Here is a 111,225-nt window from a genome sequence, read left to right as displayed (position 1 = left end):
GCGGCATGGGTATGGAAAGAGGCTGGTTTGCCGTAAGGCATGATTTCGACGCGCTGCCGCTCAGTCCGGACATCGATGTCAGGTGCGCGGCATTTTCCGAAATTGACGCGCTTTCCGAGATGGCCCGCCGCCTGGTGCCGGGGGTGCAGCTCGGGACGGCGGAGCTTGCAAGATACTTCATTTTCGATCCCCAGAGCATCCTGACCTTCAGTCGGAGGGGCGATCTGCTTGGCGGCATGGCCTTTTTGTTTCTGAACGATCGCGGACACGATGCGCTGCTGCTCGACGAGATCTGCCTGACCGCGCCCGAGACCCGCTATCTCGCGTCCGCGACAGAGGAGGTTGCCGCTGTTTACATCTGGGCGATCGCGGCGACCGGGCGCGGCGTCGCCGGTCTCGGGAAGGCGGCTGCACATCTGCGCCAGGCGCGGTTTCGCAGCGCCGATTGCTATGCGCAGCCTTCGACCGCGGCCGGACGCGACATCATGAGGGCGACCGGCTTCGAACCGGTGCCGAGTTTCCAACCCGACCTCTGGTGTTACGAACGGCCCTGGAACCGGCGGCCGATGCGCTTGCCGGGCTCCATCATCCAAGCAAGGAGTTTTGCAGATGCACGGCACTAGAATTCCTCTCGCCAAGCCGGACTCCCGCGCCATCAGCATCAGGATTGCGCGCGATCCCAGCGATCTTATGCTCGTCACCGCCATCCGCTCCGCGGTCTATCTCGCGGAGCAGGATTGTCCGTTCGACGAGGAGTTCGACGGCAACGACATGGTGGCCGCGCATTTCATCGGCTTCGTCGGCAATGAGCCTGCGGGCTGCCTGCGGGTGCGCTTCTTCGGCGATTTCGCCAAGGTGGAGCGGCTCGCGGTGCGCCATCAATATCGGCGCTCGCGCGTCTCGTTCAAGCTGGTGCAGGCGAGCGTCGATTACGTGAAGCGCAAAGGGTTCCGCAAGATTTACGGCCAGGCCCAGGACCGACTGGTCGACTTCTGGGCCCATTTCGGCGCCAAGCCGCTCGGCCACAACCGCAAGATCACCTTCTCCGATTTCTCCTACACCGAGATGGTGCTGGAGATAGAGCCGGGACCGGACGCGATTACGCTGGACAGCGATCCCTATGTGATCATCCGCCCCGAGGGCGATTGGGACCGGCCGGGGGTGCTCGATGCCTCGGCGGGAAGGGCCGTGACGTCACCGTTGAGGGACGTCGCGCTCGCCGGTCGTTGAAACTGGTGCAGCCGCGCACAAGATAATGCTGGTTTCCATTCACGACGATCCGCCAATCCTGGTCTGCGCGGATCTCCAGGTCGAATATCTCACCCAGGGGCGTCGCCACGTCATCCTCGATGGCGACGCCGCCACGTCGCGTTGCCTGGAGCTGCTGACGCTGTGGCGCGACCGTCTCTGGCCAGTCATGCATTTGAAGCGCATCGCGCAGGCGGCATGGTTCAATCCGGCATCGAGGCTGACCGATTGGATTGCCGAGGCGAAGCCGCGGCCGGGTGAGATGACGTTCGAGCACCCGCTGCCGTCGGCCTACAGCTCGCCGCGGTTCGTGGACTACATGTCCAATATCCGCAATGCGCGCTGCGTGCTGGCGGGCTTTTCCCTGGACGAGACCATCCTGGCCACGGTGGTCGAGGGGTTTCACCGCAGCCATCGCTACCAAGTCGTCGGCGACGCCGTGGCGTGCCGGCAGCCCAATGCAGGCGATCCGGCCGCCTACAAGCAGGCAGTGGTGAATGTCATCGGCAATTTTGCTACAATTCATTCCAGCGCCGAACTGATCAAGACCAGCGGCGCCGTCGCGGTGTAGGCGGACGCGATCGGCGGATGGATAGGGTGGTACATTGTCGCGGGGCGAAGAGCTGAAGGAACTGGCGGCCGACCTGGCGCGCGCCGTCGAGAGGGCGCGCCATGTCGGCCTGCCCACGACGGTCTATCTGCTTGCGATGGCACTGGTCGAGGTGAGGGAAGCCGCTGACGCTGCCGACGGCGAGGATGACGACGGCGCAGCCTGAGGCTGAACCTGAGTCTGAACCTGAGTCTGAACCTGAGTCCTGGCACTCACGAGTGCCGCTTTGTGCAACGCTGCTGGGCGTTTGCTACCGACGAATTGGCGTTGCAACTTGTCCACTCTCGCAATAGCCAAGTGATGACGCCGGCTACGTGACGACTTAAGGATTCTCGCAAATGTCCATGCTGCCCAATTCGCAAGAGGCCCGGGATGTGGCCTACCAGCTCCACCCCTACACCAACGCGCGCACCCACCAGCAGGCAGGTCCGCTGGTGATCGAGCGCGGCGAGGGGCCCTACGTGTTCGATGCGTCGGGCAAGCGCTATTTCGAGGCGATGGCAGGGCTGTGGAGCGTCGGGCTCGGTTTCAATGAGAAGCGGCTGGTCGAGGCAGCGCACCGGCAGATGCAGGCGCTGCCATTCTATCATACGTTCTCCGCGAAATCGCACGGTCCCTCGATCGATCTCGCCGAGAAGCTGGTGGCGCTGGCGCCTGTGCCGATGAGCAAGGTGTTCTTCACCAATTCCGGCTCGGAGGCCAACGACACCGTCCTGAAGCTGATCGCCTATCGCTCCAATACGCTCGGCCAGCCGCGGCGCAAGAAGGTGATCAGCCGCATGCGCGCCTATCATGGCGTCACCATCGCCTCGGCAAGCCTCACCGGCCTGCCGAACAACCACCGCTCGTTCGACCTGCCGCTGCCGAACATCCTGCACACGGGCTCGCCGCATTTCTACAAGGATGGCGCGCCGGGCGAGAGCGAGGAAGCGTTCGCAACGCGGCGGGCCGAGGAGCTCGACGCGCTCATCCAGAAGGAAGGGCCGGACACGATCGCGGCCTTCTTCGGTGAGCCGGTAATGGGGGCGGGCGGCGTCATCGTGCCGCCGGCGACCTATTGGGACAAGATCCAGAAGGTCTTGAACAAGTACGACATCCTGCTGATCGCCGACGAGGTGATCTGCGGCTTCGGCCGCACCGGCAAGATGTTCGGCTGCGAGACCTATGGAATCAAGCCCGACGCGATCGTGGTCTCCAAGCAGATCACGTCGAGCTATTTTCCGCTGTCGGCGATCCTCCTGAACGACCGCATGTTCGAGCCGATCGCGGACGAGAGCAACAAGATCGGTGTGCTCGGCCACGGCTTCACCGCGGGCGGGCATCCCGTCGGCTCGGCCATTGCGCTGGAGAACCTCAAGATCATCGAGGAGCGCGGCCTGGTCGCGCATGCCGCCGAGCTCGGTGCTTACATGCAAGGCAGACTGCGCGATCTCGCCAGCCATCCACTGGTAGGCGAGGTCCGCGGCGTCGGCATGATCGCAGCCATCGAGCTCGTGCTCGACAAGCAGCGCAAGACTGCGGCGGCGACGCCGGGTGCCGTCGGCGGCATCGCCAGCCGCATGCTCCAGGAGCGCGCCGTGATCTCGCGCAACATGCTCGACGCCATCGCCATCTGCCCGCCGCTGATCGTCACCAAGGCTCAAGTCGACGACCTCGTCGCCGCGATCTCGGGTGTGCTGGATGATATGAAGGGCGAGGTGGCCAAGCTGACCCCGGCGTAGGGGAGAGTCAGGGCCTCAAACTCCGTCTTTGCGAGCGCAGCGAAGCAATCCAGACTGCATCCGCAGAAAGATTCTGGATTGCTTCGCTGCGCTCGCAATGACGATGTGGGGCGATGGTGCCCAACCTCCCACCGCTTAGACCGCTATGCCCGCTCGACCCCGATCACGCGACCCCTTTCGATCGCCAGTGCCAGCCCGCCGCGCTTGAGTTTGAGGGCGGCCTCGCCGAACAGCTCGCGGCGCCAGCCGCGCAGGGCCGGCACATCGGCCTCGTCGTCGGCGGCGATCTCCTCAAGATCGTCGACTGTCGCGATCACCTTGCTCGCCACCGCGTGCTTCTCCGCAGTCATCCGCAGCAGCACTTTCAGCAGCTCGACGATGGCTGCGCCGTTAGAATTGTTGCGCGGCTTGTCCAGCTTTGGCAGCGTGGACAAGTCCCGTGCTAGTCCGCGCTCGACCGCCGCGACGATGTCCGCGCCCCATTTGGACTTCTCGAAACCCTTCGGCACCGAGCGCAGATGGGCAAGCTTCTCGATCGTGTTCGGGGCGTGGGTTGCGATGTCGCTGATGGCTTCGTCGCGCAGCACGCGGCCGCGCGGCACATCGCGGCTCTGCGCCTCCTGCTCGCGCCAGGCAGCCACCTCCATCAGCACCGCGAGGTCCTTCGGCTTGCGCACCCGCGTCTTCAGCCGTTCCCAGGCACGCTCGGGATGGAAGTCGTAGGTCTTGGGCGAGGTCAGGACCTCCATCTCGATCGAGACCCATTCGCTGCGCCGTCGCTTCTTGAGGTCGGCGTCGAGCGCGGCGAACACGTCGCGCAGGTGGGTGACGTCGGACACCGCGTAGTGCATCTGCTCCTTGCTCAGCGGCCGGCGCGACCAGTCGGTGAAGCGGTGGGTCTTGTCCGGCCGGTGGCCGGTGACCTTCTCGACGAGCTGGTCGTAGGCGATGCTGTCGCCATAGCCGAGCACCATGGCGGCGACCTGGGTGTCGAACACCGGGTGCGGGATGATGCCCGCCTGGTGCCAGATGATCTCGATGTCCTGCCGGGCGGCGTGGAACACCTTGAGCACGCTCTCATTGGCCATCAGCTCGAAGAACGGCTTGAGGTCGATGCCCGCAGCCAAAGTGTCGATGACGATGGCTTCTTCCGCGCTTGCCATCTGCACCACGCATAACAGCGGGTAATAGGTGGTTTCGCGCAGAAACTCGGTATCGACGGTAATGACGGGGTGCTTGGCCAGCCGGCTGCAGGCAGCCGCCAGGTCAGCGGTGGTGGTAATCAAATCCATGAACGGCCCTTGACACGTCTATCAGCCGTTCTGCCGAAAGCGCTGTGATGTCAAGGGGCTCGATGCAAATTCGAGCCCTGCATTTGGGCCGAAATCGTCCTTTTCCAGCGAAATGCTATTCGTAGCGGACCCGCTGCGAGGGTTTTCGGGCGCAGGGCAGTGCCACCACGATTACGCACATGGCGACCAGCGCCAGTCCCAGGAACTCGAAAACCAACAAATCCACGGCAAGATCCCCCGAAAGACCGTTAGACTTGTCGGGGGCGCGTTGAGGGTCTGTTAATTGTCGTGGTTACCGGCGGTGGGACCGGCCGGATGGTGGACAGAGGGTTAACGAGGCCCAAATGACATCCGGCCTTAGGTCATGAGCTTCGGCAATGCTGCCGCCAAGACGTCGACGGCCGCGCGAACCTTTGGCGGCATCCGGGGCGAACGGGGCCAGAGCGCGTGGCAGTCGTAGAGGAATTCGGGCTGTCGTTCGAACAGACTGATGAGCGCACCGCTGCGAAGGCGTTCGCGGATCAGCCAGTAAGGCAGCCAGGCGAGGCCCATGCCCTGCGTTGCGGCGTCCGCGATCGCTTCGAGATCGTCGAGCCTGAGCCTTCCGGTCGGCGTCACCTCGCGCGGAGGCAAGTCCTGCGGAGACAGGGCCTCTCGCGGAAATAGCCACGGCCGGACGCGCCCGGAGCGGCGGTAGATGATCGCCTGGTGCTCGGCCAAATCGTCGATCGATTTCGGCCTGCCGTTGGCCCGCAAGTAGGACCGCGAGCCGCACACCACCATGCGCTGTCGCGCGATGCGCCGCGCGATCAGGCCGGATTGGTCGTCGAGATCGCCGGTTCGGATCGCGAGATCGTAGCCGGTCTCGACGATGTTTGCGATCGGATCGCCGAAGGAGAGATCGAGCTCGAGACGCGGATATTTGCGCGCCAGCTTCATCAACAAGGGGGCGATGCAGTGCCGTCCCAGCAGAGCGGGCATGGTCACGCGCAGTCGGCCGCGCGGCTCGGAAAGCGCGTCGGACGCGACGGCGTCGGCCGCTTCGGCTTCGCTGAGCACGGCCCGGCAGCGCTCGTAATAGACCTGGCCGGCTTCGGTCAGGCTTTGACGCCGGGTGGTGCGGTTGAGGAGGCGGACGCCGAGGCGCTCTTCGAGGAAACGCACATGCTTGCCGACCATTGGTCCTGACATCTCGAAGGCGTCGGCCGCGGCCGCGAACGAGCCGAGATCGACGGCCTTGACGAACACGGCCATGCTGGTCAGGCGGTCCATTAGAAACTCCTAGTTTCGACTGTTCACTCGTCTAGGCGATTTATCGGCTGCGGTGCCCTTGGCATAGCTCCATTCGGTTCATTTGTTTTGGAGTTTTCCATGCCTCGTGTCGTTCGCTTCCATCAGCATGGCGGTCCCGAAGTGCTGCGTATCGAGACCGTCGATATGACACCGCCGGAAAGAGGCGAGGTGCAGATCCGCGTTAAGGCGCTCGGGCTGAACCGGGCTGAGGCCCTGTTGCGGAGGGGGACCTATATCGAAACGGCGACATTTCCCTCAGGGCTTGGCCTTGAGGCCGCTGGTATCGTCGAGGCGGTCGGTGATGGTATGGCGGGCTTTGCGCCGGGCGATGCCGTCAGCATCGTGCCGCCCGTCTCGACGGTGCGAAGGCCGGCCTATGGCGAGCTCGTCACCTTTCCGGCCGAATTCGTCGTGAAGCACCCGCCCGGGCTTGGCTTCGAGGCAGCTGCTGCGGTTTGGATGCAATATCTCACGGCGTATGGCGCGCTGGTCGACATTGCAGGCCTCGCGAGAGGGGAGGTCGTCGTCATCACGGCGGCATCGAGCAGTGTTGGGCTTGCCGCAATTCAGATCGCGAACCGGATCGGTGCTGTCCCGATCGCCCTGACACGGACCTCGGCCAAGCGGCACGCCTTGCTCGATGCCGGCGCCGCCGACGTCATAGCCTCGGACGAAGAGGACATCAGGTCGCGGCTGGCGGAGATCGCCGGTGTCAACGGTGTCCGCGTGGTGTTTGACGCGGTCGGAGGTCCTGCGTTCGAGCCGCTGACCGCGGCGATGTCACCGGGTGGTATCTTGATCGAATATGGCGGGTTGAGTCCCGAGCCGACGCCATTTCCGCTCTTCAACGTGTTGAGCAAGAGCCTGACGCTGCGCGGCTACCTCGTGCACGAGATCGTCCGCGATCCCGCGCGCCTTGCGAAGGCAAAGGCGTTCATCCTCGACGGGCTGTCAGACGGCACATTGATGCCAATCATCGCCAAAACATTTCCGTTCGAAGAGATCGTCGAAGCGCATCGTTTTCTGGAGTCGAACGAGCAGTTCGGCAAGATCGTGGTGACGATCTGAGCGCGCGTCTTTCGGGGGCCGTAGCCTCGTAGGGTGGGCAAAGCGAAGCGTGCCCACCATCGCTCAACAAAGTTGAGACGCAAATGGTGGGCACGGCGCTGTGCGCCTTTGCCCACCCTACGAAGGCCACTTACGGCAGCTTAAGCGCCGTCTCCGCGTTGTACGGCTTGAGCAGTTCGTCGGCGGCCTTCTGGGCGGCGACGAGCGCCTCCTTGGGCTGCTTCTTGCCGTTCAGGACCAGCATCACCTCGTCCTCCAGCGTCTTGCGCACCGGCACGGTCTTGTAGGTCGCGAACCACGGCTTGGCGACGTCGAGCTGCTCGACGGCGGTCTTGGCGTCCGGGTTCTTGCTCAGGAAGTCGACCATATCAGGCGTCTTGTAGGCGGCCATGTTCGGCGCGAAATAGCCGGTGGCGCGGCTCCACCAGGCGCTCTTCTCGGGCGAGGTCATCCACTTGATCAGCGTCCAGGCGGCCTTCTGCTTGTCGGCCTCGAGCCCTGCCGGAATGATCAGCGAGGCGCCGCCGATCGGCACGGCGTTGCGGACGTTGCGCGGGATGAAGGCGACCTTGTAGGCGAACTTGGCGTTGTCGCGCACATAGGTCAGCGAGCCCGTCGACAGCATCATCATCGCGGCATTGCCGGAGATGAAGGAGGTGCTGACGGCCGGACCGGGGGTCGCGCCGGGCGGATGCACCTTGTGCTTGGCGATGAGGTCGTTCCACCAGGTCAGCGCGCCCTGCATCGAGGGGGTGTCGTAATAGACCTCGCCGCCGAACTCCTCGTTGTAGTAGCGCCCGCCATTGGTCATGGTGAGCGTCTCCATCATCCAGCCGCAATAGTCATAGGCGCAGGGAATGGCGATGCCCCAGCGCGTGACCTTGTCGCCCTCGCGCTTGGTGAGCTTCTTGGCCCAGTCGGTGAGCTCTGCCCAGGTCTGCGGCGGCTTATTCGGGTCGAGGCCGGCTTCCTTGGCCTGGTCGGCATTGATGTAGAGCAGCGGCGTCGAATTGTGGAACGGCACGCCGTAGACGGAGCGGCTGATCACCGCGTTGCCCTGCAGCGCCGGGAAGAACTGGCCGAGGAACTGGTCCTTGCTGGTGCCGTCGGCGGCGATCAGGGAATCGAGATTGGTCAGCTCGTTCTCGATCTGCATGTCGAGCAGGAAGTTGGCCGACATGATCACGGCGGCCGGCGGCTTGCCAGCCTTGATCGAGGCGCGCGTCTTGATCAGCGTGTCGTCATAGGAGCCGGTGTAGACGGCAGTCGCCTTGATCGCGGGATGGGTCTCGTTGAACTCCTTGATCAGGGTGCCCATGTCGCGGGCGAGCTTGCCGTCGACCGGAACGGGGAAGAACAAATCGATCTCGGTCGGGCCTTCGGCCTGCGCCGGGAAGGCGAGGGCGCCTGCCATGGTACCTGCGATGGCGAGGCCGAGCATGAGCCTGCGGGAAAACAGCATCGAGAAATCTCCTATTTGATGCCTGAGGTGACGAAAGAGCTGATGAAGCGCTTCTGGAAGATCAGGAAGGTGATAAGCAGCGGCGCGATCACCATGAGCGTGCCGGCGGCGATGGTGCCCCAGGCCTGCGTGCCTTCGGCCGTCTTGGTGAACACGGACAGCCCAACCGTGAGCGGACGCTTGTCCGGCGAATTGATCACCATCAGCGGCCACAGGAAGTCGTTCCAGTGGCTGGTCACGGAGATTATGGCGAAGGCCGAGAAGCTCGGCATCGACAGCGGCACGTAGATGTGGCGGATGCGCTGAAACAGGCTGGCGCCATCGATCAGGGCTGCGTCTTCGAGCTCAGTGGGGATGGCTTCAAAAGCCTGGCGCATCAGGAAGGTGCCGAAGGCAGAGGCGAAGAAGGGCATCATCACGCCGGCGAGCGTGTCATAGAGGCCGAGCTGCGCCACCAGGCTCAAATTCGGCACGATCAGAAGCACCGGCACCAGCATGAGCTGCATCAGGAACAGGTAGAAGATCAGCGTCTTGCCGGCGAAGGCGAGGCGCGCGAACGCAAAGCCCGCCAGCGTGATCGTGACGAATTGCACCAGCAGGATGCCGGTGCAGATGATGGTGGTGTTGAGGGTGTAGCGCGGGAAGTCGCCGATCTCCCAGGCATCCCTGATGTTGTCGAGCGTGGGCTTCAGGCTCGGCATCAGCTCAGCCATGGTGTTGATGCCGTCCGAAGCGGGCCGCAGCGTCGCCACGCCCATCCACAGGAACGGGATGAGCCAGACGATCGCGAGCAGCACGGTCAGCGCAAAACCGAGCTTTGGCGTGATCTCGCCGCGGGTGGCGAGCGGCGCATCCTTGAACAGCGCGTCGAACAGCCTCATGCCCCGCCCTCGCGGTTCGCCATGGTGCGGAAGGAGAGCGCGGTGAGGCCCATCAGCGCCGCCAGCGTCAGCAGCGTCGCCGCCGAAGCCTTGCCGATGTCGTAATGCTCGACTGCCTGCTGGTAGATGTAGAACAGCACGAGATTGGTGGCGTTCGATGGGCCGCCCTGGGTCAAGACGAAGACGTGGTCGACCTGCGTCACCGCATTGAGCGTTGCGATCACCGTGACGAACAGGAAGGTGGGCTTGAGCTCCGGCAGGATGATGTGGCGCAGCCGCTGGAACGGCCCGGCGCCGTCGAGATGCGCCGCTTCCATCACGTCCTCGGGCACGGCCTGAAGGCCGGCCAGGAAGAACAGCATGTAGTAGCCGGCATTCTTCCAGATCGTGATGATCATGATCGCGTAAAGTGCGATGTCGGAATCGCCGAGCCAGTTCGGCAGCACCGGAAGCAGCCGGCCGATGTAGTAATCGAGCAGCCCGACATTGGGCAGGAAGATGAACAGGAACAGCGCGGAGGCCGCGACCATCGGGATCAGCACCGGCAGGAACAGTGCGGCGCGCAGCACGCTGGTCACGGCGTTGGTGCGCGACAGCGCCAGCGCGAACAACAGCGCAAGCGCGATGCTCGGGATCGCCGTGCCGACGGCGTAGATCAGGTTATTGACGACCGCGCCGGTGAAGGCGGAGTCCGCAAGCACCGCGCCGATGTTGTCGAGGCCGACGAAGCGGACCGGTGCCTTCGGCGTGGCGCGCTGGTAGAGCGCGTCGATGAGCACGCGCCCCATCGCGCCATAGGTGAACAGCGCAAGAAAGACCAGCGAAGGCAGCAGCAGCAGATAGGCCGGCAGCGAGGCTTTGAAGCCGGTCGTGAACCGCTTCAGGATGTGGAGCCGCGGCGATACTGATGTCGTGACCGGGAGCGCCGTGGGTTCGGCGAGGCTCATCTCACCGGGCCGCGAAATTGAGCGCATAGTCGCGATCGTTCATTCCCTCAGGCGCCGCAAAGGGAAACCGCAGGCTGGTGTCGAGGAAGTCGTGGCTGTGCACGACCAGGTTCTCCTGATCGATCAGCACCACGCCATAGGCGGGCGGCTCGTGGCTCGCCAGGTGCGGCGCGCTCGCATCGAGCTCGAACCAGACCTGGTGGTTGGTGCCGCGCAGGGTGGAGAAGGGAATCTTGCCGTAGCTGCCGAAGATCGGCCGGTGCACATGGCCGAAAAAGAGGTGGCGGATGCGGGGACGATAGGGCGCGATCACCTCGGCGAATTCGGCGCTCTGCGCAAGCGAGATCTCGTCCATGGCGTGAACGCCGACCGGGAACGGCGGATGATGCATGAACACGACGAACGGCATATCGGCCGGTGCGGCGGCGAGCGTGCTTTCGAGCCAGCCGAGGCGCTTGGCGCACATCTCGCCGGCGTGGCTGGTCTCGTCCAGCGTGTCCAGGAAGACCAACAGGCCGTGCTCGGTGGTTCGGGTGCCCTGCACGAAGCCGTTTGAATCACGCGGCGCGGCCTTCAGGCCGTCGAGGCAGGCAACGCGGCGGTCGTGATTGCCGACCATGGCGATGTAGGGAATTTTCAGCGCCGCCATCGCCTCGGCGAAATTGGCATAAGCCGTAGGCTCGCCCCAATGGGTGAGGTCGCCGGTCACGACCGCGAAAGCGGCGTCGATGTGGTGCTTGTTGATGTCGGCGATCGCGGCATCGAGCCGGGCGCGCGGATCGAGGCCATAGAGCTTTTGTCCGGGGCCTGCGAGATGCGTGTCGGTGAGGTGGATGAATTTGAACGGCATGGGGCGCTGTGTCGGGACTGTTGGAGGATGGGCGCCTCCGGCAAGACGGCCCTGACAGGCCGTTAGAGTGCGAGTGTTTCAGTTTGATGACAGCGGTTCCAAGAGCGAAGCGCGTCCACAGCTAGTCAGCAGGACGCGGATCGGCCGATCTCGCGGCGATGGCGTAATCCACCACCGCGAGGCCCACTTCGAGTTGTGCCGGGTTCCTCAGCTAGAGCTGGTTCACGTCCCGCAGAACGTCTGCAACACACGCTGATCCGGCAGCGGCGGATCGGCGTAGGCTGCATAGTCCGGCTGGTCGGCGTAGGGCTTGGCCAGCACCTTCACCAATTCCTCGAACGGTGCATAGTCGTCGTTGTTCACTGCCGCCTGAATGACGGCTTCGACGCGGTGGTTGCGCGGGATGAAGAGCGGGTTGACGGCGTTCATCGCAGTCCGCCGCTCGGCCGCGGTCTGCGGCTCCAAAGCCGTGCGCTCGCGCCAGCGCTTGGCCCATTCATCGAAGACTGCGGGGTCCATGAACTGCGCGCGCGCGGGCTCGTCGGCTGCCGCGTCACCGGCCGCATCGCCGAGTCTGCGGAAGGTGAGAGTAAAATCGGCCTGGTTCTTCGCCATCGCGTCGAGCAGGTCCTGGTTCAGCGCCTCGTCGCCGTCGCGTTCGGTGAACAGGCCGATCTTGCGACGCAGGCCGGCCTGATAGGCCTTGCTGAAAATGTCCGGAAATCCGCCCAGAATTTCCTGCGCCTGTTCGATCGCTTTCTCCTGCTCCTCGCCGAACAGCGGCAACAGGCACTCGGCGAGCCGGGTCAGATTCCACAGCGCGATGCGCGGCTGGTTGGCATAGGCGTAGCGGCCCATCTCGTCGATCGAGGAAAACACCTGTGCGGGATCGTAGGTATCCATGAAGGCGCAGGGGCCGTAATCGATGGTCTCGCCGGAGATCGAGCAGTTGTCGGTGTTCATCACGCCATGGATGAAGCCGACCAGCAGCCAGCGCGCGACGAGATCGGCTTGGCGCGCGACGACGCCGGCGAGGAGCGCGTGGTAGGGGCGCTCGACGCTGAGCAGCTCCGGATAATGGCGGGCGATGACATGGTCGGCGAGTTGGCGGATCGCGTCGGTGTCGCGGCGAACCGCAAAAAACTGGAAAGTTCCGACGCGAATATGGCTCGAGGCAACGCGGGTCAGCACCGCGCCGGGCAGCGCGGTCTCGCGGATGACGCGCTCGCCGGTGACGACAGCGGCGAGTGAGCGCGTGGTCGGGATGCCTAGCGCGAACATCGCTTCGCTGACGATGTATTCGCGCAGCACCGGGCCGAGCGCGGCGCGGCCGTCGCCGCGGCGGGAGAATGGGGTGGGGCCCGAGCCCTTGAGCTGGATGTCGCGGCGGACGCCGTCCCAGTCAATGACCTCGCCGAGCAGGATCGCCCTTCCGTCGCCAAGCTGGGGAACAAACTGCCCGAACTGGTGGCCGGCATAGGCCATGGCGATGGGGTCGGCACCCTCGGGGACGCGCTTCCCGGCCAGGATTTCCGCACCTTCCGGGCTCTCCAAAAGGTCCGGATCGAGCCCAAGCTGGACGGCCAGCGGCCGGTTCAGCTTGATGAGCCGGGGGGCCGCCACCGGAGTCGGCGCGACGCGGGCAAAAAAGTTCGCCGGCAGCGCCGCATAGGAGTTCTGGAACGGGAAATGGACTGTCATGGCCTCAAGATAGGCCTGGAACACCCATCGGCAAAGGTCCCGGCCGCGAGGGAGCAAAAATGGGTACTTCGGGCCCAAAACAGGCCGTTCCCTTGGTTGCCGCCCTCGGCCTCGTCGGGTAAACCCTGCCGCACTTCGGCTAGGTCATTTTGGCCTACTCGATTCGACCCCTCCGACATTGAATTTGGGACGACCATGCATCGCTACCGGTCACATAAATGCGGCGATCTCCGCGAGGGCAACATCGGCGAAACGGTTCGCCTCTCGGGCTGGGTCCATCGCGTTCGCGACCATGGCGGCGTGCTGTTCATCGACCTGCGCGACCATTACGGCCTGACCCAGTGCGTGGTCGACCCGGACTCGCCGGCATTCTCGCTGGCCGAGAAGCTGCGCTCGGAATTCGTGGTGCGAATGGACGGCAAGGCCCGCCGCCGCCCCGAAGGCACCGACAATGACGATCTGCCGACCGGCAAGGTCGAGATCTACGTCAGCGAGATCGAGGTGCTGGGACCTGCCGGCGACCTCCCGCTGCCGGTGTTCGGCGACCAGGAATATCCTGAAGACATCCGCCTGAAGTACCGCTTCCTCGACCTGCGTCGCGAGAAGCTGCACCAGAACATCATGACCCGCATCGCGATCATCGATTCCATGCGCAGCCGCATGAAGGGGCAGGGCTTCTTCGAGTTCAACACCCCGATCTTGACCGCGTCCTCGCCGGAAGGCGCGCGCGACTTCCTGGTGCCGTCGCGGATCCATCCCGGCAAGTTCTACGCGCTGCCGCAGGCGCCGCAGCAGTACAAGCAGCTGCTCATGATGAGCGGCTTCGACCGCTATTTCCAGATCGCGCCCTGCTTCCGCGACGAGGACCCGCGCGCCGACCGCCTGCCGGGCGAGTTCTACCAGCTCGACGTCGAGATGAGCTTTGTCACGCAAGAGGACGTGTTCGCGGCGATGGAGCCTGTCATCACCGACGTGTTCGAGGAGTTCGGCAAGGGCAAGCCGGTGACGAAGGGCTGGCGCCGGATTCCGTTCGCGGAAGCCTTGCGCAAATACGGCAGCGACAAGCCGGACCTGCGCAATCCCATCGAGATGCAGGACGTCTCCGAGCACTTCCGCGGCTCCGGCTTCAAGGTGTTCGCGCGCATGCTGGAGGATCCCAAGAACCAGGTCTGGGCGATCCCGGCACCGGGCGGCGGCTCGCGCGCCTTCTGCGACCGCATGAACTCGTGGGCGCAGGGCGAAGGCCAGCCTGGCCTCGGCTACATCATGTGGCGCGAAGGCGGCGAGGGCGCCGGTCCCCTTGCGAACAATATCGGAGCGGAGCGCACCGCTGCAATCCGCGCGCAGCTCGGCGTCAAGGAAGGCGATGCCGCCTTCTTCGTCGCCGGCGATCCCGACAAGTTCTGGAAGTTCTCAGGGCTCGCCCGCAACAAGGTCGGCGAGGAGTTGAACCTCACCGACAAGGAGCGGTTCGAGCTCGCCTGGATCGTCGACTTCCCGATGTACGAGTACAACGAGGAGGACAAGAAGGTCGACTTCTCGCACAACCCGTTCTCGATGCCGCAGGGCGGCCTTGATGCGTTGAAGGGCCAGGACCCGCTGACCATCAAGGCGTTCCAGTACGACATCACCTGTAACGGCTACGAGATCGCCTCGGGCGGCATCCGCAACCATGTGCCGGAAGCCATGGTGAAGGCGTTCGAGATCGCAGGCTATGGCGAGCAGGAAGTGGTCGAGCGTTTCGGCGGCATGTACCGCGCCTTCCAGTACGGCGCGCCGCCGCACGGTGGCATGGCCGCGGGCGTCGACCGCATCGTGATGCTTCTGTGCGGGACCAACAATTTGCGCGAGATCTCGCTGTTCCCGATGAACCAGCAGGCCATGGACCTGCTGATGGGCGCACCATCGGAAGCAACGACCAAGCAGCTCCGCGAGCTGCACGTGCGGGTGAATCTGCCGCAGAAGTGATGATCTTCGCCTCTCCCCGCGTGCGGGGAGAGGCCGCATCGCATCGAAGATGCGAGGCGGGTGAGGGGGACTCTCCGCGGGGCGATCCGGCTGATATTGTGTCAGCTCTCTCCGCGTCGTCATTGCGAGCGCGGCGAAGCAATCCAGAGTCCATCCGCGGAAAGATTCTGGATTGCTTCGCCGCGCTCGCAATGACGGGGAGGGATTTTCGCTAGTTCAATTGCCACCCCTTGCGCAGGGATACGCTTTACAGTCCCGTCGACGCCTCGATCTTGAATTGCGCCAGCGTGCCCTCCGGGTCGGCATTGAAGAGCTGCATCAATTGCATCAGCGGCACGTTGGCGCGCGGCGTGACCTTGATGACGAGCGTCTGGCCCGGCGTCTCGATGAAGCTTGCGATCGCATCCACCGCCGTGCCCGCCTCCGGATTGGCGGCGGCGACGTCCGCTCGGTCCGCCCTGACGCTGTCGACGAGGGTCTGGCGCGCGGCGTCGCGGCTGACATTTCGTCCTCGCGCATTCTGCGTCACAGCGAAGTCGACGAAGCCATTGTCGCGCACTGAGAATTCGAGCGCGACAGCCTCAATCCGGGCCGCCTGACCCAAAAGCTGGGCGGGATCGGACGAAAACACCTCGCGCGGCACGTTGCCGAGTGCGATGCGTAATTTCGCTGTTGCGATCCCTCCGATGTCGAGGGTCGCCGGGGCCAGCACGAAGCTGTTGGACGACTCGGTCCACCCCGCGCCGAGATCAAGGTCAATCGCGAGCTTGTCGATGCCGCCGGCGATCAATGGAAGCTGCTTCGGATCGGATGGATCGATCGGCGTGACCATTTTGGCGACGACATGCGCCTTGGTCGGGATCGAGCCGACCAGCTGCCCCCAATCCACACTCAGCGTGTCGATTGTAACCAGCTTGTCGGTGTTCTTGAAAGGCGCGACGACGCCCTTGATCTCGGCGCCGTCGAGCACCCGAAACAGGCCCAGCATCTGATCGGGCGAGGGCCGCTGGCCGGGATCGGAGAAGCCTGCCGCCCGACGCAGCAGGTTCGCCACGCTGAACGATTTGAGGGCGAAGCGCTCCATCTTGATCTGGCCTTGTGGCGTGGGCGCATCGAGGCCTTCGAGGGCGAGTTCGCCCTGCCGGTATCTGATCGCCTTCAGCTTCGGCGTTGCCTGCGGGGTCGTCATCGACAGATTGCCGATGTCGATCCTGCCGACGCGAATACCCTCATAGAATCGCGCGAGCTTCTCCATCATCTCGCGCGATTGCGCCGGCGTCGGAAGTGACGTGCGATCGCTGGCCGGCAGCACCGCGAGGACCTCGGCCAGCCGGAATTTCGACGGCTGGAGCGCGATGTCGTCGATGGCGATCCCGTCGACCTGCACCCGTATGCCCGGTGTCGATGTCGCCACATATGGTCCGGTCGAGATCTGCCCGTAGGCTCGGTGATAGCTGTCGTCGCCCGCCTTCTGCGGATCGAGCGCGGCGGCCATCGCGGTCACGTCGATATCATTGATGGCGACGGTGGAGATTTCGCCGGTCAGCTTGTCCGCCTTGCCCACCGACTGCACGTTGATCGTGAAGTTGACGCGGTCCGCCTTCATGGCGTCGATCTTGCCCCGCTTCAGATTCTGGATCGCCAGCCCGGAATAGGAGATATCGCCGCTGCCGGCGGCACCGCCGCCTCCATCGAACGTGAAGGTCAGCGTCGGGGCCGTGACCGAAGATGCCGTCACACTGGCATATCGTTCGAGCGCGTAGCGGTACATGTCGATCGATGAACCGCCCGTTGGCACCTTCAGCGCGCTGAGAGGGCCGGCATAGTCCCGCATGGTCAGTTGCGGAATCTTGTATGAGCCTTTCAGCTTCGCCGGGCCAATTTCGCCCAGCGCAAGTTCGAGCCCCGCGATGTCGACGTTGTCGGCCGAAACGCGCGTCTCTTCGAGGAAGCGAACGCCCGTGCCCTTGATGCCGGCGATCTTGATCTGCGCTTGCGACTCGCTGCCGGGAGTGATCGCGATATCCTCGACCGTCAGCGTCCGGCTCATCGCATCGAATGCGATCTTGCCGTGGCTCGCCTTGCCGCCTTGCTTGCGGATCTGCTCGAACGCCGCCTCGACCTCGGCGGTGGCGCGATGTTTTGCGTAGAGATTGAAGCTGAACCATCCGGCCGCTCCGAGCACTGCGAGTAAGATCAGGCCGATCAGGATCCGCTTCATTCCCAGCTCCAGTTGCTCGTTTTGCACTGCGCAACCTGCCATATTCGCGAAACGCCGTGCGGTCCGGGGAAAGCTATGGTTTTCAAATATTTGACCGCCCGCCCTGTTGATGGGGCCGCAATCGGATGTTGCCACCGGGGCGCCGGCCGTGCTTCATCCCGTTTCCATGACCCGGAATACCGCGACCCGCGACAGGCCGGTCAGGACAACGTAATTTGAGGCCGGTAACGCGAGGCGAGGGACCGCATGTCGTCTTATTCTGATGATCTTCACCAGGCGGCGCTGGCCTATCATCGTCTGCCGCGCCCTGGAAAGCTCGAGATCCAGGCGAGCAAGCCGCTCGCCAACCAGCGCGATCTCGCACTTGCCTATTCTCCGGGTGTCGCCGCCGCCTGCATGGAGATCGCCAAGAACCCGGCGGAAGCCGCCTCATTGACGATCCGCTCCAACCTCGTCGCGGTGGTTTCGAACGGCACCGCGGTGCTCGGCCTCGGCAATATCGGTCCGCTCGCGTCGAAGCCTGTCATGGAAGGCAAGGCGGTCCTGTTCAAGAAATTCGCCGGTATCGACGTGTTCGACATCGAGATCGCGGCTGATACCATCGACCGCGTGGTCGAGACGGTGGCGGCGCTCGAGCCGACCTTCGGCGGCATCAATCTCGAGGACATCCGCGGACCGGAATGTTTCGAGATCGAGGCGCAGCTGAAGGAGCGCATGAAGATCCCGGTCTTCCATGACGACCAGCACGGCACCGCGATCATCGTTGCAGCCGCCATCACCAACGGTCTGCGGCTGAACGGCAAGAAGCTGTCGGACGTCAAGATCGTGGCGTCGGGGGCAGGGGCCGCAGCGATCGCAACCCTGAACCTCCTGGTGTCGATGGGGGCACAGCGCAAGAACATTTGGGTCTGCGACATCGACGGCCTCGTGCATGAGGGTCGCAACACCACGATGGATCGCTGGAAGGCGGTCTATGCGCAGAAGACCGACAACCGCACGCTCGGCGACGTGATCGGCGGCGCCGACATCTTCATCGGCCTCTCGGCGCCGGGCGTACTCAAGCCCGAGATGGCAAAGGCGATGGGCGACAAGCCCTTGATCATGGCGCTCGCGAACCCGACGCCGGAGATCATGCCGGAGGAGGCGCGCAAGGCGCGCCCGGACGCCATGATCTGCACCGGGCGCTCCGACTTTCCCAACCAGGTCAACAACGTCCTCTGCTTTCCCTTCATCTTCCGCGGCGCGCTCGACGTCGGCGCCACCGCGATCAACGAGGAGATGAAGCACGCCGCCGTCGAGGCCATTGCCCAGCTTGCACGCGAGGCGCCGTCGGATGCGGTGGCGCAGGGGTTTGACACCGGCGAGACACAAGGGTTCGGCCCGGGCTCGCTGATCCCGAGCCCATTTGATCCACGGTTGATTTTACGCATCGCGCCGGCCGTGGCCAAGGCCGCAATGGAGTCGGGCGTCGCGACGCGGCCCATTACCAACTTCGACGAATACACCGCGCTGCTCGAGCGCTTCGCCTTCCGCTCCGGCCTGGTCATGAAGCCGATGTTCGCCAAGGCCAAGACCCAGCCGGTGCGGGTGATCTACGCCGAAGGCGAGGACGAGCGCGTGCTGCGCGCCACGCAGGTGGTGCTCGAGGAGAACGTGGCGCGGCCGATCCTGGTCGGCCGTCCGTCGGTGGTGGAGGCGCGCATCAAGCGCTTCGGTCTCTCGATCCGGGCCGGCAAGGACTTCGATCTCATCAATCCCGAGGACGATCCGCGCTATCGCTCCTATGTGCAGTCCTATGTCGAGGTCGCCGGCCGCTGCGGCGTGACGCCGGACGCGGCGCGCACGGTGGTGCGTACCAACAATACGGTGATCGCGGCGCTCGCAGTGGTGCGCGGGGAGGCGGACGCCATGCTCTGCGGCGTCGAGGGCCGCTACATGAGCCATCTGCGCCATGTCCGCGAGATCATCGGCTTTTTCCCGGGCGTCAGCGACTACGCTGCGCTGGCGCTTCTGATCACCAGCAAGGGCGCGTTTTTCATCGCCGACACGCAGGTGCGCCCCAATCCGAGCGCGGAGGAGCTTGCCGAGATCGCTTCGCTGGCAGCGGTCCACGTTCAGCGTTTCAACATCAAGCCGAAGATCGCTTTCGTCTCGCATTCGGATTTCGGCAGCTACGACACCGAGTCCTCGCGCAAGATGCGCCGGGCGACTCAGCTGTTGAAGGATAAGCATCCGGAGATCGAGGCCGACGGCGAGATGCAGGGGGACACAGCGCTCTCGGCCGCCGCCCGAAAAATGGTGCTGCCGCACTCCAAGCTCGAGGGCGAAGCCAATATCCTGCTCATGCCGAGCCTCGACACGGCCAACGTCGCCTATCAGATGATCAAGTCGCTCGCGGACGCGCTGCCCGTCGGTCCGATCCTGATCGGCCCCGCGCGTCCGGCCCACATCCTCACCCCGTCCGTTACGGCACGTGGCATCCTCAACATGACAGCGGTTGCGGTGGTGGAAGCGCAGGAGCGCGCAGCGCGGCAGCAGCCGACGTTGTTTACGTAGCGAGCCGGTGCCGCGCGGGTGGTGCAAATCCTTCTCCCCTTGTGGGAGAAGGTGGCGCGAAGCGCCGGATGAGGGGTTGTTTCCGCGAGTCGAAATCTCGCGAGTTTTCCGTGCCGATAGATACCCTCACCCGTCTCGCCGCTGCGCCATAGCCGATGCGAAGCATCGGCGTTCTAAGGACGGCGGCCGAAGGCCGCCTATGCCACCCTCTCCCACAAGGGGCCCACAAGGGGAGAGGGGAAGAACGCGGCCGACTTTGAATAACTTGCAGTTCTCTATTTCCCCGTTTGTAAACCGCGAACGGACACTTCATAATCCCCTGAAGCGTCTCGCGCTCAGAGTTTTGCCAAGAGGCCGATCATGCCAGCGTTCGTGACTTTCGGGCGGATCCTGTTCGCCGTGCTGTTTATATACACGGGCGCGACCAAGCTGCTCGATATTCCCGGCACCGCCGAGATGATCGCCAGCAAGATCACAGTGCCAGACATCGTCGCAACCTATGCCCAGCAAGCCGAGCAGGCGACCGGCAAGACCACGCCGCAGCTGCTGGCGATCGCGGTCGGCGCGCTCGAGATCATCGCCGGCCTGATGATCGCGCTGAATTTCGGCGCGCGCTTCTTCGCGATGCTGCTGATCGTCTACGTCGCGGTCGCGACCGTGCTGTTCTATGATTTCTGGAACCAGGCGCCGCCTGACAACGGCAAGGTGCTGGTCGACGCGCTCAAGAACCTCTCGATCATCGGCGCGCTATTCATGATCATGGGCTACGGCCGTGCCACGCGTCCGGCCGAAGCGGCGTACGGGGACGTGTAGAGGTCTATAGGCGCCGCTCAAGGCATCCTGGCCGGCGGCCCGTTCTACTTTGCATGGGGTTGTTTTCTCAATTTTGAGAAGGCGGGAGGTTCAACCCGCCCGACGCCACGGCGTGACGGTCACCTCATGCGCCGCGTCAAGCAGGAACGGCGCGCCCGGCTTCATGCCGTGTGAAGCCAGCACCTGGTGCGGCGTCCGCGCCGGCACGCCGATAAAGCAGCCTTCGCCGCCGGGCAGGCGGACGTGCGGGGCCTCCGACAGCCAGAACGTGTCGTAGCGGTCCATGAACATGTCGAACACGAAGGGGCCGCCGATGATCGCGACGGTACCGGAGGCGACTTCGGCGAAGGCGCAGGCCTTCTCGAAGCTCGCATGATCCGGATTCCATAGCGTCGCGTTCGGCGTCTCCAGATCGACGGTGAGGGCCTTGATCTTGCGGGTTGCGATCAGCCGTTTGCGCTTCGGCGAGTTCGGCTGCTGCTCGTGCGAATGCCGGCCGTGCACGATCAATGCGGCGCGATCAAGCGCCTGCTCGAAGAACAGCTTGTCGCCTTCGAACTTGAGGCTGTCGGGCATGACATGATCCACGTCAGCGAGCATACCGTCGGCGGAGACGATGACGTAGCCTTCGATGCGGAAGGACAATGGCAACGGCTATTCGGAGACCGTCGTCACGACGCTGTTGACCGGCCGGTTGCTGACCGTCGGCAGCTTGACGTCCTTGAGCAGCTCCTGGTCATACTCGGGCAGCGTCGTGGCCGGGAACTTGGCGCGCATCGCCACCACCTTGAAGCCACCGGCCTTCAGGCGGTTCAGAAGTTCGGGAAGAGCCTCGGCCGTGTGCTTCTGGAAGTCGTGCATCAGGATGATGCCCTTGCCGAGCTTGTCGAGCTTTTTCATCACGGTGTCGATCACCTTCTCGGGCTTAGAGGCCTTGAAGTCGAAGGAGTCGAGGTCGCAGGAGAAGATCGCGATATTGCGGTTGCCGAGATAGGTGACCATCTCCGGCGGATGCTGGAGCGCCGGGAAGCGGAAGAACGGCGAGGGCGAGACGCCGCCGAGTGCCCATTTCACCGCGGAAAAGCCCTTCTCGATCTCATCCTTCTTCTGCTGCTCGGTGAGCTTCTTGTTGTTGAGATTGGCGTGCGACCAGGTGTGTGCGCCGATGGTGTGGCCGGCCGCGTAGACCTGCTTCAGGATCTCCGGCTCATAGGTCGAGTGCTTGCCGATCGGGAAGAAGATGCCGGTGGTGCACTGGTCGGCGAGCGCCTTGAGCACCGCCGGGGTGTTGCGCGGCCACGGGCCGTCGTCGAAGGTCAACACCACCTCGTGGTCGCGGAGGAAGTCGAGCTCCTTGAAATGCTCGAAGCCGAAGCCGGGGCCGCCAGTGGTATCAATCTCGACGGTGCGGGCGACGCCTAGCGCGTTCGGATTGTTGCAGGCAGCGCGAGCCGGCTGCGGCGCTTGTTGCGGCGGGATCGGTTTTGCCGCAGCCTGGGGTGCGGGCGCTGCTGCCGGAACCGGACCTGCCGGCGTCGCGGCCGGTACCGCCTGCGTTGCGGCTGCAGGCTTCGCGGCCGGGGTCTGCGACCATGCTGCGCCTGTCATCGCAACAGACATCGCGCTTGCCAAAATCAGTCCTGCCGCCACACGCATGGTGTTGTCCTCGAGATTGATCCCGTTGTTCCGCCGTGGCTTTTCGCCTCCGGCAAAACCATCCTGCCCCTTGTGATACTAGCCTAGATGGTGGCCCATCGCCATGGCAACGGCTGTTTGGCACTTCGCCCACAATTGTGCCCAACGGTGTTGGGGGCGATACGTCAACTGGCGGCCAGCGCCTTGGCGATTGCCGTCTTGACCCGCGTGTCGGTCGGCTCGACGGCCGATGCAAACACGTCGGCGATATAGCCGTCGCGGCCGATCAGATACTTGTGGAAGTTCCAGCGCGGAACGTCCCGGGGCCGCGCTTCCGCCGCCCATTTGTAGAAAGGATGCGCCTTCGGTCCCACCACGGCAGCCTTGGCCGCGATCGGGAAGGTAACCCGTATTGGTGGTGCGCGGTCTTCGAGATCTCGCTGCTGCCGCCGGGCTCCTGGCTACCGAAATCGTTGGAGGGCACGCCGATGACTGTAAGCCCGCGCTCCCGAAACTCGCTCCAGAGCTCTTGCAGACCCACATATTGTGGCGTGTAGCCGCAAAGCGAGGCGGTGTTGACCACCAGCAGCGGCCGGCCGGTGAAGGCAGCGAGGCGGATGTCGTCGCCGGACAATGCGGGGAAGGAGAAGGCGTAAGCCGAGATCCGGCTCATGCCGCCGTCGGCCAGCACGCGTGTTGAAGACGCGGCCGTCGCGAGAAGCGCGGCAAGCATGGTCCTGCGGTTCAGCATGGCGACGTCCCCCGACGTGATCCGCCACGCACTCTACTCCGTCAATGCGTTCGGCCTGCTCAACACCGCGTTATCTGGCGCGGCGACGCGCGCTAGCGCAGGCGGACGATGAAGTCGGTGCCTTCGCCGGTCTCGCCCTGGTTGAGGCCCTGGTCGGACACGATGATCGAGCCGCCGCTGGTCAGCATCTCGTTGACCTGGGCCATGGTGTCGGCAGGGATCGAGATCCGGTCGAGCGCCTCAGTCGGGCTGTCCGGTGTGACGACGGGCTTTGCCGCAACGGGGATCACGGCGGCCGTGCGCTGGCGGCGCGTTATGCGGCCGTCGTCCTCGCGCTCGGCGGAGCGGACGGAGACGGGCAGGGATACCACCGACCAACGCAGCGCATTGGCGTCGGTCTTGTCGACCACGGCGGTAAAGACATGCGTGCCGAGCGGCCGGTCGCTGGCCGCGATCGTGACGGGCACCTCGAACAGCGGCGCAAAGTTCTGCCGCACGTAAAGCTTGGAGTCCTTGCGGCTGATGAAAACCGCAATCTGGCCGGCCCGCTTCGGCACGTCCGGCTTCGCGGCGGGCGCGGGATCGGCGGCCCGAGTCTGATCCTTCCTCGTCTCAGGCAAGGCCGCCTGCTTGGCCGTCGTTGCCGTCACCGTCGCGTCAGCCTGCTTCGCGGGCTCGGACGTTGTAGTTTGAGCGGCTTCGGTCTTCGGGGCTTCGGCCTGCTCGGTCTTGGCGGCCTCCGCCTTCTTGACCGGCACTTCATCGGCGGTCATCGCCCTGGGCGATTCCGCAGCATCGACCGGATGCGCTTCGGCGTTCGCGGACTTGGCGGCTTCTTCGGCTTGAGGCTTCGCAGTCTGGGCAGTATCAGTCTTGACGTCGGACTTAACGTCGGACTTGGCCGCATCGTTGTGCGCCGACGCGTTGCCCGTCGTCGCATCCGACATCACAGCGTGGCCGACCGTCGAGCGCAGCTCCGGCATGGCCTCCGCGCTGGCGGACTTCGTCTCCACTGGTTTGGCTTCAGTGACCTTGGCTTCAGTGACCTTGGCGTCAGTCGCGCCCTTGTCTGCCTTGTCGCCGACCGTGGTCGTCGGTTCGAGGCTCGCAGCGGGCTGCGGCGGCACGCGCGCGGCGGCGAGCAGGGGATGTGAGAAGTCTTGCGGGGTCGTCTGGCCCGGCGTGACGATCACGCGCGCACCCATTCTGGTCCAATTCCACATCTTCACCGCGAACGCCATCGGCATGCGGATGCAGCCGTGCGACGCCGGATAGCCCGGCAGCACGCCGGCATGCATGGCGATGCCGGACCAGGTGATCCGCTGCATGTACGGCATCGGCGCGCCGCTGTAGATGTTGGAGTGGTGAAATTTGTGCTTCTGGATGACGCTGAACACGCCCATCGGCGTCGAATGGCCCTTCATGCCGGTCGACACCGGCGATTCCGCAAACACGCCATGGGTGTCGTAGACGGTGACCTTTTGACGGTCGATCGAGACGATGATGACGAGCGGCCCTTGCGGCTTCGCGCCGGCCTCCTTTTCGGCGACGACCTCTTTCTTCCCGGTCGCACCACGCTTCTGCGGCTTTTGCCGGGGCCCCTCGATATGGCGCTCCTGCCGGCCGTAAGACCCGTCGGAATAATCAGTCCAATAATAAAACGCTGCTTCGGCCTGGTTTGCCGTACCGATCGCACCCGCCGCCGTCAAAATGGCGACCTGCCAGAGCCGCGCCGGCTTGGCAGAGAAACCAGACCCGTTCACGCTATTCATCCTCGAATCCATAATCCAAATCAGATGTTAGTCTCACAGAGGGGATACGCGTTCACCAGCACGGCAGTTCTGCCATCAGCTACATTTGTCCAAGCCGTAGCAAAAAAGCCTCACGGAGCGGTAAACGGTGGCCGTGATCGGGCGCTTGTCGCCTTCCTGGCCGGCGTTCGCGTGCCTACATTGCGGGGAGTTGCTACCGGAGAACTTCATGTCATCCCGTTTCCCCGTTCTTTCCGACATCCGCTTGAAAGATATCGCTTTATTGCTCGTGCTGCTGGTCGTGCCTGTGGCGTCCGCGTCCGCTGCGGACGAGCCGGATCTGATCTTCCGCCGCTCTACAGTGTTCAAATGGGTCAGCCCGAACGACAAGCTCGCGACCTACGGCCTCGACGATCCCGAGGTCGAGGGCGTCGCCTGTCATTTCACAGTGCCGGAGAAGGGCGGTTTCAAGGGTTGGCTGGGCCTGGCCGAGGAGGTCTCGGACGTCTCGCTTGCCTGCCGCCAGGTTGGACCGATCAAGTTCAAGGACAAAGGGATGGGGCAGGGCGACGATATGTTCCGCCGGCGACGCTCGCTGTTCTTCAAGAAGATGCAGATCGTGCGCGGCTGTGACGCCAAGCGCAACGTGCTCGTCTACATGGTCTATTCGGACAAGCTGATCGAGGGATCGCCGAAGAACTCGACATCGACCGTGCCGATCATGCCGTGGGGACCGGCTGACGCCAACGTCCAGAAGTGCGGCGAGTTCTTCACTCAGTGAGGTGTTGCGCGTTCACTCAGTGACGCGTTGGCGGCTGACGCGGGATTTGGCGAGGTGCGAGCCGGTCAGCCGCACGAACGCCTGCGGCGCGGCCTCGAAGCCGCGGCTCGATTGCACTGCCATGGCGCCAGCCGAGGCCGTGCCGTCGCGAACGGGGCGTTGATCTGTGCGCTCGGTCCGCTGGCCCGCGTCGCGCGCCGTTGCGCGATCTTTCGCCATCATGATGGCCTTCCCTCACGTGAACCCACCCGGTGGTGATCCGGGCTTGTCGGTTTCGATGGCATGGGTCGCGCGCGACGCGCTCCCGGTTCGACGAGCCCAGCCTCGTTCGGGTCTCTTCAGCAGAAAAACGTAAAATGCATGTGAAGCGTGGAAGGCATGAATGTGACCGTGCTCCGGCGCAGCACGCTTCCGGGGCTTGAGCGGCGCTTACCGGACCGCTTTGAGCCACCGCGCGACCCATCTGAAATGATTGAAGTTTCCCGCCGAATGTTTCGTCGCCCAGGAGCGACGAAACAATTCTCACGAACACGAAACCATTTTCCGCCTTTGGCGCATCACGCGCGAAACCGCGCATGGTTATCAACCTCCCAACGACGACGGCTCACCGCAGGCCACGGAACCTGGAGACAAGTCCATGCGCGCGCTTAGCTTCATCCTTGCTTTTGGGTTCGTATTCGCCGGTTCCTCGTTCGCGGGATCGCCCGACGGCAATCTGCCGGGCGTCGGCACCTTCCAGTACAGCGGCTCGCCGGTCACAACCACCGCGCCGCAGGCGCTCGTGACCAGGGCGCCGCAGGCAATCGTGGTCGCAGCGCGCTTCTGATCGCCAACAAGAAAATCAGCCGGTAAAGGCCATCATGCTTGTTCGTCTCTGCGCCGCAGCATTCATTTCCTTTTTGACGATCAGTTCCGTCCAGGCGCAGGTGCGCTCTCCCAGCCGACTTCCCGATCCCCGCATCGAGTTCGTGCGCCAATGCGCGCCGCGCATGCTCGGGCGCTGGGAACATCCCGAGGAAGTTTGCGGTTGCCTGCATGATCATGCTGCCGCAGTCGTCGAGGATCGCGACCTGCGCGAGGCGCTGTTGCGCGGCATCAGCGAGACCGGAGTGCCGACGATCGAGACCGATTGGGTGCCGACGTCGAAGCAGAGCGAGATCGGCCCCACTTTCACCAAGATCGCCAAGCCGACTTTGCAGTGCATGTTCGATCCGGCGAAGCACGGCTCTTAAGCGCAGCTATTTCGATTTCGGACCGAACCGCGGCACGCAGGTGCTGGTTCGCGAGACCCCCTTGTCGGTCATCTTCGCGCCGCGCACCTCCTTGACCTGCCCGGCGGGGCAGGTTCCGTCATCCACCTGCACACGCTGGCCGAGCTTGAGATCAACGATGTCCTGCTCGCGCCCGACGGTGCCCGCGCGTGCCGTCGTGGCGAACGCGAGGCAGATCAGGAGCGAGAGGCAGGTCGCGCAGCGCTTCAGCATGGTGTGAGATCCCGGCATCGATGCTGCAATGTAGGGAGCGGCACGCGATTCTGACAGGAAAGCTTCGTCACGCCCGCTGAGCCGATTGGCCTCTCGCGCGCAGGGCGGCGCGCGATTCGCGCGCGAGGCGCTCGGCTGATGCTACCAGTTGCGGAACCGTATGGCCGGAAAATCCCAGCACGAATCCGGGCAAGGGACGTGCCCGCGCGTAGGTGTCGGCCAGCAGCCAACCTTCCACGCCGGCGGCCCGTTTTGCCTCTGCCGCAACCGCGGGGGCCACTGAGGGATCGAACCGCGCGACCAGATGCAGGCCCTGCGAGGGCACCGGCACCGACAGCGCGCCGTCGGAAGCCGCTTCCAGCGTTTCGGCCAGCGCGTCGCGCGCCTCCCGATAGAGCTTTCGCACGCGCTTCAGGTTTGCGGCGAAGGCACCGGAATTGAGCATGTCGGCAACCGCGCCTTCCATCAGCGTGCCGGGAAAGCGGTCGAGTGCGGCCCGCGCGGCGGTGACGTCCGCGATCAGGCCTTCGGGCAGGGCGCAATAGCCGATGCGGAGGCCCGGAAACAGCGTCTTGGCGAACGTGCCCATGTAGATCACCCGCTGGAGATGATCGATGCCGGCGAGCGACATCAGCGGCGCGCCGTCGTAGCGAAACTCGCTGTCGTAATCGTCTTCGAGCACGAATGCGCCAGCCTGCTTCGCCCAGTCGAGAAGTTCGAGCCGCCGCGGCATCGACATCTGCACGCCCAGCGGAAACTGATGCGACGGCGTCACATAGGCCGCACGCGCGGATGGTGCCGCGGCCCGACCCTCGGCGACGTGCAGCCCATGCGGATCAACGGGAATGGGGACGGTGCGATAGCCGCATTGCGCGATGGTCCTGCGTGCAATGGGATAGCCGGGATCCTCGCACCAGACCTGATCCTTCGCCTTCAGGATCGTGCCGAGCACGATGCGCAACGTGTGCAGCGTGCCTGACGTGAGCATGATCTGGTCGGGGTCGCAGCGCAGTCCCCGCGCCGACAACAGATGATCGGCGATCGCAACCCGCAGCTCGCGGCTGCCGCGCGGATCGCCGTAGTGCAGATGCTCGGCGCCGAAAGCGCGCATGCGCCGGCCGACGATGGCGCGAAAGCGCTGCACCGCGCGCTCGTCGATATGGGTGCAGCCGAGCGAGAGCGCGCCCTGCCGCGGCGATTCGACCGCGGCCTTCGTTTTCTTTGGCGTCGCGGCTCGGGCCGGGATGCGCGCGGCGACGAAGGTGCCGGAGCCGACGGTGGCTTGCGCGAAGCCGTCGGCGATCAGGCGCTCATAGGCGCTCACGACGGCGTTGCGGCAAAATCCCGTCTGTTTGGCCAGCGTCCGCGACGGCGGCAGCGGTTCGCCGGGCTTCACGAGGCCTCCGACGATCATCTCGCACAGCGCCTGGTACAGCCGGTGCGCGGCAGAGGCGCCGGCCGTGACGTGCGGGCCGGTGAGGTCGAGCGGCAGCTCGGCCTTGGCCGGTGAGGAGGGGAAATTGGTCGCCATATTTTGCATGGAATTGGCACTATCGCAGACCAAATCCGCGGCTACAACTGTGATGGAATTCTTGCAACGCCTACAGGAGCGGCCGTGAGCCAAGCTGAGACTCAAAATTCCTATCCGACATCGGCGCGCAACCAGGTGAAGCGCCGTCACGACCGCGGCTTCTACGACCACGCCACCGTTCACCGCATCCTGGACTCCTCGATGCTCTGCCACGTCTCCTATGTGATCGACGGCCAGCCCTATTGCACGCCGACCTTCTTCTGGCGCGAGGGGACGCGCCTTTACTGGCACGGCTCGAGCGCCAGCCGCATGCTGCGTAACCAGACGAGGGGTGAGCGGGTGTGCCTGACGGTCGCCCATCTCGACAGCCTGGTGCTGGCGCGCTGCGGCTTTAATCACTCGGCTGACTACCGCGCCGTGATGGCGTTCGGCACGGCCTATCTCGTCACCGACCCCGAGGAGAAGGAGCGCGCGGTGGTCGCGATGGTCGACCGCTTCTTCCCGGATCGCACCGCGAGCCTGCGCCAGAGCAACGCGCAGGAGATCAAGGCGACCTCCTTCATCGCGATGGAGATCGAGGAAGCCTCGGCAAAAGTCCGCGCCAAGGGTGTTGCCGATGACGATGAGGACTATGCGTTGCCGATCTATGCCGAACGCATTCCGGTGCGCACCGTGCTCGGCGCGCCGGAGCCATGCCCGCGCGTGCGCGATGGCGTGACTCGGCCTGCGACGTTGAATGGCTATTCGGAAGGCCGACTGCTCGAAGATGCATTGCGGGATGCTTATTTTGTGCAGTACCCGAACGGCTGAAATCGGCTAGCTTGCGCTCCTTCGATGAACTGAATGCCCGATTGGAGTTGCCTGATGAATGCCGAAACGCAGCAGAGGATTCTTGACGCCGTCGATGCCGGCTTTGAAGCCCAGCTTGCGACCACAAGTGACTTCGTCGCGATCCCCTCGACCCGCGGTGCGGAGGGGCCTTGCCAGGACATGATTGGCGACCTCCTGCGCATGCGCGGCTACGAGGTCGATGACTGGCATCTCGATGTCGACGACTTGAAGGATCTGCGCGGTTTCGGCCCGATCGAGCACGATTTCTCGAAGGCGCGCTCCGTGGTCGGCACCTACCGCCCGCAAACCAACGGCGGCAAATCGCTGATCCTCCAGGGGCATTGCGACGTGGTGCCGGCGGGGCCGCTGGAATTGTGGGACACGTCGCCATTCTCGCCGGTCATCAAGGACGGCAAGATGTTCGGCCGCGGCGCCTGCGACATGAAGTCCGGCACCATCGGTGCACTATATGCGCTGGACGCGATCAAGACTGCGGGCTTCAAGCCGACGGCACGGATCCATTTCCAGTCGGTGATCGAGGAGGAGAGCACCGGCGTCGGTGCGCTCTCGACGCTTCAGCGCGGTTATCGCGCCGATGCCTGTTTCATCCCCGAGCCGACGGGCGGCAAGATGGTGCGCTCGCAGGTCGGCGTGATCTGGTTTCGCCTGCGGGTGAAGGGCCATCCGACTCACGTCGCCTTTGCCGGCTCCGGGGCGAATGCGATCATAGCGGCGTATCATTTGATCCAGGCGATCCAGAAGCTGGAGATCGAATGGAACGAGCGCGCGAAAGCAGATCGCCATTTCAAGACGCTCAACCATCCCATCAACTTCAATCCCGGCATCATCAAGGGCGGCGACTGGGCCTCCAGCGTGCCGGCCTGGTGCGACGTCGATTGCCGCATCGCGGTCTTGCCGGGCTGGTCGGTCGCCGATCATCAGAAGGAGATTCTGGCCTGCGTCGCCGCCGCCGCGCGCAACCACCGCTTCCTCGCCAACAATCCGCCGGAGATCGAATGGTCGGGCTTCCTGTCGGAAGGCTATGAACTGACCGGCGCCGCCGCGCCGGAAGCAGCGTTCGCAAGAGGCTTCGAGAAAGTCTACGGCGGGGCGGTCGAAGACCTGGTCTTCACCGCGCTTACCGACACCCGCTTCTACGGCCTCAACTACGGCATTCCCAGCCTCTGCTTTGGCGCCAGCGGCGGCGAGATGCACGGCTTCAACGAATATGTCGACCTGGAGTCGCTGAAGAAGTCGACGAAAGCGATGGCGCTGTTCATTGCGGAATGGTGCGGGGTGGAGAAGGGTTAGCGAGAGGCTCTGCTTTTTCCACCGTCATTGCGAGGAGCTCGCGACAAAATTGCGGAGCAATTTTGCGCGGATGCGACGAAGCAATCCAGACTACCGCCGCGGAAAGACTCTGATTGCTTCGCTTCGCTCGCAATGACTGAACGTGAAGCTAGTTTCTCATGCTGAGGAGCTTGCGCAACCAGCGTTTCGAAGGATGAAGACCTGGCCGGTGGCCTTCGCCCTTCGAGACGCCGCTTCGCGGCCCTAGGGTGAGGGGGAAATTTCTTGCCTTTGCGGCCCGTGCCCGAAACGAGGGCGGCGCGAGATACTTTAAGCTTAAAATGAAGACTAGGATGTCGGACCTGCCGGTGGCAGACTGCCCGCGATCGCAAGGCCTGAGTCCTCGGGGAGTAACGATGCGCGATTGGGATGATGCTTACGCCAATTCGGCCCATATCCCGGGGTCGGACAAGCTTCCGGCGCTGTGGGCGGAGCGGGCGGCGGCCTATCGTGCCGCGCTGAGGGGTTTTCGCCCCGACATCGCCTACGGTGCCAGTGAGCGCCAGCGCCTCGACCTGATCGTGCCCGACGGCGACAGCAAGGGCCTCGTCGTGTTCGTCCACGGCGGCTATTGGATGCGCTTCGACAAGTCGGCCTGGACCGATCTTGCCGAAGGCGCCCGCCATCACGGCTGGAGCGTCGCGCTGCCGAGCTACACGCTGACGCCCGCCGCGCGCCTCTCCGACATCACCGCCGAGATCGCTGCCGCCATCGCGAAGGCGGCCTCGCTCGTCGCAGGGCCGATCCGGCTCGCCGGCCACTCCGCAGGCGGCCATCTCGTCACACGCATGCTGTGCGACGACAGCCGGCTCGAACCCGCCGTCTACAACCGCATCGCCGGAACGCTCTCGGTCAGCGGCCTGCACGATCTGCGCCCGCTCTTGAAGACGAAGATGAATGAGACGCTGCGCATGACCATGGAGGAGGCGACGCTCGAAAGCGCGGCGTTGCATCTGCCGCGCGGGCATTCGCCAGTCACAGCCTGGGTCGGCGGCGGCGAGCGGCCCGAGTTCATCCGCCAGTCCGACCTGATGGCCAATGTCTGGACCGGATTCGACGTGCCGACGCACCTGGTCATCGATCCCGGGCTCAACCATTTCACCGTGATCGACGGGTTGAAGGACCCGTCGTCGCCGATCACGGCGCGCCTGATCGGTTTCGACTGATTGTGGCCAACAGGATGATCGATCGAGAGGGCCTGTCATGACGTCCAGCGATTACGATCCTGCAACCGAAGGCGCCGAAACCGACTTCGCCCGGCGCATGTCGTACGGCAACTACCTGGCGCTGGATGCGATCCTCGGCGCGCAGCATCCGATCTCCGAAGCGCATGACGAGATGCTGTTCATCATCCAGCATCAGACCACCGAGCTGTGGATGCGGCTTGCCATCCATGAGCTCAGCGCGGCTCGGCGCGCCATCGCGCAGGACGAGGTGGCTCCCGCCATGAAGATGCTGGCGCGGGTCTCGCGCATCTTCGAGCAGCTCAACGGCGCCTGGGACGTGCTGCGCACGATGACACCCAGCGAATACACGCGCTTCCGCTCGCAGCTCGGCCAGTCCTCCGGCTTCCAGTCGCGCCAGTACCGATTGATCGAATATCTGCTCGGCAACCGCAATCACGCCATGCTCAAGCCGCACGCGCACGACGCCGAAGTGACGAACCTGCTGGAGGCCGAGCTCGCGACGCCGAGCCTCTATGACGAGGTGCTGCGGCTCGCCGATCGCAACGGGCTCAAAATGCCTGCGGCCGTACTGTTGCGCGACGTCCGGGAAACCCACAGCTTCAACGAGGGTGTGCTGGAAGCCTGGCGACACGTCTACGAGGCGCCTGAGACGCACTGGATGCTCTACGAGGTCGCCGAGAAGCTGGTTGATTTCGAGGACTATTTCCGCCGCTGGCGCTTCAACCACGTGACGACGGTCGAGCGCGTCATCGGCTTCAAGCGCGGCACCGGCGGCACCGGCGGTGTCAGCTATCTCAAGCGCATGCTGGAAATCGAGCTATTCCCTGAACTCTGGCGCGTTCGCACCGTCCTCTAGAGATGTCCAAAGAGATGTCCACTTCCGAGTCGAAACTGCGCGTCTATGACGACACCAAGTCGCTGTTCCATCTCCCCGACGGCGTGATCTATCTCGACGGCAACTCGCTCGGCGCGCTGCCGTTGGGTGTCGCCGAACGCGTCGACCACGTTATCAAGGCCGAGTGGGGCGATGAGCTGATCCGGGCCTGGAACAGTGCGGGCTGGTACGTCCAGCCGCGCCGCGTCGGCGACCGCATCGCGCGGCTGATCGGCGCGGAGGCCGGCTCGGTGATGATAGGCGATACGCTGTCGCTGAAGGTCTATCAGGCGCTTGCCGCCGCGCTCGACATGAACGGGACGCGCAAGGTCATCCTGTCGGACACCGGTAATTTCCCGACCGATCTCTACATGGCCGAAGGCCTGATCGCGACGCTCGGACGCGGCCATCAATTGCGCCTGGTGGCGCCGGAGGAAATCGAGACGGCGCTGTCGGAGGAGATCGCGGTCCTCTACATCACCGAGGTCGATTACCGCACCGGCCGCCGTCACGACATGGCGAAGCTGACTGCGAAAGCGCATGCGCTCGGCATCGTCACGGTCTGGGACCTCGCGCATTCCGCCGGCGCGCTGCCGGTTGATCTCGCAGGCTGCGGCGCCGATTTCGCCGCGGGATGCACCTACAAATATCTCAACGCCGGCCCTGGCGCGCCGGCCTTCCTCTACGTCGCGCCGCGCCATGCCGACAGCGCACGCGCCGCGTTATCCGGGTGGATGGGCCACGCAAAGCCGTTTGCATTCGAACTCGCCTATGCGGCCGCCGGCGGCGTCGAGCGCATGCGCGTCGGCACGCCGCCGGTGCTGGCGATGGCGGCGCTGGAGGCCTCGCTCGACATCTGGGACCGCGTCGATATCGCGGACGTCCGGGCGAGGTCGCTGGCCCTGGGCGACCTCCTGATCAGCGAAATCGAACGCCGCTGCCCGTCGCTGAAGCTCGTGACGCCCCGCGCGCATGAGCGCCGCGGCTCGCAAATCTCGCTCGCCTTTGACGGTGGCTATGCCGCCATGCAGGCTCTGATCGCCCGTGGCCTGATCGGCGACTTCCGCGCGCCTGACATCATGCGCTTTGGCATCACGCCGCTTTATATCGGCGAGGCCGAGGTGCTGACGGCGGCCGGGATCATCGAGGAGGTGATCGTGGGCGAGGTTTGGCGTCGGCCGGAATACCAGGTCGTGAATGCGGTGACGTGAGGTCCAGACGTCATAGCGAGGAGCCCTGGCGACGAAGCAACCAGAATCCTACCGCAGAGGCATTCTGGATTGCTTCGCTTCGCTCGCACTGACGATGGAGGGATCAGAAGCGCATCGCGTCGAGCGCAACCGCCGGCCCGATGTCACGCTTGCCATTACCTCGGACGTCATTGCTTTGCGGCGCGGGGCAATTCACGTTGAGAACCACAACGAATTGGGAGGAGATCCGATGACGCCGCTTGAGAAACTTAAAGCGATGAGGATGCCGTTTGCCGAGCTCAAGGGCGTCGAATTCGTCGAGGCGGAGACGGATCGCGTGGTGGCGCGGATGACGGTGAGGCCCGATCTCTGCACGCTTCACCACACCATCCATGGCGGCGCGGTGATGGCGCTGGCCGACTCTGTCGGCGCAGCCGCGACCGTGATCAATCTGCCGGAGGACGCGAAGGGCACGACCACGCTGGAGAGCAAGACCAATTTCATCGGCGGGGCCAAGGAGGGAACCACCATCGTCGCCACCGCGACCCCGGTGCACCGGGGCCGGCGGACCCAGGTCTGGACGACTCGGCTCGAGACCGAGGACGGCAAGCTGGTTGCCGTGGTTACCCAGACCCAGCTCATCCTCGTATGACTTCGGGGCGTTGATTTTGTTAACGATTTAGTCGCTTCCGGTGCCTCTAACTTGGGCAGGTTCCTGTCTTGAAAAATATGGTGCGACGCACAATATTGGGGGCCTAGGGATTCGAACGCCTCCTCGAGGGACACCAAGAGGAGTTTTGACTTGTCACTCGAAGTAGACTTGGCACTTGAAGACATCACCCGCACGCCGTCCGGCTCAAAGTCCGTCCGGGGTTACGTGCGGACCTTGAGCCAACAGGAAGAATTGCCGCTTTTGCGCGACCACCTGTTGAGGCTCGATGCCGAAAGCCGGCACGACCGTTTCAACGGTTTTCTCGACGACAGTTTCATCGAGCGTTACGCCGCCCGCTGCGCCGAGGACGGCACCGTGATCGTCGCCTATATCGTCGACGGCGTGGTGCGCGGTGCGGCCGAGCTGCATCCGCCGGAGCAGGGGTCGCTCCCCGAAGTCGCCTTCAGCGTGGAAGCCTCCGCACGCCGACAGAACGTCGGCACCGTGCTGTTCAGCCGCCTGATCGCGGAAGCACGCTGGAAGGGTTTCAAGCGGCTGCGCATCACCACGGGCGCGGAGAATCACGCCATGCGCGCGCTTGCCAGGAAGTTCGGAGCGCACCTGCAATTCCGCCACGGCGAATCGACCGGGACCATCGATCTGGCCAAGACGCCCGAAGCCGAACTCGCCGAACTTGCAGCAGCTCCGTTCACGGCCAGCCGCGCCTTGCTCAGCTTCAATTCGACCTGCTGGAAGCTCATCTCCAGCATGTACGGCAACCGCGCCGCCTAAAATCAAAAAGCGGACCGGCAAGTCCGGTCCGCTTCGAAATCAGGTTAACGAAATAGCGTGTTCAGGTGCCAGTGCGCTTGTCGTTGCCAAAGCGGCGGACGACGCGGCGTTCGACCACGACCGAGCGCTGTGCCCCCTGTTCGCCGGCGATCACGCGGGTCGCGGTGATACGGCTATTGGTGCGGGTCTGTTTCTTCACCTCGGCCTGCACGACTTCGAGCGGCATCCCCATCAAGGCTGCGGCGATCTCGGCCTGCTGCTCCTGATCCTCGGTGATACCGACGGCGGCGAAGATCGCCTCGTCCAGGGTGGGCGGATCGTGGCGGACGCGCCGCGTGCCGTACTTGGTATTCCAGTCTGCGTTCATAGGTGCCTCGTTTCGATGCCGGGATACCTAGTGCCGTCTATGTTGCATTGCAATATGAAATTGGTGTGGCATCTCAGCTATGCACTCAAAGCTTCGCGAGCTGGTTGGCAATGAGATCGAGTGTCGTCGGGCCTGTCACACTGCCGGTCACCACGATCATGCGCTTTCCCATATGCCCGTGGCTACGGTAGTGCCGCTTCGCGTGCGGTGTCTCCGACCGGGCCCTGCGGCCAGCGCCTGAGCGCCGCGTGGCCGGCGTCCGTCAGTCCATAGATCCCGCGCTCGGCGCGCTCGAACCAGCCATAGACATTGTGCAGCAGAATCTTGCCTGCATCGGGGCAGCGCTCACGCAGTTCGCGCACCGGCCGCGGGCCGGCGGCAAGTGCGGAGGCGCAGGCCAGCGCCTGCTGGCGATAAGCCGTCATGATCGGCGAGCGCGTGCTGCCGCCCAGCACTGGGTCGCCCAGGCGCCGCTGATGTTCGGCAACCAGCCGTGAGCGCGTCTTCGGCTCGCGGCGCGGCGCCGCGGTAGGCGGCTTTACTAGCACCTCGACCTCGCCGCGGTCGGTGACCCCGAGCATTCCGAAGCCGAGCCGCCGGCAGAGATTGCGATAGCGGGCATCGCTCTCGCGCCCCTTGCCGCGCACCGACATTTTTGCAGCGATCCAGATCTCGTCGCCGGCCGGCGCGCGGTCCACGGCCTGAAGGATCAGTTCGAGATTGAAGGCGAGCTTGAGCTCGCCGATCACCACCACCGGCGGGTCGCCGGCGCTGAGACCCACGAGATCGCAGCCGCCGATCTCGCCCTTGACCGAGAAGCCGAGTTCTTCGAGGAAGCGTTTGACGGGCAGGTAGAGCGCGGTTTCCACAGGCTTTCCGATCGGAGAATCAGTTGCAGGCAGTCTAGAGCCTTCTTGAGTCCGGTTGAATCAAACCCGGCGCCGGGACAACCCGATCGGTATGCGACTACACCCGTCCGCTCACCGGGATCAGCGCTCCGGTGATGCCGCTCGCGGCATCGCTGGCGAGGAAGAGGATGACCTCCGCGAGTTCCAACGGCGTGACCCATTCGGAGAAGTCTGCATTCGGCATGCTGGTGCGGTTGATGGCCGTGTCGATGGTGGAGGGCAGGACCGCATTCACGGTGACCTTACCCTTCCACTCATTGGCCAGCGCCTCGGTGAGACGATGTACGCCTGCTTTTGATGCGGCGTAGGGGCCCATGCCGGCGCTTGCCTGGAGCCCACCGATGGCGCCGATATTGACGATGCGGCCGGTCTTGGAGGCGGCAAGATGCGGCAGCGCCGCGCGCGAGGTGTTGAGCGCGGTCAGCACGTTGAGCGCAAACATGCGCTGCCACGCCCTGGTGTCGCCGTCGCCGACGGTCTCGAAGGCAAAGCCACCGGCGATGTTGATCAGCGCATCGAGCCTTCCGAAATGTTTTGCCGCAGCTTCAATCGCAGTCGTCGCCTGCGCCGCGTCGGACAGATCGACGCCGCCGAATTCGATGCGTTCGGGCGTCAGAGGTGCTTGCGATGGCGCGTGATCGATTCCGGCAATGCGCGCGCCCCGCGCCTGCGCGATTTCTGCCACGACCTTGCCAAGTGCGCCGAGCGCGCCGGTCACAACAATCACTTTTCCCGGCACGGTACTCTCCGTCGTTTTCAATTCGCTCTTATCATTGCTCTTGGCGAATTGGACTTGCAATGGCGGCGGCTTCAAGGCTGAATGAGCGATGCAACGTCAGGTCGTGGAGGTGGGTCATTTATGCCCGATAATTTGCCGACCGTCGAATTTCCAGCTGCGATCGTCGATCTCAGATATTCGCTGACGACATTCCGACAGGTGTTGAACGGAAAGGGGCCCGTGCGGATCGTCGCGATGGGCTCGTCCTCGACGGCTGGACGAGCCGACGTCGTTCCCTTTCCCTACAGGCTCGAAATGTATCTACGGCAGCGATACAAGGATACTCACCCGGATATCCGGATTGATGTACTCAATCGGGGCAAGGGCGGCGAGGACGCCAACGAAGAGCTCGACCGCTTCGAGACGGATATTTTCCAGGATGATCCCGCCCTGGTCATCTGGCAGGTCGGGACGAACGCCGTCTTTCACGATGATAAATACGACGTCGACGTTGTGGCCCAGAACATCCGGAAAGGCCTGGCGCAATTGCGCGCTCGCGGTTTTGAGGTTCTGCTGATCGATCCGCAGTACGTGACGAAGATGCTCTGGGATGACCGCGCCGAGCTGTCGGATAAGATGGTGCGCCTGATCCGCGCTGCGGCCGACGAGGCCAAGGTCAATCTGTTTCAGCGCTGGGCGCTGATGCGTCATTGGCACGTGCAAAACAAAGTGTCGTTTGAGCAATTATTGGATACGAGCGATCCGGACCAGCTGCACCAGAGCGACTGGAGTACCTGGCAAGTGTCGGTCGCGCTCACGAATGCCATCGTCAAGGCCGCGGCACCGATGGCTTGAGGCGACCGCTGCAAGTCAGGCTTGCAGATAACGCTCCTGCAGCGCCGTCCGCTCGGCCGCACCCAGCTTGAGCCCGTCGCGCAAGTAAGTTTCGAGGTCGCCGTAGTCGTCCCCGACGGCTTCGAAAGCGGCCGCAAGATACGAGGCCTCGACGCTGCCGATGGCGTCGAGAACGTCGGCAGGAAGATCGGAGGCGCTTGAGGCATCGCGCTTGTAGTACCTGTTGGTCAGCAGATAATCCTCGGCAATGACGTCGTCGGGCACGCCGAGCGCATGCAGGATCAGCGCGCTGGCGAAGCCGGTGCGGTCCTTGCCGGCCGTGCAGTGGATCACCAGCGGCGCGCGGTCTTCGAGGAGGTGGCCGAACAGCGTGCGAAAGCTGTGCGTGTTATGGCGGACATAGTTGCGATAGGATTCCCGCATGATATCGAGCGCGACCGGCGCGGTCAGAGAGCCGCGAGCGAGCTCGGCGCGCAGCGCAGCCACCACCGTCGGCTCGATCGGCAGCGAGTGCACGGTGATCTCATTCACGACGCAGACGCCGGCTGCGCGCTCCTCCAGCCCACGAAAATCGAACGCGCTTCTGACGCCGAGCGCGCGGACGATCTCGATGTCATCAGCCGTGAGCTGGCCGAGATGGTTGGAGCGGAAGATGTGCCGCCAGCGCGTGGTGCGGCCGTCGGCGGTCGGATAGCCGCCGAGGTCGCGAAAATTGCTGGCGCCTTGGAGGCTGAGGTGGCGGGCAGGGGAGTCTGACATCGGATCAGCTTGGGTTATGTTTCTTGAGTTATGTTTCGTGCGGACGCTCTTGCTACGCGTCCGTGAGTCGATTACGGGGGCAATCATGGACCTGCACAAGGCCATTCTTTTGGCCATCACCATGCTGGCGGGCGGAATTCTCGGCGCACGGCAGGGCGGTGCCCAGACGTTCCAGACCTATCGCTGTGCCGATGGTACGCAGTTCAGCGTCGGGTTTTATGACGACGACAAGCGCGCCTTCCTTCAGATCGATGGCGAGCCGGTCACGCTCGCCAAACGGCTGACGGTCTCGGGCACACGCTATTCGGGGGCGGGGACCACGCTGACGATCGGCAAGACCGGAATCACCACGGTCAGGCATCTAAAGCGGCCCGCGACGGCCTGTGCGGTGATCTGAGCTCAGCTTCGAAGCAAGAATCAAAGAAGCAAGAATCAAAAAGGGCCGAAACTTCGTTGTTTCGACCCTTTTTCAGCTGCCGCCGGGCGCTTCGAAGAGCGCGGCGGTATCAAACCAACCACAGGCATCAGCGGTCCCATTTCGGCTTGGCTTCATCGACCGCTTCCTGGTGGTACCAGCTCTCGCTGCAAATCGTCTCGTTCACGGGGAGCGAGGCGTGGTTGGCGGGAAGGCGGGTCTCACCGTAGCGGCGTCCGGCAAGAGCCGAGCGGCCCCCGACGGGGAATTGGTAGATCTGTGCAGATCCGTGACTCAGTCCATTGTTCATCATTGCGGTATCTCCTGAGATCGCAGCGCTTGGCCTCCATGGTGCGCCCGACTCGTTGGCTTGTGGTTACTGGAATCCCCATATCGGCCGTGCATTCCCAAATGCAAAGTGCTGAAAAGGAAATCAGTGTTGGCCTATTTTGTGGGCAATCCGCATTCTGCTTCCCCCAAGGCACAGGTTCGGTGGCTAACGCTTGGGCCATTGCGAAGGTTGCGAGCGTGGGCGGCAGACTTGGCGAATATTGCCGGACGTTGATGCGCGTTTAGTCGGCAACTCCAGGCTGGGACTCACCTGCACCAGAATCGGGCGTTTTCCGCGGAGTTTTTGCGGTGCAGCTTCACGGAATGGTGCGCGGCTATGACGCATGCCGCTGCCGAACATATTCCCTCCGCCGGCCATGACCGGGGCGGTGGAAAACCCTCCCGCGCTGCGGCGTTTTGGCACGTAAAATGCTTGTAAAGGGGCGGCCGATGGTGGCCGGGTACAAACGTGCGGGGACTAGCCGCCCCGAGCTTTCGCATCATCTACAGAGAGGCTCAATGACCAAGTATAAGCTCGAGTACATCTGGCTCGACGGATATACGCCGACTCCGAACTTGCGCGGCAAAACACAGATCAAGGAATTCGCGTCGTTCCCGACGCTCGAGCAGCTTCCGCTCTGGGGCTTCGATGGCTCCTCCACCCAGCAGGCCGAAGGCCACAGCTCCGATTGCGTGCTAAAGCCGGTCGCGGTGTTCCCGGACGGCGCCCGCACCAACGGCGTGCTCGTGATGTGCGAAGTCATGATGCCTGATGGTAAGACGCCGCATTCGACCAACAAGCGCGCCACCATCCTCGACGACGAGGGCGCGTGGTTCGGCTTCGAGCAGGAATATTTCTTCTACAAGGACGGCCGTCCGCTCGGCTTCCCGGCCTCCGGTTATCCGGCGCCGCAGGGCCCGTACTACACCGGCGTCGGTTATTCGAACGTCGGCGATATCGCCCGCAAGATGGTGGAAGAGCATCTCGACCTGTGCCTCGCTGCCGGCATCAATCATGAAGGCATCAACGCGGAAGTCGCGAAGGGCCAGTGGGAATTCCAGATCTTCGGCAAGGGCTCCAAGAAGGCCGCTGACGAAATGTGGATGGCCCGCTACCTGATGCTGCGCCTGACCGAGAAGTACGGCGTCGACATCGAGTTCCACTGCAAGCCTCTCGGCGACACCGACTGGAACGGCTCGGGCATGCACGCCAACTTCTCGACCGAGTACATGCGCACGGTCGGCGGCAAGGAGTATTTCGAGGCGCTGATGGCTGCCTTCGACAAGAACCTGATGGACCACATCGCCGTCTACGGCCCGGACAACGACAAGCGTCTGACCGGCAAGCACGAGACTGCGCCCTGGAACAAGTTCAGCTATGGCGTTGCCGATCGCGGTGCCTCGATCCGCGTTCCGCACTCCTTCGTCAACAACGGCTACAAGGGCTATCTGGAAGACCGCCGGCCGAACTCGCAGGGCGACCCATACCAGATCGCTTCGCAGATACTGAAGACGATCGCGTCCGTGCCGGCCGACAAGAAGGCCGCCGCCTAAGATCCTCCCGGCTCGGGCTGGGGGGCTGGCCCGGGTTGGCTCTCGATCCGCCGGAGTCGCAAGACTCCGGCGGATTTTTTGCATCTTGATGACAGCCGTTTGTGTGGTCCGCGGGGCTGGATTGCGCGAAACTTGTCCATCGCGGCCGAAAGCGGGATAGACTGCGCCCGAATGCGCGTAAGGCCGGGGACGGCTGGTGTTTGAAGGCTTCTACAAGGTGAGATTTCAGCTCGGCGATGCGGTCGGCCGGAGCGTGATGCATGCCGGCAACGGCAAGATGCTCGGCGGCAATTCGGCCTTCGCCCATATCGGCAGCTACGAGAAGACCGACGACGCTGTCGACATCGTGATCAAGACGGTCCGCCATAATCCCGATCCGAACTATCGCGCCATGGCCGGCACCGATGATGCGACCTTGACCGCAAAGGGCCGGGCGGACGGCGATCTCTACCGCTTCAAGGGAGAGCTGAAGGAGCTGCCCGGCGTTCCCTTCCAGTCGGTGATGACTCCGATCACGGAGGACGAGGTGCCGATCGCCGGCGGTATCGGTGAGGGCGGCATTGCCGACGGCCTCTATTCGATCCATCTGCGCATGCTGGACGGCCTTGACGGCGGCCTCACCGGGGTGATGCTGCTGAACCGGGGTCGCATTCTCGGTGGAGATGCGTCGTTCTACTATCTCGGCAGCTACACCGCAGCGAACGGACGCTGGAAGGGCCAGATTCTCAATCAGGAGCACACGCCGGCCAAGGACGATCCGGTCTTCGGCGGCCACGAGGTCGGCATCGGCTTCTCCGGCACCTATGACGAAGTCCAGGCCGTGCTGGAGGCAACGGCGCTTGCCGGCAAGCGCAGCCTGCGCCTGACTGCGGCGCTCAAGCTGATACACCGCGCCTGACCGCTACGTTGGGATCAAGTCGACGGCATCGAGGTGATCGGCCCGATCCCGCATGACCTGCAGAGTCCGGCGGTGTTCTCCGCCGGCCGCGTGGCAGACGCGAAGCACGCCGCGGCCGCCGACCGCTTGCTGCGCTTTCTGGCATCTGCCGAGGTCGCACCCGTGTTGCGGCAATCGGGACTCGAGCCTTGAATTCGCCGGCACCGCGACGCAATTTGAGGTCCATGCGAAACACTCTCTGCGCCATCCTCTTCACGCCGGCCATCGTCACCCTTGCAACGCCGACGTCGGCGCATGCGCAATCGGCCGACCTCGTCCTGTGCGATCGGGTGGCGGCCGATCCCAGCGATCCCGACAAGCCGGCCGATGTGAGGGGCGTGACGGAGCTCGCAGCCTCCGACATCTCAACCGCGATCAAGTTCTGCAAGCAGGCCGCGCCGTCGTCGCGCCGCGCGATGTTCGCGCTCGGGCGCGCCTATGCGGCCAACCGGCAGACGGCGGACGCGATCGCCGCCTGGCGCAAGGCGGCTGACAAGGGCTCGAGTGCAGCGATGGTCGAACTCGGCGTGCTCTACGGCACCGGTTCGGGCGTCGCGAAGGACGAGGCGCAGGCACGAAAACTGTTCGAGAAGGCGGCGCAGGCCGGCAATCCCCGCGGCGTCAGCAATCTTGCGGCGCTCGGCGGTGCCGGCGGCGCCGATCCTGCACAAGCCCGCGCGCTGCTGGGCAAGGCCGCCGAAACCAATGCGGAGGCGCAGTACCAGCTCGGCCTCATGCTCTCCGACGGCACCGGCGGCGCCAAGGACGACGTCGCGGCGCGCGCGCTGTTCGAGAAGGCCGCGGCGCAAAACCATCCCGGCGCGCTGGAGCGGATGGGCGCCTTCGCGCAGGAAGGCCGCGGGGGAGCGAGGGACAAGGACGCCGCGAAGGCCTATTACGAGCGCGCCGCAGCGCTTGGCGACGATGACGCCAAGAAGGCGCTGGAGCGGCTGCGCTGCCCCTATGCGATCAAGGACAAGCAGGGCAAGCTCGTCACCACGCTGTGCTTCTAGCCGGCCGCCAGGCCGAGATGGAACAGACCTCGCGCGAAGCGGGTTGATTCCGAAAGCACGGCAGGAGCGCATCCATGATCCGCAAACTGGCATCCGGCGAATACCGCCTCTACTCACGCAAGGTGAACCCCAAGACCGGCAAGCGCCGCAACCTCGGCACCTTCAAGAGCCGTGCGGCAGCCGAGAAGCACGAGCGCGAGGTGCAGTATTTCAAGCGTCACTAGCTAGCGCCTGATGAACGCAGTCCGGGCGCGGCAAACGAAAACGCGAAAACAACCCCATGCACAGTAGCTAAGGCGCTGAAATAGCTGAGGTGTTGAAATCGCATCTTACGGATTTGGCGAAATTGTTGCTCCGTCGGGCAAAGCAGGAGCATGATGGCATCATGGCGCGGAAGGTCCCGGCATCGGCTCCTGCGCGGAAAAGTCGGATGGCCTCCGTGCAGCAGCAGTGCTAGGTCACTCACGATTCTTTTTGATTTTGCAGGTTTATTGCGTTGCTGGACGGACTTTACAAAGTTGAATACGGCATCAACGGCGCCTTCGGCCGCAGCATCATGTGCATGCACAATGGCAGGATGCTGGGCGGCAATTCCGCTTTCGCGCATCTCGGGACCTACGTGGTCAGGGGCGGTGTGATCGAAGCCGAAGTCATCACCGAGCGCCACAATGACGATCCCAATTTCAAGCCGCTGATGGGCGCCGACGTCGCTGCGATCAAGGTGCAGGGCAGGGCGGAGGGATCGACGATCCTGTTCGAGGGCAAGGCCGATCCGATGCCCGATAGCGTGTTCTGGGCAAACCTCACCCCGCTCGACGATGAGGCGCTGCCGCCGCGTGGAACGATCGGGCCAGGCGCGATCGTCAACGGGCTCTATGCGATCAATCTGCGTGCGCTCGATGGCGTCGATGCCGGGCTCTCCGGCGTGATGCTTCTGAAGGACGGCCGCATCCTCGGCGGCGACGCGTTCTTCTACTATCTCGGCTCCTATTCCTCGGCGGACGGCCGCTGGAAGGGCGAATTGCTCAACCAGGAGCACACTCCGGCGAAGGGCGAGAACCCCGTCTTCGGCGGCTATGAGGTCGGGATCGGCTTCTCCGGAACTTGCACCGCCGATAGCGGCGAGCTCGAAGGCATCGCGCTCGCTGGCAAGCGCAGCCTGCGCCTTGCGGCCTCGCTCAAGCTGATGCGGCGGGCTTGAGGCGTGTGCTCACAAATGCGGATGTCCGTTTCTTGTGTGAAGCGGGCCTCATGCATCGGCCGCGGCCGTGTTGGCGAGAGACCCGCAGCGGAGATGCCACGGCATGTCCAACTGTGTGTCCGCCATACAGCTCTACTGCAAGGGGCAAATGCGCCCCTGAGCGACTCGGCCGACGTGTTAGCAGCCACGGCACACGCCCTTTATTCGGTTGGGAAGATTGATCTCATCACGAAGGAGATCACAACTCCGCTTAAAGTCTTGCTCCGAAACACCAACTGGCTTCTGGAATACAAGCACGACTTCGAAGTTCAGGTCGTTGTCCGAGGCTTCGGGAGGAGCTGGCGGAAATGGTTGAGCTCTGTTCACGGCGGCCAAAGCGGCGGCATCAAATCGCAGTGACGCCTGACCCGCTCATGAGCTTGCTAGAAATCACTTTGCCTGAATGATCAAGAGCGAAAGTCAACTTAGGTTCGCCGCTCCGACCGCACGCCTCTGGTGGAAACTGCGCATGGGACTTTAATTGAAGCCGAATCTTCTGCTTCCACGTGTTCGTCGCGTCCGACTGTGCCTAAGACGGTAAACAAATGATGACCAGAACTAAGAGCCAAGGCCACAAGTTATTTGTCAATCGATCGAGCATCGAAAGCCTCATCCCACAAGGCAATTTCCAGAGCGTCCTCATATCACACCTAGCAGTTGATGTTGCCTTCTGACGCCAAGCCGAACTGCTCAGTTGGCCGATTGACTGGGGTTGAGGCATTTACGGACGAGCCTGCGATGACCGCGTGCCCCACGTGGCGGATGCGGCGGCTTTACGTGCACCGGCAATTCAGACGACGCGAAATTGAACGCACTGTAGTGGGCCGCTCTGCTGCTAGAAGCGGCAAAGAAGGTTTCCACCGTGACAGTGCACGCGGGGAACGATGGGGCTGCCAAGTTTTGACAAGCGATCGGATTTAGACCAGTGGAAAATCGAGCTTGGTCCCACGAAGCACGGGTACGGGCCAAGTCCTGATGTCCATCTCACCAGCGAAGAAGGTTTCTTGATTCACACTACTGTCGAGCGAAATGGCATCCGACCACCGCTGGTATAAGCTCCGGCGAGACACCGTTAAATTGCCCAATGGGCGCGTTGTTGACGACTACTTTGTTGGCGGCGGCCTAATGTGGCTATTGCGGTCCCGCTCACAAGAGAAAACAATGTTATCCTCGTTCGGCAGTATAAGCATGGCGTGCAGGCAATCACCTTGGAATTCCCGGCCGGCACCTTTCAGTCGGAATCACCGGTGACGGCAGCAGCGCGGGAGCTTGAAGAAGAGACCGGCTATTCGCCGAGCGACATGATCGACCTCGGAACTTGCTTTGACGATTCAACCAAGAATTCGAATCTAGTGCATATTTTCCTTGCGAGCGGATGTGTGCTGACAGGCAGGCAACGCCTTGACGAGTTGGAAGAGGCGTCAGGAGTCGAAGTTGTATTAATGTCGCTGCAGGAAGTGATTAAAGCGCTCGTGGACGGAGGAATTAAATCTATGGCGTCGGTTGCCGCGGGCTATAAGGCGCTCCGCGCAATCGGAGCATAAGCTCAAGAAGGATCAGGCTTTCCAACGGCAAAGCCGGTTATCGCTGCACCGCATATGTCGGGTTGTGGCCCATCAGCGAAGTGGCAGCGCGCCTCATCGAGGTCCGTTCAATGAAGCATAGCGGACTGAATTTGCTCACGTTGAGTTTTTCGCGTTTTGACCCAAACCTGACCTAAGTGATCCAGAGAAAACTCCCTCTGCGGTGTTGGATACTCAAGCCTGAACATCGCCGTGCCGACCTTTGGGAACTTGGTGCCTCCAGAAGCTAAACACCGCCCTGCGCTCAGACCAGGCACCCGATGGCGCGTCAAGTTTGCTGCGGCCGGGACAAGAACGTTCTAGAATGCCCCGCGCGGAGGCTCCCATGGTATCGGGCGTGCGCAACCGCGTCGAGCGTAAGCTTGCGGCAATCCTGGCTGCTGACATTGCCGGCTACAGCCGGCTGATGGGGGCGGACGAGGAAGGAACTCTCGCGCGTCTCAAGGCACATCGCCGCGAGCTGATCGATCCGAAGATCGCCCAGCATCAAGGCCGCATCGTCAAGACGACTGGCGATGGCATGTTGGCCGAGTTTCCGAGCGTCGTCGAGGCGGTGCAGTGTGCGGTCGAGGTCCAGCAGGCCATGTTTGCGCGCAACCGCGATCTGCAGCCGGACAAACGCATAGTCTTTCGCGTCGGGATCAATCTTGGCGACATCATCGTCGATGAAGGCGACGTTTATGGTGAGGGCGTCAATGTGGCGGCACGGCTGGAGGCTCTTGCTGAACCGGGCGAGGTGTGCGTATCGCAGGCTGTGCACGATCAGGTACGCGACAGGTTACCCAGCCTAACCTTCGAAGATCGCGGCGAGCACAGCGTAAAGAACATCGCTCGCCCCGTCCGGGTATTTGGCGTCAATTTCGACAATTATGCGGCGCCAATAGCCGCGCCTATGGCTGCCGTCCGCTTACCAAGTCGCGCTTTGCGCGCTGGTATTGTAGCGGCGGGCGTCGCGCTGGTGGTCGTTTGCGCCGGCCTGTGGTGGCAACTTGGAAGAACCCCGCCGCCCGCTCGGATCGGTGTGACCGCACCTCCTGGAACGAGCAATTCTGCAGCCCCGGCTGAAGCATCGGCTCCCCGGCTGTCGATCGTCGTTCTGCCGTTTGCGAACCTGTCGAACGACCCCGAGCAGGACTATTTCGCTGATGGCTTGACCGAGGACCTGACGACCGATCTGTCGCGCATCTCGGGTAGCTTTGTTATCTCGCGAAACACGGCGTTTACCTACAAGGGCAAACCGACCGACGCGAAGCAAGTGAGTCGGGAGTTGGGTGTGCGCTACGTGCTCGAAGGCAGCGTTCGCCGTTCCGCGAACCAAGTGCGGGTCAATGCCCAGCTCATTGACGGCGAGACCGGCGCTCATCTGTGGGCCGATCGCTTCGACTACCAGCGGGGCGATCTTTTCCAGATGCAAAACGAAATCACCGCGCGAATTGCGCGAACACTGAGCCTGGAGCTCGTCGAGGCTGAAGGTCACCGGGCACTGCGTCAGCGGCCGAACAATCCCAACGCGATGGATCTCGTGATGCGCGGCACCGCCATCATGAATAGAACTCGCCAGGGAGACGACCTGTCGGAGGCACGCCGACTTTTCCAGGAGACGATTCGGCTCGACGCCAATATGGCGCCGGCCTGGGAAGGCCTAGCCGGCACGTTTCTTTTCAACTCTCGTTTCAGCCCGTCGCGTGAGGAAGACCTCCGACAGGCGGGCGAAGCGATCGAGCGGGCGTTGACTCTCGATCCCAAGAGCGCCCTCGCGCACCATATGAAGGCCACGCTGCATTATCAATTCGGGCGTCTCGAGCAAGCGGTGACAGAGTATGAAACTGCCATCTCTCTCGATCGAAATTTCGCCAACAGCTATGGGATGCTCGGGGCGACGAAAGTCATCCTTGGGCAACCGCAGGAGGCATTCGAGCACGTGCAAAAGGCGATCCAGATCAGCCCCCGAGACTCGTCCCTCTCGGTGTGGCAGTTGTTCGTGGGAGTTGCGAATCTTCATCTCGGACGCGACGATGAGGCCGTCGTGTGGCTGAGGAAGTCCGTCGATCTCAATCCGCGAAGCAGCTTCGGCCATTTGTTTCTCGCCAGCGCGCTTGCCCTTGCTGGGCAGGAAGCCGCGGCGCGGGTCGAGATGGCGGAGTTCCAGCGCCTTAATCCAGGCTTCACGCTAGGCCGGTTCAAGGCCGTCGAGCCCTCTGATCGGCCGGCATTTGTCGCACAGCGCCAACGAGTTTACGAAGGTCTACGCCAGGCGGGGATGCCGGAATGATCTATGCGTGGGTGCTCGTCCGTTCATGGCCCTTAGCCGAAAAGCGCCTCAGCCACCGTGATGTCCGCTGTCGCTGGTAGAACGGACGTCGAGTTGCACTTGCCTCGACCGCCGCTTTCGACCCGGAGCGGAAGTCGCAGACCAAGACGGTCCGAACCTCTGGCACGGACACCAGCCTACGAATCCGGCGGTGGCGCAAATGCGAAGTTCCGCGGCGTCTACTAGGGCGACCTTCGCGTAGACCAGAGGATAGCGTTCGTGAGGATCCGCTGGTAGCGGTCGTCCTGCCAAACTGACGGCTCGTGGCCTAGCGCCGAATAGAATACTCGTCCCTCGCCATAGTATCGGGTCCAGGTGAGAGGCCAGCCATAGAATCGTTGATGTACGCCGGTCTTGCCAAGGTCCACCGAGCTTGGGTCGAGGCGCAGGAGCACGCGTGATCCACGATAGTCGAAGTCGCTGATTTGGTAGATCTCGTCCTCGACTTGCAACGAATTCCCGAGAAAAGCCACCAGGGGATCGCCAGGATCAACCACCTCGATCTTCACGGACTGATGCCAAGGATGACCATTAAAGTAGCCGCCGACCAGATCGAGATAGTCCGGCCAAGTGTAGAATGTGTCCGTCGCCGAATGAACACCGAGAAACCCGCGGCCCGAGCGTACAAAGTTGAGGAGAGCTCTCTTTTGCGCGTCGCTCATCGGAAGTTCTCCGGTTGTGTAGAACATCACCGCTGCGTAGCGCTCGAGGTTTTCGGTAGAAAATTCAGACGTGTCTTCCGTTGCAGTGACTTCGAAGACACCCGAATTGCTTCCGAGCCGGGTCAGGATTACCTTAGAAAGCGGTATGACATCATGCCGGTAGCCGGCGGAGTATGTGAAATAGAGGATGCGCTCTGGCGGACGCTCCGGATGCGCGCCGAGTGGTCGGATTGCCGCCGCGCCGCCGAGGAGCGCGATGAAGTCACGTCGCCTCACAATCGCCTCCGCCAAGACTAACCATGTGTTGAAGAAGCCTAACACAGATCACCCCAGCGCCGGTCCTGGGGCATCGCCCTCTGGCTATGCAACGCTGCTGGCCCTAAACCGAAAAGCGCTTAAGTGATCGTGACGTCGGTGGTCGCCGATAAACCGGACGTTGAGCCGCGCTTGCTTCGACCGCCGCTTTTGACCCGACAGGGACATTAGCCTTGGCAATAGGATTTATTCGGCTGCTGCCAGCCGGCCTACGCGCAGCTCTCCGACGGCTTGGCGGACGACTAACACAGCACCCTGAATCGCAAGCGCTGCCATGATCGCGGCCACGATCACGTCGGGCCACCCTGTGCCTGTCCCGAACACGCCAGCGGCTGCCAATAAGACGGCGAGGTTCCCAAGCACATCGTTACGGGTGCAAATCCACGCGGATCGCATGTTGGAGTCACCATGACGGTACGCCCAAAGCAGACCAAATGAAGCGGCGTTGGCAGCCAGAGCCGCAACTCCAACCGTGCCCATAGCAAATGCGCTTGGGAGGGTTCCGTGTAGCGAATGCCAGACGACTGTTGCGATGACCCATACACCGAAGGCGGCCATTGTAGCGCCCTTCGCGAGGGCAGCAGCAGCGCGATAGCGGAGTGCCATGCCGACTACGAGCAGGCTTATGGCATAGTTCGCAGCGTCACCTAAGAAGTCGAGGGAGTCAGCTTGTAACGACGCCGATCCAGCAGCGAGGCCCGCGACGACCTCAACCGCAAACATTGCGGCATTGATCACCAGCACAGCCCACAGCACCCGGCGGTAAGCGGCATCCCGTTTCTTGTTTGCGCCCAAGTTGAGGGGCGGCGGAGCACAACAGCAATCGTTCATGGGCGGAAGATAAGTTGAATTGAGGCCAATCGCTAGTCGAGTTCGTGTCGCCTTTTGGCCCCTAGCCGATGCGTCAACGCGGGCCGATCATGTCTGCTCGCAAGTGTAGAGCGGCCGTCCGTCCAAATCGAATTGCTCTAGGGAGCCGGACACGCCGCCCCGGTCTTCACCCGGGCTTCGACCAGCGCGCCGGCCTGCTCCTGCGTGCCCGGCACGGGTGCACGGCCGAAGCCGGGCTTCCAGGCCCGGCCGACGAGGGTGTCCTTGCCGGTATGGTCGATCAGGTCTTCCACCTAGCGCCCGCTATTGCGCGCGGGTCTTTGATCTGCGTGCAGATCTCGCCGACGGTCTTTCCCTCCCAGGCCATTTCGCGTGGGGCGGCCGCCGATCCAGACGTTCAGAAGGCTGTAGCGTTCGCAAAAGAAACACGCTGCTTCATTCGTTATCAACGGTCGTTTTTCCGGCCATTGTTTCCGCAAACAGTTTAGAGAGTGCATCGATCTGTAAGGAGGCGATGATGGCGGCGACGCATCGGGGAAGCTGCATCTGCGGCAAGGTCGCGTTCGAGGTCAATGGCCCGTTCGAGCGTTTCCTGAATTGCCACTGCTCACGCTGCCGCAAAGCGACCGGCACCGCTCATTCGTGCGAGGTCATCGTGAAAGCATGGGCCTTTCGCTGGCTTAGTGGCGAGTGTTCGGTCGCTCGGTTCGACCTCCCGCAGGCTCGCAGTTTTGCAACTGCCTTCTGCAAACAGTGCGGCAGCCCGATGCCGCATCTGACGCGCAGCGGCCGTGAGGTGATCATTCACGCGGGCGCCTTCGATGATCCGCTTGGCGCGACACCCGACCGGCACGTCCATTGGGCATCGCGCGCAAACTGGTAGGTCCATGGCGAGGGCTTGTTTGTGGAAGACGAGTGATCTTCGTAAAGCCAAGGACGCTTTCCGAAGAGTTCAGGAGCCTGTTCAAAGCAGGATTCTTCGGCGCGGCCGTCCTCTGCTCCGTGCGGCCAGCTCCGGCGTGGTGCTGCTGATGGACGGCCGCATCCTCGGCGGCGACGCGTTCTTCTACTATCTCGGCTCCTATTCCTCGGCGGACGGCCGCTGGAAGGGCGAGATGCTCAACCAGGAGCACACGCCGGCGAAAGGCGAGAGCTCCGTCTTCGGCGGCTATGAGGTCGGGATCGGCTTCTCCGGGACCTGTACGGCGGAGAGCGGCGAGCTCGAAGGCATCGCGCTCGCGGGCAAGCGCAGCCTGCGCCTTGCCGCGTCGCTCAAGTTGATGCGGCGGGCCTGAGGTGTGTGCTCATAAATTCGTGGTGTCCGTTGTTGCGGAAGGCGGGGCTCATGCGTCGCACCCGGCAATGTCAGCAGGTGACCCCATACCAGCCGTGCATCGCGCCGCGGGCCTAGTGCGAGGGACTGCAGTCTAGCTCCTTAATCCTCCCGGTGGCGTCAAACGCAAAAAGCGCACTCATGACACCAGTACTGGTGACGTAAGAGATAATGGTTCCGCCGTCGGAGTGATTGAGATCGTCCAACGTGCCTGCCGGATATTCTCGGAGGCGATCGAGCCAATAGGCACGAAGTGCCTGGCGGCCAGTAATGGTTTTGACGCCGCCGCAGCCGCAGTGAACCACGGCATCTTCGGCATACATTTCCAGGATCGCTTCGATATCGCCCGCGCGGTAGGCATCGAGCCAATCAACCGCAACGGCCATCGGGTCAAAGGACATATTCACCATGCCGTCCAAACCTGAGATTTAGGTCGGGTTAACCTCGCCAAACCCCTTTCTCCAATCGATTAATTGTATTTTAATATCCCTCAACCGGCCGCGGCCATATGCCGAAGGACATAAATGGCCGGGCCGGGGCTGAGTCCATGTTAGACGTGTCTGCCAAGCAGGGCATACTCAACCGCATCCGACTTGTGATCGTCGATCGACAACCGATCGTTCTACAGGGACTGAAGTCGGTACTCGGGACACAGCCGGACTTCGACGTTGTCGCATCGTCCAGCGATGGGACAAGCTGCCTCGAAGCAATTCGGAATTTGACACCCGACCTCGCGCTTATTGCCGACTCCCTGCCAGATCTGACGGTCTCCGAGATCCTCGCGATTGTGAAAGCTGAGAAGCTTTCAACGCGCCTGGTGTTCTTTACCGAGTCCGACATCGACCACGATCTGACTGCAGCTATCGCTGCCGGCGCTTGCAGCGCAATTTCGAAGTATGCCTCTCCAGCTACTATGCTGCGATCGCTGAGGCTGATGACGAAGAGCGGTCTGTCGCTGGAGCAGTCGGAGCAGTCCGATCTCTCGCCAACCGGCAAGGAAGCGGACGGCGGCGGCAAAATTGAAAAGATGCTGGAGCTATTGACGCACCGGGAAGGTCAAATTGCACGACTCGTGTCGGAAGGAATGTCGAACAAGGAGATCGCACGCCAGCTAAACCTTTCCCAAGGGACAGTCAAAGTCCACCTGCACAATATTTTCCAGAAGCTTGAGATCACCAACAGGACTGTGCTCGCGACCATCGCATTGTTGCAACGCCCCTCCGGCTTCGGCACGCTCTCGCTGGCCTTCCTGGCGTTCGCAATTGCGGACGAACTCAAGGCGTCGGAATCGAACGACATCTTTCCGGATGACAACAGCATCGACCACGCGGGCGAGCACGCCGAGTATGAGCCCTGGAAAAAAGCTATTCTCCGGCACCTCATCGTCTGGGAATCCGGCGAGACGCCCACGCTCACCCAGAGAGACTTTTTCGCCAAGGCGAGCCAAATCACGAACCCGGCAGCGGCAATGGAAGCGCTGCGCGCGGCCGAGCAATCCGTAGGCTTGAAACCGTGGAAACACTACGGTCCCGTTGGATCGAGCGCACCCAATCTTCCTGCACCTTTACTGCGAGGAACAAACGACACACAGATCGGAGACGACCCGGCCCCAGAACACCAATTCCCGCGGCTTACTTCCAATCCGATGTCGCTTCACGGAGGGTATGGCACCTTCGCCACTCTCGCTGGTGCGTTGATCTACGCACTGAACGACCCCCATCTCGCCGTGCAGTCGCATGACCAGGGTCAAGCGTCGATCGACAGCTTCCTGGCCGTCACCGGAGAGAATGCGACCACAAAACTGGCCGCGATCACCCATGCCGGCGCCAATCATGCAGACAATCCAGCCCCAGGTTTCCTTTCGCACGATTTCCGCCTGTCTTCCACCGTTGTGACCACTGGAAACGACAACGTTGCTCAAGAAGGCGGTCGGGGCCAAATGGGCCCAGACGATGCGGGTGACAACCTCCAAAAACCTCTTGGCGTATTGGACTTTGGTCACGATGCCAGTATTGGCGGATATAGCCGCGATCAACTGATAGGTGGCAACGTTGAAAACGTTGTTTATCGCTCACCGATCGATTCCAAGTCTACCTCTTCCGACTCTGTCTTCGATTTCGCATCTGGGCCGAGCAGGATCAATCTTGCGGCTTTCGGAGCGCTTGCCTGGCTGCATATGACAGCGGCAAGCAAGTCTATACCGCCACATACACTCGCATGGGTCTACAACTCCGCAAGCAATCAAACGATCGTCTATGTGAATGCGACCGATCATGTCCTTGATATCGGGGATCGCGCCCTGCTGGAAATCCACCTGCAGGGCATTTTAGCCATTACGGAGGCGGCTGTCGTCTCCGAGCCAGATGGCGGGGCTGTCGCCACCACCTTGGAGCAGCTCGAAGCAGCGCTGATATCGGCGATCGCAACCGATGAGACTGTTCTGAGTACGGACAAGATCCACGCCATTGTCGATACGAGCGAGAGCACAATTGGGACGGCTGGAGTTTGGACCGTTCTGGCCGACGACGGCTTGAGGTTCCAATTCGGGGAGACTCGGACCGGCTTGGGGGCGTCGACGAGGTCCAGAACCTTCACGAGCGATTCGGCGGATGCGACGGAAGAGAGCGCTGGTGCGTCTGGCTTGCCGGCTCACGTATCATCAATCGCGCTTGCTCATAGCGCGACGGTTCCGGCAGTTGAAAGTCTCACATCGAAGAGTGAGCCGATCAATGCGGACACCGGCGTTTTGTCGACCCAGCAGAACGAGACCGTCAACCCGGGCGCCGCAACGGCCGCCAATGCGGACCGCGATAACTCGCAGCACGCTTCGGAGCCAGGGTCTGCAAAGGCGGCCACAGAGCCGGCCGAAGCGAAGTCCATACCGGGCAACGGCGTCGGCAATGACAATGAGCATCATTCCCAGGCTTCGGACGGTTCGCCAGGGTCAGCGAAGACGGCAGAACCAGACCGCGTGGATCACAGCAACTCGGGACACTCAACCTCTGCAAACGCACCGGAAGCAGCCGAGAGCGTCGAAACGGCCGGTAAAGCGGACCGGGGTAACCAGCACGCTTCGGAGCCAGGATCTGCAAAGGCGGCCACAGAGCCGGCCGAAGCGAAATCCATACCGGGCAACGGCGTCGGCAACGACAACGAGCATCATTCCCAGGCTTCGGACGGTTCGCCAGGGTCAGCGAAGATGGCAGAACCAGACGGTGTGGAACACAGCAACTCGGGGCACTCAACCGCTGCAAACGCACCGGAAGTGGCCGAGAGCGTCGAAACGGCCGGTAAAACGGACCGGGGTAACCAGCACGCTTCGGAGCCAGGACCTGCAAAGGCGGCCACAGAGCCGGCCGAAGCGAAGTCCATATCGGGCAACGGCGTCGGCAATGACAACGAGCATCATTCCCAGGCTTCGGACGGTTCGCCAGGGTCAGCGAAGACGGTAGAACCAGACGGCGTGGATCACAGCAACTCGGGGCACTCAACCTCTGCAAACGCACCGGAGGGAGCCGAGAGCGTCGAAACGGCCGGTAAAACGGACCGGGGTAACTCGCAGCACGCTTCGGAGCCAGGATCTGCAAAGGCGGCAGCGGCGGAGCTGACTGAAGCTGGACCCATACCGGGCAACGGCGTCGGCAATGACAATGAGCATCATTCCCAGGCTTCGGACGGTTCGCCAGGGTCAGCGAAGACGGTAGAACCAGACGGCGTGGATCACAGCAACTCGGGGCACTCAACCTCTGCAAACGCACCGGAAGTAGCCGAGAGCGTCGAAACGGCCGGTAAAACGGACCAGGGTAACGCTTCGGAGCCAGGATCTGCAAAGGCGGCAGCGGCGGAGCTGACTGAAGCTGGACCCATACCGGGCAACGGGGTCGGCAATGGCGCCGAGCATCGCGCCCCGGCTTCGGACGCTGCGAGCGCGTCAGCGGCAGTGAAGACGGCAGAACCGGCCGTCGCGGAGCACGGCAATTCGGGGCACGATTTGCCCTCAACCTCTGCAAACGCCACCGCAGCAGCCGACATTGTCGAACCGAGCTTCGCAAGCGGAGATAACGCCGGAGACGGAAACTCGCAGCGGGTTGCGCCACCTGCTGCAATCGCATTACAAGCCGCACAGCCGGCTAAAGCAGCGTCCGAAACGGGCGGCGTGAAACAAGAACTAGTGTTCCACTTCGATAGCGAGGCTACTCCTTCCACTCTCGTCGCGGTCGAGCCTAAAGAGCACAATAATCCGCTCGATACGCACGTTCCGCCCGACCAGGACGCGGACCTCGATATCATCGTCAAAACACCCCCCAATGCACTGGACGAACACGCGGCCAACCACGGCGACCATGGTACGCATCATGCCATTGTACCTGCGCCTCATGACTTGCTGATCTGAAGTGTTGAATTGTCATTGACTGACATGAGAAGGCGCACGACAGCGAAGACCAGATGTTGAGCAGGCCGCCCCCCGCGTGTGGGCCGCCCGATGTGGGCGCGACGATAGTTAGTCTGCATCTCTGTCACAATCTGGCGATGCGGGGATAGTCTGTGAATTGAGGCGCGGAAGGTATCGCCCCGGAGAACAATTGCTCGCCGGGCGAAAATCTGATCCTATTCTTTATTCTTTTGCGAGAAGCTCCCCTGACAACAATTGAACGAAGGAGACAATGATGCGCTCGATCCTCCTCGCCGCGCTCGGCATTACCGCCTTCTCCGCAACCATGGCCATCGAGACACCCGAGGCAAATGCTGTTGTCTATTGTGCCGCTGGTGTTTACCGCGCAGGCTGCGTCGCCCGACCTGTTGTCGGGCCCGTCGTCGCACCAGTAGTCGGCGTGCGAGGTGTCGCACGGCGGACCACCCGGCGTGTCGTCCGGCGATCGGACATGATGCTCAAGCACGACATCTTCCTTATCGGTCACCTCGAAAACGGCCTCGGCTTCTATCGCTTCACCTACAACGGCGGCAACAAATCCCATGTCGGCGTGATGGCGCAGGAAGTGCAGACGATTATGCCATCCGCGGTGCTGCGCGGCAGCGACGGCTACCTGCGAGTTTCGTACGACATGCTCGGCGTGAAGTTCCAGACCTACGACCAATGGATTGCGTCGGGCGCTCATGTCCCGGCCGGCACACCCGTTGAGCAGTAACGCGCCCGATGCCGCGTCTGACGCGCAGCAGCCGTGAGGTGATCATTCACGCGGGCGCCTTCGATGATCCGCTTGGCGCGACACCCGACCGGCACGTACATTGGGCCTCGCGCGCAAACTGGTACGTCCATGGCGAGGGGTTGTTTGTGCCTCAATCTCGCTGCGCAGCCCAATAACCTGAGCAACGTGCGCTTCCTGAATGGCCACTCCACCTCCCGCGGCCAGAATTACCAGAGAGCCGGCCTGAGCCGGACGCGAATTTGTCCTGGACTGTCACCGACGCCCGAACTGCGCCCGAACGCGCCACGTAGCCTCTGAACCTGACTAAGTTCGGATGTGTAACTATTCCGTTGGTGATGTTGACGGTGAAATTATAGGTCGCATCGCAAGCGCCTCTTTGCGTGACGAAAACGAGGTCCCAAGAGCCGTCGAATGCGGAGCGGGCCTGCGCGATGGAGAGGAGGGCGACCAGGCAGCTCATGGCCGCCACACACGTGAGAAGCTTCTTCATTGTTTTGCTCCAAGCGGTGCTCCCACACATGGCGAGCGGAACTGGCGAGTTCAATGCGGCTCGCCGGGGCCGGAGGAGTGATATTCGCTTCGGGCCTTGGCCATGCAAAAGCGGCTTCAAAGGACGTCGGTCCGAAACGCCATCTTCAAGGTCACGGCGCCGGGCACGCAGCCCCGGTCTTCGCCCAGGCTTCAACCAGCGCGCCGGCCTCTTCCTGCGTGCCCGGCACGGGCGAGCGGCCGAAGCCGGGCTTCCAGGCCCAGCCGACGAGGGTGTCCTTGCCGATATGGTCGATCAGGTCTTCCGCCTTGCGCCCGCCCCTGCGCGCGGGGTCTTTGATCTGCGCGCAGATCTCCAGCTTGAGGAATTTGCTGCTGACTTAGCGGCCTGCGCAATGGCAGCAGGATCTGCATACGTCACCATATGTCCGGCATTCGGGACCAGATGCTCGGAGCGATGCAGCACCTGATGTAGATCTCGCGCCTGTTTGGGTTCGATCACTTGAGCCTTGATGACGCGGGTTCGGTAAAATCCTGAAGCAAGCGGTGCCGAACAGATGAGCCAATCCATAGAATAATTGGAAGTTGAAGCGCTCGTTCCTGCACGCAATCGCGGAGCTGGATTAAAATTGCCTTGCCCCGGAACGGTCGAAAAGTGAGCACGTTTGCTTGCGTAGGATCGCACCTGTGACGGATACGCACAGGATCCGACCTCACCAACAATAACATCGATGGAGCAATAAAATGGCCAATCCACGCCCGGAGGAAAAGTCTACTCAAACCCCTGAGGATACAATTCGACGCGCCGGCGAGAGAAGCGCTGAGCAGACCAAACGGATCGGATTAGCTGCGGCTGAGGCCAGCGAGGAGGTGGCTCAAGCCAGCAGCCATTTGCTGCAACAAAATGCCGAGATGCTGCAAAACACCTGGCACCTCGGCGTCGACATGGCCGCGGCGCTGTTGGGTCGCTCCACTGACCAGCTTGGCCGAACACTCGGTGTGACAGGTGACGAAGCGCAGCGGGCGACGGAACGCTCGGCCCGCAACGCCGAAGCAATAATGTACTCTGCCACAGCTGTCGCCAAAGGCATGAACGGCGTCTCACGCGAGTACTTCGATTTCGTGCGACAGCAGATGGAGCGCAGCATGGACCGCATGAATGAGCTCTGGCGCTGCCGAACTCCTCACGATCTGGCAGCTGTGCACACCGATCTCGTGCGCGACACGATCAGTAGCGCGTTAGATACCAGCCGTCGGATGGCCGATATGTCCCTCAAGGTGGCTGACGATGCCGGAACCCACATAACTCAGAGTGTCGAACGCATGAAGCGTGCTGCCTAGCTGGGCTGCTGCTCATCGGTGGCGCGAGCGGTCCGACCGGAGCCACTCGCGCCTTAAGGGGTGGGTCTGCGAGTCAAGATTCTAGGCCGTGCCAGCATCTCCTAAAACGTCATGCCCGAGCTTGCTCGCGCCACTATTGCCTCGGTCTCGGTGCATTGCATGCCCACTGGGCAAGGCTCTCGGTGAGCTGACGCAATAAGGATTGCTTCAGGGCCGTAACGAGCCATCAATACTGACATTTCAAAAGGCGCTGTTTCCGTAAGAACAAGGGCAGCCCGACGAGGTTAAACTCGCGAGGTGGCCGCGTTCTATCGCGGCGTGAGGCTCGAAGCGCTCGCCGCACCAACGCGGACGTCCAGCAGTGATCGACGAAGTTCTACTTGTGTCTCATAGCCGCCTCGTTAAGCGGGGCCGACCATGACTGCTCGCGCGTGTAGACTAGCCATCATCCAAATCGAATTATGAGCACCCGCTCACGGCGCCGGACAGGCAGCCCCCGTCTTCGCCCAGGCTTCAACCAGCGCGCCGGCTTGCTCCTGCGTGCCCGGCGCGGGTGCGCGGCCGAAGCCGGGCTTCCAGGCCCAGCCGACGAGGGTGTCCTTGCCGATATGGTCGATCAGGTCTTCCACTTTGCGCCCGCCATTGCGCGCGGGGTCTTTGATCTGCTCGCAGATATCGCCGGCGGTCTTGCCCTCCCAGGCCATTTCGCGTGGGGCAAGATGCCAGTCGGGATGGCCGGGCATGCGACCGGGCTCGAAGTTGGCGTTCTGGTGACAGGCGTTGCAGCGCATCGCCTCGAGCCCATGGCCGTCGGCGCCGCGCGTGACCGGCGGCTGATGGAGGCGGGCATTGTCGCCCTGGTGCGGCCTGTCACCGGCCGGATGACAGTTGGTGCAGCGCGGATGCGTCAGGACTTTTCCAAGCTCGGTGAAGATCGCCGCCGAGCGCTTCTCGGTCTCGCCAATGTTCGCAAAACTCTCGGGCGAAGCCAGCGCAGGGGTCGTCGTCTCCGAGGCCGCGTAGGCCGCGCACAGGCTGCTCGCGAGCGCCGCGATCACGGCAATTGTCTTGAATGGTCCGTCGGAGATCATGGCTCGTGTGCCCCCAGGCATGCTTACTTGGTGGCGATGAGATAGCGGGTTGAATCGGCGAGGATCACGTCGCGCACCGCCTCATGATATTTGATGTAGCCGGTGCAGCGGCAGAGATGGCCGTCGAGCGCGTCTGCGATGGTCTGCTCCAGCGCCTCGCGCGGTACGGGGTTGCGCGACAAACGTTCGAGCAGCACCTGGCCTTCGCCCAGGAAGCCGGCGGTGCAATAGCCGCATTGAAAAGCGAAATGCTCGATGAAGGCCTTTTGCAGCACCGAGAGCTCGCCGTCTTTTGCATGCCCCTCGACGGTGCGGATCGACTTGCCGTGAAAGTTCACGGCGGGCGCGACGCAGGTCGGGCTGGTGGTGCTGGTGCCGTCTGGCGCGTCGACGATGATGGCGCAGCTCAGGCATTGCGCGGCGCCGCAGCCGAACTTGGTGCCGGTCATTCCGAGCATCTCGCGCAGAAAATCGTTCATCGAGAGGTCGTCGCGGACGTCCATCGGACCGTGCTTGCGGCCGTTGATGGTGAGGCTGAGAGTCGTCACGCGAGCACTCCTTTCAATAGGCTTGAGGTGACCGGCAGCGCGCGGAAGCGATGGCCGGTGGCATCAAAGATGGCGTTGATCAGCGCCGGCACGATCGGGACCATCACGACTTCAGCCATGCCCTTCGGCGGCTCGTCAGGCGTCAGCGGCTTCAGCATCTCGATCTCGAGATCGCGCAACGGCAGATCCGAGCCGCGTGCGACCAGATAGCGCCCGAGATTCCAATCGCCGCCGCCCGGTCCGCCTTCGAACGGCGGCAAGGTCTCCAGGAGCGCGTAGCCGACGCCCATGGCGAAGCCGCCCTGGGACTGGCCCATCACCACCTCCGGCACCAGCGCGGTGCCGCATTCAAGAACGCTGTAGGCCTTGGCGATGCGCAAGCTCCCTGTGGCGCGTTCGATCTCGACGCGGACCAGCGCGCCGCACATGGAGGTGTAGGCGGTGCCGATCCGGTTGTTGTCGCTCGGTGGAAACTTGACGCTGCTGCGGTTGATACGTTCGAACCTGCCGTTGCCGCGGCGGATCGCGAGCGCGTCGATCTCGGCGCGGTATTGCTCGCCGAATAGGGCAAAGCGTGCGCGCGACCAGGCCCAGCGCGAAAAGCTGTGGGCGATCGCACCGGTGACGAAGCCGCGCGCATGGGCGGTTGCCGCGAGCATGGGGAGCGCCAGCGGTGCGAGACCGGGCATCGTGAGCTGGCCATTTTGCCAGGTCGCGCTCGCCCATCGCCTGGCGCGTGAATCCGTCTTCGGGATGCGCCACAGCTCCAGTGCCGCGGGCCACAGGCCAAAGCGGAAGATAACGCGGGCGGCCTCCGCGGAAGAGTGGGTGCCGACATGAGCGCCGACCGAGGCTGATGTCGCCGAACTGATCCTGGGCACCCAGCGCGGATTTCTCTGCGCTGCGTCCTGGGTCTTTTGATCGATCGTGTAGGGATCGCCTGAGGTGACGAGGCCAAGGATTTCATAGCCATCGACCCGGGCAATCGAGACATCGTCGGCGATGGCGCCGAGGTGGGCCCCGACGCGGTTGGCCAGCGCCGTGCCGATGCCGTTGCCCATCTCGACATGATCGCAGAAGATCGCGATCTTGCCGTCGGCTCCGAGCTCGACGCGGCCGAGCGAGCAGTCCGCGCCGGCGCCGTAGTCCTTGGTTACGCAGGCAACGCCGGTGCCGACCAGACGGTCAGAGGAGGCGCTCTTGAACTGGGCGCGCTGTTGCCAGATCGGATGCTTTTCCAGCCTGTCGAGGATTTCGGGCGTGCGCACCGAGACGATGTAGGGGTTGCCGGTCATGGTCCGGCCGTTCTGCCTGAGCGCATTGCGCCTGCGGAATTCGATCGGATCGAGCTTGAGCTCGCCCGCCGCCTCGTCTATCAGCACTTCGATCGCGGTCAGCGTCTGCAGCGCGCCGTAGCCGCGCATCGAGCCCGCGGTCACGCCGCGCGAATGCAGCGCGACCGTGGTGACGTCGACCTTGGGGATGTCGTAGATGCCGATCGCGGCGGTGGCGGCGACGGTCGCAACGTTGGCGGAGAAATTGGCTTGGCCGCCGCCGTCGAGCACGTGGTCGGCGGCGAAGGCTTTGATGATGCCGGTGGCACGGTCGATGCCGATGCGCGAGCGCATCTTGATCGGGTGGCGCTTGATGCCGCCCTGGAATTGCTGGTAGCGGTCGTGCGCAAGCCGCACCGGTTTTCCGGGAAAGCAGATCGCCGCCAGCGCGACGTAAAGGATGAACGGCGTGTGATCGCGGCCGCCGAAGCCGCCGCCGACATGGGCGAACTGCGCGTTGATATGGGCTGGCTTGTAAGGCGCAGCAGCCTTGGCCAGCAGAAACGCGAGCGAGTCCGCCGCCTCGTACGGCGACTGCACGCCGAGCACCAGCTCGAGATTGCCGCCCTTGCCGGAGTACCAGGCGAGCCCGCATTCGGGCTCCAGGAACATCGGATCGACCGACTGTGTCTCGAACTCGCGGTCGAGAACCAGCAGTGAGGCATCGTCCGCGGCGAGTTCGGCGCGGATCTGCTCGCCGTGTTTCGCGGCCCTGGCGTAGTCGGCCGGCATTTCCTTGGCGAGCGGCGACCACACCGGAAGTGCTGCGTTCTGCAGCTTCCTGGGCGAGATCCAGCCGGCCTGGAGCGGCGAATAGACGTCCGGCTTCTCGGGGGAGGGACCTGCCACGCGCGTGAAGCGATAGGAGCCGTAGTCGGGCGCCATCACCGGTCCGGTCTCCTCGCCGAATTTGACGAAGGAGCCGTCGCGCAAGGCGAGGCGGGTCTGGTCGAAGCTATCGAATGTCTCGAAGATCAGGAGCGCGACCGGCTGTCCGAGATAGAGCGGCGTCTTGCCGGGCGGGCAGAACAGGTCGCCGGCATAGAACTCCGGCGCCTGCGTGCCGATACGGTCGAGATCGGCGGCGGTGACGACGACCGAGGGCTTCAGCGCGCCTTTGAGACGGGCGAGGTCTATGCCGGTGTAGACATGCGTGGCGTCATTGGCGCGCACCAGGATCGCGTGCGAGGTGGTCTGTGGCCAGCCCGGCAGATCATTGGCGCGGAAGTCGGAGGCGTAAAGCTTTGCGCCGGTCACCTTGGCGACGCCGTCGACACGGCCGGCGCCCTTTGTCGCGGGATTGAACTTGCCGCGTCCCGGCAGCGTCTCGTGGGCCGCGAAGGGAGCTCCCGCCGCCGAAGCAAGATGCGACAGGCTGACCGAGATGCCACCTGCCGTCATCCACTTCACGAACGCGCGTCGCGAAGGCCGCATGAGCTGATCCTTGTGCAAGGTTTTGGGGGCGCCGCGATGCTGACGGCATCGAGGCCCGGACGATACGCGGCAACGCTAGCGTGAAGCTGTCATGATTCGTCATCCGACGATAGAAAGGCCTTACCAACTCGTGAACGCGGCCGCGGTGATGCAGCCGCTCTCGTGTCCCCGACATCCGGACGCTATTTGAGATCGGCGATCGTGGCAGGACCAGATCCCGGCGTAATCAACGTCGGCCATTGCTTGGAACCGAACGGAACCAGCGGCGGCAGGAACGGCGTCATGCCGCGCTTGGCCGTCTCCGCGATGATGGCGGCGCGCGCATCGCCTCCCATGAGCTCGTAGTCCATCAGGTGATAATTGCCGAAGAACAGGGAGCCGACCGAGCGATCGGCGATGATCCGCGTCAGCGACTCCAGCATGTCGGCCGGTGTCGTCGTAAAGGAGACGGTTTCGATCAGCAGCAGCCGCGAATTGATGGCATCGGGGCCGAAGAATTGCGCGAGCACGCTGAAGATGACGTTGTTCTGCCGCGCCACGTAGATCGTGTTGCTGGCGGCATAGGTCTTCTCCCAGTCCGGGCCGAGCTGCGTCTTCCAATCCGCCAGCACGCCCATCCAGTGCGCGACCTGGGTCTGGGCCGCCCAAGCGACGTTCTTTGCGAGGAAGGGCGCCTGCTTCTTGCCGAAGGCCTCGAGCCTTGCGAAGGGGATGACGCCGCCGGCGATGCATTCGTCCATGAAGGCGAGGTTGTTTTGCAGGATGCTGCGGTTGTTGTCGCGCCAATCGGCCTGCATCGGCGTTGAGTCGAGGCTCTCGAGCGCTGACTGCATCCGGCTGCGATAGGCCATCATCGAACCGCGCCACGATTTGTTGTCGGGATTGTCGAGATAAGGGCCGACGACCTCGGCCAGCGCCATGGTGCTATGGCCGACCGACTTCAGCAGCTGGTACACGATAGGCACCTGGGGCGCGTCGAGCGGCGGCTGGCCCGGCCGGTACAAGATCAGACGTCCACCGGCGCCGGAGAACAGGCCGAGGATCACCGGGTGCTTGTCGAGGATATTCTTCTGGAACACCTTTGCAGCATCGCCATAGAGCTCGAACATGCCGGTGTTCAGCGCGAGCACATCCTTCGTTGCGATGTCGGCAGGCGCGGCCGTGCTCTTGCCGGAGATGGGCGCCATGTAATCGGGAAGCGTCTGGGCCGCGGCTACGCCGCCACAGGCCAGCAGCAGCGTGGCGGCCGCAGCAAGGCGAAATCGATGTTTCATGGGGGTTCCTCGGATATTTCCAGGATACGCTGTATCGGCGCGTGCCGGCTCGGCGGGCGTGCAAGTATTTCTGGCGCAAAATTGCTAACGATTTGGCAGAGCTGACCAAACCCGGGCCCGGCCGGGCTTCCCCTGGCCGCCCGCATGGCCTATTACGCTGCAACGCAAAAATTCCTCGAAAAGACCTCATGATCCGCCTCGACAACGTCAGCAAGCAAGCCGGCCACCAGATCCTGTTCATCGAAGCCTCGGCCGCCCTCAACAAGGGCGAGAAGATCGGCCTCGTCGGCCCCAACGGCGCCGGCAAGACCACGCTATTCCGGATGATTGCCGGCGAGGAACTGCCCGACGAAGGTCAGGTCTCGACCGATCGCGGCATCACCATCGGCTATTTCAACCAGGACGTGGGCGAGATGAGCGGCCGCAGCGCCGTGGCCGAGGTCATGGACGGCGCGGGGCCGGTCAGCACGGTGGCGGCCGAGCTGCGCGAGCTCGAGACCGCGATGGCCGATCCCGACCGAGCCGACGAGATGGACGAGATCATCGCCCGCTATGGTGAGGTGCAGCACGCCTTCGAGGAGCTCGACGGCTATGCGCTCGACGGCCGGGCGCGCGAGGCGCTGTCCGGCCTCGGTTTCAGCCAGGAGATGATGGACGGTGACGTCGGCAAGCTCTCCGGCGGCTGGAAGATGCGCGTGGCGCTGGCCCGCATCCTCCTGATGCGCCCCGACGTCATGCTGCTCGACGAGCCGAGCAACCATCTCGATCTGGAAAGCCTGATCTGGCTGGAAAAATTCCTGCACGACTACGAGGGCACGCTGCTGATGACCTCGCACGATCGCGAGTTCATCAACCGCGTCATCTCCAAGGTGGTCGAAATCGATTCCGGCTCGCTCACCACCTACACCGGCAATTACGAGTTCTATGAGCAGCAGCGTGCGCTGAACGAGAAGCAGCAGCAGGCGCAGTTCGAGCGCCAGCAGGCGATGCTCGCCAAGGAAATCAAGTTCATCGAACGCTTCAAGGCGCGCGCCTCGCATGCCGCGCAGGTGCAGAGCCGGGTCAAGAAGCTCGACAAGATCGAGCGGGTCGAGCCACCGCGCCGTCGCCAGACCGTTGCGTTCGACTTTCTCCCGGCGCCGCGCTCGGGTGAGGACGTCGTTGCCCTGAAGAAGGTCTTCAAGGGCTATGGAGCGAAGCGGATCTATGACGGGCTCGACTTCATGATCCGCCGCCGCGAGCGCTGGTGCGTGATGGGCGTCAACGGCGCCGGCAAGTCGACGCTGCTCAAGCTGGTCGCCGGCGCGAGCGAGCCCGATGAGGGCACAGTGGCGGTCGGCGGCAGCGTCAAGATGGGCTATTTCGCCCAGCACGCGATGGATTTGCTCGACGGCGAGCAGACGGTGTTTGAGTCACTCGAATACGCGTTTCCGACCGCGGGGCAGGGCTCTCTGCGCGCGCTTGCCGGCTGCTTCGGCTTCTCAGGCGACGACGTCGAGAAGCGCTGCCGCGTGCTCTCGGGCGGCGAGAAAGCGCGGCTGGTGATGGCCAAGATGCTGTTCGATCCGCCGAACTTTCTGGTGCTGGACGAGCCGACCAACCATCTCGACCTCGCCACCAAGGAGATGCTGATTACGGCGCTGTCGGATTTCGAGGGCACCATGCTGTTCGTCTCGCATGACCGGCATTTTCTCAGCGTCCTGTCGAACCGCGTGCTGGAGCTGACGCCGGAAGGCATCCATCAGTTCGGCGGCGGCTACACCGAATATGTCGCGCGCACGGGACAGGAAGCGCCGGGGTTGCGGTCGTAGTGTTGCACGGTAGCCCGGATAGAGTGTAGCGCAATCCGGGATCAAGCCCAGTCAACGCTCGTGCTGCGTTCTACGTCAGGTTTCGCCGAAACCAATCCAGGCGCTCTTGTTCTTGTTCAGGCGATCGGCGCTTCACAAGCACAAAGCCCACCAGTCGCTCGTTCTGATCCGACCAAAAGTTTCCGGACCATGCACTGGTCGTGCACACTGTGATGGTTACGGGGTCCGATGGACTCAGCTTCTCGAGCGCAGCTAACAGTGAAGGAAAGCCCCGTGTAGCGATGCCAGCTCTCATGGTGCTCTCATGCTTTTTTTTTGAGTAGCTGGCGCCAAAATTCGGCGGACGCGTGGTTTGATGTCCCCGTAACAGAGGCAACCTGCATCAGATCTGCTCGTTTCAGGAAGTTGAGGGCAGCTGTGGTGTCTTCGTTTGGCGGCAGCGAGACAATCTGTTGCGTCAATGATTCGATGATCAAGGCCAAAGTCTTCCCTGAGGCTGGCAACCGGATTCGGATGCGAGACAGTCGGCCGTGTCGCGGCGAAAGTTCTTCGCTTCCGTCGCTGACACCGACACGCTGATCTTGCCGATCCATTTTCCGGCGCCGACCGTCGGACTAATCAAGCCGCTCGGCGCCGCCTTTGACTATCGCTTCAAGCGGGACTAGGGCAACCTCGCTTCGGGCGATCTAATAAGTGTAGAACATCCGTTGGATCTCCTTGGTGTCGGTCGTCCTGGTCAGCGCCAGCATCAGCAAAATACGCGCCTTTTGAGGATTGAGCGTATCCGAGACGACGAAGTCGTGTTCGTCGTCCTTGGCCTCCCCATTGCGTGCGACGATGCCGTTCCCGACACGGCTGCTGCGAACGATCACGACACCCTTCTTGCGGGCCTCGTCCAGAGCCGGCTCAACCGCGGGCCGAGCCAAGCTGCCGTCACCCACGCCGGCATGCACGATCCCCTTGGCTCCGGCGGCCACAAAAGCGTCGATCGCCACCCGGTTCATGTTGGCGTAGCCGTAGACGATGTCGACTTGCGGCAGGGCATCGAGGTTAGAAACGTCAAATTCGGAGTCCGCCGTGTGCCGTCGCGTCGATTGACGATAGAAGTACGGTTTGTTGCCTTGTATGTAGCCGAGGAAGCCGAGTTCCGGCGTGCGGAAGGTGTCTGCCGTCGAGGTGTTGTTTTTGGTGACCTCGCGAGCCGCGTTGATCTGATCGTTGAGGGCGACGAGCACGCCCTTGCCGACGGCCTCTTCACTGCCTGCCAGGATCACCGCATTGTAGAGGTTGATCGGCCCATCCGCGCTGATCGCTGTCGAGGGCCGCATCGCGCCGACGATGACGACAGGCTTCTTGCTCTTGACGACAAGGTCTAGAAAATAGCTGGTTTCCTCGATCGTATCGGTCCCGTGCGTGATCACGATCCCATCCACGTCGTCCTGCGCGAGAAGCGCGTTGACGCGCTTTGCAAGCTTCAGCCAGTAGTCATTGTTCATGTTCTCGCTGGCGATCTGAAAGACCTGCTCGCCCTTGACGTTAGCCACCGTTTTCAGTTCGGGGACGGCGTTCAGGAGGGTCTCTATGCCCACCGTAGCTGCGGTGTAGCCGACCACGGTGGTGCTGCTCGCCCCGGTGCCGGCGATCGTGCCACCGGTTGCCAGAACCATGACGTTGGGCAGACCGGGACCCCTTGCGTTCGCGACGTCAAGACTGATGAGCAGCGCGAAGAGCAAGCTCATTGTAGCCATGATCTGATTGCGCACTCGAAGTTGCCACATCTTGACGTCCCCTTCCTGGAAAGCCTGCGTTCCTTGCCACACGGAAACACAGACGCGGATGCCCGGGACAAGCCCCGGGCACGACGACTGCGTTGAACAATCGTTCGCTGACGGGCCGTGAACGTGCAGCGATTACGCGCCCATCTCGCACTTCTTCATGAAGCTGTTTTTCGCGGCACCGGCGAGCGGCTTGCCGTCGGCGCTGACCGCCTTGGGCGCGCAGGCGTCTTCCTTGCACTTCTTCAGGAACGAGGTCTTGGCGGCCCCGGCCAAAGGCTTGCCGTCCTTGCCGACCGCCTTGCTCGCGCAGGTGTCTTCGGCGAAGGCCGAGCCGGCCGCGAAGGTGGCAACGATCGCAGCGAGGAAAATCCGCTTCATCATGAGTGTCTCCCTAAACCAGAAATGGCATGCGGATTGGAGACGGGAATCGTGGCGCAATCAAGCACGATCGACGTCGGCCCCGACCGCCATCGCCGATTTTTGTTGGTCCGGACCTCAGATCCCTCGTGCGAGCAGCGCCTTGAAGTCGGCCCGCGCGCGCTGCGCCTCGGTCCGCGCGACATCGGAGGCATCGCCAAGGCCGAAATAGCCATGGATCAGGCTGGCGCCCTCGTGGTGCTTCACTCGCACGCCGGCTGCTTCCAGCGCCCGCACGTAGGCGGCGCCTTCGTCGCGCAGCGGATCGAACCAGGCGGTGGTCACGATCGCGGGTGCGACGCCGGCGAGCGAGGGGGCGCGTAGCGGCGATACGCGCCAGTCCTTCGCGTGGGTGGGATCGGCGAGATAGTGACCGGTGAACCATGCCATCACCGCGCGCGAGAGGAAATAGCCCTCGGCATTCTCTGCGCGCGAGGGATAGCGCGCATTCTCCCGTGCCTCGGCATATCCGCCGACGACATCGGTCACGGGATAGACCAGCAACTGCGCGGCGAGCTTGATGCCCGCATCGCGGCAAGCAATCGCGGTGGCCGCAGCGAGATTGCCGCCGGCGCTGTCGCCGGCGACGCCGAGCCGCTTCGCGTCGCCGCCAAATTCCGCGACGCGGTTGAAGACGTCGCTGACCGCGGCAAAGGCATCCTCGAACGCACCGGGAAAGCGCGTCTCCGGCGGGCGGCGGTAATCGACGGAAATGACCACCGCGCCGGTCTCGATCGCGAGCCATCGCGCCTGCCGGTCGTGGGTCTCGAGGTCGCCCGCAACCCAGCCGCCGCCGTGGAAGAACACCACGGTCGGCGCCGGACCGGTGCCGATCCTGTAGAGGCGCGCATCAAGCGGGCCGGCGCCGCCTTGGACCTTGATGTCCTGCACGGTATCGACGGGCGGCGGCGGTATGGCGGCACGCGAGGCAGCGAGTTCGCGCAAGGATTCGCGGGCACTCTGTGGCGTCATGACCGTGGGATCGCGCATTGGCAGCAGCGGGATGATCTGGGCGATGACGGGATCGAGCGGTGCAGCCATGGGAAGTCCTCGCAGGTGTGGCGGGTCCACACCGGGGTTCTTGGTCTTGCTTGCGCGTTAGCATAGATTTTGACAGCCGCCTCGGCAACCGGGGCGGCCGGTCGCAACGTTGCCGGATGGAAAGTCGCAAGGGGGGATTTAGAACGTGGAATTCGAAACGCTGGTCCAGTCGCGCCGCAGCGTGCGCGGTTTCAGGAACGAGCCGGTGCCGCGCCCGGTGATCGAGGCGATCATCGAGATTGCAAAGCGCGCGCCGTCCTCGATGAATACCCAGCCCTGGCATGTGCACGTGCTCACCGGCGCTCCTCTGGAACACGTGCGCCGCCGCAACATGGAGGAGATGGTTGGCGGCGCCAAGGTCAAGCGCGACATCGTCAGCCATGGCGAGTACCAGGGCGTTCACCGCAACCGGCAGGTCGACGTCGCCAAGAAACTGTTCGGCGCGATGGGCATCGCGCGCGACGACAAGCCGATGCGGCAGGACTGGGTGTTGCGCGGCTTCCGCCAGTTCGACGCGCCGGTATCGCTGGTGCTTACCTACGACCGCGTGCTCGACCCCGGCGCAGTCTGCCATTTCGATCTCGGCGCGCTCTGCTACGGAATCGTGCTCGCGGCCTGGGATCGCGGCCTCGGCAGCGTGATCAACGGGCAGGGCATCATGCGGTCCGACATCGTGCGCGAGGTCGCGAGGATTCCGGAGGACGAAGTCATCATGACCTGCGTCGCGATGGGCTATCCCGACGAGACGTTTGCCGCCAACGCCGTTCGCTCGGATCGCGAGCACAACGAGGAGTTCGTGCGGTTCGTCGGATTCGCCGACTGACGCGGGTTGCGGAGGAAATTTTTCTCGCGCAGAAATTTTTGGTGTGGACTCGTTGCCGGCTCTTGCAATCTCGATGGAGCGGGAGGAACAATATCGGAGGTAAAGGGTTTGTTGCTGGCGCGAGGGAATTGACATGCGGCGGCTGGCTAGCCTGGTTCGACGGTTCTTCGGTCCGCGAACGCGGCGCCCGATCGATGATGATCCAAGTCTTCCTTTCACAGCCGAAGAATTCGGCCAGTTGATCCGCAGCGGCAAACGCGAGGACATGAAGCATCTGGCGGAAGGGCTGGCGTGCCGATCGGTCCGACCACGCGCCGGACATCGCGCGGCGCATTAGGCAGGTCGTGGCGGCGATCCCGGCCCTGGTGCCGCGGCGGCGCGCTCACCTTGTGAGCGCAACCTGCTTGAAAGCGATTACAAGCGCCTTTTCCAGCTTCCCGGTCATCCCGCAGAGAATGTTATAGGCCTCCCGGCGCGGCATCGTCGGCTTGTAGTGCCGGTGCTCGATGAGCGCAGCAAAAATGTCCGAGATCGTGAGAATGCGCACGATGTCGTTGATGCTCTCGCCGCACAGTCCGTCAGGATAGCCGCTGCCGTCGAGATATTCGTGATGATGCCGCACCGCATCGAGAATCTCGGGCGAGATCTTCTCGCGATCCTTCAGAAACGCGTAGCCGGCTGCCGGATGCGTTTCGATCATGGCACGTTCATCGGCATCGAGGCGGCCAGGCTTGTCCAGAATCGCAAGTGGGATCTGCGCCTTGCCGATATCGTGGAACATGGCGGCCGAGTACAGCCGCTCGAGATCGGTGCGCCGGACGCCAAGGCTCAGCCCGAAATCGATCGCGACACCGGTCACCAGCAGGCAATGCTGGTAGGTTCCCTCGTGGTGGCGTCGCACCGTCGTGAGCCATTCGGACAGCCCATGCTCGCTGATGCGATCGGCGATCTTGCGGCCGGCCTCTTTCGTACCGTCGACGTCAAGGGGCTCGCCGAGCGTAACGGCCGTGAACATCGACGCGATGGCGGTTGCGGCGGTTTCGACGGCGTTCTCCGGCTGCGGCTGCGGCGTGGTACTCGACGAGGCAGCTGCCGGCGCAGCTGGATCGGTCAACGCCGCCAGCAGCTTTATTCGATCGACCGTCCCGGGAAGGACGAGCGTCGCGCCGAGCGCGTAGGCTTGCGAGACGCTGACGTGAGAGGAATACTCGACAAGGAAGATGCGTTTTTGGGCTTTCGCCAGCTTGGCGGCCCGCTTTTTGATCGCTGCGATGTTGTTGACGTCTCGCAGGTCCGCGCGGATGACCACGGCGAACGGCACTTGCGACAGTTTGGCCTGTGCATCGAGCCGCTCGCCCGCGACCGCGAAATTCCGCTCGAGGATCGAGCAAACGCTGGACAATTTGTCGGACGAATCGGCCAGCACGTGCACGAATGCGCGTGCCGCCTCCGTCTCTCGGCCGCCGCCACGGCCTTGGACGGGGCGGGGCATGGTTCGCGCATTCTGCACGGCAGACCTGGACTTTGCTGGAGTTCAATGAGCTTGATGAATTTTCGAGCCTATTTGCTTTGAGCGGAGTTCTGTGCCGCAACCACTGGTACGCTGGCCGGCTTCTTCTTCTTGCTGTCCGCGCTGACGAAGTGCACGCCCGCCACGGTCCCGTCGATCCAGACCAGTTCGCAGCGCCGGTAGGCCAGCCCCGTCGATGACAGCAGCATGAAGAATTCCTTGGCCTTGAGCACGTCGAGTGTGCCCTCGACTTCGAGCTTGGCGCCTGTCTGCGAAATGTCGAGAAGGACGCATCTGCGCCGCCACGTGCCGTCGGAACCCATCAGGTTGACGGGCTGCTTGTGGTCCATCCGCACGCGAAGCGCCTTGCGACCATCGAGCTTCATCGGTTAGCCCCCATTTTCGCGCCGCGGTTTCCCGCATCGCTTGTGTTGGTTTGTGCACCTATTTCCCCCCAGCGCACCGTCCATTGGCTGGTCGACAGGAGAAGCGTTTCGAAGATCTGTTGCGCGCGTTCGCGCTCGGCAAAGGAGAGACGTGCGCCGCTACGATTGTTCAGAATCGCGAGCGTGGTCGCCCAGTTCAGGCGCGATGCTCGACAGGCCATCACCAGACCCTCGCAGTCGTCGTCGCCCATGACATGCTCGACGATATGGATTGGCGCCCCCGAAAGCACCGACAAGGCGGTGAACAGGTCGGCGGTCTCGCCGCGGATCGCGAAGCGGTTCACCGTGGAATCGTTGAGTTTGCCGACGCGGCTCAGGGCGACGATCTCAGGCCGTGCGCTGGCATAGTCTGCCGAGGAGGGCAGCTTGGGTGCTGCCGGAGCAGAAGCTGCAGCCTGCGCGGGCGGAATGGAGGACGCGTTGGGCTTGGCCGGCGTCTTCTGGCACGGAGGGGCGGAGAGTAGCTTCCGCACGACCAGATCGGGCGTGCCAGGCCGAAGCGCCAATGTCTTCGTGATCTCGGTGTTCTGGTCGGCCGTGGCGATCAGCGTGGCATAGGCTGCGTCGGAGAATTTGGTTCCCGGGTTCTTGATCAGCACAAGGCAGACAGGGCCGCCGCGCATGATCAGCGCCTCGGTTACCAGCGGCTCGATACAGGTGCGCGCGCCGATGGCAAGTTGTTGCGGCTCGCCGCACGAGGCCGCGACGGCCTCAAGATCGGCTGTGGAGAGTGCCTGCGATTTGAGTAGGATTGGACACGCCACATCCGGGTCGTCGTGCGAGGCCAGACGCCGCAATGTCTCCGGAGGAGCCACTGTAAGCTCGGCAAGCGCCGCGCTGAGTTGTACCAGTGCGCTGGTCTCAACTCGTTCTGTCAGCCGCAGCAGAACGCCGTCGACCACGTTGGAAAGCAATTCCTGGGGGTGGTCGCGACTGCTAGTGAGCAGGTGCACAATACCGGACAGGATGCGAACGCAACGGTCCCGCGGACAAGACGTGACCGCTTGTTCCAATTCTGAAACAATATTAGCAGGCGAATTTGCCATCATGGCAGGAGCCTGAATTGAAAAAAATTTCGACTATCGAACGGACTTCATTGCGCCCTAGAGTTGTTAATTTCGACTTTAAATCTTGACCTTTCAGGTATTGACGCACCATCCACTTCACTGGAAACGCTATCGAAATTCGGCAGGGCATGACCCGTCGTCTTGTCCTTTGAATTGAACTTTCGCCAACTGAACGTGAGAGGTCAGGGTGATTCCTTCGGTCTCATGGGACAACCGAAAGGTGGGAATCGGACCGGCATCGTCGCCGGACGCGCATCTGTTGGGACGCGACGCTTCATATTGCCATGAACACTATTGATGATGCGCCGAGGTTGGCGCCCAAGATATTTCGCTTCTCCGACGTCGATGAATTTCGAAATGCCATACGGGGCCTGAATTTTGAATTCACGCCTTTTGTGCGGAGGATTTCGGCTGAGCAGGCCATCTTGTCCTTGCCCGGCTGCGACGTGAATTGGACGCGCGCGTTTCCCAGGGTGGTTGACGCGCAGCTCGTCGAGAATTGCACGGCGATCGGCTTTACGATGGATAACCTCAACGTGCCCATTCGCTTCAATGGCTCGCAGCGCGCCCGTCCCGTGATCGTCATTGGGAGCGGCGGCGCCGCCTACACCACCATTGAGGAGGTGGAGCGGCAAATTGCCTCGGTGATTTTTAGGCCGGAGGTGACAGATCGCGGCTGGCCACAAGCAGCCTTGAGCTTCAAGATTTTCGAAACGACCGCAGCGGGTCTGAACGGGCTACGCAGCGTGGTTCGGGAGGTGTTGGCCGCGGCGTCAGAATCGATCGATGCGTCAGACGTGCCGTTGAAGGCGGCGGCAATGAAGGAGTCCCTGCTTGGAGCCGTCGACCACGCATTCGAAAGCGTCGTTCCCGCGCGATGGACCCTGCGCCCCAATGACGAGTGGAACTTCAAGATCTTCCAGGAAATCCGCGCGCTGTTATCCGACGATCTCTCACAGCCCATCTACAGCGAGGAGATCGCGCGCAAGCTTGGCCTCTCCGTCCGCACTATGCATGACGTCGTCCGCCGCTATCGCGGCATGAGCCTGCATCGCTATCTGCGCCTGCGCCGGCTGTGGCTGGTGCGCCAGCGGCTGCTGGCGGGAGCCGACAGCGTCAAGGCCGTGGCGCTGGCGTTCGGCTTCTGGCATCTCAGCGATTTCTCCAGGAGCTATCGCGATCAGTTTGGCGAGACGCCATCGCAAACGCTGGAGCGCGGGCGAAGTCCGTAGCGGACAAATGGATTGGGCCGGTCTCGTCGTTTTGTGCTAGTCTTCCCGCCATGAGCAACCGCATTCTCGTCCTCTACGGATCCTATCGTTCCGACCGCATGGGCATTCGCCTTGCGAATTTTGTCATCAACGGTCTGCGAAGCCGCGGCGAGGAGGTCGAATTCATCGACGCCAAGGCGATCGGCCTGCCGATGCTCGATCGCATGTACAAGGAATATCCCAAAGGCACTGCGCCGGAGGCGCTCGAGAAACTGGCGGGGCAGATCCGCGACGCTGACGGTTTTGTGTTCATCACCGGTGAATACAATTGGGGCATTCAGCCCGGATTGAAGAATCTCAGCGACCATTTCCTGGAAGAGTGGTTCTGGCGTCCGGTCGCGATCGCCAGCTATTCCGCCGGCCGCCTGTCCGGCGCGCGTGCTGCGACCGCCTGGCACGGCACGCTGTCGGAGATGGGTATGGTGGTGGTGTCGAGCACCATCGGCGTCGGCCCGATCGCGCAGACGCTGTCGGCCGAGAGCGAGCCGATCGGCGAGGGCGGGAAGGCGCTGGAACGCTCGTTTCCCCGTTTTGCCGATGACCTATTGTGGTGGATCGAGGCAGCCAAGGCGCAGCGCGCGCGCAAGGCCCCGCCTTACTGAGCCGCTCAGGCGGCTCTGACTTCGCTGAGGAAACGGTCGAACTGTCCGGCAAGGTCGCGCGACTGGCTCGAGAGCTGCTCGGCTGCGCCCAGCACCTCCCTGGCGGCCGCGCCCGTGTGGTCGGCGGCGCTCTGCACGCCAGTGATGTTGGTGTTGACTTCCTGGGTGCCGCGGGCGGCCTCCTGGACGCTGCGGGCGATCTCCTTGGTCGCCGAGCCCTGTTCCTCGATCGCCGCCGCGATCGCCGTGCCGATCTGATCGATCTCGCCGATGACGTCGGCGACGTTGCGGATCGCGCTCACGGTCTCGTCGCTCGCGGTCTGGATCGCTGCGATCTGCTCGGAGATTTCGGTCGTGGCTTTGGCGGTCTGGCCGGCCAGGGACTTCACCTCGGAGGCGACCACGGCGAAGCCGCGGCCGGCGTCGCCGGCACGGGCGGCCTCGATGGTCGCGTTCAGTGCCAGCAGGTTGGTCTGCTCGGCGATGCTCTGGATCAGCGTGACGACGTCGCCGATCTTCTGGGCGCCCTCGGCGAGCGCGCGCGCGATGTCGCCGGTGCGGCGGGCATTGTCGACGGCGCGGGCCGCGATCTCGGTGCTTTGTGCGACCTGGCGGCCGATCTCTGAGATCGATGAGGTCAGCTCTTCGGTTGCGCTCGCCACCGTCTGCACATTGGTCGAGGTCTGCTCGGAGGCGGCCGCGACGACGGCAGCCTGGCTGTTGGTCTGGGCCGCGGTCGAGGTCATCGACTGCGCCGTGCTCTCCATCGCGGTCGAGGCCTGGGACAAGCCGCCGACGAGCTCGGTGACCTTGGCCTCGAACGCGCTGGTGAGCTGGTCGAGCGCCTGCGCGCGGCGCATCTTGCCGTCGTTCTCCGCCTGCTTCTCGGCTGCGAGCCGCTCGGCCCGGATCATGTTGTCCTTGAACACCTGCACGGCGGCGGCCATCGCACCGATCTCGTCGGCGCGCGCGGCGCCGGGGATCTCCTCGGCAACGTTACCCTCCGCAAGCCGTGACATCCGCGCGGTCAGGTCGACGATGGGCGCGCAGACACGGCGCCGCACCGTCACCACAAGGCCGATGCTCGCGATCAGCACGGCAACGAGGCCGAGAAGCGCGACTGTGAAGCTGGTGCGCGCCGCCGAAGCGGCGCCGGCGAGGATCTGCTCGGCATTGTCGTAGAAGGCGTCACGGACGTCGATGATGGTGCCGAGGCCGCGCTGCGTGGAGGCGTAATAGGTGTCCAGGTCATGTTCATACTTGCCGCTGACCGCACCGTCCTTCACCAGCTTGAGCTCGCGGCCGAACTCCTCGACATAGACCGAGTTGAACTTCTCGAGCGCAGCGGCGACGTTCGCCGGAGTTGCCGGACTGCCGCGCAATTCCAGCAGCCCCATCACGATCTGATCATTGCGGCCCTGCGAGCGGCTGATCTCGGCCTTCTCCGTGTCGGTCGCCGGTTTTTTGCCCCCGACCAGATTCTTGTGCAGGCTGGAATTGAAGCCGCCGACGTCGCGCAATGTCATGGCGATGTTGGCGTAGCTGGCCTGTCGGTAGGCATCGCCGTTGAGGATAGCCATGCGGCGGACCTGCTCGTTGAGCAGCGCGGTCACGCCGCTGTTGAGCACGGCGTTATCGGCGACGATCTTCTTGGCCGCGTCCTTGCGCGCCTCCGGCGGCCCGGCGATCGCCTTATCGATGGCATCGCGCAGCGCCGTGAATTTTGAATTGATGGCGTCGATGTTGCTGCCGGTGGTGTTGCCGTCGTCGAACGGGCCGGGCAGGTCCTTGCGCAGTGCGTTCATCCTGTCGCGGGCGGCATCGGTCTGCTTGCGCAGCTTGTCCTGCTCGGCAAGCAGCGCCGGGTCGACGGTAGCAGGGCCATAGAGGATATTGGTGGAAAAGCCGCGCTCGGGATTGAGATAGCGCGGGATGTCGCTGACGGCACGAACGATCGCCAGCCGCCCCTGTGCTTCGGTGATGCGCTCGATCGTCTGGTATTTCGTTACGGCGACGTAGACGGCGAGGCCGCCGCCCACGGTCGAGAGCGAGACGATGGCGGCGGTCAGGAGCGTACCGATTTTCATGATCTGTCCGGCAATTGGCGCGGGGAGAATTATTTTGCACGGACAATAGGCAGGCGATGTTAATCCCGGGTTTACGCTGGTGGTGGCCATTGCCGCGCCTTTAGGCGTAGGTCGCGCTCACAGTTCCCAGCGGACCGAAATCGGCAACGTAAGTCTCGCCAGGCTTCGGCCGTAACATGCCCGTCAGCGTGCCCGTGCTGATTGTTTGTCCCGCCTTGAGGCCGATGCCGGTTCGCGACAGCTCATTGGCGAGCCAGGCGAGCGGCACCAGCGGATGATCGATCGCCTCCGCAGCGCTGCCGCGGCGTCTCGAGGCGCCGTTGCAATTGAGAACGACATCCTGATTGGCAATGTCGCGGCTGCGCCAATCGGCAATGGGCTCTCCAAGCACGATCGTCCCCGATCCGGAGCCGTCGGCCATGATCGCGGGCATCGGCGGAAAGGCCGCGTCGTGAATGAAGCGGCATTCGGCGAGCTCGATGCCGGGATGCAGCGAAGCGACGGCATCGCCGACCTCTTCCACCGTGTAGAGCTTCGCGCGCGGCGGCAGGTCGGCGCCGAGGCGTGCCTGGTACTCGACTTCCGGAATCGGGCTGCATTGCCTGGCGTGCTCGACGCTTGCCGGTGAGGCCTGGATCAGGGGCGCGAACACCCGCCCGTAGATCGGCGAGGAGATTCGAAGCTGGCGCTGGAGCCCGGGCTTCATGCCGGCGATTTTCCATCCGACGACGTCCCAGCCCAATGCCTCTTCCACCATCTGCGCAATGCGGTACGCCGTGTCGGCATCTGGCGGCACCAGCCGTTCCTCGAGGCCGCTTTGTTGCCGGCCCTCGCGACGCAAATCGGCGAGATGACGAGCGAGTTCGCGTTGGCGGGAAGAATCCATCGATACGTCTCCATCTATCCGGCAGTACGGGCGAGGGCGGTGGACAGGACCGTCTCCAGCTCCTCTTGAACCTGATCGAGCGCGTCCGTGCTGCGGCTCGCGCGGCACATCGCGACGGTGCCTTCGATTGAGGCGACGACGAGCGTTGCAAGCCGCTCGGAGCGTTCCGCGGCCAGGCCTTCACGCAGCAAGGCCGTGCGCATGATCTGACGCCAGTCGGCGAACACGCCGTCGGCAAGGTCGAGCAGATGCTGCTGCGCCGTCTCGTCGTCCCTGTCGGAGGCCTCGCCAACATAGCGGTCGACGGCGACGGCGAGCACCGGGCAGCCCGCCTCGAAGCCGGTCGCTTCGAGCTGTCGGCGCCATGATGCGACGAAAGCCCTCAAGCCGCCGATCACGCCGCGTTCGTTCATGGCTTTCTCCAGGGGAATGGACACCTGCTTGCCGGCAAAGGTCACGGCTTCGGCGATCAATTGCCGCTTGCCGTCTGGGAAGTGGTGGCTGATCGAGCCGCGCGGCGTCGCCGTATGGCGGACGACATCGCGCATGCTGGTGGCGTTCACGCCGCGCCGGCTCATCAGGTCGGCAGCACCGGCAATCATCTTGTCGCGTGTGGTGGTGGTCATCGGAAGTCCTGCGGTTGGCTTCCTCCATTAAACTATGACGTTTGACATAGGCAAGGATTACTGGAATATGACAACTGTCATATTTGTGGGGAGGACACCTTGACCATCATCACCGTGACGGCGCCCGCCGGCAGGCTCAGCCTGATGCAGCGCCGCCGCCTTGCGGAAAGCCTGACCGACGCCGTGCTGGTGCCGGAAGTCGGTCAGCATGCGCCGGCGGCGCGAATGGGTTTCCAGGTCCATTTCCACGACCTGCTAGCCGACCGGATGGCGATCGGCGGCCGGCTCCTGTCCGACCAAGACATCCCGCGCGACGTCATGACCGTCAATATCGCGGTGATGAACGCTGCCTGGCCTGCCGAGGTGCGTGCGGAGGTGATCCTCAACGTGCTGGCGCGGCTTGCGGAGGCCTGCGGCATGCAGGCGCCGGCGCCGACCTGGTGGGTCAATTTCGAGATCATCGACGAGGGAAGCTGGGGATCGCGCGGCGGTGTGCTCTCGATCCTCCAGCTCCTGGACTCCGGAGTGTTCACGCCGGAGCGGATCACCGCGATCTGCGCGGCCGTTCAGCAGCCGACCTGATCTGCAGCCAATCAAAGCGATATCTTTGGAGAGAAACGAATGAGCGAAGGTCAAATCCGCACCGAGGTGCATGGCCATGTCTTGAAGATTGTCATCGACAATACCGCGAAGAAGAACGCGTTCACGCCGGCGATGATGGAGCAATTGTCCGATGCGCTGACCGTACTGCATGACAACGAGGCTTACCGCGTCGGCGTGATCTGCGCCGCGGGCAGCGATTTCACCGCCGGGCTCGATATGCCGAAGTTCTTCGGCCCCACAGCGGAGAAGCGCAACATCAAGGAGGGCAATGTCGATCCGTTCGGGCTTAGCAACCGCTGCCGCAAGCCCATCGTCACCGCCGTGCAGGGCATCGTGTTTACCATCGGCATCGAGCTGATGCTTGCCGGCGACATCGTGGTGGCTGCCGCGGATTCGCGCTTCTGCCAGATGGAGTCCAAGCGCGGCATCGCGCCGCTTGGCGGTGCACATTTCCGCTTTCTCTCGCGCGCCGGCTGGGGCGATGCGATGTATCACCTGTTCCTGTGCGACGAGTTCTCAGTCGAGCGCGCCCGCGCAATCGGCCTCGTCCAGGAGGTCGTGCCGCCGGGAGAGCAGGTCGCGAGGGCGATGGCGCTCGCTACGATCATCGCGCGCAACGCGCCGCTCGGCATCCAAGTCACCAAGGAAGCCGCCGCGAAGTACACCGAAGGCGGCGAGGCGGCGGCAATCGCCTACATCCCGACGATCCGTGATCGCGTGCTCGGCAGCGCGGACGCGAAGGAGGGCATTCAGTCCTTCATCGAGCGGCGGGCTGCCGTCTTCCAGGGCCGCTGAGAGAGGCTGCTGATCACACGCGCTACGCCAGCCGATCGAGCTTCGACAGCATCTCCAGCGTGGCGCTGTCGCGCTCGCCTGAAAAATATCTTTCGAGCGCCTGGCTGAAGATTGGCTGGTCGGACACGGCTCCGAACAGCGTCATCGACGAGCGGAATTTGGCGTCATCCGGCGCCCCGAGGATCGCGTGGATGGTCCGCCCCTGCACGGCGAGCACGAGCCCGGTGCACTCGACGAGGCGGGCGCCCAGGACGGGGTGCGCGAGGTAGGCCTCGGCCTCCTTACGCGAGCCGATGGCGTAGCGCTGCGACATCGCGCTCAGGCCGAGGCCGGCAATCTGCGGGAAGATGAACCACATCCAGTGGCTCTGCTTCCGGCCCCGGGACAGCTCCCCGATCACCCTGGGGTAGATCGGGTTCTGGGCCTGGACGAACCGATTTAGATTGAAGGGATCGGTCATTGGATACCTTGGGGCGCCCCGCCGGCCGCGATTATGCCTAACTTTTGGCTCCCAATGTGGTAGCTGGTATAGAGTCTCCGGGTGGGGGTGGGTCTCCCCGGGGATCGATTTGGGGATCTGATGGTTTCCGACACCGCAAGAGCCGGAGGGCTGTTGTCGCGCCGCCGTATCGGCCGGGCCGAGACAGTTTTGCTGTCTCTGGGCGCCATTGCGCTGTCGCTCGGTGCCGCCGCCTGGGTCGCCGACATGGGCGATTCGACCCCGCTGGTCTCCGCCGCGCTGCCGCCGGCCAAGACGCCGGTCAATAACATGTCGTTTGACGAGCGTTTCACATCACTGTCGGGTGGCCAGCCCGCCCGTGATACCGGCCTGCGCGCGATCGAACGCTCCGCCCTGAATGCGGTTCAGCTCAAGCTCCGTGACGCCAAGGCGATGCTCGCGCAAAAACTCCAGGGCGACGACTGGCGCTCGACCCTGACGGATGACGGCAGGCCCACGGCCGACGAAGCCAGGCCGTCGCAGCGGGCCGATGCCGTCCCGATGCCGCGCTCGCGCCCGGTCCAGGCTGATCTCGCGTCCCAGATTGCCTCCAGCCAGGCCTTTGCCGACACCAACCCGCGGGTCGACAACCGCAACTTCCTCGAGAAGTTCAGCGACAAGATCAAGCTGGCCTCGCTGACGCCCGACAGCGGCCTGTTCCGCAAGGCGCCGGATCTCGCCGCCCTCGGTTATGATTCGCAGACCGCGGTCTATGACATCTCGGCCAAGGCGGTTTACCTGCCGAACGGCGTCGCGCTTGAAGCCCATTCGGGCATGGGTCCGCTGATGGACGATCCTGACCATGTCGACCAGCGCATGGTGGGCGCGACCCCGCCGGCAACCTACGACCTGAAGCCGCGCGAAAAACCGTTTCACGGCATTCGAGCGTTGCGCATGACTCCCGCCGAAGGCACCAACGCGCTCGGCCGTGTCGGCCTTCTTACCCATAGCTACATGCTCGGGCCGCGCGGCGACTCCAACGGCTGCGTCTCGATCAAGGACTATGAGCGCTTCCTCAAAGCTTACGACAACGGCGAGTTCAACCGCCTGGTCGTTGTGCCGAGCCTGAGCGGGCCGGCGACCGCCTCGCAGCGCGCGAGCACCAACTCCTGAAATCTGTCTGCTGCGGTGGGGCTGCAGTTTCCCCTTCGTTAAGCCGTCATCGTCCAGAAGAAGCGTATGAGCGATCCTTCAAGTTCCGACACCCCGCTGCGTACGACGTTCAGCATCAAGCTGAACGGTGACACGCTGCCGATCGCGACCGTCGGCCAAGCCTATCAGTTCCTGACCAACTTCAAATCGGTCGAGTGGATGGAATTTCGCTCGCTGCACGAGGACGCGGTCGCCGCGCTGGAAGGCGCTGCTGGCAACGCCATGCTCGCGGTGCAGGCGACCAATGCCGTGCGCGCGCTGTTCGTCAGCGCCAAGCTGCTCTGAGGGCGGCGCGGCGGCGTAGCCCGGATGGAGCGTATAGCGTAATCCGGGACAGTCGCACATTTGGAAGGATTCCCGGATTGCGCTGCGAGGCTGGGCAAGTATTCGGTGCAGCCGCCGGCTCGTAGAACGTAGTTCTCTTATGTGACACTCACAGTCACCGCGATGAAATTTTCTACGTGCCAGCGCCTACGGCAACGAATGTATTTCTACTCTGCTCGAAGCTGATTGAATATTTGCCCAGCCTGTGCGCTCCATCCGGGCTACCGCTCACAGCTTGAACTCCGCTACAGGAACAGGCAAACGGTCCGCGAAGACCGTGGCTCATGCCGTTACATTTGAAACTTGCTTTAGGGAGTAGCCCATCATGAAACGCCGTACATTCCTCAAGGGTGGCGCGGTCGCCGGCGCGACGACGCTGGTTGCGGCTCCTGCGATCGCGCAAGGCATGCCTGAGTTCAAGTGGCGCCTGACCTCGAGCTTTCCGAAGTCGCTCGACACCATCTACGGCACTGCGCAGACCTTTGCGAAATACGTGGCGGAGGCCACCGACAACAAATTCCAGATCCAGACCTTTGGCGCCGGCGAGATCGTCCCCGGCCTGCAGGCGCTCGATGCCGTCAGCACCGCCTCGGTGGAGATGGCGCAGACGCCGCTCTATTTCTACATCGGCAAGGAGCCGGCGCTGGCCTATGCCACCGGCGCACCCTTCGGCATGAACCATCGCCATCAGGAATCCTGGTGGCACTTCGGCGGCGGTGCCGAGCTTACAAACGAGGCGCTGAAGCCGTTCAAGGCACACGCCATCCTCTGCGGCAATTCCGGCACCCAGATGGGCGGTTGGTTCCGCAAGGAGATCAAGACGGTCGACGATCTCAAGGGCCTCAAATTCCGCATCGCCGGCATGGGCGGCCATGTGCTGGCGCGCCTCGGCGTGGTGCCGCAGCAGATCGCGGGCGGCGACGTGTATCCCGCGCTCGAGAGGGGGACGATTGACGCCGCCGAATTCGTCGGTCCCTATGACGACGAAAAGCTCGGCTTCCAGAAAGTCGCAAAATACTACTACTTCCCCGGCTGGTGGGAAGGCGGCGCCATGCTGCACATGATCGTCAATGACGAGAAATGGGCGTCGCTGCCGAAGCAGTACCAGGCGATCCTCAACCAGGCCGGCTCGGCGGCTGGCGCCTGGATGCTGGAGAAATACGACAGCGTCAATCCAGCGGCCTTGAAGCGGCTGATCACCAATGGCGCGGAGCTGAAGGCGTTCCCGCAGCCGGTGCTGGAGGCCTGCTACACGGCGACCCAGGACCATCTCAACGAGCTCGCCGCCAAGAGCGACCTGTTCAAGCGCACCAAGGACAGCCACGACGCCTATATGAAGGAGCTGCTGTTCTACACGCAGATCGCGGAAAACTTCTACGACAACTATCTCTTGAGCAAGATGCGTAACAAGAGCTGATCGCAAGACGGGTGGGCGCGGCAAATTAAGCGCCCCGACTTCGTAGCCCGGATGGAGCGCAGAGGCTGGGCAAATATTCAATCAGCATCGAGCAGAGTAGAAATACATTTGTTGCCGTAGGCGCTGGCACGTAGAAAATTTCATCGCGGTGACTGTGAGTGTCACATAAGAGAACTACGTTCTACGAGCCCGCGGCTGCACCGAATACTTGCCCAGCCTCGCAGCGTCATCCGGGATCTCGCACGTCACCGGCACCTTCCCGGATTACGGTTCGCTGCATCCGGGTTGGCGGGCGCGGCGTGTTACGCCGCGCCGAGGCCCAGCCTCGCGCGTGATGTGGCCGGCCTTCGCCAAGGCCGCGGGCCTCGCGCCCGACTCGGTCAGCTTCGTCAATATCGCTCCGACCGCGAAGATCGCGGCGCTAAAGCCACACCGTCGATATCATCAGCGATTTCTACAACGAGCACGATCTGAAGGCGATCGAGTTCGGCGCCGATCTCGGCTACGTCAACTGGAAGGACATCGGGCTCAATCCCTACGGCAACTCGCTGATCGTCAACGGCGCCTATCTGCAGAAGAATCCGAAACTCGTCGAGGAGTTCGTCCGCATCTCGCAGAAGGCCTTCGCTGCCTGCGTCGCTGACGCCGCGCCATGCCTCAAAGCGCTGCTCGACCAGGTCTCCGGCCTCGACAAGCAGAACCAGGAGCGCCAGTGGGAGCGCATCAAGTTTCTGATGACCGACGAGTTCACGACGACGAAGTCGCTCGGCTGGATCGACGGTGATCGGATGAAGAAGGACTACGATCTGGTGCAGACGGCATGGAAAAGCCGTTCGATGTCACCGCTGCCTTCACGACCAGGATGCTCGATCCCGCTATCAAGATGGATGCGAGCAAGGTGAAGAAGTAGGGGGGCCGGTAGTCGCCCCATCCTCCGTCATTGCGAGGGTAGCGAAGCAATCCAGAACCTTGCGGCGGAGGCAGTCTGGATTGCTTCGCTGCGCTCGCAACGACGGTGTTGGGGGGCAGTTGTGCCCCGCGTTGTCCGAATGCTGTCCCGGCGAGAGCGCCCTCCCTATCCACGTAACCCCACGGAGAAATTAACCGGCCGTTAACCATATTCGCCGCATCGTTAACCATTCAATAACAAGGACGAGTCGGCAGGCCATGGAGGCAGCAGCGAGACCTCAACGCCAAATGGTGCGCTTGCGCGGGCGCTCCTACGTGGCCTTCGTGTTCGTCCCGACGGTCCCGGTCCAGGACTGGCTCCATGAGATCGACGCCACGATCGCGCGCTCGCCGGGATTCTTTGCCGGCCGCCCGGTGGTGATCGACCTGTCCTCGGTCGATCTCAGCCAATCCGGCATCAGCCATCTGCTCGCCAGTCTCCAGGACCGCAACATCCGCGTGCTCGGCATCGAGGGGGTAGAGGAGGCGCGGCTGACGTCGGCGATGCCGCCGCTGCTCTCGGGCGGGCGCAGCTGCGTCGTCGAGCCGAGCGCGCCCAAGAAGGCCGAGCCGAAGACTGGAGCCAAGCCGACTTCGTTGCTGCTCGAAAGCCCCGTGCGCTCCGGCCAGACCATCATCTTCCCGGAGGGCGACGTCACCATTCTCGGATCGGTCGGTTCCGGCGCCGAAGTCGTCGCCGGTGGTTCCATTCACGTCTACGGCGCGTTGCGCGGCCGCGCCATGGCGGGGGTCAACGGGCACGCGAGCGCCCGCATCTATTGTCAGAAGATCGAGGCCGAACTGCTTGCAATCGATGGGTTTTATCAAACGGCCGACGATATCGACGACGCTTTGCGTGGCCGGCCCGCCCAAGCCTGGCTGCAGGGCAACACCATGCGAATTACAGCGCTGAACTGACCAGCTAAGGAGGATAATTTAATGGCCAAGGTTCTGGTCGTGACATCAGGCAAAGGCGGCGTCGGCAAGACCACGACGACCGCCGCGCTGGGAGCCGCGCTCGCGCAGCGCGGCGACAAGGTGGTCGTCGTCGATTTCGACGTCGGCCTGCGCAACCTCGATCTCGTGATGGGCGCCGAGCGCCGCGTCGTGTTCGATCTCATCAACGTGGTGCAGGGCGTCGCCAAACTGCCGCAGGCGCTGATCCGCGACAAGCGGCTGGAGAATCTCTGGCTATTGCCGGCTTCGCAGACCCGTGACAAGGACGCGCTGACGGAAGAAGGCGTCGGCAAGGTCATCGAGGATCTGCGCAGCCGCTTCGACTGGGTGATCTGCGACAGCCCGGCCGGTATCGAGCGCGGCGCCTCGATGGCAATGCGCTTTGCGGACGAAGCCGTGATCGTCACCAATCCGGAAGTCTCCTCGGTGCGCGATTCCGACCGCATCATCGGCATGCTCGATTCCAAGACGGTGCGGGCCGAGAAGGGCGAGCGCGTCGAGAAGCACATTCTCATCACGCGCTACGATCCCTCGCGCGCCGCGCGCGGCGAGATGCTGACCATCGACGACATCCTCGAAATCCTGGCAACGCCCTTGCTCGGCATCATCCCCGAGAGCCAGGACGTGTTGAAGGCCTCCAACGTCGGCACGCCGGTGACGCTGTCGAACACGGAAGGTGCACCTGCGCGGGCCTATATCGATGCGGCGCGGCGGCTGTGCGGTGACACCGTACCGATGCAGGTGCCGTCCGAACGCAAGGGTTTCATGGATCGTCTGCTGCGACGGAGGGCTGCATGAGCATGCGTCTACTTCGGCTTCTCCGCGGCAACAAGGCCTCTGCACCCGTCGCACGCGAACGGTTGCAGATCCTGCTTGCACATGAGCGTGGACAGCGTGGCCAGCCCGATCTGCTCGGTGTGCTGCGCGAGGAAATTCTTGCCGTTGTCTCCAGGCATGTCACGCTGGATCCGACCAAGGTGATCGTGCGGCTCGATCGCGGCGACGAAGTGTCGACCCTCGAAGTCGACATCGAGGTGCCCAACGACTTCGAGCGCAAGCGCGTGGCAGTCGCCTAGGGACCCGGCCAAGAACGTCCGATTTGGGGTGGGTGAGAAGGCGGTCCGCGGGCAACTGCGGGCCGCCTTTGTCGTATGAACCAGGCTTCAAGCCACGCGCGATATCGGCCGATGTGATCGGCAGCAGAGGGAACCGGAGCTGCGGCAAGATGGTTGTAACGGCTCTTGGAGCAGTCAAGCGATTGGGACTGTAAAGCGATGCATCGCGGTTTCCGCCAAATGGGAGAGCGCCCATGATGTCCGAGGTCCAGGTCCACACCGTTGCACGGCAGATGCTCGAACGGCATGGTTTCGCTGCGATTGCGAAGGTCGCCGAACAGGCGCAGGCCTGTGAAGGCCGCGGCGAGGCCGAGGAGGCCAAAGAGTGGCGTCATATCGCGGACGCCATGAAGATCATCCGCGGACCGCACCAGAGCTGACACGCCCGAAGCGGAAGCGTATTTCTAGCGCTCGTCGCGATCCGTTCCGTGCGCCGGCGGTCGATGCTGCGTTTGCGATGGGTTTCGCTCACCTGTTTCCTTGCAAGGAAGCTGCGCCCAGGATCCATCCGGCGTCTGTTGATAGGCGCTGCAGGATGACGAACTGGCTTTGTCCTCGCCGTTCTGGGCGTCGGAATTCCTCGCCTGCGCAGGCGCAGTCAGCATCGCGGCGGCCGCGAGTGCACCGGCGAAAACGACATTGATTATCCGCATAGGGCTCCCTCGTTCGAGTTCGAGAAGGCCCGCATGCTGTCGAGGATTGTGACGATAATTAGCCATTGCCGCGGGTTCGCCGCGGCTTGCTTAGCGCCCCGAAAAGCCGGCTAGCCGCCCTTGCTGCGGATCAGGCCGGCAAGGTTTGTCTTCTGGGTTTCGCACCAGGTGGGCATGCCGAGACGGCGCTGGTCGAGATCGGTCGCCCGCGTTGCCACCGCGACCTCAGCCATCAGGTCATCGTCCTGCTTCTCGCCCATCTTGCCACCGGTGTGCATCCAGGCGATGGCCTTGCGCACCTTCTCGGTGGTGCCGTCAGGCAGCTGCATCTGCTGCGCCTTCTGGACCAGATCCTGATAGATGACGTCGGTGTTGGGACATTCGACCTTGGCGGCGAAGGCCTGCAAGACCATCGTTACATAGGTCGACCGCCGCTCGGCGGCTTGGGCCGGCGCGGCCACCACCAGCAATCCAACAATCAGAAAACCGTAGCGCATTCCTTGGACCTCCCCATTTTCCGGGAAGGCTAGCGGCTGGAGAGCTGCTCCGCAATGGGGACAGCATGCGGCCGTGAAGGTGAACGGCGTCCTAGCCGGTTCGTCGCCAGGCCGGCACGGGATCGAGCGGCGTGCGGTAGAGCTCGTTGTGATCGCGATCGGTGACGCGCACCGCGCAACCCTTCTGCTGGAGCTCCGGCTTCACCCGCGACAGCTCGCTCGCAAGTTGATGGGCGCGATCGGAGGCGACCTCGAGGTCTTCGAGGATAATGCCACCCTGGTTCTTGAACTCTTCACCGACCACGAGATCGAAGTAGTAGTAAGGCATCGGAATTCCCCGGTGTGACGATCCAAGCTTGAACACGAGTCTCAACACGTGCGGATGGTACCACTGAGTCGACCTTTACCGAATGAACGGGCCGCGCAATCTCTGTGCTTATGGCGCAAAAATCATGTGCAGTTAGCGGGTGTGTTAAGATTTTATTAAACATGTCGGCGTGATCATCAGGCATGGAATTGCAGCAGAACCGGGCTCCGGGAACCGGCAGCTGCAAGAGAAGGCCGGCGGCTTAGATCCCGACGGCCTTTTCTCTTTTCGAAACACGACTCAAACATCGCTTCCCGTAATCGCCCGGACTCAACACATCAAATCGACTCGGACAACGTGCAGCGAGCATGACGCTGGTCGTCGTGTGGTGATCGTTAGTGCACCGGCATCGGCGGCCGCACGACAGGTCCATCGTCGTCGGCGACGGCCTGCGTCGTCATCGCGGCCGGCGGCGGCGCGGCAACGACCTGTGGCGGTGGTGGTGCGATCGGCGTGGGCGCGTATGCCGGCGAGTGGGCCTGCGTCACCGGCCTCGGCTTGCGAACCGGCGGAGCCGCCGGTGGCCGCGGCGGCAACGCAGAGACTCGCGCGCGCGGATCGGCCGGCTTCGCCTCTGCCACCGGCTTCGGTGCCGGCGTCTTCGCCATCTCGCGCGCCATCTGCTCCTGTCCGGCCTTCAACTGGGCGATGTTGGCCTTGAGCTGTTCGATCTGCTCGGCCATCGCGGCGAGATCGCGCGTCATCGATTGCACCGATTGCGCGGCATCGGGCGCGGCAGCGATGTCCTGAGCTGCGGGCGGCGTGGCAGATGGATCGGCGGGCTGATCAGGTGTCGTTTGTGAAACGGGCGCGGCGGCGGCTTGCTCGGCTGCAACCGGCGTTGCCTGCGACGTCGAAGACGTGAGCGACGTAGACGTGAGCGACGCCAACGCCGGCCTCCATTCGGCGAGCATCTGCTTCGCAGTGTCGCCGTGCTTCTCCCAGGCGATCGTTGCGGCGGCGCTGCCTCCGGCAAACAGCATCGTGACGAACGCGCCGCGAAGCCATTTGCCGACGGACGATCGCTTCTGCCGGCCGTGAAGGTCGCCAGCCGTCGCGCGCACGGCTGTGTCGACCGACGGCGCCGTGGCCCGTATCTCGGAGATGGCAGAGATCTTCGGCTCTGGCGCGAACTTAGGCTGCGGCGCGAATTTGGGCTCCAGTACGAACTTGGGTTCGGGTGCGCTCTTGGGCTCCGGCCGGGTCGCGATCTTCTGCGCCAGTGCGGGCGCAACGTTGTTCGGGCGTGAGGCCAGCACGATGTCCGGCGAAACCTGAACCGCATCGTGCGGGTCGTTGTCCTTGATCGCGTCCTTCACGATCTCATCGACGATTTGCTTGCTGTTCAGCGTCGCGAGCATTGCAGCTCCTTTGAAGCCTTGGTCGTCCGCATTGGCGCGAGCCGATCGGTTGAAGTGAGCTCATCCCAAGCCCGTGACGCACGAGTCCAGCCGGGTTTGACCAAAGCAAGGCAAGGGGATGGAGACTATGCGACAGTCTTTCGCCGTTTGTGGTGATGGAACTAGATCTTCCGAACACGGCCACGTGTTCCCTTTTGCCTTGTTTTGAGCACGATTTTGGCGGCATCTGGCGTTGCTGGGGGTGCTGTTGTTCCGCTATCGGGGGGCCGGCGGTGCCAAGATCTGTTCTCGCTTTTCTCATTGTTGCGCTGCTTCCGCTCGGCGGTTGCATGCAGACAACACTTTCGCCGGCGACCGACGCGAGCATGACGCCGCGCGACCGGCAGTTGCTGGCGCGTACGCCTTACGCGCAGGCGAGCGTGCCCGAGCAATATCTCCGTCACATCGTAGACTATCCGCGCAAAGAGCAGCCGGGCACGATCCTGGTCGATACCGATGCGCGCTATCTTTATTATGTGCTGCCGGAGGGCAAGGCGATCCGCTACGGCGTCGCGGTCGGCGAGGAAGCCATGGCGTTCTCCGGCGTGGCTCGGGTCGGCCGCTTGGCGGAGTGGCCGGACTGGATTCCGACGGCGGACATCCAGGCGCGGCTCGGTCCTTACCCAGCGCGCGTAGCCGGCGGTCCCGCCAACCCGCTGGGGGCGCGGGCGATCTATCTCTATTCCGGCAACAAGGACACGCTCTACCGCATCCACGGCACCAATCAGCCGGAATATATCGGGCAGGCGATCTCGTCCGGCTGCATCCGGATGCGCAATGAGGATGTGATCGATCTCTACGACCGGGTGAAGCTCAATTCGACTGTCGTGGTGCTGCCACCCGGACAGAGCACGCAGGCCGGGGCGGGTGCAGGCTGGCGCGGGTGAGGCAAAGCGCGCGGGCAGTGAGGGCGTGAAGTCGCCGCGATCGGTTCGCGTTGCTTGCTGACAATTTTATCCATTGCGTTCCGCGACCCATAACGCCTCGCGTCTAGCGTGCAGCGAGCAAGGGGTTGCTCGCATGTATCTCGTAAAGAATTCGCCGCGCGCGCTGTTTGCTGCGCTGATTCCGCTGGCCATCGTCGATGCCGTGCTTATGGCGTTTGCCGTTGCAGGCGGACAGGTGGCCGATCCCGCGGGCGTGCCGGCGCCGGATCAGATCCTGGTATTCTACGCAGGACGCATGGTCATAAATGCGGCCCTGCTGTTCGCCGGGCATTTCATGCTGCGGCAATGGGCGATCTCGAGCAGGCTCGCCTACGGCCTGATGGGCGGCGTGATGGCCGCGGTGAGCTACGGCATTGCGATTCGCAACCACATCCAGCTTTCGGCTCCGGGCGACGGCACGGTGGTGACGATCGGCCTGTTGCCTACGATTGCAGGAATGATCAGCGGATTCCTCTATGGTCAGTTCGCCGGCCTCAGTCAGGCTGCAGGTGCGACCGGCGCGACTCCCCCTGCCGATGCATCCGAAGCGCCGGCTGCCCCGCTCGTTTTCGACGGACCCGTCCGCGTCCGCACGTCGGTTGCGGGAATGGCGATCGCGGCCATCATGCCGACGGTGTTGGCTACGCTTTTGCCCTACACGTTGCTGCCGCTCTTAATGCATGGCTTCGCGGACAAGAGCACCGCGCATATTTTCGCGGCCGTGATCCCGGCGCAGACGTTCATGGCCATGCTGGTGATCTCGGTGATTCCTTCGATCATCTTCATGCTCTGCGTACATCACGTCGCGCGGGCGATGAGCAGGAATCGCGCGTGGGAATATGCGGCGATCGGAGGCATCGCGGCATTCGCCTGCGGGCTCATCCTTGCGTTGGTGGTGCCGCTCCTCGCAGTCCTGCTAGTGCCTGCGGCCTTTTGTGGATCTGTCATGGCTGCACTCTATCGCCGCTTCGCCGGCATCGAGCCGGTGCCGCTGCCCGAAATCGTGATCGCAACCGATCCCAACGCGCTGGTCGGCGCCGATCATCCGTCGCGGCGCCAGCACGGCGTCATCCTCAGCAACTGAGTGCCGCAGGCGGGATAGTGAAAGAGCTTGCAGCGCTTGGCACAGGAATATTGGTCGTAACAGTCGCGGCGCTCTGGTTCACCACCTCGCCCGTGCTGGTGAGTGCGGAAATCCGGCCGCTCCAGGTGAGTGCGGACGTGCCAGCCTTCAGGCCGCTTTCGCCGAACGTGGCGGCCGAATAGGTCGCAGAATCGATCAGGTAGGTTTGGAGCCGCGAAAGGTGAACTGCTTCACAGCCGATCCGCACCGATTGCGCTATGCCTCAATGGCTCGTTGCCATTGGAGGCATCATGCAGAAATTCTTTTATGGATTGAATGAGAGCGGCCGCATTGTGCGGAAATGGCGGCTGGCCACGTTGGGCTTCTACGGATCCATCCTGGCCGGGATGCTCCTGTATGTGGCGCTGCATCTGAATCCGGAGGTGTACTATGCTTCGGCGGATTCTCCGGCGCACGCGAAATTCGTGAATTCGCAGAAGCATTGACCGCTACGCAGCGCCGCGCGCTATTCCTCAGGCCGCGCCACGCGCCATTGCATGGTCGTCGCAATACCGTTGGCATCGCCAGGCGCCTTGTCAGCCGCTGAGGTGTAGAGCGGGCGATAGCGAAAGGCCCACATCTTGGTGCCGTCCTTGCGGGTGATCGGCGTGAAATCGCCGATCGCCTTGGCATCCGCGGGAGCGGCCAGCGGAATCCAGCTCTCCGCGCATTTGCCGTCACAGCTCGATGTCTTGCCGCTGGTGTCGCGCTCGTAGAAATAGAGCGTCATGCCCTTGAGATCGACAAGCTTGGAGCCCTGCTTGGTCAGAACGGCGCGAGCCGGCGAGGTCATGACGTCGGGCTTCGGCGGTGGAGGAGCGTCGGCGCCGCCATGTCCGTTCGCAACCGCCTGGCCGGTCGAGAGCGCGACCGCAGCGGCAAAAATGACGAACCTGGACATCCGAAACTCCCAACCGGCAAAGTTAATCACGCGTTAAAGCGCCGAATGGGACCGACGGTAGCAGCCGAAGGTTAGCTCCAGGTTTCGCGGTGCTGCGGCAGTTTCGAGTAGAATACGGACCCAGGTGGCGATATGCGGTCAGACGGCCAGCTACGTCCGCAATGGCCTGAGAGCGGACGAAAATTGCGCATCGCAGGGAAATCTCTGCCGTCGTGACACACGAATGAGCTTGTCCGGGAAAATCTAGGTCTTCTCCCTACGAACTGTCGCTATAAATCTGTTGAGGGCCTCGGATCGATTGCTCTTGAGAAAAGCTATCCCCAAAAATGCTTTCGGCTGATGCGGGCCCTTTACGTTGCGGTAGACGACGCCGTCCATCTTCAATGACTTGAGGCTCTCGGGGACCAGAACCACGCCCATCTCCGCTGCGACGAGGCCAAGGGCTGATGTAATGCGGGGTGCCTGTTGGCCGATACGCGGGCTGTAGCCGGCGCCGCGACATGCCGCGATAGTTTCGTCATGAAGCCCGGTGCCGGGAGGCCCAATGAAGATAAAGGGCTCGTCCCGCAGCTGCGCGAGAGCGACCGACTGGCTTGAGGTTGTCGCTTTAGCGATTGCATGGTGGCTCGCCAGAGCCAAGACCATTGGCTCCTTGAGCAGCGGGATCGTGCTCAGATCGTCCGCATGAATGTTTGAGTTTCTGACGAATGCCACGTCTATCCGCTGATTGATAAGGCCCGCCACAACCTCGTTGCTCAGTCCTTCATCGAGCGTCAACGTGACGAGCGGAAATGCTTTCCGGAAATTGCGGATCGCGCGCGGGACCAGTTTGTGAAACGGTGCGGTCGGGGCAATCGCCACGCAGAGACTGCCTATCTCGCCGCGGGCCGTTCGCCGCGTCCGATGTAGAGCTCGCTCGACGCGGGCCAGTATGTCGCGTCCCTCTCTCAGCAGCTCCCGGCCCGCTTCGGTTAACTCAACTCCGCGCGGTTTTCGCTTGAACAGCTGGACCTGAAGTCCGGATTCGATCGCCTTGATCTGCGCGCTGAGCGGTGGCTGCTGCATGCCAAGGCGCTCGGCCGCCCGCGTAATGTGGCCTTCCTCGGCGACTGCGACGAAATATCGAAGTTGCTTCAGTTCCATGGCATACGCCTTGCGTATGGATTTTATGGTTTAGGCAGTATGGCTCTTATGTGCGCCCAACGCTACTAGGCGCATGTCTGCATACGGAGGCGAAGATGAAACGCCGCGATTTCCTGCTTTTGACCGCGGGCGCTGGCATTGCGCCCGTCGGATTTTCACCCTCTATGGCCGCCGTTGATTATCCGGCGAAGCCGGTGCGGGTTATGGTAGGGTTTCCGGCCAACGGACCGGTTGATATTGCCGGGCGGGTGGTCAGTGAATGGCTCACCGAGCGTCTTGGGCAACACTTTGCCGTTGAGAACAAGCCCGGAGAAAGCGGCAACACAGCCACACGCGAGGTGGTCCGGGCGGCTGCGGACGGCTACACGCTTCTGATCTTCGGCCCCGTCAATACGATCAATACGACGCTCTTCGGCGATCTCGATTTTGATTTCGGGCGAGACATCCTGCCAATTGCGGGCCTTTACCGGGTACCTTTGGTGGTGGAGGTCAATCCGTCCGTGCCGGTTAATAGCGCTGCGGAATTGCTTACTTATGCCCGCCAGAACCCCGGCAAGCTGAAGGTCGGGTATGGCGGAAAAGGAACCCCTCAACACATCGGTATCGAACTGTTCAAATGGATGGCTAAGGTGGACATGAAGCTAACGGCGTTCACTGGATCGGTGCCGGCCCTCCAGGCGCTGCAAGCAGGCAAGGTGGACGTGATGTTCGACCCGCTGCCGTCGTCGATCGGTCTCATTCGGGACAACAAGCTTCGGCCGCTAGCAGTGACGACGCTCGTACGCTCACCCGTGCTGCCTGATGTACCATCGATGAGTGAGCATGTGCCGGGTTACGAGGCTGGCTCCTGGTTCGGGCTTGGAGCGCCGCGCGAGACCCCTGCCGAGGTGGTTGCCAAGTTGGACGCGGCGGTTGGCGAGGGTCTTGCCACTACAAGGATCAGGCTGAGGATCGAATCTCTTGGCGGCACGCCACTTTTGCTATCGCAACGGGAACTAGCGCAGTTTGTGACGGCGGAAACGGAACGGTTCAGTTTGGTGATCAAGGCGGCCGGCATTGGCCGCTGATGTTCGCTGGCGGATGATTGGAAGATTTAAGTTGCGGCCTAGACCTGCACGTCGCGCAGCGGTGCGCGGCTGAGCTCGTTGCCGGCGGCGATCGCCTTGCGCAACAGTCGCATCAGCTCCTCGCCTTCCTTCGCGTTGAGGCCACCCAGCATGATGCGCTGTGCGGACTCCACGGCCGGCGTGATCTTGCGCAGCGTGCGGCGGCCTTCGTCGGTGATCTCGAGCTCGCGGGCGCGGCGGTCGCGGCTCGAGGCGCGACGCTCCACAAGCCCTTTCTGCACGAGGCGATCGATCACGCCGGTGATGGTGGTGCGGTCGTAGGCGATCAGTCCGGCGAGTGTCACTTGGTCGAGCCCGGGATTGGCCTTGATGGTCGCGAGCGCGGCGTATTGCACCGGCGTCAGATCGAACCCGGCATCCGCGACCTCGGCCAGAAACACCGCCACCGCAATCTGCTGGAACCGGCGCGCCAGATGCCCGGGCATGTCGTTGTTGTCTTTCACCGAATTCTCCTCAAGGGGCAGGGAGGCGAGGCCCGTTGACAAGTATACTGATAGTCAGCATACTGATCAATATCCAAACAGAACGTTGGCGGGAGTGGTGCTCATGCAATTCCATCTCAATGGATTTGAGCCGGGCGATCCTGAAATCTCCGATCCTGCCAAGCGTATTCAGAGCTCGGGCGCGTCGGGCGCCGTGCCTGAACAGGTTGATGTCCTCATCGTCGGCTGCGGCCCCGCCGGCCTGACGCTCGCAACCCAGCTTGCGCAGTTCTCCGACATCAAGACCTGCATCGTCGAGCAGAAGTCGGAGCGGCTGCTGGTTGGCCAGGCCGATGGCATCGCCTGCCGCACCATGGAAATGTTCCACGCCTACGGATTCAGCGAGCGCGTCCTGAAGGAAGCCTATTGGGTCAATGAGACGACGTTCTGGAAGCCTGACGATTTCGCCCCCGAGAAGATCGTCCGCAGCGGCCGGGTGCAGGACGTCGAGGACGGCCTGTCGGAATTCCCGCATGTGATTCTCAATCAGGCGCGCATCCATGACGGCTTTCTCGACGTGATGCGCAAATCGCCGGCGAGGCTCGAGCCGTATTACAGCCGGCGCCTGCTCGACCTTGAAGTCGATCCGGCCGCGGGTCCTGCCGACCATGCCGTGACCGCCCGCCTCGAACGCGTCGATGCCGACCATGTGGGCAAGGTCGAGACGATCAAGGCGCGCTACGTCGTCGGCTGCGACGGCGCGCGCAGCACGGTGCGCAAATCGATCGGCCGCGAGCTGCACGGCGATTCCGCCAACCACGCCTGGGGCGTGATGGACGTCCTTGCGGTGACCGATTTCCCGGACATCCGCTTCAAGGCCCTGATCCAGTCCGCGAAGGACGGCAGCCTTCTCATCATTCCCCGGGAGGGTGGCTACATGGTCCGCATCTATGTCGAGCTCGCCAAGCTCGACGTCGGCGAGCGTGTCGCCAGCCGCAACATCACCGCCGATGACGTGATTGCCAAGGCGCAGCGCATCCTGAAGCCGTATACGCTGGAGGTGAAGGAGATCGCGTGGTGGTCGGTCTACGAGATTGGCCAACGCCTGACCGACAAGTTCGACGACGTGCCGGAGTCCGAGATCGCGACCCGCCTGCCGCGCATCTTCATCGCCGGCGACGCCTGCCACACCCACAGCCCCAAGGCGGGGCAGGGCATGAACGTCTCGATGCAGGATGCCTTCAACCTCGGCTGGAAGCTCGCCGCCGTCATCCGGAAGCAGTGCGTGCCCAGCCTGCTGCATTCCTATTCGGCGGAACGTCAGGCGGTTGCCAAAGAGCTGATCGATTTCGATCGCGAATGGGCGGGAATTCTAGCTTCCGCGGCCAAGGCCGGCGGCGCCGACGCCGCAAGGACACAGGACTATTTTGTCAGGCACGGACGCTATACGGCGGGCACCGCGACGCACTATCGTCCGTCGGTCCTCACCGGCGCGGCATCGCATCAGCATCTGGCGCAAGGCCTCATCATCGGCACGCGCTTCCATTCCGCGCCCGTGATCCGGCTGGCTGATGCCAAGCCGATCCATCTCGGCCACGCCGCGCAGGCCGACGGTCGTTTCCGCATCTACGCGTTTTCGCGCGCCGAAGATCCCGCAGCGGGCGGCTCCGCCATTCGCACGCTGTGCGACTTCCTCGCCGAAGCAAGGGAATCTCCGGTGAAGCGATACACGCCGGCAGGCGCCGATATCGACAGCGTGATCGATCTGCGCGCCGTGTTTCAGCAGGATCATCGCGAACTCGCCGTCGAGACGATGCCCGCGCTGCTTCTGCCGCGCAAGGGCCGGTACGGACTGATCGACTACGAGAAGATGTTCTGTCCCGACCTCAAGAACGGCCACGACGTCTTCGCCATGCGCGGCATCGACCGCAACGCGGGCTGCATGGTCGTGGTGCGGCCGGATCAATACGTTGCACAGGTGCTGCCGCTCGACGGCTTTGCCGGACTTGCCTCGTACTTCGACGGGTTCATGCTGCAGGCAAAGTGAACGCCGGACATTCGCATCGCCGATGAACGGCGGATGAATATCGAACCCTGGCGTACGGCGCACATGCCGTGCGTCTCAATCTTTCGACGGATGCGGCGACAGTGTGCGGAACGCTCGTTCCGCTCGGGCGTTCCGACCTGCAGAGGAGGAACACGCCATGAGACTCAGAAGCATTTTGGTTGCCGCATTACTGCTCGCTCCGACAGCTGCACTGGCTGCTCCGGGCATCGTCACCGTCTCGACCGGCTTGCGCGCCGGGCCGGGGTCGGGCTTTCCCCTGGTCGATCGCATCCCCGGGGGCGCCCGCGTCAACATCCATGGCTGCCTGCGCGGCAATGCCTGGTGTGACGTCAGCTTCTCCGACGATCGCGGCTGGGTGTCGTCGCAATATCTCGAATATCTCTACCGCAATCACTACGTCTATCTCCCCGACTATGCCGACGAGGTCGATGTGCCCGTCGTGCCCTTCGTGCTGACCTCGTACTGGTCGCGTTACTATGAAGGGCGGCCGTGGTATCGGCGGCACGCCTATTGGAATAGCTACTGGACCTCGCATGAGCGCTTCGCGACACGGATGAATCTCGATCCGCGCGCAGTGCGCATCGGCCGCGCAGCGACGCGCGATGCTGCGGTCGCGCTGGGGCGCAGCGGCGCGAACGTCCAGGGCCGTGCCGCAGTTGCCGGGCGCGACGCCGCGACGGCACGGCATGACGCCGCCATCGCAAAGCGCGGCGCTGCGATCGCGAACGACCGCACCCGCGCCGGGCGGAGCGAGCGTTTCGTACGCGAGCAGACTTCCGTGCAGAGCCGCAACCCGCGCGATGCGCAGGCGCGTATGATGCATGACCATGCTGCGAGCCGTGCAGCAGTGCGGACGCAACCGATGGCGCGTGCACACGAAGCCCCGCGTGTGTCGGCAGCGCCCGCGGCCCGGCCGACGGAGCCGCATCTGGCACAGCCCCATATGGCGCAGCCCCGTATGGCCCAGCCCAATGTTAGCCATGGTTCGCCGATGAGTGCGCATGCCCAGATGCCGGCGCCGCGCGCGGCCGCGCCTGCCACGCCGCACCCGGGCGGCGGTGCTCCGCATATCAACGCCGCTCCGCATGGCGGCGGCGGTGGTGCGCCGGCCGGCGGGCCAGGCGGCCATCAGAAGCACTAAGTCTTGCGAGAGCTCGGCCTCGAGCCGGGCTCTTTCTTTTGGCAGGCGCAAGTTCTTTTGGCGGGCGCAAGTCGCCTAAAGTTTGAAGCAGTTCTTCGCACGCAGATTTCATCGATCGTAATATCTATACCGAAAGGTGTAAGCATCCACTCGGGGCAGCGGGGCACGGGAGGATGACGATGAGACCGAGCCAGACGGAGACGCGTCGCCATAATGTCGCGAAGCGTTCGATGACCAAGGAGGCCAAGCAGCTGACCGGCCTGATTGCCGGTCTGCGCAAATCGCTCGACGGCATCCACAAGGAGCGGGCGAACCCAAAGCTATCGGGCGCCGAGATGGGTTTGCTCGACGAACGGCGCAACAATCTGTTGCTTACTATCGCGGCCCTCGACGATCGCTTGTCGGCGGTGCAGGGGCTGATCGATCTCGGCCGTCCACACATCATCCGCGTTCACTAAGGAGCGCGCGCGTCGCGCCCTGTCGGTTCCGTCGCGGCGGCGATGGGCCCGGGCCCGGATGTTGGCGCAATGCCGCTGCGGTCGGCACCAAATTGCCATGCTCTCGGCGAATTGCCGCCAAAGCCCGCTGTCACGAGGGACGGGGGCAGGGCAACGCAAGGGGATGCGTATTGGCCTACAAAATGATCGCAGAACGCGATAATGCGAAGTACAGTTTCGCCCGCGAGAGCCGGTTGCTCATCGTAGCGAAGGCCAAGGTTTGGGCGAGCGAGGGTTGGCGGGTCGTCATTACCGATCAAGACGGCAAGGCCTACGCGCCGCCGGAGTTTGATCAGTTGCTGGCGGCGTGATTGCAGGACGGGGCTAGGGGACGACAGTGACATCGCTATTTCGACCGGGGCGCGATCGGATCGCGTCTTCGGTGATTCTTGCAGTCGTTGCCGTGCTGACGACGACGTTCGCATCCGCGCAAAATCTCGACGCCGGCAAACCGGCCGCAAAGCTGTTCGCCGATGGCTGCTCGAGCTGCCATCGCAGCCCGCGCGGCCTTGCGAAGGGTCGCTTCAGCCTGACGCTGACCTGGTTCTTGAAGGACCACTACGCCACCAGCTCCGACTCGGCCAAAGCGCTTGCTGCGTATCTGGAGTCGGTCGATAGCGTCCCGCGTGCTGCGGAGAAGTCCGCCCCGCGTAAGCCGCGTCCGCCCCGGCCGGTTCAGGGCCAATAGCACGCTGCCCGGCGCGGGCGGAGGCGGTGGTGCCGATCAATGCACCGCTGTCTCCGAGAACAGGTTGATGACCACGACCCCTGATACAATCAGCGCGATGCCGACGAAGGCCGCGGCGTCCAGCATCTGCCGGAACAGCACGAACGAGACGGTCGCGGTCAGGATGATGCCGACGCCGCCCCAGATCGCATAAGCGATGCTCAGGGGGATCACACGGATCGCGACCGACAGCGCGTAGAATGAAGCCGCATAGAACGCCACCATCGCCAGCGTCGGCCAGGGCCGCGTGAACTGCGCGGACTGCTGCAGGAAGGCGGACGCCGTGACCTCGAAGACGATGGCCAGGGCGAGCGCTGTGTAGGCATTGAAGGCGGCAGTCATGACCGTCTCGGGATCGGGGCGCCGGGAAGATATCGCGCGGTAGGTACGTTCAGCACACACGCCGGACAGAGTTTTTCCCAGGAGCAGGTATCACCTGTGAGTGACGAGTCTGCGACACGTGGCGGATCGCAGCCTGGCAGCGACGACGCGGACGCGCCGGGGTTCGCGATTCTGTCGCCGAGAAGAGGGAGTCGTCGCGCGATGAATCGTGCGGCGGCTCCGACGTGTCGCAGTGGCTCGATGCCCTAATTGATCCGCACGGAGAGTTCGACGTCTTCGGCGAAGGGCGTGGACATATATCCGTTTCTGGGCGTGCGTACGCGCGCCAGATAGTCGGGGCTGAAGTCGGCGTTGTCGGCGACAATGATGGCGCCCGGCCTGAGATGGCCTGCGACCAGATCCAGGATCTCCGGGTAGAGCGCCTTGGCGCCATCGAGCAGCACGAGATCGATCGGATCGGGTAGATCGGCGCTGAGCGTTCTCAACGCATCGCCCTCGCGGATTTCGACGAGATCGATCAGTCCGCCGGCCGAAAGATTGTCCCGCGCTCGCGCCGCCTTGGACGGCTCGAACTCGGTGGTGATAAGACGGCCGCCGCCATTGTCGCGCAAGCCTGCGGCAAGGTGCAGCGTCGAGATGCCGAACGAGGTGCCGAACTCGACGATCGTTCTGGCGCGAGAGCTGCGCGCCAGCATGTAGAGCAGCGCGCCGGTCTCGCGGGAGACCGCGAGCGGTGCGTCCTTCAGGCGTCCGTAGAGATCGCGGTAGTCGGTCTTGCTGCGCATCATGCGGGCCCGGTCGGCATCGGACAAATCGGCGACGGCGGCGTGCGTAGTGCCTCGTGCCGCCTCGGCTTCGTCGAACAGACGATCGAGCAGAGGCGCAAGCGATATGATGGTCGGGATGGTCATTTGAGGGCTCCGGTTCGGGAGAAAGCGCGTGCTTGCGCGGAGGCTGAAATACGACTAGTTCGTCGCATTTCCTATTCGCATTGCCGGGGCGCGCCGTGGCCGATCGTCGAAGTCGTTCAGTTTCCTCACGAAAACAGCCGCAACAGCTCCGTTCCACCGGGCTTGTCGCGGCCATTCTGGATGCCGCTGTTCAGGTTCTGGCGAAGGAGGGTGCGCAGCGCTTCACCACAGCGCGGGTGGCAGAGAGGGCAGGGGTGAGTGTCGGGTCGCTCTATCAATATTTTCCGAACAAGGCGGCGATCCTGTTCCGCCTCCAAAGCGACGAGTGGCGGCGTACCAGCGAACTGCTGCGCAGCATCCTCGCCGACGGGGCGAAGCCCCCATTGGCGCGACTGCGCGCGCTGGTCCATGCGTTCATCCGCTCGGAATGCGAGGAGGCTGCGATCCGCACAGCCCTCAGTGACGCCGCGCCGCTCTATCGCGATGCGCCCGAGGCGCACGACGCGCGAGCCGCCGGCGAGGGTATTGTCGCAGCCTTCATGCGGGAGGCGCTGCCAAAAGCCTCCGATGCGACGCGCACCCTCGCCGGCGAGCTGATCACGACGACTCTGAGTGAGGTCGGCAAACGGTTCTCGGAGATGCCACACGGCGAGGCGGAGATCGCGCGCCATGCCGACGGGTTGGCCGACATGTTCTGCGCCTATCTCGGAGAGCTTGCACGACGCCGAATTCATTCCTGACATCTGCGTTTGTGATCCGATGGCGCGAAGCGAAATCCAGGCTATCCTTGCCTCGTCCAGCGATTGACCTTACGGACTTCTGCATGCTCGTCATCTCCATTCAAAGCCAGGTGGTCCATGGCCACGTCGGCAACAGCGCGGCCGCCTACGCCATGCAGGCGGAGGGCGTCAATGTCGCGGCGGTGCCGACGACGCTGTTGTCCAATCACCCGCGCTATCCGACGTTGCGCGGGCGCGTGCTGGACGCCGAGCTCGTGGCGGATCTGCTCAGGGGCGTGGAGGAGCGCGACCTGGTCGATGCGGCCGCCGTGCTCGTCACCGGCTATCTCGGTTCGCCGGACAATGCCGCCGTGATCGCCGATTTCGTCGAGCGGGCGCTGATGCGGAATTCAAAGCTGCTCTATGTTTGTGATCCCGTGATCGGCGACGATGGCCGCATCTATGTCGCCGATGGCATCCTGGACGTGGTCCGGCACCGCCTGTTGCCGGCCGCGAGCCTGATCACGCCAAATCAGTTCGAGCTCGAGCTGCTCTCGGGTGTCAAAATCGCGGATGCGCAGGGCCTTCGCGCGGCGTGCGCGGCGATTGCGGGGCGGGGCCGGATCGACGTCGTCGCCACCGGCTGCACGCTCACCGACACGCCGGCGGAGCAGGTCGAGACGATTTTGTGCGCGGACGGCCAATTGTCGCGCTTTGCGACGCCGCGCCTGCCGATCCGCCCCTATGGCACCGGGGATCTGCTTACCGGCCTGATCGCGGCGCATCTGGCCAAGGGCGCGGCGATGGAGGCGGCGGTGCGGCTTGCGGTCGAGACCATCTTTGCCGTGCTCGTTCGCACCCAGGAGGCTCGAACGGCCGAAATGCGGCTCGTGCCGATGCCCGTGCGAGGCGCGTAACGCCTCAGGTCGCCCGCTTCGCGGCGGATTGCGCCGACTTCTGCCGCTTGGCCGGGCTCTTCTCGCGTGTGGCCTGCATTTTCTGTGTCTTCGCGTTCGATGCCGCCTGCACCTTCTTCGGCTTGACGTTGGCGGCTTCCTTGCGGTCCGCGCTGCCGCGGCGCGAGATGTATTCCGGGCCGTCGACGGGACCGACATGCGGCGGATCGCGGCCGAGATAGGGCCGGCCGATGCCGAGTGCTTTGCCATTGGCATCGACCCATTTCCACAGCACTTCCGTCGAGACCCAGCGCTGCGCGCGGTTGTCACCCTTGGTGCTGACGATGTCGGCCGCCATGCCGTGTCCGTAGCCGCCGCGCGTGCTGCCGCCGTGATACGAGCGGTCCGAGGCCGCCTTCAGGCCGCTGGCGATCGACTGGCGATAGTCGTCGCGGAACGCGCTGGTGATGCCGGGCGACAGGCCCGCGGCTTCCGCTGCGAGCAGCGTGCGAAACAGCTTTCGCTTGAAGCTGCGGTCCATGCCGCCAATGACGTAATCCATCAAGGGCATGCCGGCGTGCTCGGCCGCCTTCGGATCCTTCCAGCCGAAATCCTCGTCGACCAGTTTGGTGAAGCTGCGCATCACCGTGACCGTCCTGCCCTTGCGCTTGACGGTGACGGCGCGGCGTTCCTGCACCTTGATCGAGTCTTCCTTCGCGGTGCGCTGATAGAGCGCCCAGAGATAGCGATCGATGCAGGCATCCATCACGAAGCATTCGTCGAGCACGGCAACGGTGTCCGCAGGCGGTGAAGCCTTGTCGGTGGCAACCGCAGGTCCGCCCGCAATTGCCGCAGGCGATAGCGACGGCACGATGTCGCTGGGATCAGCGGATGCGAGTTTGATGGGAGCGTCCTGCGCGGGGGCGTCTTCGCTCGTGATGGGAGCGGGTTCAGGCGGAATCACCGATGGTGGCGCTTCCGCCGGCAACATCTGCACGGGATCGGCGGAGGCGAGCTTGACGGCAAGTTCGGGCGTCACCGTGGCGACGGTCGGCGGGCTCTGCGCCGGTGCCACGGCGGCGGCGATCTCCGCATTCTCGGCCGATTCATCTTCGAGGGTTACAGCGCGGGGAATTTCGGCGCGTTCGACGCCAGCGGCGTCTTTCGCGCTGGAGAGGACAGCCGCGTTGGCGCTGCTGTTTTCGACAAGGGCCGGGGCATAGGCTGACAGGGAGAGCGCCAGCCAGCCGACCAGAACGGCCGAGGGGCACGAGACCGCCACGATAAGAGACCGCTGATCGTTCATGATCCCTGCCTCCAAAAGGTTCTGTTCGAACCAATGTTGCACAGCCAAGCACGCAGTGCGTCAATTGTTCGGGGGATGGTGTGGCGGCGCAATGGCGCAATTTCGGGATGACGGGCTTTTCAGGCCGGTGTTGCCCGGCGGCAACGCGGGTTCCATTGCGGTTCCATAGGCCCGGAACCTGGAAATCGAGGCGTGGATTGTCGTCAAATTGAGCGACCCATATTTACTCAATCGTGGATTGTGGAGGTGCATGTCTCTCGCGCCGGCAACGTCCGGCAGACTTGGGAAGGACACGATCTTGAAATTGAAATGCTTGATGGTCGAATTTGCCGCCGATGAATCCGGCGCCACCGCGATCGAATACGGTCTGATCGCAGCGGGCATCGCACTCGCCATTATCGAAGTCATCTACGCGCTCGGCATCAACCTCGTTGCGAAGCTGCAAGCGCTTGCGACTGCGCTGAAATAGGCTGATGTCGACACCCGTGTCCGGACGCGCTGCAACGCTCTTCCGCGTTGCTGCGCGGCGCCGGACACGAGCGCAACCTTCCGGCCGGCGGTGCGTTTGATCGTCCATGACGCATTCCTCGCTTCGTCCCATGGACGCTTTCGATCCTACTGAACCCGCCATCCTGCACGATCGCGTCTCCGACACGATCGTTACCTGGACCACTGACGAGGCCGAGGATTATCGCCGCGCCAGCCGTCCGCGCGAGGATGGAACCGTGGCCTGGAAGTCCTACGTCTTCGACGGCTGGGGCAACGTGCTCGGCGGCTGATCACGCCCGTGAAAGTGTCACGTCGCTGTAGGCGTGATTCGGCCAAGGCGTTGCGCGCATTAAACATATCGCCATGCGCGGGGCGCGCTGTTGCAATGCAACATCGCAGGTCGCACTGCAGCAAATCGCGCTTAAATGTGCTCCGAACCTTCCTTCCAGGAGCATCACCATGAACAAGAAGACTCTGTCGATCGCCGCCGCCATTTTGACGATCGCGGGCAGCACCGCCGCTTTCGCCGCCGAGCTGCCGGGCTATGAGGCCAATGGCTTCCCGGTCTCTCCGATGCAGGTGCGCGTGCTCGGTGCCGCGCATGTCCAGCAGCAGGAAACGGCACCTGCCGCGGTCGCGACCGTCCACCAAGCCAGCGTGCTGACGCCGCGCAAGGTGAACACCGCGAACGTTACGATGGGCGCTGCCCGCTAAAAGCCTCCGCGGCGTCCCGGCCGGGCATAGCCGTCCGAAGGACGGCGTCGCTCCCGCTCGCCTATGTCCCGGCCATCCGCGCGTGGCCAAGCTGCACGAAGAACGTGGATGCCCGGGACAAGCCCCGGGCATGACGACCTCGTGCCCGTAAGCGGTTGCTCTGCACTCGACGATGCTTGCTCAATGGCTCGTTGGTTCAATGCATTGCGCAAGGCCAATTGGACTGGCATGGCGCGGGGGGGGGGCGCCAAGGCAGCGGTCAGCCGCGTTGAGCGTAGGCCGCTTATTGCGGCTTGCTTCCTTTGATCGCGTGGGCGCGGGCTCGATAGACGATGCTGCCGCCGGCGCCGGCCGGCAGTCGCGCCCGCACGCGCTGCTTGAGCGCGTCGATCTCGCCCGGTGACATCGTCGCTATTGTCGGTCCGATGGACGGCGCGGTGGTCTCCGCCTGCCAAAATTCGTCGAAATCGCGAAATGTCCGCTCCACGGCGATCTCACGCGTTTCGATCTGCGTCAGACCCGCACCGGTCCAGAACGCGGTCAGTGCGTCGATGCTCGATGCCTCCATGTGGGGCGGACGTGTCGGCGACAGTCCCATCGCACGCATCTCGGATAGGATCGGATCGAGCGGAAAGCCGCCGTCGACCATGTCCCACATATAGGTTGCGACCCGGCCGCCCGGACGAGCCACGCGCACCAATTCCGCAACACCCTTTGCCGGATCTGGCACGAAGACGAGCACCAAGGCCATGACGGCGATATCGAAGCTGTCGGCCGTGAACGGCAGTGCCATCGCGTCGCCCTCCCGAAAATTGGCGCCGCGCGCACCGGGCCGCGTGCGCGCAAAGGCGAGCTGCCCCTCGGACGGGTCGATGCCCTGTACCTCGGCTGGGGCGCAGCGCGATACGACCAGCTCAGTGAACGCGCCGTTGCCACAGCCGACGTCGATCCAGCGCAGGCCTGTCTTGGGTTTCAGCCAGTCGAGAAAGACCTCGCCGACGAGGCGGCTCCAGACCCCCATCATCTGCTCATAGGCGGCACCGTCGTCGAAGCGAAGTTCGGGCATGCGCGGCTCCCTGGCGCGTGGCGGGCTCAGGGACTGTAGCCCGCCAACGTGGAGAATGGGAACGGCCGATTGCTGCCTTCGCCTTCGCTGCTCCGACGCAGCCTGCCCATGCACCCTGCGGTCCTACGCCTTCTTCACGAATTCCGATTTCAAGTTCATCGCGCCGATGCCGTCGACCTTGCAGGCGATGTTGTGGCCGTCGGTGGCGTCCTGGAGGCGGATGTTGCGGACCTTGGTGCCGCCCTTGACCACCGACGACGAGCCCTTGACCTTGAGGTCCTTCATCACGATGACGCTGTCGCCGTCGGCCAGCGCATTGCCATGGGCATCGCGCACGCCGGCCTCCTGCGGAGCCTCCGCTGCCGCGCCGGCCGCAGCGCTCCATTCATGGGCGCATTCCGGGCAGATCCAGAGATCGCGATCCTGATAGGCATGCTCCGAATTGCATTTCGGGCATTTAGTGGTGTCGTCCGTCAAAAGCCTGATCCTCCATGCTGGCGAGGCGCACCGTAGGGGCGGGAAATGCGAATGCAAGGGAAAGCTGGGGACACGCTTGTCTGCCGGTGCGATATCACCGAAACAGCGCCACGAAGATCACGTAGAGCCAGCCCAGGATTCCGTGGATGATCGCCCACAGGATCGAATGGTTGTTGGTGTAGGAGATCGCAATCGCGAGCGCCGAGCCGAAACCGACGCCGTATTTCGCGCCCTCGACGCGAACGCCGTAGTAGCGATTTCCGTTCATGGTGATCCTCCTGATCGTGAAACGGGCCCAGCCTATGCGATGTCCAAGCTGGTGACGTGCTGAGGCCGTTGGCCTGCGGAATCGATTGAGCGACTGCGTCGTGGAACCGCGTCCAACATCAAAACATCGAAAACAACCCCATGCACAGTAGGAAACACTCATGAATTCAAAGTTCTGCGATACCGAATAATTCGTGATCCGCCTTCGCTCTGCGAGCTACTTCGGGCGAGTCGCTTCTCCGGGTCAGGCTTGTCCGGTCCGACTTCGGCGATACCGAAAGTCTTTTTGACTCGTCGGGCAAAACAGGGGCATTATGGCATGGTGGCGAAGGTCGCGATTGCTGAGGGCCCCGCGCGTCGCCGGGCCGTGGGGCGACATGCCAAAGAAATTGAAAAGCAAACCGAAAAGACAACTGAAGACTTATCAGACCTCGCTCGGCTTCTACGACCAGGCGGTTGCCGCGCCCTCGATGAAGGCGGCGCTGGAGGCCTGGGGCGCCAGCTCCAATCTGTTCCATCAGGGTGCCGCGAAGGAGACCGACGACCCCGACATCGTCGCTGCGACCATGGCAAGCCCCGGCGTCGTGCTCAGGCGCCCGGTCGGATCGGACGGCCCGTTCACCGAGCACGCCGAGCTGCCGACGGAACTTTCCGACGGCGAGGCCAAGCCCAGATCCAAGACCAAATCCAAGCGCAAAGTTAAGGCCAAGCCAACGAAGCGTGCGGCCAAGAGCGCACCCAAACCGTCCCGCAAGATCGACGACCGACAAGCCCGCAAGGCCGCCGCGGCATTCGAGAAGGAAGAGCGGGGGCGAGAAGCCGAGCGCCGGAAAGAGGAAGCGGCCCGCGCCAAGCAGCGTGCCCGCCGCGAGAAGGCGGTCGCCGCAGCGCAGACGGCGCTGGACAAGGCGAGGCGGGAGCACGAGGCGCGGGCAGAGGAGATCGAAGCCGCGCGCGCCGCGCTGGATGAACGGGCGGAGGCCGAGCAGAGCCGGTGGGACAAGCAGAGGATGAAACTGGAGGAGGCGGTGCGCCGGGCGCGCGGGTAGGGCCCCAGGAATGAGCAGGGATTCCTTTACCATGGCGACCAGTGGCGGCTGAGCCGCACGGCGTTTAGAAATTACAGGACGTTTGTCCGGTATCTTCGCTCCGATCACGGATGCGTCGGATACGCCGCTCGCAGCCGCGACCTTACGGGAGCTGTCATGAGCGATCATCGCGCCGCAGTCAGGCATCACACATTGCGCACCGGCATTGTCGAATTCGACAATGGCACCGGCAGCCTCATCAGCGTGCCCTGCACGATCCGCGACGTCTCCGGCACCGGCGCGCGCCTCGCCCTCAACTCGTCGCTCTGGGTCGCCGAACAGTTTTCGCTGATCTTCCTCAGCGGACTGCGCAAGGACTGCCGGGTCGCCTGGCGCAAGGGCTGATCGGCAGCGCGTTCACTGCGGGCTGTGCGAGCCCGGACGAGCAGGCCGTCATGATGACCGCGGACGAGCAGTCCCGCCACAGGCTCGGGATCGCTGCGCGCGTGAAAGCTGCGCGCGAGACCCGCGGTTACACCGAAGCCCAGCTGGCCGAGCGCATTGGCGTGGCGCCCGCCTTCGTGTCGCTGGCCGAAAAAGGCGAGGCGGACATTCCGCTCTACCAGCTGATGCACATCGCCGATCTGCTGATGGTCAGTCTCGACGGGCTCGTTGCAGGTCCGGCGCCGAACGCCGAGGAATTCGACGCAGCCTAGGCGTCCGCCGGGCTTTGCGCGCCGAAGGGTTCGTTTCGGCTCACAAGCCATCGAAGTCCTGCGCGACGTGCCGTCACATTCGTCGTCATTGCGAGCGCAGCGAAGCAATCCCGAGTCCCTCCGCTGAGACAGTCTGGATTGTTTCGTCGCAAGAGCTCCTCGCAATGACGATGGTGAGGGCCGGTGTCCGAAAGCTGGGCCCTCAGCCCGGGGAGGACGGGCTGGAATCGCGCGAGGTGTCGCCACATTCTCCGTCATTGCGAGCGCAGCGAAGCAATCCAGAATCCCTCCGCCGAGGCAGTCTGGATTGCTTCGCTCCTCAAGCCGGTCCCAACTCGCAATGACGCAGGAGAGGTCAGCGGTCATTCAAGCAAGCCGAGAGCGAATTGGGCTTGCCTTGCTTTGCGTCCTTTTGCACTCTGACGGGAAGGAGGCCATCGCATGAAGATCATGACGCTCGCGTGTACCCTCGGAACGGCCCTGGTGCTGTGCAGCCTTGCGATATCCGGCGCTGAAGCCCGGGCGCGGAAGGCCCAAGTCGTTCGTGAAGTGGTTCCTGAACCACGGCTGAGGGTGGACGTCCCGGTGCTCAGGCCAACGCCGTGGGATTATAATGTTGTTCCACGATATCGTTATCGCCCTGAAGACGACCGGGTCGATCCCTATGGCCCGCCGCTGGTGTCGTCGTATGTCCGCTATGAAGGGTGGCGGTGGCCATACTGGTGGTGAATGCCGATCACATTCCCGGGCATGTGGTGATCGGCCATCGCCGGACCCGGAATTGACTGGTGCCTCTAGCCCGGATGGAGCCAACGGGTCGGCGCTAAGCGCCGCCCGATGACAGGCTCCGCGCAATCCGGATGTTGCCACGAGGCAGACTGGTCCCGGATTTCGCTTCCGCTCCATCCGGGCTACGCTCCCTAATTCTCGTCGTCTGCCGCCAGCCGCAGAAACTGCCGCTTCATTGCGTTGACCCTGGCGATGTAGCTTGCAACGAGGTGATCGCCGCAGCGCTCGCCGGCCAGCATCTGAAAGTGGCGGCGTGCGTAGGCTGTGGCGGGACCTGCGCCGCACAGATGAATGAAGGCGGCCAGATCCTGCTTTTGCTGCGCGCTTGCCTTCACATCGCCCGCGCGGGCGAGCACATCGGCCACATTGCGGTCCAGATACACCGATGCCAGCTCGATGGCGTGGCTCGGGACCGCGCGAACGTAAAGGCTGGTGAAGCCGCAGCCGGACTCCGTGATCGCGTTGCCGCGGATACAGAACCGCGCGGCCTCGGTGAGGGCCGGATCGGTCATCTGGAAGAGGCCGACGGCGCTGGAGGCGGGCCGGTAGATCGCGAGGGGATTGAGGCTCAATCGCCAGCGCCAGTAGGTGCGCGCCACTGGATTGCCTGAACTCTCGACCTGCGCCAGCGCGGCCAGCAATTCGGGCGTGATCGCATCGGTGGAAAACTTGCGGAACATCGGCCCGTACTGCCGCCAAGTCTCTGATGGATCCTTGGCGAGCGCGTTGCCGACGAGGACAAACAGCTCGGTCGGCTTGCGGATCATTTGATAGACGATGTTCAGAAGCGCGATGGCCGCAAGCAACATCGCCAGGCCGAACGCGATCCGAACCATTCGCGGCGCTCGCGCGAGTGTGTTTCGCACCCGCCGCGTCGCGCGCCGGACGCTGCGAAGGCGAGGGAGGAGGGGCTTGCTTTTCCTTGGCATGGGTCTTGTTGGAATGGGTAGGATTGATCCCTTGCAAAACCCATCACCTCGCGGTGCCAGTCGGTATGGCGTGAGATTGCCAAGCCGGTGACGCTAATTGCCGGCTTCCGATGCCGCAGCGGCAGCGTAAAGCCGCCGTGGCGCAATGCAACGGGCGCTTGCATCCTGCTTCGCGCCATCCGTCGGCCGGCTCATTATGAACATTCGTTCAGGGGAACGGGACTGGGCTCATTTCGTTGCATTGAGGGGCTTACCGGGAGGAGGACGACATGAAATCGAAGATCATCGCGCTCTCTACTACTATTCTCATGGCAACAGCACCAGTCGTGTTTGCTCAGGGCGCATCGAGCAAGGCGCCGGGCCAAGAGATGCAGCAAATGGGTTCTAAGACGGGAGAGCCGGGCGCTTCCGGCTACGCTCCTGGACACAAGAAGCACCATGCGATGCACCACGCCAAGGCCTCGAAGAAGACCAGCGCCGGCGCGTCCACTTCCGCGCCCGGTCAAACCACCGGCTCGAGCACAAAGTCTCAAACCACGGGCACGAGCACAAAGTCGGGCACGAGCACAGCGCCAAAGTACTGACGGGCAAAACAGTAGCCCGCCATTCGCGAGACCCGAATGGCGGGTTACGCCCGCGGCTAACTCTGGCTCTGCCGGATTGATGGGTATCGCTTCAACCTTCGCGCGTTGAGCGAGGGCGGGCTACGCTTCCTGCAAAGGAGGATCCGATGAAATCGCTTTTGCTGCTCACGGCGAGCGGTCCGTTGCTCATTCTCACATCCCATGAGTCCCTGCACGACCAGAAGCTCCTTGAGGTGCTCAGGCACAAGGGGATCCGCAAGTTCGTCGCGTTCGAGGTTCCCTTGTCGCTCGCCAAGGCGCGCTACGGCGGGCACTTTCAGGCGGTCGAAAGCAATCTGCAGGAGACCGATGATTTGAGAATCCTCGACTTCGACGGCCAGCGCATCTTTCAGCTCTTTCGTTTCGATGAGCTGGGTGCACCAATCCTGAAAGAACCGTCGTGATCCGGTTTTGCCTTGCGGCATGATCCGCTTTGCGAAACCCATCATGCCGTTACAGCGGCGAAAGTGATCCAAATCGACAGGCCAGTTAAGTGCACGTCAGCGTAGTCCGCCGTAATACTACTGAGTCAAGCG

115 protein-coding genes and 7 pseudogenes are annotated in these 111,225 nt (G+C 63.3%); 70 read left to right on the top strand and 52 right to left on the bottom strand.

Annotated elements, in window-relative coordinates; genetic code table 11:
* The first annotated feature begins 5 nt into the window (after positions 1–5).
* The 5 genes from FXV83_RS19095 to FXV83_RS19080 all read left to right on the top strand — a co-directional run bounded on the left by FXV83_RS19095 (position 6) and on the right by FXV83_RS19080 (position 3,579).
* Positions 6–623: a hypothetical protein gene (locus FXV83_RS19095; protein WP_187436000.1), complete on the top strand. Its 618-nt coding sequence runs from the start codon at positions 6–8 to the stop codon at positions 621–623.
* Complete coding sequence (locus FXV83_RS19090) at positions 610–1,230, top strand: GNAT family N-acetyltransferase (protein WP_148740934.1); 621 nt, start codon at positions 610–612, stop codon at positions 1,228–1,230. Before FXV83_RS19095 ends, FXV83_RS19090 begins: the two co-directional genes overlap by 14 nt.
* Positions 1,231–1,255: 25 nt before the next feature.
* Positions 1,256–1,819, top strand: coding sequence for an isochorismatase family protein (locus FXV83_RS19085; protein WP_148740933.1), 564 nt, complete (start codon positions 1,256–1,258; stop codon positions 1,817–1,819).
* Between the two features lie 34 nt (positions 1,820–1,853).
* Positions 1,854–2,024 (top strand): hypothetical protein, encoded by a 171-nt coding sequence (locus FXV83_RS42845; protein ID WP_187435999.1) that lies wholly within the window; start codon positions 1,854–1,856, stop codon positions 2,022–2,024.
* A gap of 172 nt (positions 2,025–2,196) precedes the next feature.
* Positions 2,197–3,579, top strand: a complete 1,383-nt coding sequence (locus FXV83_RS19080; protein ID WP_148740932.1) for an aspartate aminotransferase family protein — start codon at positions 2,197–2,199, stop codon at positions 3,577–3,579.
* A 143-nt stretch (positions 3,580–3,722) separates the two neighbouring features.
* On the opposite strand, the gene rnd is transcribed toward FXV83_RS19080, so the two are convergent.
* The gene (rnd, locus tag FXV83_RS19075) at positions 3,723–4,871 is read right to left on the bottom strand and encodes a ribonuclease D (RefSeq protein WP_148740931.1); all 1,149 of its coding nucleotides are present in this window, start codon (positions 4,869–4,871) and stop codon (positions 3,723–3,725) included.
* A 357-nt stretch (positions 4,872–5,228) separates the two neighbouring features.
* Positions 5,229–6,143, bottom strand: coding sequence for a LysR family transcriptional regulator (locus FXV83_RS19070; RefSeq protein ID WP_148740930.1), 915 nt, complete (start codon positions 6,141–6,143; stop codon positions 5,229–5,231).
* A gap of 99 nt (positions 6,144–6,242) precedes the next feature.
* Between FXV83_RS19070 and FXV83_RS19065 the strand changes: the two genes are divergently transcribed.
* Positions 6,243–7,232, top strand: a complete 990-nt coding sequence (locus FXV83_RS19065; protein WP_148740929.1) for a zinc-dependent alcohol dehydrogenase family protein — start codon at positions 6,243–6,245, stop codon at positions 7,230–7,232.
* A 130-nt stretch (positions 7,233–7,362) separates the two neighbouring features.
* On the opposite strand, the gene FXV83_RS19060 is transcribed toward FXV83_RS19065, so the two are convergent.
* The 5 genes from FXV83_RS19060 to FXV83_RS19040 all read right to left on the bottom strand — a co-directional run bounded on the left by FXV83_RS19060 (position 7,363) and on the right by FXV83_RS19040 (position 13,073).
* Complete coding sequence (locus FXV83_RS19060) at positions 7,363–8,694, bottom strand: ABC transporter substrate-binding protein (RefSeq protein WP_148740928.1); 1,332 nt, start codon at positions 8,692–8,694, stop codon at positions 7,363–7,365.
* A gap of 11 nt (positions 8,695–8,705) precedes the next feature.
* Positions 8,706–9,575 (bottom strand): carbohydrate ABC transporter permease, encoded by an 870-nt coding sequence (locus tag FXV83_RS19055; protein ID WP_148740927.1) that lies wholly within the window; start codon positions 9,573–9,575, stop codon positions 8,706–8,708.
* The gene (locus tag FXV83_RS19050; RefSeq protein ID WP_187436002.1) at positions 9,572–10,522 is read right to left on the bottom strand and encodes a carbohydrate ABC transporter permease; all 951 of its coding nucleotides are present in this window, start codon (positions 10,520–10,522) and stop codon (positions 9,572–9,574) included. Before FXV83_RS19050 ends, FXV83_RS19055 begins: the two co-directional genes overlap by 4 nt.
* A gap of 1 nt (position 10,523) precedes the next feature.
* Positions 10,524–11,372 (bottom strand): phosphodiesterase, encoded by an 849-nt coding sequence (locus FXV83_RS19045; protein WP_148740925.1) that lies wholly within the window; start codon positions 11,370–11,372, stop codon positions 10,524–10,526.
* 222 nt (positions 11,373–11,594) lie between these two features.
* The gene (locus FXV83_RS19040) at positions 11,595–13,073 is read right to left on the bottom strand and encodes a protein adenylyltransferase SelO (RefSeq protein WP_148740924.1); all 1,479 of its coding nucleotides are present in this window, start codon (positions 13,071–13,073) and stop codon (positions 11,595–11,597) included.
* A 195-nt stretch (positions 13,074–13,268) separates the two neighbouring features.
* Between FXV83_RS19040 and aspS the strand changes: the two genes are divergently transcribed.
* The gene (gene aspS / locus FXV83_RS19035; protein WP_148740923.1) at positions 13,269–15,041 is read left to right on the top strand and encodes an aspartate--tRNA ligase; all 1,773 of its coding nucleotides are present in this window, start codon (positions 13,269–13,271) and stop codon (positions 15,039–15,041) included.
* Positions 15,042–15,288: 247 nt separating this feature from the next.
* On the opposite strand, the gene FXV83_RS19025 is transcribed toward aspS, so the two are convergent.
* Positions 15,289–17,262, bottom strand: a complete 1,974-nt coding sequence (locus FXV83_RS19025) for a hypothetical protein (RefSeq protein WP_187435998.1) — start codon at positions 17,260–17,262, stop codon at positions 15,289–15,291.
* Between the two features lie 246 nt (positions 17,263–17,508).
* On the opposite strand from FXV83_RS19025, the gene FXV83_RS19020 reads away from it, so the two are divergent.
* Positions 17,509–19,818 carry an NADP-dependent malic enzyme gene (locus FXV83_RS19020; protein WP_148740920.1) on the top strand — a complete coding sequence of 770 codons (2,310 nt, stop codon included), beginning with the start codon at positions 17,509–17,511 and terminating at the stop codon, positions 19,816–19,818.
* A 360-nt stretch (positions 19,819–20,178) separates the two neighbouring features.
* Positions 20,179–20,631: a DoxX family protein gene (locus tag FXV83_RS19015; RefSeq protein WP_148740919.1), complete on the top strand. Its 453-nt coding sequence runs from the start codon at positions 20,179–20,181 to the stop codon at positions 20,629–20,631.
* Between the two features lie 90 nt (positions 20,632–20,721).
* Here the strand turns inward: FXV83_RS19015 and FXV83_RS19010 are convergent, their stop codons facing one another.
* The 4 genes and pseudogenes from FXV83_RS19010 to FXV83_RS18995 form a co-directional block, all read right to left on the bottom strand.
* Positions 20,722–21,276: a dihydrofolate reductase family protein gene (locus tag FXV83_RS19010; RefSeq protein ID WP_187436001.1), complete on the bottom strand. Its 555-nt coding sequence runs from the start codon at positions 21,274–21,276 to the stop codon at positions 20,722–20,724.
* 9 nt (positions 21,277–21,285) lie between these two features.
* Positions 21,286–22,287 carry a polysaccharide deacetylase family protein gene (locus tag FXV83_RS19005; RefSeq protein ID WP_148740918.1) on the bottom strand — a complete coding sequence of 334 codons (1,002 nt, stop codon included), beginning with the start codon at positions 22,285–22,287 and terminating at the stop codon, positions 21,286–21,288.
* A 164-nt stretch (positions 22,288–22,451) separates the two neighbouring features.
* Positions 22,452–23,017 (bottom strand): annotated as a pseudogene (locus FXV83_RS19000) (glutathione peroxidase).
* Between the two features lie 92 nt (positions 23,018–23,109).
* Positions 23,110–24,789, bottom strand: a complete 1,680-nt coding sequence (locus tag FXV83_RS18995) for a L,D-transpeptidase (RefSeq protein ID WP_187435997.1) — start codon at positions 24,787–24,789, stop codon at positions 23,110–23,112.
* 208 nt (positions 24,790–24,997) lie between these two features.
* Here FXV83_RS18995 and FXV83_RS18990 point away from each other — a divergent pair, with 208 nt between their 5' ends.
* Positions 24,998–25,549: a CreA family protein gene (locus FXV83_RS18990; RefSeq protein WP_148740916.1), complete on the top strand. Its 552-nt coding sequence runs from the start codon at positions 24,998–25,000 to the stop codon at positions 25,547–25,549.
* Positions 25,550–25,561: 12 nt separating this feature from the next.
* On the opposite strand, the gene FXV83_RS18985 is transcribed toward FXV83_RS18990, so the two are convergent.
* Positions 25,562–25,771 (bottom strand): hypothetical protein, encoded by a 210-nt coding sequence (locus tag FXV83_RS18985; protein ID WP_148740915.1) that lies wholly within the window; start codon positions 25,769–25,771, stop codon positions 25,562–25,564.
* 250 nt (positions 25,772–26,021) lie between these two features.
* On the opposite strand from FXV83_RS18985, the gene FXV83_RS45445 reads away from it, so the two are divergent.
* Entirely contained in the window at positions 26,022–26,375 is a 354-nt protein-coding gene (locus FXV83_RS45445) for a hypothetical protein (protein ID WP_235939863.1), read from the top strand.
* A 34-nt stretch (positions 26,376–26,409) separates the two neighbouring features.
* Complete coding sequence (locus FXV83_RS18975) at positions 26,410–26,781, top strand: hypothetical protein (RefSeq protein WP_148740914.1); 372 nt, start codon at positions 26,410–26,412, stop codon at positions 26,779–26,781.
* A 6-nt stretch (positions 26,782–26,787) separates the two neighbouring features.
* Here FXV83_RS18975 and FXV83_RS18970 read toward each other — a convergent pair whose 3' ends face one another.
* Together FXV83_RS18970 and pdxR are read right to left on the bottom strand one after the other, a co-directional pair.
* Positions 26,788–27,033, bottom strand: a complete 246-nt coding sequence (locus tag FXV83_RS18970) for a DUF6719 family protein (protein WP_148740913.1) — start codon at positions 27,031–27,033, stop codon at positions 26,788–26,790.
* A 67-nt stretch (positions 27,034–27,100) separates the two neighbouring features.
* Positions 27,101–28,573 carry a MocR-like pyridoxine biosynthesis transcription factor PdxR gene (gene pdxR, locus FXV83_RS18965; RefSeq protein WP_148740912.1) on the bottom strand — a complete coding sequence of 491 codons (1,473 nt, stop codon included), beginning with the start codon at positions 28,571–28,573 and terminating at the stop codon, positions 27,101–27,103.
* 75 nt (positions 28,574–28,648) lie between these two features.
* Here pdxR and FXV83_RS18960 point away from each other — a divergent pair, with 75 nt between their 5' ends.
* From FXV83_RS18960 to FXV83_RS18930, 7 genes are all read left to right on the top strand, one after another.
* Positions 28,649–29,374: a pyridoxamine 5'-phosphate oxidase family protein gene (locus FXV83_RS18960; RefSeq protein ID WP_148740911.1), complete on the top strand. Its 726-nt coding sequence runs from the start codon at positions 28,649–28,651 to the stop codon at positions 29,372–29,374.
* Between the two features lie 54 nt (positions 29,375–29,428).
* Entirely contained in the window at positions 29,429–30,706 is a 1,278-nt protein-coding gene (locus FXV83_RS18955) for an ArgE/DapE family deacylase (protein WP_148740910.1), read from the top strand.
* 395 nt (positions 30,707–31,101) lie between these two features.
* A complete protein-coding gene (locus FXV83_RS18950; protein ID WP_148740909.1) occupies positions 31,102–31,911 on the top strand; it encodes an alpha/beta hydrolase in 810 nt (269 codons plus the stop codon).
* Positions 31,912–31,948: 37 nt separating this feature from the next.
* Positions 31,949–32,788, top strand: coding sequence for a tryptophan 2,3-dioxygenase (kynA, locus tag FXV83_RS18945; RefSeq protein WP_148740908.1), 840 nt, complete (start codon positions 31,949–31,951; stop codon positions 32,786–32,788).
* Between the two features lie 14 nt (positions 32,789–32,802).
* Positions 32,803–34,017 carry a kynureninase gene (gene kynU, locus FXV83_RS18940; RefSeq protein ID WP_148740907.1) on the top strand — a complete coding sequence of 405 codons (1,215 nt, stop codon included), beginning with the start codon at positions 32,803–32,805 and terminating at the stop codon, positions 34,015–34,017.
* Between the two features lie 229 nt (positions 34,018–34,246).
* Positions 34,247–34,648, top strand: coding sequence for a PaaI family thioesterase (locus FXV83_RS18935; protein ID WP_148740906.1), 402 nt, complete (start codon positions 34,247–34,249; stop codon positions 34,646–34,648).
* Positions 34,649–34,816: 168 nt separating this feature from the next.
* Positions 34,817–35,440, top strand: coding sequence for a GNAT family N-acetyltransferase (locus FXV83_RS18930; RefSeq protein ID WP_148740942.1), 624 nt, complete (start codon positions 34,817–34,819; stop codon positions 35,438–35,440).
* Positions 35,441–35,501: 61 nt separating this feature from the next.
* Here FXV83_RS18930 and FXV83_RS18925 read toward each other — a convergent pair whose 3' ends face one another.
* From FXV83_RS18925 to FXV83_RS18915, 3 genes are all read right to left on the bottom strand, one after another.
* Complete coding sequence (locus FXV83_RS18925; protein WP_148740905.1) at positions 35,502–35,807, bottom strand: hypothetical protein; 306 nt, start codon at positions 35,805–35,807, stop codon at positions 35,502–35,504.
* 182 nt (positions 35,808–35,989) lie between these two features.
* Positions 35,990–36,676 carry a DUF2161 domain-containing phosphodiesterase gene (locus FXV83_RS18920; protein WP_148740904.1) on the bottom strand — a complete coding sequence of 229 codons (687 nt, stop codon included), beginning with the start codon at positions 36,674–36,676 and terminating at the stop codon, positions 35,990–35,992.
* A 97-nt stretch (positions 36,677–36,773) separates the two neighbouring features.
* Positions 36,774–37,454 carry an SDR family oxidoreductase gene (locus tag FXV83_RS18915; protein WP_148740903.1) on the bottom strand — a complete coding sequence of 227 codons (681 nt, stop codon included), beginning with the start codon at positions 37,452–37,454 and terminating at the stop codon, positions 36,774–36,776.
* Between the two features lie 81 nt (positions 37,455–37,535).
* Between FXV83_RS18915 and FXV83_RS18910 the strand changes: the two genes are divergently transcribed.
* Positions 37,536–38,288: an SGNH/GDSL hydrolase family protein gene (locus FXV83_RS18910; RefSeq protein ID WP_235939856.1), complete on the top strand. Its 753-nt coding sequence runs from the start codon at positions 37,536–37,538 to the stop codon at positions 38,286–38,288.
* Between the two features lie 15 nt (positions 38,289–38,303).
* Here FXV83_RS18910 and FXV83_RS18905 read toward each other — a convergent pair whose 3' ends face one another.
* Entirely contained in the window at positions 38,304–39,047 is a 744-nt protein-coding gene (locus tag FXV83_RS18905) for a tyrosine-protein phosphatase (protein ID WP_148740902.1), read from the bottom strand.
* A gap of 85 nt (positions 39,048–39,132) precedes the next feature.
* Between FXV83_RS18905 and FXV83_RS18900 the strand changes: the two genes are divergently transcribed.
* Entirely contained in the window at positions 39,133–39,444 is a 312-nt protein-coding gene (locus tag FXV83_RS18900) for an MliC family protein (protein ID WP_148740901.1), read from the top strand.
* A 127-nt stretch (positions 39,445–39,571) separates the two neighbouring features.
* Here FXV83_RS18900 and FXV83_RS18895 read toward each other — a convergent pair whose 3' ends face one another.
* Positions 39,572–39,775 (bottom strand): DUF2735 domain-containing protein, encoded by a 204-nt coding sequence (locus FXV83_RS18895; RefSeq protein ID WP_148740900.1) that lies wholly within the window; start codon positions 39,773–39,775, stop codon positions 39,572–39,574.
* Between the two features lie 536 nt (positions 39,776–40,311).
* Here FXV83_RS18895 and FXV83_RS18885 point away from each other — a divergent pair.
* The 9 genes and pseudogenes from FXV83_RS18885 (at position 40,312) to FXV83_RS18850 (ending at position 48,391) form a co-directional block, all read left to right on the top strand.
* Entirely contained in the window at positions 40,312–41,346 is a 1,035-nt protein-coding gene (locus FXV83_RS18885) for a glutamine synthetase beta-grasp domain-containing protein (RefSeq protein WP_148740899.1), read from the top strand.
* A 196-nt stretch (positions 41,347–41,542) separates the two neighbouring features.
* The gene (locus tag FXV83_RS18880; RefSeq protein ID WP_148740898.1) at positions 41,543–42,244 is read left to right on the top strand and encodes a GrlR family regulatory protein; all 702 of its coding nucleotides are present in this window, start codon (positions 41,543–41,545) and stop codon (positions 42,242–42,244) included.
* Between the two features lie 15 nt (positions 42,245–42,259).
* A pseudogene (locus FXV83_RS18875) lies at positions 42,260–42,436 on the top strand (substrate-binding domain-containing protein); the annotation flags it as partial.
* A 32-nt stretch (positions 42,437–42,468) separates the two neighbouring features.
* Entirely contained in the window at positions 42,469–43,296 is an 828-nt protein-coding gene (locus tag FXV83_RS18870; protein WP_148740897.1) for a tetratricopeptide repeat protein, read from the top strand.
* 74 nt (positions 43,297–43,370) lie between these two features.
* Positions 43,371–43,520 (top strand): hypothetical protein, encoded by a 150-nt coding sequence (locus FXV83_RS18865; protein ID WP_007609497.1) that lies wholly within the window; start codon positions 43,371–43,373, stop codon positions 43,518–43,520.
* Positions 43,521–43,792: 272 nt separating this feature from the next.
* On the top strand, positions 43,793–44,497 hold the full coding sequence (locus FXV83_RS18860) for a GrlR family regulatory protein (RefSeq protein ID WP_148740896.1): 705 nt from the start codon (positions 43,793–43,795) through the stop codon (positions 44,495–44,497).
* 1,056 nt (positions 44,498–45,553) lie between these two features.
* Positions 45,554–45,637 (top strand): annotated as a pseudogene (locus FXV83_RS45670) (hypothetical protein); the annotation flags it as partial.
* Between the two features lie 26 nt (positions 45,638–45,663).
* A complete protein-coding gene (locus FXV83_RS18855) occupies positions 45,664–46,080 on the top strand; it encodes an NUDIX hydrolase (protein WP_148740895.1) in 417 nt (138 codons plus the stop codon).
* A 364-nt stretch (positions 46,081–46,444) separates the two neighbouring features.
* Positions 46,445–48,391, top strand: coding sequence for an adenylate/guanylate cyclase domain-containing protein (locus FXV83_RS18850; protein ID WP_148740894.1), 1,947 nt, complete (start codon positions 46,445–46,447; stop codon positions 48,389–48,391).
* A gap of 221 nt (positions 48,392–48,612) precedes the next feature.
* On the opposite strand, the gene FXV83_RS18845 is transcribed toward FXV83_RS18850, so the two are convergent.
* The 3 genes from FXV83_RS18845 to FXV83_RS45440 form a co-directional block, all read right to left on the bottom strand.
* Positions 48,613–49,413 carry a ThuA domain-containing protein gene (locus tag FXV83_RS18845; RefSeq protein WP_235939854.1) on the bottom strand — a complete coding sequence of 267 codons (801 nt, stop codon included), beginning with the start codon at positions 49,411–49,413 and terminating at the stop codon, positions 48,613–48,615.
* A 180-nt stretch (positions 49,414–49,593) separates the two neighbouring features.
* Entirely contained in the window at positions 49,594–50,238 is a 645-nt protein-coding gene (locus FXV83_RS18840; RefSeq protein ID WP_148740893.1) for a cation efflux transmembrane domain-containing protein, read from the bottom strand.
* A 137-nt stretch (positions 50,239–50,375) separates the two neighbouring features.
* Complete coding sequence (locus FXV83_RS45440) at positions 50,376–50,531, bottom strand: hypothetical protein (protein ID WP_235939850.1); 156 nt, start codon at positions 50,529–50,531, stop codon at positions 50,376–50,378.
* A 221-nt stretch (positions 50,532–50,752) separates the two neighbouring features.
* Between FXV83_RS45440 and FXV83_RS18825 the strand changes: the two genes are divergently transcribed.
* Both FXV83_RS18825 and FXV83_RS18820 read left to right on the top strand, forming a co-directional pair.
* Complete coding sequence (locus FXV83_RS18825; RefSeq protein WP_235939842.1) at positions 50,753–51,121, top strand: GFA family protein; 369 nt, start codon at positions 50,753–50,755, stop codon at positions 51,119–51,121.
* A gap of 121 nt (positions 51,122–51,242) precedes the next feature.
* Positions 51,243–51,533 (top strand): annotated as a pseudogene (locus tag FXV83_RS18820) (GrlR family regulatory protein); the annotation flags it as partial.
* Positions 51,534–51,645: 112 nt separating this feature from the next.
* Here FXV83_RS18820 and FXV83_RS18815 read toward each other — a convergent pair.
* Complete coding sequence (locus FXV83_RS18815; RefSeq protein ID WP_148740939.1) at positions 51,646–51,972, bottom strand: nuclear transport factor 2 family protein; 327 nt, start codon at positions 51,970–51,972, stop codon at positions 51,646–51,648.
* Positions 51,973–52,118: 146 nt separating this feature from the next.
* Between FXV83_RS18815 and FXV83_RS18810 the strand changes: the two genes are divergently transcribed.
* The 3 genes from FXV83_RS18810 to FXV83_RS18785 all read left to right on the top strand — a co-directional run bounded on the left by FXV83_RS18810 (position 52,119) and on the right by FXV83_RS18785 (position 58,569).
* On the top strand, positions 52,119–55,964 hold the full coding sequence (locus FXV83_RS18810) for a LuxR C-terminal-related transcriptional regulator (RefSeq protein WP_148740890.1): 3,846 nt from the start codon (positions 52,119–52,121) through the stop codon (positions 55,962–55,964).
* Positions 55,965–56,238: 274 nt separating this feature from the next.
* Positions 56,239–56,718 carry a tail fiber domain-containing protein gene (locus FXV83_RS45150; RefSeq protein WP_187435996.1) on the top strand — a complete coding sequence of 160 codons (480 nt, stop codon included), beginning with the start codon at positions 56,239–56,241 and terminating at the stop codon, positions 56,716–56,718.
* A gap of 1,254 nt (positions 56,719–57,972) precedes the next feature.
* Positions 57,973–58,569, top strand: a complete 597-nt coding sequence (locus FXV83_RS18785; RefSeq protein ID WP_148740888.1) for a phasin family protein — start codon at positions 57,973–57,975, stop codon at positions 58,567–58,569.
* Positions 58,570–59,042: 473 nt separating this feature from the next.
* On the opposite strand, the gene FXV83_RS18780 is transcribed toward FXV83_RS18785, so the two are convergent.
* The 4 genes from FXV83_RS18780 to FXV83_RS18765 all read right to left on the bottom strand — a co-directional run bounded on the left by FXV83_RS18780 (position 59,043) and on the right by FXV83_RS18765 (position 64,250).
* Positions 59,043–59,660, bottom strand: coding sequence for an Isoquinoline 1-oxidoreductase subunit (locus tag FXV83_RS18780; RefSeq protein WP_148740887.1), 618 nt, complete (start codon positions 59,658–59,660; stop codon positions 59,043–59,045).
* Positions 59,661–59,683: 23 nt separating this feature from the next.
* Complete coding sequence (locus FXV83_RS18775) at positions 59,684–60,208, bottom strand: (2Fe-2S)-binding protein (RefSeq protein ID WP_148740886.1); 525 nt, start codon at positions 60,206–60,208, stop codon at positions 59,684–59,686.
* Positions 60,205–62,976 carry a xanthine dehydrogenase family protein molybdopterin-binding subunit gene (locus FXV83_RS18770; protein WP_148740885.1) on the bottom strand — a complete coding sequence of 924 codons (2,772 nt, stop codon included), beginning with the start codon at positions 62,974–62,976 and terminating at the stop codon, positions 60,205–60,207. The genes FXV83_RS18775 and FXV83_RS18770 overlap by 4 nt, the downstream gene beginning before the upstream one ends.
* 182 nt (positions 62,977–63,158) lie before the next feature.
* Positions 63,159–64,250: a hypothetical protein gene (locus FXV83_RS18765; RefSeq protein WP_148740884.1), complete on the bottom strand. Its 1,092-nt coding sequence runs from the start codon at positions 64,248–64,250 to the stop codon at positions 63,159–63,161.
* Positions 64,251–64,438: 188 nt separating this feature from the next.
* Here FXV83_RS18765 and FXV83_RS18760 point away from each other — a divergent pair, with 188 nt between their 5' ends.
* Positions 64,439–66,061 (top strand): ABC-F family ATP-binding cassette domain-containing protein, encoded by a 1,623-nt coding sequence (locus tag FXV83_RS18760; protein WP_148740883.1) that lies wholly within the window; start codon positions 64,439–64,441, stop codon positions 66,059–66,061.
* Between the two features lie 302 nt (positions 66,062–66,363).
* Here the strand turns inward: FXV83_RS18760 and FXV83_RS42835 are convergent, their stop codons facing one another.
* Complete coding sequence (locus FXV83_RS42835) at positions 66,364–66,537, bottom strand: hypothetical protein (RefSeq protein WP_187435995.1); 174 nt, start codon at positions 66,535–66,537, stop codon at positions 66,364–66,366.
* A gap of 24 nt (positions 66,538–66,561) precedes the next feature.
* Between FXV83_RS42835 and FXV83_RS44945 the strand changes: the two are divergent.
* A pseudogene (locus FXV83_RS44945) lies at positions 66,562–66,726 on the top strand (MBL fold metallo-hydrolase); the annotation flags it as partial.
* A 21-nt stretch (positions 66,727–66,747) separates the two neighbouring features.
* On the opposite strand, the gene FXV83_RS18750 reads toward FXV83_RS44945, so the two are convergent.
* The 3 genes from FXV83_RS18750 to FXV83_RS18740 form a co-directional block, all read right to left on the bottom strand.
* Positions 66,748–67,839, bottom strand: a complete 1,092-nt coding sequence (locus tag FXV83_RS18750; RefSeq protein ID WP_148740882.1) for a type II asparaginase — start codon at positions 67,837–67,839, stop codon at positions 66,748–66,750.
* Positions 67,840–67,971: 132 nt separating this feature from the next.
* Positions 67,972–68,220 carry a hypothetical protein gene (locus FXV83_RS18745; RefSeq protein ID WP_148740881.1) on the bottom strand — a complete coding sequence of 83 codons (249 nt, stop codon included), beginning with the start codon at positions 68,218–68,220 and terminating at the stop codon, positions 67,972–67,974.
* Between the two features lie 114 nt (positions 68,221–68,334).
* Positions 68,335–69,297, bottom strand: a complete 963-nt coding sequence (locus tag FXV83_RS18740) for an alpha/beta hydrolase (protein ID WP_187435994.1) — start codon at positions 69,295–69,297, stop codon at positions 68,335–68,337.
* Between the two features lie 145 nt (positions 69,298–69,442).
* Between FXV83_RS18740 and FXV83_RS18735 the strand changes: the two genes are divergently transcribed.
* Complete coding sequence (locus FXV83_RS18735) at positions 69,443–70,120, top strand: nitroreductase (protein ID WP_148740880.1); 678 nt, start codon at positions 69,443–69,445, stop codon at positions 70,118–70,120.
* Between the two features lie 382 nt (positions 70,121–70,502).
* On the opposite strand, the gene FXV83_RS18725 is transcribed toward FXV83_RS18735, so the two are convergent.
* The 3 genes from FXV83_RS18725 to FXV83_RS18715 are packed head-to-tail and all read right to left on the bottom strand — an operon-like array spanning position 70,503 to position 73,125.
* Positions 70,503–71,630 (bottom strand): HD-GYP domain-containing protein, encoded by a 1,128-nt coding sequence (locus FXV83_RS18725; protein WP_148740878.1) that lies wholly within the window; start codon positions 71,628–71,630, stop codon positions 70,503–70,505.
* A 50-nt stretch (positions 71,631–71,680) separates the two neighbouring features.
* Entirely contained in the window at positions 71,681–72,016 is a 336-nt protein-coding gene (locus FXV83_RS18720; protein WP_148740877.1) for a PilZ domain-containing protein, read from the bottom strand.
* The gene (locus tag FXV83_RS18715; protein WP_148740876.1) at positions 72,013–73,125 is read right to left on the bottom strand and encodes a DUF2336 domain-containing protein; all 1,113 of its coding nucleotides are present in this window, start codon (positions 73,123–73,125) and stop codon (positions 72,013–72,015) included. The genes FXV83_RS18720 and FXV83_RS18715 overlap by 4 nt, the downstream gene beginning before the upstream one ends.
* A 302-nt stretch (positions 73,126–73,427) precedes the next feature.
* Here FXV83_RS18715 and FXV83_RS18710 point away from each other — a divergent pair, with 302 nt between their 5' ends.
* Positions 73,428–74,375 carry an AraC family transcriptional regulator gene (locus FXV83_RS18710; protein ID WP_148740875.1) on the top strand — a complete coding sequence of 316 codons (948 nt, stop codon included), beginning with the start codon at positions 73,428–73,430 and terminating at the stop codon, positions 74,373–74,375.
* A 50-nt stretch (positions 74,376–74,425) separates the two neighbouring features.
* Positions 74,426–75,016: an NADPH-dependent FMN reductase gene (locus FXV83_RS18705; protein ID WP_148740874.1), complete on the top strand. Its 591-nt coding sequence runs from the start codon at positions 74,426–74,428 to the stop codon at positions 75,014–75,016.
* A gap of 5 nt (positions 75,017–75,021) precedes the next feature.
* On the opposite strand, the gene FXV83_RS18700 is transcribed toward FXV83_RS18705, so the two are convergent.
* From FXV83_RS18700 to FXV83_RS18690, 3 genes are all read right to left on the bottom strand, one after another.
* A complete protein-coding gene (locus FXV83_RS18700; protein WP_148740873.1) occupies positions 75,022–77,103 on the bottom strand; it encodes a methyl-accepting chemotaxis protein in 2,082 nt (693 codons plus the stop codon).
* 100 nt (positions 77,104–77,203) lie between these two features.
* Complete coding sequence (locus FXV83_RS18695; protein ID WP_148740872.1) at positions 77,204–77,989, bottom strand: 2-keto-4-pentenoate hydratase; 786 nt, start codon at positions 77,987–77,989, stop codon at positions 77,204–77,206.
* A gap of 14 nt (positions 77,990–78,003) precedes the next feature.
* Positions 78,004–78,615 (bottom strand): TetR/AcrR family transcriptional regulator, encoded by a 612-nt coding sequence (locus tag FXV83_RS18690; protein ID WP_148740871.1) that lies wholly within the window; start codon positions 78,613–78,615, stop codon positions 78,004–78,006.
* Positions 78,616–78,714: 99 nt separating this feature from the next.
* Here FXV83_RS18690 and FXV83_RS18685 point away from each other — a divergent pair, with 99 nt between their 5' ends.
* Positions 78,715–79,197, top strand: coding sequence for a tautomerase family protein (locus tag FXV83_RS18685; protein WP_148740870.1), 483 nt, complete (start codon positions 78,715–78,717; stop codon positions 79,195–79,197).
* Positions 79,198–79,236: 39 nt separating this feature from the next.
* On the top strand, positions 79,237–80,013 hold the full coding sequence (locus tag FXV83_RS18680; protein WP_148740869.1) for a crotonase/enoyl-CoA hydratase family protein: 777 nt from the start codon (positions 79,237–79,239) through the stop codon (positions 80,011–80,013).
* A gap of 22 nt (positions 80,014–80,035) precedes the next feature.
* Here the strand turns inward: FXV83_RS18680 and FXV83_RS18675 are convergent, their stop codons facing one another.
* A complete protein-coding gene (locus tag FXV83_RS18675; RefSeq protein ID WP_148740868.1) occupies positions 80,036–80,473 on the bottom strand; it encodes a DUF1810 domain-containing protein in 438 nt (145 codons plus the stop codon).
* Positions 80,474–80,662: 189 nt separating this feature from the next.
* Between FXV83_RS18675 and FXV83_RS18670 the strand changes: the two genes are divergently transcribed.
* The 8 genes and pseudogenes from FXV83_RS18670 (at position 80,663) to FXV83_RS18635 (ending at position 86,805) form a co-directional block, all read left to right on the top strand.
* On the top strand, positions 80,663–81,625 hold the full coding sequence (locus FXV83_RS18670; RefSeq protein WP_235939871.1) for a DUF2778 domain-containing protein: 963 nt from the start codon (positions 80,663–80,665) through the stop codon (positions 81,623–81,625).
* A gap of 66 nt (positions 81,626–81,691) precedes the next feature.
* A complete protein-coding gene (locus tag FXV83_RS18665; protein ID WP_148740866.1) occupies positions 81,692–81,949 on the top strand; it encodes a hypothetical protein in 258 nt (85 codons plus the stop codon).
* 364 nt (positions 81,950–82,313) lie between these two features.
* Positions 82,314–83,405, top strand: coding sequence for a TRAP transporter substrate-binding protein (locus FXV83_RS18660; RefSeq protein WP_148740865.1), 1,092 nt, complete (start codon positions 82,314–82,316; stop codon positions 83,403–83,405).
* A 316-nt stretch (positions 83,406–83,721) separates the two neighbouring features.
* Positions 83,722–84,315, top strand: a pseudogene (locus FXV83_RS45145) (ABC transporter substrate-binding protein); the annotation flags it as partial.
* A gap of 257 nt (positions 84,316–84,572) precedes the next feature.
* A complete protein-coding gene (gene minC, locus FXV83_RS18650) occupies positions 84,573–85,271 on the top strand; it encodes a septum site-determining protein MinC (protein WP_148740864.1) in 699 nt (232 codons plus the stop codon).
* A 21-nt stretch (positions 85,272–85,292) separates the two neighbouring features.
* Positions 85,293–86,108, top strand: a complete 816-nt coding sequence (minD, locus tag FXV83_RS18645; RefSeq protein WP_148740863.1) for a septum site-determining protein MinD — start codon at positions 85,293–85,295, stop codon at positions 86,106–86,108.
* Entirely contained in the window at positions 86,105–86,386 is a 282-nt protein-coding gene (gene minE / locus FXV83_RS18640; RefSeq protein WP_148740862.1) for a cell division topological specificity factor MinE, read from the top strand. The genes minD and minE overlap by 4 nt, the downstream gene beginning before the upstream one ends.
* A gap of 233 nt (positions 86,387–86,619) precedes the next feature.
* A complete protein-coding gene (locus tag FXV83_RS18635) occupies positions 86,620–86,805 on the top strand; it encodes a hypothetical protein (protein WP_148740861.1) in 186 nt (61 codons plus the stop codon).
* A gap of 383 nt (positions 86,806–87,188) precedes the next feature.
* Here the strand turns inward: FXV83_RS18635 and FXV83_RS18625 are convergent, their stop codons facing one another.
* The 3 genes from FXV83_RS18625 to FXV83_RS18615 form a co-directional block, all read right to left on the bottom strand.
* Entirely contained in the window at positions 87,189–87,575 is a 387-nt protein-coding gene (locus tag FXV83_RS18625) for a hypothetical protein (protein ID WP_148740860.1), read from the bottom strand.
* Between the two features lie 91 nt (positions 87,576–87,666).
* Positions 87,667–87,903, bottom strand: coding sequence for a DUF6894 family protein (locus FXV83_RS18620; RefSeq protein WP_148740859.1), 237 nt, complete (start codon positions 87,901–87,903; stop codon positions 87,667–87,669).
* Positions 87,904–88,277: 374 nt separating this feature from the next.
* Positions 88,278–89,303: a hypothetical protein gene (locus FXV83_RS18615; protein WP_148740858.1), complete on the bottom strand. Its 1,026-nt coding sequence runs from the start codon at positions 89,301–89,303 to the stop codon at positions 88,278–88,280.
* Between the two features lie 329 nt (positions 89,304–89,632).
* Between FXV83_RS18615 and FXV83_RS18610 the strand changes: the two genes are divergently transcribed.
* From FXV83_RS18610 to FXV83_RS18600, 4 genes are all read left to right on the top strand, one after another.
* Positions 89,633–90,229: a L,D-transpeptidase gene (locus FXV83_RS18610; RefSeq protein WP_187435993.1), complete on the top strand. Its 597-nt coding sequence runs from the start codon at positions 89,633–89,635 to the stop codon at positions 90,227–90,229.
* Between the two features lie 133 nt (positions 90,230–90,362).
* On the top strand, positions 90,363–91,352 hold the full coding sequence (locus FXV83_RS18605) for a hypothetical protein (protein ID WP_148740856.1): 990 nt from the start codon (positions 90,363–90,365) through the stop codon (positions 91,350–91,352).
* Between the two features lie 17 nt (positions 91,353–91,369).
* The gene (locus FXV83_RS42830) at positions 91,370–91,534 is read left to right on the top strand and encodes a hypothetical protein (RefSeq protein WP_187435992.1); all 165 of its coding nucleotides are present in this window, start codon (positions 91,370–91,372) and stop codon (positions 91,532–91,534) included.
* A 108-nt stretch (positions 91,535–91,642) separates the two neighbouring features.
* On the top strand, positions 91,643–91,837 hold the full coding sequence (locus FXV83_RS18600) for a hypothetical protein (protein ID WP_148740855.1): 195 nt from the start codon (positions 91,643–91,645) through the stop codon (positions 91,835–91,837).
* Between the two features lie 20 nt (positions 91,838–91,857).
* On the opposite strand, the gene FXV83_RS18595 is transcribed toward FXV83_RS18600, so the two are convergent.
* Positions 91,858–92,292 (bottom strand): COG4315 family predicted lipoprotein, encoded by a 435-nt coding sequence (locus FXV83_RS18595; RefSeq protein ID WP_148740854.1) that lies wholly within the window; start codon positions 92,290–92,292, stop codon positions 91,858–91,860.
* A gap of 243 nt (positions 92,293–92,535) precedes the next feature.
* On the bottom strand, positions 92,536–93,435 hold the full coding sequence (locus tag FXV83_RS18590) for a LysR family transcriptional regulator (protein WP_148740853.1): 900 nt from the start codon (positions 93,433–93,435) through the stop codon (positions 92,536–92,538).
* A gap of 95 nt (positions 93,436–93,530) precedes the next feature.
* Between FXV83_RS18590 and FXV83_RS18585 the strand changes: the two genes are divergently transcribed.
* The gene (locus tag FXV83_RS18585; RefSeq protein ID WP_148740852.1) at positions 93,531–94,502 is read left to right on the top strand and encodes a Bug family tripartite tricarboxylate transporter substrate binding protein; all 972 of its coding nucleotides are present in this window, start codon (positions 93,531–93,533) and stop codon (positions 94,500–94,502) included.
* A gap of 38 nt (positions 94,503–94,540) precedes the next feature.
* Here FXV83_RS18585 and FXV83_RS18580 read toward each other — a convergent pair whose 3' ends face one another.
* Entirely contained in the window at positions 94,541–95,005 is a 465-nt protein-coding gene (locus FXV83_RS18580) for a MarR family winged helix-turn-helix transcriptional regulator (protein WP_148740851.1), read from the bottom strand.
* 103 nt (positions 95,006–95,108) lie between these two features.
* On the opposite strand from FXV83_RS18580, the gene FXV83_RS18575 reads away from it, so the two are divergent.
* The 5 genes from FXV83_RS18575 to FXV83_RS18555 all read left to right on the top strand — a co-directional run bounded on the left by FXV83_RS18575 (position 95,109) and on the right by FXV83_RS18555 (position 99,378).
* Positions 95,109–97,031 (top strand): FAD-binding monooxygenase, encoded by a 1,923-nt coding sequence (locus FXV83_RS18575; RefSeq protein WP_187435991.1) that lies wholly within the window; start codon positions 95,109–95,111, stop codon positions 97,029–97,031.
* Positions 97,032–97,188: 157 nt separating this feature from the next.
* A complete protein-coding gene (locus FXV83_RS18570; protein WP_148740849.1) occupies positions 97,189–98,193 on the top strand; it encodes an SH3 domain-containing protein in 1,005 nt (334 codons plus the stop codon).
* 179 nt (positions 98,194–98,372) lie between these two features.
* Positions 98,373–98,651: a hypothetical protein gene (locus FXV83_RS18565; protein WP_187435990.1), complete on the top strand. Its 279-nt coding sequence runs from the start codon at positions 98,373–98,375 to the stop codon at positions 98,649–98,651.
* 170 nt (positions 98,652–98,821) lie between these two features.
* The gene (locus tag FXV83_RS18560; RefSeq protein WP_148740847.1) at positions 98,822–99,001 is read left to right on the top strand and encodes a hypothetical protein; all 180 of its coding nucleotides are present in this window, start codon (positions 98,822–98,824) and stop codon (positions 98,999–99,001) included.
* A 71-nt stretch (positions 99,002–99,072) separates the two neighbouring features.
* Complete coding sequence (locus FXV83_RS18555; RefSeq protein ID WP_148740846.1) at positions 99,073–99,378, top strand: hypothetical protein; 306 nt, start codon at positions 99,073–99,075, stop codon at positions 99,376–99,378.
* 36 nt (positions 99,379–99,414) lie between these two features.
* On the opposite strand, the gene FXV83_RS18550 is transcribed toward FXV83_RS18555, so the two are convergent.
* Positions 99,415–99,759, bottom strand: a complete 345-nt coding sequence (locus tag FXV83_RS18550; RefSeq protein WP_148740845.1) for a DMT family transporter — start codon at positions 99,757–99,759, stop codon at positions 99,415–99,417.
* A gap of 245 nt (positions 99,760–100,004) precedes the next feature.
* Positions 100,005–100,670 (bottom strand): O-methyltransferase, encoded by a 666-nt coding sequence (locus tag FXV83_RS18545; protein WP_148740844.1) that lies wholly within the window; start codon positions 100,668–100,670, stop codon positions 100,005–100,007.
* A 95-nt stretch (positions 100,671–100,765) separates the two neighbouring features.
* On the opposite strand from FXV83_RS18545, the gene FXV83_RS18540 reads away from it, so the two are divergent.
* Both FXV83_RS18540 and pdxY read left to right on the top strand, forming a co-directional pair.
* On the top strand, positions 100,766–101,410 hold the full coding sequence (locus FXV83_RS18540) for a TetR/AcrR family transcriptional regulator (protein WP_148740936.1): 645 nt from the start codon (positions 100,766–100,768) through the stop codon (positions 101,408–101,410).
* Between the two features lie 83 nt (positions 101,411–101,493).
* Positions 101,494–102,306: a pyridoxal kinase gene (gene pdxY / locus FXV83_RS18535; RefSeq protein ID WP_148740843.1), complete on the top strand. Its 813-nt coding sequence runs from the start codon at positions 101,494–101,496 to the stop codon at positions 102,304–102,306.
* A gap of 4 nt (positions 102,307–102,310) precedes the next feature.
* Here pdxY and FXV83_RS18530 read toward each other — a convergent pair whose 3' ends face one another.
* Entirely contained in the window at positions 102,311–103,591 is a 1,281-nt protein-coding gene (locus FXV83_RS18530; protein WP_148740842.1) for a hypothetical protein, read from the bottom strand.
* 298 nt (positions 103,592–103,889) lie between these two features.
* Here FXV83_RS18530 and FXV83_RS18525 point away from each other — a divergent pair, with 298 nt between their 5' ends.
* The 3 genes from FXV83_RS18525 (at position 103,890) to FXV83_RS18515 (ending at position 104,794) form a co-directional block, all read left to right on the top strand.
* On the top strand, positions 103,890–104,060 hold the full coding sequence (locus FXV83_RS18525; RefSeq protein WP_148740841.1) for a Flp family type IVb pilin: 171 nt from the start codon (positions 103,890–103,892) through the stop codon (positions 104,058–104,060).
* A 106-nt stretch (positions 104,061–104,166) separates the two neighbouring features.
* Positions 104,167–104,370, top strand: coding sequence for a hypothetical protein (locus FXV83_RS18520; RefSeq protein ID WP_148740840.1), 204 nt, complete (start codon positions 104,167–104,169; stop codon positions 104,368–104,370).
* A gap of 169 nt (positions 104,371–104,539) precedes the next feature.
* Complete coding sequence (locus FXV83_RS18515) at positions 104,540–104,794, top strand: hypothetical protein (RefSeq protein WP_148740839.1); 255 nt, start codon at positions 104,540–104,542, stop codon at positions 104,792–104,794.
* A gap of 283 nt (positions 104,795–105,077) precedes the next feature.
* On the opposite strand, the gene FXV83_RS18510 is transcribed toward FXV83_RS18515, so the two are convergent.
* The 3 genes from FXV83_RS18510 to FXV83_RS42825 all read right to left on the bottom strand — a co-directional run bounded on the left by FXV83_RS18510 (position 105,078) and on the right by FXV83_RS42825 (position 106,605).
* Positions 105,078–105,860: a class I SAM-dependent methyltransferase gene (locus tag FXV83_RS18510; protein ID WP_148740838.1), complete on the bottom strand. Its 783-nt coding sequence runs from the start codon at positions 105,858–105,860 to the stop codon at positions 105,078–105,080.
* A 123-nt stretch (positions 105,861–105,983) separates the two neighbouring features.
* Complete coding sequence (locus FXV83_RS18505; protein WP_148740837.1) at positions 105,984–106,337, bottom strand: zinc ribbon domain-containing protein YjdM; 354 nt, start codon at positions 106,335–106,337, stop codon at positions 105,984–105,986.
* A gap of 94 nt (positions 106,338–106,431) precedes the next feature.
* A complete protein-coding gene (locus tag FXV83_RS42825; RefSeq protein ID WP_018644642.1) occupies positions 106,432–106,605 on the bottom strand; it encodes a hypothetical protein in 174 nt (57 codons plus the stop codon).
* Positions 106,606–106,981: 376 nt separating this feature from the next.
* On the opposite strand from FXV83_RS42825, the gene FXV83_RS18500 reads away from it, so the two are divergent.
* The 3 genes and pseudogenes from FXV83_RS18500 (at position 106,982) to FXV83_RS18485 (ending at position 109,077) form a co-directional block, all read left to right on the top strand.
* Complete coding sequence (locus FXV83_RS18500; protein WP_148740836.1) at positions 106,982–107,653, top strand: cell envelope biogenesis protein TolA; 672 nt, start codon at positions 106,982–106,984, stop codon at positions 107,651–107,653.
* Between the two features lie 156 nt (positions 107,654–107,809).
* Positions 107,810–108,348, top strand: a pseudogene (locus FXV83_RS18495) (helix-turn-helix domain-containing protein).
* 441 nt (positions 108,349–108,789) lie between these two features.
* A complete protein-coding gene (locus tag FXV83_RS18485; protein ID WP_148740834.1) occupies positions 108,790–109,077 on the top strand; it encodes a hypothetical protein in 288 nt (95 codons plus the stop codon).
* A 191-nt stretch (positions 109,078–109,268) separates the two neighbouring features.
* On the opposite strand, the gene FXV83_RS18480 is transcribed toward FXV83_RS18485, so the two are convergent.
* Entirely contained in the window at positions 109,269–110,066 is a 798-nt protein-coding gene (locus FXV83_RS18480) for a transglycosylase SLT domain-containing protein (protein WP_148740833.1), read from the bottom strand.
* A gap of 269 nt (positions 110,067–110,335) precedes the next feature.
* On the opposite strand from FXV83_RS18480, the gene FXV83_RS18475 reads away from it, so the two are divergent.
* On the top strand, positions 110,336–110,650 hold the full coding sequence (locus FXV83_RS18475) for a hypothetical protein (protein WP_148740832.1): 315 nt from the start codon (positions 110,336–110,338) through the stop codon (positions 110,648–110,650).
* Positions 110,651–110,796: 146 nt separating this feature from the next.
* Positions 110,797–111,093 carry a cytosolic protein gene (locus FXV83_RS18470; RefSeq protein ID WP_148740831.1) on the top strand — a complete coding sequence of 99 codons (297 nt, stop codon included), beginning with the start codon at positions 110,797–110,799 and terminating at the stop codon, positions 111,091–111,093.
* The last annotated feature ends 132 nt before the right edge of the window (positions 111,094–111,225 follow it).

It is taken from the genome of Bradyrhizobium hipponense, from assembly GCF_008123965.1.
GTDB classification, from domain to species: domain Bacteria; phylum Pseudomonadota; class Alphaproteobacteria; order Rhizobiales; family Xanthobacteraceae; genus Bradyrhizobium; species Bradyrhizobium hipponense.
The sequence above is the reverse complement of the archived record's forward strand: the minus strand, read 5'-3'. Positions and strand labels throughout refer to the sequence as shown.

Coding starts and splice junctions, on each gene's coding strand:
- FXV83_RS18520 (WP_148740840.1), top strand. CDS start 104,167: ATGACGCATTCCTCGCTTCGTCCCATGGACGCTTTCGATCCTACTGAA.
- FXV83_RS18475 (WP_148740832.1), top strand. CDS start 110,336: ATGAAATCGAAGATCATCGCGCTCTCTACTACTATTCTCATGGCAACA.
- FXV83_RS19080 (WP_148740932.1), top strand. CDS start 2,197: ATGTCCATGCTGCCCAATTCGCAAGAGGCCCGGGATGTGGCCTACCAG.
- FXV83_RS18885 (WP_148740899.1), top strand. CDS start 40,312: ATGACCAAGTATAAGCTCGAGTACATCTGGCTCGACGGATATACGCCG.
- FXV83_RS18680 (WP_148740869.1), top strand. CDS start 79,237: ATGAGCGAAGGTCAAATCCGCACCGAGGTGCATGGCCATGTCTTGAAG.
- FXV83_RS18605 (WP_148740856.1), top strand. CDS start 90,363: ATGTATCTCGTAAAGAATTCGCCGCGCGCGCTGTTTGCTGCGCTGATT.
- FXV83_RS18975 (WP_148740914.1), top strand. CDS start 26,410: ATGCTTGTTCGTCTCTGCGCCGCAGCATTCATTTCCTTTTTGACGATC.
- FXV83_RS18970 (WP_148740913.1), bottom strand. CDS start 27,033: ATGCTGAAGCGCTGCGCGACCTGCCTCTCGCTCCTGATCTGCCTCGCG.
- FXV83_RS18570 (WP_148740849.1), top strand. CDS start 97,189: ATGAGACTCAGAAGCATTTTGGTTGCCGCATTACTGCTCGCTCCGACA.
- FXV83_RS18610 (WP_187435993.1), top strand. CDS start 89,633: ATGCAGACAACACTTTCGCCGGCGACCGACGCGAGCATGACGCCGCGC.
- FXV83_RS19055 (WP_148740927.1), bottom strand. CDS start 9,575: ATGAGGCTGTTCGACGCGCTGTTCAAGGATGCGCCGCTCGCCACCCGC.
- FXV83_RS18620 (WP_148740859.1), bottom strand. CDS start 87,903: ATGCCTTACTACTACTTCGATCTCGTGGTCGGTGAAGAGTTCAAGAAC.
- aspS (WP_148740923.1), top strand. CDS start 13,269: ATGCATCGCTACCGGTCACATAAATGCGGCGATCTCCGCGAGGGCAAC.
- FXV83_RS19090 (WP_148740934.1), top strand. CDS start 610: ATGCACGGCACTAGAATTCCTCTCGCCAAGCCGGACTCCCGCGCCATC.
- FXV83_RS18625 (WP_148740860.1), bottom strand. CDS start 87,575: ATGCGCTACGGTTTTCTGATTGTTGGATTGCTGGTGGTGGCCGCGCCG.
- kynU (WP_148740907.1), top strand. CDS start 32,803: ATGTCCACTTCCGAGTCGAAACTGCGCGTCTATGACGACACCAAGTCG.
- FXV83_RS18985 (WP_148740915.1), bottom strand. CDS start 25,771: ATGATGGCGAAAGATCGCGCAACGGCGCGCGACGCGGGCCAGCGGACC.
- FXV83_RS18760 (WP_148740883.1), top strand. CDS start 64,439: ATGATCCGCCTCGACAACGTCAGCAAGCAAGCCGGCCACCAGATCCTG.
- FXV83_RS18815 (WP_148740939.1), bottom strand. CDS start 51,972: ATGTCCTTTGACCCGATGGCCGTTGCGGTTGATTGGCTCGATGCCTAC.
- FXV83_RS19050 (WP_187436002.1), bottom strand. CDS start 10,522: ATGAGCCTCGCCGAACCCACGGCGCTCCCGGTCACGACATCAGTATCG.
- FXV83_RS18750 (WP_148740882.1), bottom strand. CDS start 67,839: ATGTGGCAACTTCGAGTGCGCAATCAGATCATGGCTACAATGAGCTTG.
- FXV83_RS18515 (WP_148740839.1), top strand. CDS start 104,540: ATGAACAAGAAGACTCTGTCGATCGCCGCCGCCATTTTGACGATCGCG.
- FXV83_RS18700 (WP_148740873.1), bottom strand. CDS start 77,103: ATGAAAATCGGTACGCTCCTGACCGCCGCCATCGTCTCGCTCTCGACC.
- FXV83_RS18895 (WP_148740900.1), bottom strand. CDS start 39,775: ATGATGAACAATGGACTGAGTCACGGATCTGCACAGATCTACCAATTC.
- FXV83_RS18695 (WP_148740872.1), bottom strand. CDS start 77,989: ATGGATTCTTCCCGCCAACGCGAACTCGCTCGTCATCTCGCCGATTTG.
- FXV83_RS18480 (WP_148740833.1), bottom strand. CDS start 110,066: ATGCCAAGGAAAAGCAAGCCCCTCCTCCCTCGCCTTCGCAGCGTCCGG.
- FXV83_RS18765 (WP_148740884.1), bottom strand. CDS start 64,250: ATGAAACATCGATTTCGCCTTGCTGCGGCCGCCACGCTGCTGCTGGCC.
- FXV83_RS18575 (WP_187435991.1), top strand. CDS start 95,109: ATGCAATTCCATCTCAATGGATTTGAGCCGGGCGATCCTGAAATCTCC.
- FXV83_RS18510 (WP_148740838.1), bottom strand. CDS start 105,860: ATGCCCGAACTTCGCTTCGACGACGGTGCCGCCTATGAGCAGATGATG.
- FXV83_RS18690 (WP_148740871.1), bottom strand. CDS start 78,615: ATGACCACCACCACACGCGACAAGATGATTGCCGGTGCTGCCGACCTG.
- FXV83_RS19040 (WP_148740924.1), bottom strand. CDS start 13,073: ATGACAGTCCATTTCCCGTTCCAGAACTCCTATGCGGCGCTGCCGGCG.
- FXV83_RS18745 (WP_148740881.1), bottom strand. CDS start 68,220: ATGATGAAGCGGATTTTCCTCGCTGCGATCGTTGCCACCTTCGCGGCC.
- FXV83_RS18530 (WP_148740842.1), bottom strand. CDS start 103,591: ATGAACGATCAGCGGTCTCTTATCGTGGCGGTCTCGTGCCCCTCGGCC.
- FXV83_RS18485 (WP_148740834.1), top strand. CDS start 108,790: ATGAAGATCATGACGCTCGCGTGTACCCTCGGAACGGCCCTGGTGCTG.
- pdxR (WP_148740912.1), bottom strand. CDS start 28,573: ATGCAAAATATGGCGACCAATTTCCCCTCCTCACCGGCCAAGGCCGAG.
- FXV83_RS19065 (WP_148740929.1), top strand. CDS start 6,243: ATGCCTCGTGTCGTTCGCTTCCATCAGCATGGCGGTCCCGAAGTGCTG.
- FXV83_RS18595 (WP_148740854.1), bottom strand. CDS start 92,292: ATGTCCAGGTTCGTCATTTTTGCCGCTGCGGTCGCGCTCTCGACCGGC.
- FXV83_RS18565 (WP_187435990.1), top strand. CDS start 98,373: ATGAGACCGAGCCAGACGGAGACGCGTCGCCATAATGTCGCGAAGCGT.
- FXV83_RS18470 (WP_148740831.1), top strand. CDS start 110,797: ATGAAATCGCTTTTGCTGCTCACGGCGAGCGGTCCGTTGCTCATTCTC.
- FXV83_RS18665 (WP_148740866.1), top strand. CDS start 81,692: ATGAGCGATCCTTCAAGTTCCGACACCCCGCTGCGTACGACGTTCAGC.
- FXV83_RS19015 (WP_148740919.1), top strand. CDS start 20,179: ATGCCAGCGTTCGTGACTTTCGGGCGGATCCTGTTCGCCGTGCTGTTT.
- FXV83_RS18740 (WP_187435994.1), bottom strand. CDS start 69,297: ATGGCTGCACCGCTCGATCCCGTCATCGCCCAGATCATCCCGCTGCTG.
- FXV83_RS18770 (WP_148740885.1), bottom strand. CDS start 62,976: ATGCGGCCTTCGCGACGCGCGTTCGTGAAGTGGATGACGGCAGGTGGC.
- FXV83_RS18935 (WP_148740906.1), top strand. CDS start 34,247: ATGACGCCGCTTGAGAAACTTAAAGCGATGAGGATGCCGTTTGCCGAG.
- FXV83_RS19085 (WP_148740933.1), top strand. CDS start 1,256: ATGCTGGTTTCCATTCACGACGATCCGCCAATCCTGGTCTGCGCGGAT.
- FXV83_RS18615 (WP_148740858.1), bottom strand. CDS start 89,303: ATGCTCGCGACGCTGAACAGCAAGCAAATCGTCGATGAGATCGTGAAG.
- FXV83_RS18550 (WP_148740845.1), bottom strand. CDS start 99,759: ATGACTGCCGCCTTCAATGCCTACACAGCGCTCGCCCTGGCCATCGTC.
- FXV83_RS19070 (WP_148740930.1), bottom strand. CDS start 6,143: ATGGACCGCCTGACCAGCATGGCCGTGTTCGTCAAGGCCGTCGATCTC.
- FXV83_RS19025 (WP_187435998.1), bottom strand. CDS start 17,262: ATGAAGCGGATCCTGATCGGCCTGATCTTACTCGCAGTGCTCGGAGCG.
- FXV83_RS18850 (WP_148740894.1), top strand. CDS start 46,445: ATGGTATCGGGCGTGCGCAACCGCGTCGAGCGTAAGCTTGCGGCAATC.
- FXV83_RS19020 (WP_148740920.1), top strand. CDS start 17,509: ATGTCGTCTTATTCTGATGATCTTCACCAGGCGGCGCTGGCCTATCAT.
- FXV83_RS18925 (WP_148740905.1), bottom strand. CDS start 35,807: ATGAACGCAGACTGGAATACCAAGTACGGCACGCGGCGCGTCCGCCAC.
- FXV83_RS18990 (WP_148740916.1), top strand. CDS start 24,998: ATGTCATCCCGTTTCCCCGTTCTTTCCGACATCCGCTTGAAAGATATC.
- pdxY (WP_148740843.1), top strand. CDS start 101,494: ATGCTCGTCATCTCCATTCAAAGCCAGGTGGTCCATGGCCACGTCGGC.
- FXV83_RS19060 (WP_148740928.1), bottom strand. CDS start 8,694: ATGCTGTTTTCCCGCAGGCTCATGCTCGGCCTCGCCATCGCAGGTACC.
- FXV83_RS18635 (WP_148740861.1), top strand. CDS start 86,620: ATGATGTCCGAGGTCCAGGTCCACACCGTTGCACGGCAGATGCTCGAA.
- FXV83_RS18910 (WP_235939856.1), top strand. CDS start 37,536: ATGAGCGATGCAACGTCAGGTCGTGGAGGTGGGTCATTTATGCCCGAT.
- FXV83_RS18590 (WP_148740853.1), bottom strand. CDS start 93,435: ATGGAACTGAAGCAACTTCGATATTTCGTCGCAGTCGCCGAGGAAGGC.
- FXV83_RS42825 (WP_018644642.1), bottom strand. CDS start 106,605: ATGAACGGAAATCGCTACTACGGCGTTCGCGTCGAGGGCGCGAAATAC.
- FXV83_RS19095 (WP_187436000.1), top strand. CDS start 6: ATGGGTATGGAAAGAGGCTGGTTTGCCGTAAGGCATGATTTCGACGCG.
- FXV83_RS18900 (WP_148740901.1), top strand. CDS start 39,133: ATGGACCTGCACAAGGCCATTCTTTTGGCCATCACCATGCTGGCGGGC.
- rnd (WP_148740931.1), bottom strand. CDS start 4,871: ATGGATTTGATTACCACCACCGCTGACCTGGCGGCTGCCTGCAGCCGG.
- FXV83_RS18840 (WP_148740893.1), bottom strand. CDS start 50,238: ATGAACGATTGCTGTTGTGCTCCGCCGCCCCTCAACTTGGGCGCAAAC.
- FXV83_RS18720 (WP_148740877.1), bottom strand. CDS start 72,016: ATGAAGCTCGATGGTCGCAAGGCGCTTCGCGTGCGGATGGACCACAAG.
- FXV83_RS18545 (WP_148740844.1), bottom strand. CDS start 100,670: ATGACCATCCCGACCATCATATCGCTTGCGCCTCTGCTCGATCGTCTG.
- FXV83_RS18600 (WP_148740855.1), top strand. CDS start 91,643: ATGCAGAAATTCTTTTATGGATTGAATGAGAGCGGCCGCATTGTGCGG.
- FXV83_RS18660 (WP_148740865.1), top strand. CDS start 82,314: ATGAAACGCCGTACATTCCTCAAGGGTGGCGCGGTCGCCGGCGCGACG.
- FXV83_RS18995 (WP_187435997.1), bottom strand. CDS start 24,789: ATGAATAGCGTGAACGGGTCTGGTTTCTCTGCCAAGCCGGCGCGGCTC.
- FXV83_RS18500 (WP_148740836.1), top strand. CDS start 106,982: ATGCCAAAGAAATTGAAAAGCAAACCGAAAAGACAACTGAAGACTTAT.
- FXV83_RS19005 (WP_148740918.1), bottom strand. CDS start 22,287: ATGCGTGTGGCGGCAGGACTGATTTTGGCAAGCGCGATGTCTGTTGCG.
- FXV83_RS18785 (WP_148740888.1), top strand. CDS start 57,973: ATGGCCAATCCACGCCCGGAGGAAAAGTCTACTCAAACCCCTGAGGAT.
- FXV83_RS18905 (WP_148740902.1), bottom strand. CDS start 39,047: ATGTCAGACTCCCCTGCCCGCCACCTCAGCCTCCAAGGCGCCAGCAAT.
- FXV83_RS18810 (WP_148740890.1), top strand. CDS start 52,119: ATGTTAGACGTGTCTGCCAAGCAGGGCATACTCAACCGCATCCGACTT.
- FXV83_RS18780 (WP_148740887.1), bottom strand. CDS start 59,660: ATGATCTCCGACGGACCATTCAAGACAATTGCCGTGATCGCGGCGCTC.
- minC (WP_148740864.1), top strand. CDS start 84,573: ATGGAGGCAGCAGCGAGACCTCAACGCCAAATGGTGCGCTTGCGCGGG.
- FXV83_RS18955 (WP_148740910.1), top strand. CDS start 29,429: ATGAATGCCGAAACGCAGCAGAGGATTCTTGACGCCGTCGATGCCGGC.
- FXV83_RS18825 (WP_235939842.1), top strand. CDS start 50,753: ATGATGGCGGCGACGCATCGGGGAAGCTGCATCTGCGGCAAGGTCGCG.
- FXV83_RS18710 (WP_148740875.1), top strand. CDS start 73,428: ATGAACACTATTGATGATGCGCCGAGGTTGGCGCCCAAGATATTTCGC.
- minE (WP_148740862.1), top strand. CDS start 86,105: ATGAGCATGCGTCTACTTCGGCTTCTCCGCGGCAACAAGGCCTCTGCA.
- FXV83_RS18870 (WP_148740897.1), top strand. CDS start 42,469: ATGCGAAACACTCTCTGCGCCATCCTCTTCACGCCGGCCATCGTCACC.
- FXV83_RS18585 (WP_148740852.1), top strand. CDS start 93,531: ATGAAACGCCGCGATTTCCTGCTTTTGACCGCGGGCGCTGGCATTGCG.
- FXV83_RS19045 (WP_148740925.1), bottom strand. CDS start 11,372: ATGCCGTTCAAATTCATCCACCTCACCGACACGCATCTCGCAGGCCCC.
- FXV83_RS18675 (WP_148740868.1), bottom strand. CDS start 80,473: ATGACCGATCCCTTCAATCTAAATCGGTTCGTCCAGGCCCAGAACCCG.
- FXV83_RS18705 (WP_148740874.1), top strand. CDS start 74,426: ATGAGCAACCGCATTCTCGTCCTCTACGGATCCTATCGTTCCGACCGC.
- FXV83_RS18950 (WP_148740909.1), top strand. CDS start 31,102: ATGCGCGATTGGGATGATGCTTACGCCAATTCGGCCCATATCCCGGGG.
- kynA (WP_148740908.1), top strand. CDS start 31,949: ATGACGTCCAGCGATTACGATCCTGCAACCGAAGGCGCCGAAACCGAC.
- minD (WP_148740863.1), top strand. CDS start 85,293: ATGGCCAAGGTTCTGGTCGTGACATCAGGCAAAGGCGGCGTCGGCAAG.
- FXV83_RS18715 (WP_148740876.1), bottom strand. CDS start 73,125: ATGATGGCAAATTCGCCTGCTAATATTGTTTCAGAATTGGAACAAGCG.
- FXV83_RS18865 (WP_007609497.1), top strand. CDS start 43,371: ATGATCCGCAAACTGGCATCCGGCGAATACCGCCTCTACTCACGCAAG.
- FXV83_RS45150 (WP_187435996.1), top strand. CDS start 56,239: ATGCGCTCGATCCTCCTCGCCGCGCTCGGCATTACCGCCTTCTCCGCA.